This window comes from Pseudomonas sp. AL 58, from assembly GCF_036348395.1.
Lineage (GTDB): Bacteria > Pseudomonadota > Gammaproteobacteria > Pseudomonadales > Pseudomonadaceae > Aquipseudomonas > Aquipseudomonas defluvii.
Window position 1 is genome coordinate 400,683 of record NZ_JAZBQR010000003.1, and the last position, 114,823, is coordinate 515,505.

Sequence of the window (114,823 nt, forward strand, 5' to 3'; positions counted from 1 at the left end):
CTGGCCGATACCGTGGGCTTCATTCGTCATCTGCCGCACAAGCTGGTTGAAGCTTTTCGAGCTACGCTCGAAGAGTCGAGCAACTCTGATTTGCTGTTGCACGTGATCGATGCCCATGAGCCGGAGCGCATGGCACAGATCGAGCAAGTCATGGCCGTGCTCAGTGAGATCGGTGCTGAAGGCTTGCCGATACTTGAGGTGTATAACAAACTCGACCTGCTTGAAGGTGTAGAGCCTCAGATTCAGCGTAACCAAGAAGGTAAACCGCAACGTGTCTGGGTGTCGGCACGTGACGGACGCGGTCTGGAGCTGGTCGGGCAGGCGATTGCCGAATTGCTGGGGGATGACCTGTTCATCGGTACCTTGCGCCTTGAGCAGCGCTATGCGCGATTGCGTGCGCAGTTCTTTGCGCTCGGTGCGGTGCAGAGCGAAGAACACGATGAAGAAGGTAACAGCCTGCTGGCGGTGCGGTTGTCGCGAATAGAGTTCAATCGACTGGTCAGTCGTGAAGGGATGAAACCGTTGGATTTCATCGAGCAACACACTTTGCAATAAATGCCAGGCCTAGCGGTCAGGCAGCCGTGACAGGCATTCTGTAGCATTGGACGGCGCGCCGTGAGCGCGTCTTTGCTTTATCAGATGGAGAGCGCTATGGCTTGGAATGAGCCGGGTGGCAACTCGAACAATCAGGACCCTTGGGGTGGCCGCCGTGGTGGCGACAAGAAAGGGCCGCCGGATCTCGACGAAGCCTTCCGCAAGCTGCAGGACAGCCTGAACGGTATGTTCGGCAGTGGCAAGAAACGTGGCGGCGACAGCGGCACCAACAAGGGCGGTGGTTTTGGCCTGCTGGGTGTCGGTCTCGCCGTGTTGGCGGCTATCTGGCTTTACAGCGCCGTCTATGTGGTTGACGAGCAGGAGCAGGCAGTCGTTCTGCGCTTCGGCAAATACTACGAAACGGTTGGCGCGGGCCTGAACATCTACTTCCCGCCGATCGATCGCAAGTACATGGAAAACGTCACCCGCGAGCGTGCCTACACCAAGCAGGGGCAAATGCTGACTGAAGACGAGAATATCGTCGAAGTGCCGTTGACCGTGCAGTACAAGATCACCAACCTGCAGGATTTCGTGCTGAACGTCGATCAGCCTGAAGTCAGCCTGCAGCACGCGACCGACAGCGCATTGCGCCACGTGGTGGGCTCCACCGCGATGGATCAGGTGCTGACCGAAGGCCGTGAACAGATGGCGGTCGAGATCAAGGAGCGCTTGCAGCGTTTCCTCGACACCTACCGTACCGGTATCACCGTCACTCAGGTGAACGTGCAGAGCGCGGCAGCCCCGCGTGAAGTGCAGGAAGCTTTCGATGACGTGATTCGCGCCCGTGAAGACGAGCAGCGTGCCCGCAACCAGGCTGAAACCTACGCCAATGGCGTGGTGCCGGAAGCCCGTGGTCAGGCGCAGCGTATCATCGAGGACGCCAACGGTTATCGCGACGAAGTGGTTTCTCGTGCCAAGGGTGAGGCGGATCGCTTTACCAAGCTGGTGGCCGAGTACCGCAAGGCGCCTGAGGTGACCCGTCAGCGTCTGTACCTGGACACCATGCAGGAAGTCTACAGCAACACCAGCAAGGTGCTGGTCTCTGGCAAAGACGGCCAGAGCAACCTGCTCTACCTGCCGCTGGACAAGATGATCGAAAACACGCGCAGTAGTGCTCCTGTGAGCAGCGTGCCGGTCTCGGTCAATGATGCAGCCAACCGTGCTGCCACTGACCTGCAACAGCAGCAACGTGAGTCGCGTTCTAGGGAGAGCCGCTGATGAGCAATAAATCGCTGATCGCCCTGATCGTTGGCGTAGTGCTGGCGATCGTGGCCTGGAACAGCTTCTACATCGTTGCCCAGACCGAACGCGCCGTGTTGCTGCAATTCGGTCGTGTGGTGAAAACTGACGTTCAGCCTGGCCTGCACGTGAAGGTGCCGTACGTTAACCAGGTGCGCAGGTTCGATGCCCGCCTGATGACCCTCGATGCTCCGACCCAGCGTTTCCTGACGCTGGAGAAGAAAGCCGTGATGGTCGATGCCTACGCCAAATGGCGGGTCAAGGACGCCGAGCGCTTCTACACCGCTACCTCGGGCCTGAAGCAGATCGCCGACGAGCGTCTGTCGCGTCGTCTGGAAAGCGGCCTGCGTGACCAGTTCGGTAAGCGTACCCTGCACGAAGTGGTGTCCGGTGAGCGTGACGCCTTGATGGCGGACATCACCGCTTCGCTGAACCGCATGGCCAACAAGGAGCTGGGCATCGAAGTCGTCGATGTTCGGGTCAAGGCCATCGACTTGCCGAAGGAAGTGAACCGCAGCGTGTTCGAGCGCATGAGCACCGAGCGTGAGCGTGAAGCCCGTGAGCACCGTGCCAAGGGTAACGAGCTGGCTGAAGGTATCCGTGCCGATGCTGACCGTCAGCGCCGTGTGCTGCTGGCTGAAGCCTATCGCGAGTCGGAAGAGGTGCGTGGTGATGGCGATGCCCAGGCAGCGGCCATCTATGCCAAGGCCTACGGCCAGGACCAGGAGTTCTACGCGTTCTACCGTAGTCTCAAGGCCTACCGTGAGAGCTTCGCGAACAAGAGCGACGTGCTGGTACTCGACCCAAGCAGCGATTTCTTCCGCTTCATGGGCAAGACCAAGCCTTGATGATGTACCCCGCCGGGCGGCTAATACCTCTGGCGGGGTGATCCTGCGCGAAAACGGGTGTATGATGCGGCAGCCGGGAAATTCCCGGCTTTTTTGCGTCTGCATGTTTGATCGGCAGCGCAGCAAGGTTTTCGAGGGTATCGCCCCGGCTTGAAGCGCCTGTACAGGCGGCGTCAGGCGATACCTGCTTCACTCAAGGCGGGCCTGCGGACAGGCCGTCGGGACCCAAGGGGAATGGCGTAATGGCAACGGTAGACCGCTGGCTGCTGCCAGATGGCATCGAAGAAGTACTGCCACCGGAAGCGGCGCGCATCGAAATCGCGCGTCGTCAGGTGTTGGATCTGTTCCAGAGCTGGGGCTACGAGTTTGTCGTAACCCCTCATATCGAGTACCTGGAATCGCTGCTTACCGGTGCCGGCCAGGACCTGGACCTGCGTACCTTCAAGGTCGTCGACCCACAATCCGGTCGGCAGATGGGCTTCCGTGCCGACATCACGCCGCAGGTGGCGCGTATCGACGCGCACACCCTGCGTCGTGAAGGCCCAAACCGACTGTGCTATGCCGGCAGCGTGCTGCATGCGTTGCCTCGGGCGCTTTCGACCTCGCGCAGCCCGATTCAGCTGGGCGCCGAGCTGTATGGCGATGCCAGCCCGGTCAGCGACGTCGAGGTGATCAGCCTCATGCTCGCAACGCTGCAACTGGCTGACGTGGCGGACGTCCACATGGACCTCGGGCATGTCGGTATCTACCGCGGCCTGGCGCGTGCCGCCGGGTTGTCCGGTGCGGTTGAGCAGCAGTTGTTCGACGCACTGCAGCGCAAGGCCGTCGACGAAGTTGAAGCACTCACGGCAAACCTTCCGGCAGAGCTGGGCGGCATGCTGCGCGCCCTGACCGAATTGTGCGGCGGGCGAGAAGTGCTGGAAGCGGCGCGTGTGCGCCTGGGGCGTGCACCTGCAGCGGTACTGGCTGCGCTGGATGATCTGCTGGCGATTGCCGAGCGCTTGTCCGCGCGTTATCCAGACCTGCCGCTGTATTTCGACCTGGGTGAGTTGCGTGGTTATCACTACCACACCGGCGTTGTGTTCGCCGTGTTCGTTCCGGGTGTCGGTCAGTCGATCGCCCAGGGCGGCCGCTACGATGACATCGGCGCGGATTTCGGTCGGGCGCGCCCGGCCACCGGTTTCTCTACGGATTTGAAGACCCTGGTCACACTGGGGCGAGCTGAAGTCGTGTTGCCGTCTGGCGGGATCTGGATGCCCGACAGCAGCGATGCCGCGCTTTGGCAACAGGTCTGCCAGTTGCGTAGCGAAGGTCAGCGTGTGGTTCAGGCATTGCCTGGGCAACCGTTGTCCGCCGCCCGCGAGGCAGATTGTGATCGGCAATTGATTCAGCAAAACGGGCTTTGGCAGGTTCTGCCACTGGCCATTTGAGTTTTCCCGCCGGCGATGCCCGGCGCCAAGTTTGCGCGAATGAGGACAAGTGTTATGGGTAAGAATGTCGTAGTCCTGGGCACCCAGTGGGGTGATGAGGGCAAAGGCAAGATCGTCGATCTGCTGACCGAACATGCTGCCGCCGTAGTGCGCTACCAAGGCGGTCACAACGCCGGTCACACCTTGGTGATCGACGGCGAGAAGACCGTGCTGCACCTGATTCCATCGGGCGTACTGCGCGAAGGCGTGCAGTGTCTGATCGGCAACGGCGTGGTGGTTGCACCAGACGCCCTGCTGCGTGAAATCACCAAGCTGGAAGAAAAAGGTGTACCGGTGCGTGAGCGCCTGCGCATCAGCCCATCCTGCCCGCTGATCCTGTCCTACCATGTAGCGCTGGACCAGGCCCGTGAAAAGGCCCGTGGCGAGCTGAAGATCGGCACCACCGGTCGTGGCATTGGCCCGGCCTACGAAGACAAGGTTGCCCGTCGCGGCCTGCGTATCGGTGACCTGTTCCACCGTGAGCGTTTCGCTGCCAAGCTCGGGGAGCTGCTGGACTACCACAACTTCGTGCTGGTCAATTACTACAAAGAGCCTGCGATCGACTTCCAGAAGACCCTGGACGAGTGCATGGCCTTTGCAGAAGAGCTGAAGCCGATGATGCTCGACGTCACTGCCGAGCTGCATGCTCTGCGTCGCGACGGCAAGGACATCATGTTCGAAGGTGCCCAAGGTTCGCTGCTGGACATCGACCACGGCACCTACCCGTATGTCACCAGCTCGAACACCACTGCTGGCGGTATCGCCACCGGTTCCGGTTTTGGCCCGATGTACCTGGACTACATCCTGGGTATCACCAAGGCCTACACCACTCGCGTTGGCTCCGGTCCATTCCCGACCGAACTGTTCGACGACGTTGGTGCTTTCCTGGCCAAGCGTGGCCATGAGTTCGGTGCTACCACCGGCCGTGCCCGCCGTTGTGGCTGGTTCGACGCCGTGATCCTGCGTCGCGCCATCGAGATCAACAGCATCTCCGGCCTGTGCCTGACCAAGCTGGACGTCCTCGACGGCCTGGAAACCATCCGTATCTGCGTTGGCTACAAGAACGAGAACGGTGCCGTTATCGATGCACCGACCGATGCCGACAGCTACATCGGCCTGGAGCCGGTCTACGAAGAAATGCCGGGCTGGAGCGAGTCGACCCTGGGTGCCAAGACCCTGGAAGAACTGCCGGCCAACGCCCGTGCCTACATCAAGCGTGTGGAAGAGCTGGTCGGCGCGCCGATCGACATCATCTCCACCGGCCCTGACCGCAACGAGACCATCGTGCTGCGTCATCCGTTTGCCTGATATACGTTTGCGTTAAACACAAACCCCCGCTTTTTAGCGGGGGTTTTTTTTAAGCCAAAGACTGGTGCTGATCCCACAGGAAGCGCAGTGCTCAGGCATTTTATCGGGAGTGCGGCATGGGGATTGCTAAGAGAACCGTTACAGGTGAGCCATCATTTTAATGGCGCCAGAAAGTAGAGGGTTCTTTCGTGTCAGCCGTTCTCTCACTGTTACGAAGCCGCCTGTTGCGGCCTGTCTTTGTTGCCCTTGGTATCGCTCTTTTGGTGCAAGTGCTGGTAGCGGTAGCGCTTACCCGGAGCACGGTGACCACGCTTGAAGCGGATTTGGGTAATCGTTTGGGGGTCGACAGTCAGAAATTGTCGGCTGAATTGGAGCGTGCGGAGCAGGAGGTCAGCTCCGGTCTGGACAGCCTTTCGGCCAGTACACGTCAGCGCCTGACGGGCGGGCTCTCGGCTCGCCTGGAAAGCGAGCAGGCGCAGTTACGAGCCACCCTGGAAAAAAACCTCAAGGACTCGGCCAATGACATGGCTGAGTTGCTGGCCTCTGTGGCGCCAAGAGCGATGTGGGACAACGATGTGCCGACCCTGTCGGAGTTCTCGCGACGGGCCCAGCGCAATCCCAATGTGCTCTTTGTGGTCTACGACGATGCTCAGGGTCAGCACTTGACTCGTTACCTGAACCGGCAAAACCCGATCAACCAGGCCTTGCTGGAAAAGGGTGAGGGAGAGCGGGCGCTGGACAAGGTGGTCAATGCTGCGCGCAACGATCCGTCGGTGTACTTCGTCGAGGCGCCGATCAACCCTAATGGTGTCGAGATCGGCAAAGTGCTCATGGGGGTATCCACGTCGTCAGTCGAACACGAACTGCAGGCCTTGGATCAGCGCTTCGCGGCGTTGATCGCCAGCGGTGATCAATTGGTGGGTGAGAGCCTGATGGGGGCAGCGGCAGACAGCACCAAGGCCTTGCGTGCGCGTTTGGAGGCGGCTCAGGCCAGTGCTGCGGGCATGCAGGCGAACACCTCGCAGAGCGTTCAGGAAGCCGCTGCTACGTTGCGTTGGAACATTGGTCTGGGGCTGGCGTTGGTCGGTCTTGGTGTGCTTCTGGTTGTGGCGGTGGTGCTGGGCCATCGGGTCGTCAGCAAGTTGCGTTTGCTCATTGCCGCGCTTAACGACTTGGCCGCTGGCGAGGGTGATCTGACCAAGCGTGTGCCGATTGATAGCCGTGACGAAATTGGTGACATGGCGACGGCGGTCAACCGCTTTGTCGACAAGTTACAGCCGATTGTTCGCGAGGCGGGTGAAGTGGCACAGCGTACGGGCATCGAAATCGGTGTCATGGCCCAACACAATGCCGGCGCCGATGCTGCGGCCGAGTTGCAGCGTGATGAAGTGGCCGAAAGCCTGCGTGCCTTGTCGGCCATGGCTGATGAGGCGCAGAACGAAAGTCAGGTAATGCAGTCTGCCCTGCAACAGGTTGTGGACATTCGCCAGGCTACGGATGAAGGCAGCCGTACCTCGGCTCAGGTGGCCGGCCTGATCGAGGCCTTGGCCGGGCAGGTGCAGACCGGCTCGAAAGTGATCGAGCGACTGGCTGAGCAGAGCGAGCAGATTGAAGTGGTCTTGACGGTGATTCACGGTATTGCCGAGCAGACCAACCTGCTTGCGCTTAATGCGGCCATCGAGGCGGCTCGTGCGGGTGAAACAGGCCGGGGCTTTGCCGTGGTCGCGGATGAGGTGCGCGCGCTGGCCAGCAAGACTCAGAGCTCAACGGGTGATATTCAAGCCCACATCGGGGCCTTGCAGCAGGGCGCGCGGGAGGCCGTTGCGGCGATCAGCCAGGCTGGGCGTCAAGCCAGCGAGGGGTTGCTGGTGCTGCGTGACAATGCGCGGGTACAGCAGGCCGTGCAGGCCTCGGTCGAGCAGGTGCATGCGGCCATCGGTATGGCAACCCGTGCGGCTGAGGAGCAGGCCAAGGGTGCGCAGGCAGTACGTGGTCGAGTGGAAACCATTCATGAGCAAGCTGAGCGCGCTGCCAGGGTGGTTCAGCAAACGACGGCCAGCAGTAAAGTGCTGGACGATCTGGCGGCTCAGCTCAAGGCCAGCCTAGGGCAGTTCCGTGCCTGAACAACTGATCGACAGCCGCTGATCGATCAGCGGCTGTCGGCAGTGTCAGGCCCGGTTCAGGTACATGCGTGTGGTCAGCAGATACACCGGCAGGCCCGAGACAAGGATCAACAGGGCTGCATAGGGCGCTGCTGCCGCAAACTCGACGTTGGCGGTGTGTGCCCATACCTCGGTAGCCAACGTGGTCATGCCTGTCGGGCTGAGCAGCAGGGTTGCCGTGAGCTCTTTCATGGCATCCAGAAAGACCAGCGCAAAAGCTGCTGCCAGTGCCGGGAAGATGATCGGCAGGGTCACCCGGCAGAAGGCGCCAAACGACGTTGCGCCAAGGGTGCGTGCCGCCTCTTCCAGTTGCGGGGAGGCCTTGTTCAGCGCCGTGCGCACCGGCGCCTGGGCCAGTGGCAGGAACAGCAGGGCATAGGCCAGCAGTAACAGCCCGGTGGTCTGGTACAGCGCGGGCACGTAGTGCAGCGCGAAGTACACCAGCGTCAGGGCAATCACCAGCCCCGGCAGGGCATGCAACAAGTACGGCAGGCGCTCAGCCCAGAGTGCCAGGCGTCCCTTGTAGCGCACCACCAGGAAGCTCACTGGCAGCGCCAGCAGCAGGCTTACCCCGGCACCGCCCAGCGATAGCGACAATGAGGAGACCAGTGCCCGGCTGATATCGGCGACCGGGAAGGCTGCCGAAGAGCCGACACTGAGCCAGTACGCGAGCATGCCCAGCGGAATGCCGCTGCCCAACAACATCAGTATCAGGCAGAACAGCTGTGCGATGGGCGTCCACGCACGCAGGCGCACGGGAGCCGCACGACGTGCCACGCCTTGGCCGATACGTACATGGCGTGCCTTGCCGCGCACCCTCAACTCCAGCCATAGCATCAGCAGGCACATGAACAGCAGCACGGCTGACAGCATGGCTGCATTGGCATTGCTGAACTCCAGCTCGAATTGCTGGTAAATCGCCGTGGTGAAAGTTTGTAGCCCGAGGATCGACAGGGCGCCGAATTCCACCAGCATGTGCAGGGCGATCAGCAGGCTGCCGCCGAGCATCGACGGCCAGAGCAGTGGCAGGGTGATTCTGAAGAACACTCCCCAGCGATTCTGGCCCAGGGTGCGTGCCGACTCCTCCAGGGAGGTGTCGAGGTTGCGCAGTGTTGCGGCCACCGGCAGGAACACCAAGGGGTACTTGGACAGCGCCATCACCAGAATCGCCCCGCCCAGCCCCTCGAAACGCGGGCTCAGGGATACCCAGGTAAAGCCGCTGACAAACGCGGGCACGGCAAATGGCAGGCACAGGACTACGCCCCACAGGCGCCTTCCCGGCAAGTCGCTGCGCTCCAGTAGCCAAGCCAGCGCCAGGCCGAGTATCGCGCACGCAAGTGTAACGCCGACCATCAGCAGCAGCGTGTTGCGCATCAGGCCCCATACAAAGGGTCGCCAGAGCAGGCGCAAGGCTTCGTGCAGCCCGGCCTGCCAGGCCTTGAGCCCAACATACAGCAACGGCAGCAGGCTGAGCCCGACCAGCAGCAGAACCGGTAGCACCACCCAGATCGAGGGGCGCTTTCGTCGCGGTACATAGGCGGCGGAGGCCGCCAAGGGCAGGGCGGCGCTCATCAGAGCAGGCCAACTTCGCGTTCGAGTTCCAGTGCTTCCTCGGCGTTACCCAGATCGGCCGGGGTGATTTTCGGTGGACGCAGGTCTTCGAATGGCTTCAGGCCCTGATCAGAGACCATGCCTTTGTGCAGCGGGTATTCGGCGGTGGTTTGCGTGATCACCCGTTGGCCTTCTTCACTGGCCATCCAGGCCAGCAGCGCCTGGGCTTCCTGTGGGTGCTTGCTGGCCTTGACCGCTGCCGCGCTGGAAATGGTCACCAGGCCGCCGGCATCGCCATCGGCAAGGTAGTAGAGCTTCGAATCGAGCTGGCCGCGCTCTTTTTTCAGGGCGTACCAATAGTAGTTGTTGACCAGTACCGCGGCGACTTCACCATTTTCCACGGCTTTGAGCGCGACCATGTTGTTGGTGTAAGTCTTGCCGAAGGCTTTCAGGCCGGTCAGCCATTCCTCGGCGGCTTCGCGGCCGTGGAGCTTGAGGATTGCAACGGCCTGTTCCTGGAAGGCGCCGCTGGTAGGGACGAAACCGATCTTGCCGTCCCATTCCGGGTTGGCGAAATCCATGACCGAAGGCGGCAGCGACTTTTCGTCGATCACTTTGGGGTTGAAGGCGACGACGCGCGTACGTGCGGTTACACCCATCCAGGTGCCGTTGTTGGCAACGTATTCCTTGGGTAGAACCTGCAAGGTCGCATCGTCGATCTTGGCCAGCAGGCCGAGTTCACCCAGGTTGTTAAGGGGGGGCGACTCTTCGGTGTAGATGACGTCGGCGGGGGAGCGATCGCCTTCCTCGATGATCTGGCTGGCCAGCTGGTTGCTGCTGCCCTTGCGGATATTGATGTGAATGCCGGTCTTGGCCTCGTAGGCTTTGGCGATGGCTTCACCGATTTCCTTGTGTTGGCCGTTGTACAGGGTCAGCGACACAGGGTCGGCGGCCATGGCCGGAGGGGTACCCAGTGCCAGTGTGAACAGGGAAGCGGCCAGGCCGCGCAAAATCGGTTTGATGCGAATCGTCATGCGGGTACTTCCTCGCTTACGGGTACAAATCTGGAAACAATAATAAACGATATTGTTTCTCAAGTACGCCTGTGAGGAAAAATTCATGAGCAGGCTATCGTTGCCATTCGCCTTTACTGAGAGGGAGGGGCGTAGCTGCAGGTGGGGGATAAGTACTTTTCGCGAGGCATAAAAAAACCCGCTTTCGCGGGTTTCTTTAGAAATATGGTGCCCAGAAGAAGACTCGAACTTCCACGACCGTAAGGTCACCAGCACCTGAAGCTGGCGTGTCTACCAATTTCACCATCTGGGCAAAAGTAAAGCGTTGGAGCATGAAACGGTGTAGCGTGTTGCATAAATTCCAGATGCTTTAGGCTAATCTGAAATTTGAAATTGGTGCCCAGAAGAAGACTCGAACTTCCACGACCGTAAGGTCACCAGCACCTGAAGCTGGCGTGTCTACCAATTTCACCATCTGGGCATTTCGTTAAGGTCACATGATGCTTCACATCACGTTGCTTCTCAACTATAACGACGGTGTCCGTCGCTGTGGTGCGCATAATACGGATGCTCAAAACGGCTGTAAAGCCCTCTTTGGAAAAAATCTTAAAAAATTCAAGTTGTTGTCCAATGACAGCACTTATAGCCCCTCACAGGGCTCTGGCGGGGCTGTCCAAGGCCGAAATTTCCGGTTTCAATACGCCTATGCCAAACTAACCCTTATATAGACAAGGTGAACCCCTCCTAATGGCCGATTGGCAGACCCTCGATCCCGAGGCCGCTCGTGAAGCGGAAAAATACGAAAACCCCATCCCCAGCCGTGAGCTGATCCTGCAGCACCTCGCCGAACGAGGCTCGCCAGCTGCCCGTGAGCAGTTGGTGGAGGAGTTTGGCCTGACGACCGAGGACCAGATCGAAGCCCTGCGCCGCCGGTTGCGTGCCATGGAGCGTGATGGTCAGTTGATCTATACCCGGCGCGGCACTTATGCCCCGGTGGACAAGCTGGACCTTATCCTCGGCCGCATCTCCGGCCATCGCGACGGTTTCGGCTTCCTGATCCCGGATGACGGCACTGAAGACCTGTTCCTCAGCCCGGCGCAGATGCGTCTGGTGTTTGACGGTGACCGAGCCCTGGCTCGCGTTTCCGGCGTTGACCGCCGTGGTCGCCGCGAGGGTGTGCTGGTCGAAGTCATCTCCCGTGCCCATGAAAGCATCGTTGGCCGTTACTTCGAGGAAGGCGGCATTGGCTTCGTAACGCCGGATAACCCGAAAATCCAGCAGGAAGTGCTGGTGACCCCGGGGCGCAGTGGCAACGCCAAGATCGGCCAGTTCGTCGAGGTGAAAATCACCCACTGGCCGACACCCCGCTTCCAGCCTCAAGGCGACATTGTCGAAGTCATCGGCAACTACATGGCGCCGGGCATGGAGATCGACGTCGCGCTGCGTAGCTACGACATCCCGCATGTCTGGCCGGAAGCCGTCATCAAGGAAGCCCGCAAGCTCAAGCCGGACGTCGAAGAGAAGGACAAGGAAAAGCGCATTGACCTGCGCCACCTGCCGTTCGTCACCATCGACGGTGAAGACGCCCGCGACTTCGACGATGCGGTCTACTGCGAGAGCCTGGGCAAGCTGCGCCTGTTCTCCGGAGGCTGGCGCCTCTATGTCGCAATCGCCGACGTGTCCAGTTATGTTCGCCTCGGTTCGGCACTGGATGCCGAGGCGCAGGTGCGCGGCAACTCGGTGTACTTCCCCGAGCGCGTCGTGCCGATGCTGCCCGAAGAGCTGTCCAACGGGCTGTGCTCGCTGAACCCGCATGTCGACCGCTTGGCGATGGTCTGTGAAATGACCATCAACAAGTCTGGCCAGATGGTCGACTACCAGTTCTATGAAGCGGTGATCCACTCCCATGCACGCCTGACCTACAACAAGGTCAGCAGCATGCTTGAGCATTCGCGTACGCGTGAGGGCAAAGCCCTGCGTGACGAGTACAGCAACGTGGTGCCGCACCTCAAGCAGCTCTATGCGCTGTACAAGGTGCTGTTGACCGCTCGTCACAGCCGTGGCGCGATTGATTTCGAGACTCAGGAAACCCGGATCATCTTCGGTTCCGAGCGCAAGATCGCGGAAATTCGACCGACTGTGCGCAACGATGCTCACAAGCTGATCGAAGAGTGCATGCTGGCGGCCAACGTTGCCACTGCCGAGTTCCTCAAGAAGCATGAAATTCCGGCCTTGTACCGGGTCCATGACGGTCCGCCACCGGAGCGCCTGGAAAAGCTGCGTGCCTTCCTCGGTGAGCTTGGGCTGTCGCTGCACAAGGGCAAGGATGGTCCGTCGCCGAAGGATTACCAGGCGCTGTTGGCACAAATCGCCGACCGTCCGGACTTCCACCTGATCCAGACCGTCATGCTGCGCTCGCTGAGCCAGGCGGTGTACAGCGCCGATAACCATGGTCACTTCGGCCTGAATTACGAGGCGTATACCCACTTCACCTCGCCGATTCGCCGTTATCCCGACCTGCTGACCCATCGGGCCATCCGCAGCGTGATCCGTTCGCGTCAGGACACCCCGCACGTCAAGCGCGCCGGGGCCATGAGCATTCCGAAGGCACGGATCTACCCTTACGACGAGAACACCCTGGAACAGCTGGGTGAACAGTGCTCGATGAGCGAGCGGCGCGCCGACGAGGCGACCCGCGACGTGGTCAACTGGCTCAAGTGCGAGTACATGAAGGACCGCGTGGGCGAGAGCTTCCCGGGCGTGATCACGGCCGTGACCGGTTTCGGCCTGTTCATCGAACTGACCGACATCTACGTGGAAGGCCTGGTGCATGTCAGTGCCTTGCCGGGCGATTACTACCACTTCGATCCGGTTCACCATCGGTTGTCTGGTGAGCGTACCGGTCGCACGTTCCGTTTGGGTGATACCGTTGAAGTGCGGGTCATGCGTGTCGATCTCGACGAGCGCAAGATCGACTTCGAGATGGCCGAGAAAACCCTCAGCGCGCCGATCGGTCGCAAGCAACGCTCGGGCTCCGAGCCTGCTGCCGAGAAGGCCGCTGCGCCAGCGCCAAGCGCCGAACCGTCGCGTCGCAGCAAGAAAAGCGAGACCGCCGAGGCTTACTTCCCGTCCCATGCGGCGGCGAAGAATGCCGAGGTGCGCAAGAGCCGCGAAATGAAAAAGGCCTTGATGGCCGACGCCAAGGGCAGTCACGCCGCTGGCAAGTCGTCGTCCGGCAAGCCTGCGGCCAAGCCAAGCAAACACCGCAAGGGGCCGCCGAAGTCTGGCGCTGCTCCGCGTAAGAAGGGCAAGTCATGAGTCAGTTGGAAAAAATCTACGGCGTGCATGCCGTAGAGGCCCTGTTGCGCCACCATCCCAAGCGGGTCAAGCAGATCTGGTTGTCTGAAGGGCGCAGCGAGCCACGCATCCAGGCGCTGCTGGAGTTGGCCGGGCAGAACCGCGTAGCGGTCGGTCAGGCGGAGCGGCGTGAACTGGATGCCTGGGTCGAGGGCGTTCACCAGGGCGTGGTAGCCGAGGTCAGCCCAAGCCAGGTCTGGGGCGAGAACATGCTCGAGGAACTGCTTGAGCGTACCGAGGGTTCGCCGTTGATCCTGGTGCTCGATGGCGTAACCGACCCGCACAACCTGGGTGCCTGCCTGCGTACCGCCGATGCGGCCGGTGCAACCGCGGTGATCGTGCCCAAGGACAAGTCGGCGACCCTGACGCCTGTCGTGCGTAAGGTGGCCTGCGGTGCCGCCGAGGTTATCCCGCTGATCGCGGTGACCAATCTGGCGCGGACACTGGAAAAGCTCCAGCAGCGTGGCTTGTGGGTCGTCGGCACGGCCGGCGAGGCCGAGCAGGAGTTGTATCAGCAGGACATGACCGGCCCGATCGTGCTGGTCATGGGTGCCGAAGGCAAAGGCATGCGTCGCCTGACTCGTGAGCACTGTGACTTCCTGGTGAAATTGCCGATGGCCGGCAGTGTCAGCAGCCTGAACGTCTCGGTGGCTACAGGTGTCTGCCTGTTTGAAGCGGTGCGCCAGCGCCGCGCATGACGGCCTGCCAAGGCCCGCGTCTACAGCGATGCTGCAGGCGCGGGCCTTGTCGTTAAGGGCTGTAGAGCGTCGCGCTTCTCTTGCGCAACGTTGTTCAAATAATCACCAATTACCTTGCTTGTCTGCGGGCGCTTCTCTACAATTGCGGCCCTTGTCGTGTTGGCAGGCGCGCATGTGCCTCTTTCCAAGGCAGGACATACAAGTGTCATTCACTCCTTGTCTGACCACTCTGGTGGCAGACTACAACCCGTAAGGAGCATTCATGCGTCATTACGAAATCATCTTTCTGGTCCACCCTGACCAGAGCGAGCAAGTCGGCGGCATGGTTGAGCGTTACACCAAGCTGATCGAAGAAGACGGCGGCAAAATCCACCGTCTGGAAGACTGGGGCCGTCGTCAACTGGCCTACGCAATCAACAATGTTCACAAGGCTCACTACGTGATGCTGAACGTTGAGTGCACCGGCAAGGCCCTGGCCGAGCTGGAAGACAACTTCCGTTACAACGATGCCGTGATCCGTAACCTGGTCATCCGTCGCGACGAAGCCGTTACCGGCCAGTCCGAGATGCTCAAGGCTGAAGAGAACCGCAGTGAGCGCCGTGAGCGTCGCGACCGTCCTGAGCATGCTGACAGCGCCGAAGGCGATGACAGCGACAACAGCGACAACAGCGATAACGCTGACGAGTAATCCACGGACCTTTTGAGGAGCCAATTACATGGCACGTTTCTTCCGTCGTCGTAAATTCTGCCGCTTCACTGCTGAAGAAGTGAAAGAGATCGATTACAAAGATCTCAACACCCTGAAAGCTTATGTATCCGAAACCGGCAAGATCGTTCCAAGCCGTATCACCGGTACCAAAGCTCGTTATCAGCGTCAGCTGGCTACCGCTATCAAGCGCGCCCGCTTCCTGGCCCTGCTGCCCTACACCGACAGCCACGGCCGCTGAGACCGGGTCGTCGACAAGTAGCAAGGGATAGAACGCATGCGCGCCTTGGCTGATTTCATCATGCGCGGTCGCGTGCAGGCCACTTTAGTGGTGGTTGGTTGTGCGGCAATGCCGCTGCTGTTCTGGTTGAGTGCCGCCGCCGGGAGCCTGGTGTTCCTGCGGCGCGGTTTCAGTGACGCCTCCGGTGTCCTCGCCTGGGCTTTGTTGCCCGCGTTGGCCTGGTGGTTCTTCGGCGACCCCCGCATCTTGATGGTGCTGGCGGGAACGCTTGGCCTGGCTGCGTTTTTACGCGCGGGGCAGTCCTGGAACAGGGTGCTGTTGATCAGCACTGCCTTGGGGTTGGTGTACGGTGTGGTTCTTGGGTCGGTTTTCCGCGAACCGGTCGAAGCATTGGCACAAGCGCTTGAAAAAGCCTTGCCGCAAATGCTCGACGGGCTCTACCAGCAGTTGACGGTAGAAGAGCGAGCGCACCTGGGGAGCCTTATCGCGCCAGTCCTCTACGGCCTGATCGCCGCGTTGTTGCAAGCCGTCAGTCTGTTGGCCCTGATGTTGGGTCGCTACTGGCAGGCAGTGTTGTATAACCCGGGTGGCTTCGGTCGCGAGTTTCGCGCCGTCAGACTACCGCTGGTGCCGGCGCTGGTGCTGCTGGCGTGCATGCTGATCGGGCCCAATTTTGGGGCCGGGTTGGCGATGTTGACGCCGATTTGCAGCGTACCGCTGATGTTTGCAGGGGTTGCCCTGTTGCATGGGCTGGTGGCGCAGGGCCGGTTGGCAAGGTTCTGGCTGGTTGGGTTGTACGTGACACTGCTGCTGTTCATCCAGCTGATTTATCCGTTGCTCGTGGTGTTGGCCATTGTCGACAGCCTGATTGATTTTCGCGGCCGCGGGGCGCCAAAAAATGGTGCCGACAACGGTTCCGCGAACGGTGAAGGTTAAAAGTTAAGAGGTTATTACCAAATGGAACTGATCCTGCTGGAAAAAATCGCCAACCTGGGCAACCTGGGCGATAAGGTAAATGTTAAGGCTGGTTACGGCCGTAACTACCTGCTGCCGCAAGGCAAGGCCACCGTTGCCAACGCTGCCAACCTGGCTGCGTTCGAGGAGCGTCGCGCCGAGCTGGAAAAACTGGCTGCAGACAAGAAGTCTTCTGCTGAAACCCGCGCTGCCCAACTGGCCGAGCTGGAAGTGACCATCACTGCCACCGCTGGCGACGAAGGCAAGCTGTTCGGTTCGATCGGCACCCACGACATCGCTGATGCCCTGACCGCCTCCGGCGTTGAAGTGGCTAAAGCTGAAGTTCGTCTGCCGAACGGCACCATCCGTAATGTTGGCGAATACGACGTTGCCGTGCACCTGCACAGCGATGTTGAAGCCACCGTTCGCGTGGTTGTTGTCGCAGCCTAAGCTGCACCAATCGGCTGGCACCTCGCGTGTCAGCCGGTTAACATCGGGCACGATCCTGCTAGGCAGGTCGTGCCCTTTGTCTTTTTCGTCTCCCTGATTTCCGTGTGGCCATGAACGAGATATCCGCTCCCGAACAATACGATCTGCAAACCGCTGCCCTGAAGGTGCCGCCGCATTCCATCGAGGCCGAACAGGCTGTGCTCGGTGGCCTGATGCTGGACAACAACGCCTGGGAGCGCGTGCTGGATCAAGTCTCGGATGGCGACTTCTACCGGCATGACCACCGCCTGATCTTCCGTGCGATCTACAAGCTGGCCGATCAGAACACCCCGTTCGATGTGGTAACCCTGCATGAGCAGCTGGATCGGGAAGGTCTCAGCTCCCAGGTGGGTGGGTTGGGTTACCTCGGTGAGCTGGCCAAGAACACGCCATCGGTCGCCAACATCAAGGCCTATGCGCAGATCATTCGTGAGCGGGCAACCCTGCGTCAGCTGATCAGTATCAGCAGCGAGATTGCCGACAGTGCCTTCAACCCGCAGGGTCGCAACGCGGCAGAGATTCTCGACGAAGCCGAACGGCAGATCTTCCAGATCGCCGAAGCGCGTCCGAAGACCGGTGGCCCGGTTGGGGTCAACGAGCTGCTGACCAAGGCCATTGATCGTATTGATACCCTGTTCAACTCCGACAGCGATATCACCGGTATTTCCACGGGTTATACCGACCTGGATGAGAAGACCAGCGGTCTGCAGCCCGCTGACCTGATCATCGTCGCCGGCCGTCCGTCGATGGGTAAGACCACCTTCGCCATGAACCTGGTGGAGAATGCGGTGCTGCGCAGTGACAAGGCGGTACTGGTGTACTCTCTCGAGATGCCAGGCGAATCGCTGATCATGCGTATGCTCTCGTCGCTCGGGCGTATCGACCAGACCAAGATCCGTTCCGGCCAGCTCGATGACGATGACTGGCCGCGCCTAACATCGGCTGTCAACCTGCTCAATGATCGCAAGCTGTTCATCGACGATACGGCCGGTATCAGCCCGTCGGAAATGCGTGCCCGTACCCGTCGTCTGGTGCGCGAGCATGGCGAGATCGGCATGATCATGATCGACTACCTGCAGTTGATGCAGATCCCGGGCTCCAGCGGTGACAACCGTACCAACGAGATCTCCGAGATCTCCCGCTCGCTCAAGGCGCTGGCCAAAGAGTTCAACTGCCCGGTCATCGCCCTGTCGCAGCTTAACCGTTCCCTTGAGCAGCGGCCGAACAAGCGCCCGGTGAACTCCGACTTGCGGGAATCCGGAGCGATCGAGCAGGATGCCGACGTGATCATGTTCGTCTACCGCGATGAGGTCTACCACCCGGAAACCGAACACAAAGGCATTGCCGAAATCATTATCGGCAAGCAGCGGAACGGCCCGATCGGCTTTGTCCGGCTGGCGTTCATCGGTAAATACACGCGCTTCGAGAACCTGGCGCCGGGTAGCTACAACTTCGACGACGACGAGTAATTTTCGCAGCGCCAATTCCGAGCTGCAGCGTCGGAATTGGTCAAAATTTGTGCTATAGTCCGCGCCCGCGATTTTCCTGTACTTCAGAACCGGTCACTGACATGCAAGCAGCCAAACCACTTTTCGACTATCCCAAGTACTGGGCCGAATGCTTCGGACCAGCACCGTTCCTGCCGATGAGCAGGGAGGAGATGGATCAGCTCGGCTGGGATTCCTGCGACATCATCATTGTGACCGGTGACGCCTATGTCGATCACCCGTCGTTCGGTATGGCCATCATCGGCCGTCTGCTGGAAGCCCAAGGGTTCCGGGTGGGGATCATTGCCCAGCCGAACTGGCAGTCGAAAGACGACTTCATGAAGCTGGGTGAGCCGAACCTGTTTTTCGGTGTCGCTGCGGGCAACATGGACTCCATGATCAACCGCTACACCGCCGACAAGAAGATCCGTTCCGACGACGCCTATACGCCGGGTGGCCTGGCCGGCAAGCGTCCGGATCGCGCCAGCCTGGTCTACAGCCAGCGCTGCAAGGAAGCCTACAAGCATGTACCGATCGTGCTGGGTGGCATCGAGGCTTCGCTGCGCCGGATCGCGCATTACGACTACTGGCAGGACAAGGTGCGTCATTCGATCCTGATCGACGCCTGTGCCGACATCCTGCTTTACGGCAATGCCGAGCGGGCCATTGTCGAAGTGGCCCAGCGCCTGTCGTACGGCGAGAAAATCGAAACCATTACCGATATTCGTGGCACGGCATTTGTTCGTCGGGACACCCCTGAAGGCTGGTACGAGGTCGACTCCACACGTATCGACCGTCCGGGCAAGATCGACAAGATCATCAACCCGTACGTGAATACCCAGGACACTCAGGCCTGCGCCATCGAGCAAGAAAAAGGCCCGGTTGAAGACCCGAATGAACCGAAGGTCGTCCAGTTGCTGGCGAGCCCGCGGATGACCCGCGACAAGACCGTGATTCGCCTGCCGTCCTTCGAGAAGGTCCGTGGCGACGCGGTGCTCTACGCTCACGCCAACCGAGTACTGCACCTGGAGACCAACCCAGGCAACGCCCGGGCGCTGGTGCAGAGACACGGTGACGTGGACGTCTGGTTCAACCCTCCGCCCATTCCGATGACCACTGAGGAAATGGACTATGTGTTCGGCATGCCCTATGCGCGCGTGCCGCACCCGGCGTATGGCAAGGAGAAGATCCCGGCCTACGACATGATCCGTTTTTCGGTCAACATCATGCGCGGCTGCTTTGGTGGCTGCACCTTCTGCTCGATCACCGAGCACGAAGGCCGGATTATCCAGAACCGCTCCGAAGAGTCGATCATTCGCGAGATCGAAGAGATTCGCGACAAGGTGCCAGGGTTTACCGGGGTCATCTCCGACCTTGGCGGCCCTACCGCGAACATGTACCGAATCGCCTGCAAGAGCCCGGAAATCGAGTCCGCGTGCCGCAAGCCGTCGTGCGTGTTCCCCGGTATTTGCCCGAACCTGAACACCGACCACTCGTCGTTGATTCAGTTGTACCGCAGTGCGCGTGCCTTGCCGGGTGTGAAGAAGATCCTGATCGCCTCGGGCCTGCGTTATGACCTGGCGGTAGAGTCGCCGGAGTACGTCAAGGAACTGGTGACCCACCACGTTGGCGGTTACCTGAAGATTGCGCCGGAGCACACCGAAGAAGGCCCTCTGAATCAGATGATGAAGCCGGGTATCGGTACCTATGACCGCTTCAAGCGTATGTTCGAGAAATTCTCGAAAGAGGCGGGCAAGGAACAGTACCTGATCCCGTACTTCATTGCGGCGCACCCGGGCACTACCGATGAAGACATGATGAACCTGGCCCTTTGGCTCAAGGGCAATGGCTTCCGTGCTGACCAGGTACAGGCGTTCTATCCGTCGCCAATGGCGTCGGCTACCGCCATGTACCACTCGGGCAAGAACCCGCTGCGCAAGGTCACCTACAAGAGTGACCCGGTCACGATCGTCAAGAGCGAGGCACAGCGTCGCCTGCACAAGGCATTCCTGCGGTATCACGATCCGAAGGGCTGGCCGATGCTGCGTGAGGCGCTGGAGCGTATGGGCCGTAGCGACCTGATCGGCCCGGGCAAGCACCAGTTGATCCCGTTGCACCAGCCTGCAACCGACAGCTACCAGAGTGCGCGACGCAAGAACTCGACACCGGCAGGCAGCCACAAGGTCGCCAAGGATCAAAAGATCCTGACTCAGCACACTGGCCTGCCGCCGCGTGGCAGCGATGGTGGCAAGCCGTGGGACAAGCGCGAAGAGGCCAAGGCGGCAGCGTTCGCCCGTAACCAGGATGCGGCCAAGGCGCGCAAAGACGCCGCCAAGGGCAAAGGCAAGAAGAAGCCGCGTCAGCCGGTACTGCCGCGCTAACCTGGCCTTGGCCCGCGCGCCGGGGTGGTGCGTTGCCCGTGCGGCAAGGCACGATTCTGGTGCGCCAATAGGCTAAGCCGTGCGCAGGCACGGCGTAGCCGCTCATGGCACAACTCTTGCGCGCTTCAGGGTTGACCTTGGCCCTTGAGCGCTGCCATGCCTGACCAGCCTGACTCCTACCATGAACTGTTGCAGGGCGACGGAGCGGTACGCCCGCACTGGCAGGCGCTGTTCGCGCAGTTGCAGCGCAGCAGCCCCGAGCAGTTGGCGCAGCGTCAGGCGCTGTTGACCCGCCAGCTTCAGGAAAATGGTGTCACCTATAACATCTACGCCGACCCCAAGGGCGCTGATCGCCCGTGGGAGCTGGACCTGTTGCCGCACGTGTTGTCTGCCGAGGAATGGCAGCCACTGGCCGCCGGTATCGCTCAGCGCGCGCGTCTGCTCAATGCGGTACTGGCCGATACCTACGGACCGCAACGGCTGCTGGCCGACGGGCTTTTACCTCCGGAACTGATCTACGGGCACAACAATTTTCTCTGGCCTTGCCAAGGTATCGAGGTGCCTGGCGGAACCTACCTGCATGTCTACGCCGCTGACCTTGCACGCGCGCCGGATGGGCGCTGGTGGATCACTGCAGACCGTACCCAGGCGCCTTCCGGTGCTGGCTATGCCCTTGAGAACCGCACAATTCTTTCGCGGGCCTGGCCGGAGCTCTACCGCAGCCTCCATGTACAGCACCTGGCGGGTTTCTTTCGAACCTTGCAGCAGACTCTCGCCGAGACGGCACCGAGTGAAGGGGAGGCGCCGCTGGTGGTGCTGCTGACCCCCGGGCGATTCAACGAGAGTTACTTCGAACACCTGTATTTGGCGCGGCAACTGGGTTACCCCTTGGTCGAGGGTAGCGACCTGACGGTGCGCGATGCCACCGTGTACCTCAAGACACTGGATGGTTTGCGTCGTGTTCACGGCATTTGGCGGCGTCTTGACGATGACTTCTGCGACCCGCTGGAGTTGCGCACGGATTCGGCATTGGGCGTTCCTGGTTTGCTCGATGCCGTGCGTCAAGGGCGCGTGCTGGTGGCCAATGCCTTGGGCTGCGGTGTGCTGGAGTCACCCGGCCTGCTTGGTTTTTTGCCCGCTATCAATGAGCACCTGTTCGGCGAGGCCTTGAGCCTGCCCTCCGTTGCCAGTTGGTGGTGCGGCGAGCCTCCGGCATTGGCACAGGCGCTGGAGAAACTGCCAGACCTGGTGTTCAAGCCAGCGTTCCCTTCGCAGCGGTTCACGCCTGTGTTGGGAGGCGCACTTGATGCTGAACAACAGCGGGCACTGGCAGCGCGTATCGGTGCGCGACCGGCTGTCTATGTTGCCCAAGAGCGGGTGCAGTTGTCCCAGGCGCCGGTCTGGCAGGTCGATCAACGTACGCTGCAATCCCGCTCGGTGGGTATGCGCGTGTACGCCGTGGCTTGTGCCGACGGCTATCGGGTGTTGCCTGGCGGGCTGGTGCGGGTGTCGGCACAGGCCGATGCCGACGTGATCTCGATGCAGCGCGGTGGTGCCAGCAAGGATGCCTGGGTGTTGGGTGAGCAGGCCTGCGCCGGTGAGCAGTGGCGGACGCGGCACAGTATTGGCGTGGCAGACCTGATTCGTCGCGACCCGTACTTGCCCTCGCGGGTGGTGGAAAACCTGTTCTGGTTCGGCCGTTACTGTGAGCGCTGTGATGTGGGGGCGCGCCTGTTGCGCATTCTGTTGACCCGTTACCTGGACGATGACAGTCCACTGGCGCTGGAGGGGGCTGTGGCGTTGGCGGACGGCTTGTCATTACTGCCAGAGGGCGCAAGTCTGCCCGAACGTTTGCGTGCTGCGCTGCTGGATGCCAAATGGGGCTTCGGTTTGCGCGCCAACCTGCAGCGTTTGCAGGGCGCAGCCGCTCAGGTGCGCGGCAAGCTCTCACGGGAAAACTGGCAGGCGCTGCAGGAGTTGCAGCGGCAAGCGCGAGTGCTGGAGAACGCGGAGGCGGGCTTCGGTGAGCTGCTGGAAACCCTCGACCGTCTGGTCATGTCGTTGGCGGCGCTGTCGGGCTTCGCCCTGGACGACATGACCCGTGATGAGGGTTGGCGCTTCCTGATGATCGGGCGCCGACTGGAGCGGCTGCAAGCCTTGAGCGACAACCTGGCACTGTTCTTGAGTGGCCCGGCAGTGTTTGATCAGGCCGGGCTGGAGGCCTTGCTGGAGCTGGGCAACAGCAGCATCACTTACCGCTCGCGTTACCTGGAGGTCGCTCAGTTACTGCCGGTGCTCGACCTGCTCGTGCTTGATGAGCAGAACCCGCATGCCCTGTTGTTTCAGCTCAAGCTCACGACGACCTCGCTCAACCGCCTGCACCGTGACCTCGGTACACCGCTCGAGCCCGAACTGGTTAGCCTGGCTGAACGGTTGCGCCGCTATGACCTGGCGACGGTGCAAGGTGCATCGACGGTCAATGTCGCGCTTGCTGAACTGGTTGGTTTGCTGGAAGGCATTTCTTCGGCATGTGCTCACGTGGCTGAGCGTTTGGCGTTGCGTCACTTTGTGCATGTCGACGATCTTAGCCAGCAGACGGTGTCGATCTGATGAGTGTCCGTTACCAGGTGGTTCATGAAACCCTCTATCGCTACACCAGCCCGGTGTCGTTGGCCCAGCAACTGGTTCATTTGTGGCCGCGCGACTGTGCCTGGCAGCACTGCACTGAGCGGCACATGCAGATCAGCCCGGCGCCGACCCGGCGCAGTGATGCGCTGGACGTCTTTGGCAACCCGTTGACCCGCCTGGCGTTTGATTGCCAGCACGACGAACTGCGCATCGAGACCCGACTGACGCTTTGTGTGTACGCCAGGGCGTTACCGGATCTGGCTCGCTCGCAACCCTGGGAGGCGGTGCGAGAGGCGCTGAGTTACAGCAGTCGACCGTTTTCCGCCGAGCGCCTGGAGGCCTGTTGCTATCGCTTCGAGTCGCCACAGGTGCGGCTCAAGCAACGGTTTGTGGCCTATGCAGATAGTTGCTTCGTGCCGGGGCGTCCATTGCTGTTGGCGGTGCAGGCGTTGATGGAAAAGATCTTCAACGAGTTCACCTTCGATGCAACGGCAACACAGGTTGCCACGCCGCTACTGGAGGTGCTGGAGCGACGTCGTGGTGTATGCCAGGACTTTGCCCACCTGATGCTCGCCTGTCTGCGCTCGCGGGGCCTGGCGGCGCGCTATGTCAGTGGTTACCTATTGACGCGACCGCCACCCGGCCAGCCGCGCCTGATCGGTGCTGATGCGTCGCATGCCTGGGTTTCGGTGTTCTGTCCGGAGCAGGGCTGGGTGGATTTTGACCCGACCAACAACCTGCGGCCTGCGTTGGAGCACATCACCTTGGGCTGGGGACGCGACTTTTCCGATGTCTCGCCGCTGCGTGGGGTGATTCTTGGCGGTGGCAGCCATGACCCGGAAGTACGGGTCACGGTCACCCCCTTGGCTTGAAATCAGGCGGGCTGCTGGTCGGCCCACTTGGGTGGCACTACCGGCTTCCAGTGCTCAAGGGCATCGAGCAGGGCGTCAGGCGAGGTGTTTTTCTGTAGCAGCGTGCGGTGTTGTTCACGGACGAAGCCTTCGCTGACCATGTGGTCGAGAAAGCCGGTCAGCTTGTCGTAGAAGCCGTTTACGTCCAGCAAACCGAGTGGTTTGCCGTGGTAACCCAGTTGGCCCCAGGTCCAGACCTCGAACAGTTCTTCGAGTGTACCCAGGCCTCCGGGCAGTGCGATGAAGGCATCACTGAGTTCGGCCATGCGCGCTTTGCGTGCGTGCATACCGTCGACCACTTCCAGGCGGCTCAAGTTGGGGTGGCCGATTTCAGCACTTTTCAGGCGCTCGGGAATGATCCCGACGACCTCGCCACCGGCCGCCAGGGCCGCATCGGCGACGATCCCCATCAGGCCCACGGCACCGCCACCATAAACCAGTGTCAGGCCGCGTTGGGCAATCGCCTGACCCAGCGCTTCGGCGGCTGCCCGGTAAGCGGGGCTGGCGCCGGTACTGGCACCACAAAACACACAAACGGAACGTAACGACATGGCGCTCTCCTGATTGTTGAGCGCGACAGGGTAAAGCGCCATTGGGTGCCTTCCAAGTGCTGTGTCATTCCGGGCGGGAGAACTCACAGGCGGCGCCGCTGGCGCCACAGGCGTAGGCGGCCAGCAGGCTGCGCATCAGACTATTGAGGGACATTACAATTACTCCTAAGTGAGCGGTTGTTTCATCGTCCAACAAAGGGGCATGATGGGCACGTTGATTGTCTTGATGAGCACCATAGAACAAATTCACTGCCCGGCTAACGATGCAGCGCTTGACCCATATCACGGGGCTTGCCATGCGTATCGGGCAGTCTGAAGACGATAAAAAACCCTGCCATGGAGATTCACGATGTTTGCCAAACTTGTTGCCGTATCCCTGCTGAGCATTGCCAGCGCCCAGGTCATGGCCGCTGAATGCAAGGTCACGGTCGACTCCACCGACCAGATGTCCTTCAATACCAAGGAAATCGCCATCGACAAGAGCTGCAAGCAGTTCACGGTTGAACTGACCCACTCCGGCAAATTGCCGAAGAACGTCATGGGCCACAACCTGGTGGTGAGCAAGGAGGCCGACATGCAGGCCATCGCTACCGACGGCATCGGCGCCGGTCTCGACAATAACTACCTGAAAGCAGGTGATACCCGGGTTATCGCGCACACCAAAGTCATCGGCGCTGGCGAGAAAGACTCGCTGACGATTGACGTTTCCAAGCTGGCGGCTGGTGAGAAGTACGGTTTCTTCTGCTCGTTCCCAGGCCACATCTCGATGATGAAAGGCACTGTCGTTCTGAAGTAACACCACTGCCTCTGCATCGCGGGCAAGACCCGCTCCCACTTTGTTGGAGCAGGCTTGCCTGCGATGCTGTCAGCGTCTACGTACGTCTTAGGGTGCGAACGGCACCACGCGCTTGTGGTGGGTTTTCTCGAAGGTTGTCCGGATGATCTCGAAGGCTTCCTGGCTTACCGGCTCGCCATGCAGGAAGGCATCGATCTCCTGGTAGGTCACCCCGTGGGATGCTTCGTCCGGCTTGCCCGGTGCGAGGTCTTCCAGATCGGCCGTTGGTACTTTCTCGACCAGTGATTCCGGTGCACCGAAGCTGCGTGCGATTGCCCGTACCTGATTTTTCACCAGGCCGCTGAGCGGTGCCAGGTCGCAGGCGCCGTCGCCGAATTTGGTGAAGAAGCCCATCACTGCTTCAGCGGCATGGTCGGTACCGATCACCAGGCCTTGGCGTGCGCCAGCGATGGTGTACTGGGCGACCATGCGCATGCGCGCCTTGGTGTTGCCGAGGACGAAGTCGACCATGCTTGGCTTGCCCCCTTCCAGCGCCTTGACCTCGGCTGCCAGCGCCTTGACGGCTGGGCCGATGTTCACCGTATGGCACTCGTCGGGCTGAATGAAGTCGATGCAGGCCTGGGCGTCATGTTCATCGTGCTGCACCTGATAAGGCAGACGCACCGCGATGAACCGGTACTGCTCGTCACCGGTCTTGCTGCGCAGTTCGTTGATTGCACGTTGCGCCAGCAGGGCAGCCGTCAGCGAGTCGACCCCGCCACTGATGCCCAGTACCAGGGTTTTGAGCCCGGCAGCTTGCAGACACTGCTGGATAAAGGCGATGCGTCGGGCCACTTCGGCCTTGAGCGCGGCATCGTCGGCGAACGGCGGCTGCACCTTGAGCTGCTGCGCAATCTCTAGCTGGACGGCTTGCATGGGTTACTCCTTGCTGGGAACTTTGAATACGTGGCGCAGGTAGGCGACGAAGTTCTCGTCGCGGCATTGGATCTTTGCCGCCTCGTCGGAAATCTTGGCGACAGGCTGGCCGTTGCAATCGGTCATTTTAAGCACGATGTTCATCGGCGCCACCCCGGGAATGTCACAGGTCAGGTTTGTGCCGATACCGAAGCTGACATTGATCCGTCCGCGCAGTGCGCGAAAGATCTGCAGCGACTTGGTCAGGTTCAGGCCGTCTGAAAACACCAGTGTCTTGCTCATCGGGTCGATGCCCAGTGTTCGGTAATGGGCGATGGCTTTCTCGGCCCAGAGGATGGGATCGCCCGAATCGTGGCGCAGGCCATCGAACAGCTTGGCGAAGTACAGGTCGAAATCGTTGAGAAAGGCATCCATGGTGATGCAGTCTGTCAGCGCGATCCCCAGTAGCCCGCGGTACTCGCGGACCCAGCAGTCGAGTGCGGCGATCTGGCTGTCGATCAGCCGAGGCCCTAACTGCTGGTGCGCCATGATCCATTCGTGGGCCATGGTTCCCAAGGGTTTGATATCCAGTTTCCGTGCCAGATGCACATTACTGGTGCCGACGAAACGGGCCGGAAAGTCCTCCTTCAATACGCGCACCACTTCTTCCTGAACGCGGTAGGAGAAGCGCCTGCGGGTGCCGAAATCGGCCACCTGCAACTCGGCCAGCTCGTCTGCGCTGGCATTGGCCTTGAGCCAGTCGAATTTGCGGTACAGCTGTTCGCGTGCCTGCTCCAGTTTGACCTGCGGATACCGGTGGCGATTGCGTACTTCGCTGATGATCGCCAGCAACGGGACCTCGAAAAGAATCACATGCAGCCAGGGGCCGCGCAGGCGCAGGTAGAGCTGGTCGTTTTCTATACCCAATTGCAGGTAGCGCAGGTCGAAACGAAACAGCCCGAGAAAGCGCAGGAAGTCGGGTTTGAGAAAGCTGATCTGCTCAAGGAAGCCCAACTGCCCGTTGCCCAGGCTCAGTTCCGGCAAGCGCTCGATCTGCTCGCGGATCTCTGCCAGGTAGGGGCGCAAGTCTTCACCGTTGCGGCAGCGAAACTCCCATTCGACATCGACGTTCGGGTAGTTATGCAGGACGGCCTGCATCATGGTCAGTTTGTAGAAGTCGGTGTCGAGCAGGTTTTGCACGATGCGATCAGCGAAGGCGCTTTCGCTCATAAAAGGCTCCAGATGGGGCGCAGGATGGCTTCATTGTGCCAGCCTTTTTTCTCTAAAGGCTGGGAAAACCGGTAGCAGGCTATGGGTAACGGTCTGTTGCGGAGCATTGAGCCTCCCTGCGATGGTGCCCGTTGTAGCAGTCGCGCACCAAGGATGTGCAGTTCGGTTACGCATGCTGTAACAGGTTGGTTGCACGTAACCCAAAACGGTGGTTGCAATGATGGCACTTGCGGGTTGCCCTTTTTCCGGGTTTCAGGTGGCGCCAAAGCGGATGTAGACGGTTGCACGGCCTGTAAAAAAAGGCCGCAAATCCGCAGCCTTTGCTTTGCATGTGAGTTTTTTCGGAATGTAAAACCGATGGCACGGCCCTTGCTCATAGCTAGTGCTGAAAGTTGTAGTGCCAACCAAAAAAACTCTAGGAGCACCACCTCATGTCGCAGACGTTTTACAAGAAAGGCTTCTTGGCCCTTGCCGTTGCTACGGCGCTGGGTGTTTCTTCGTATGTTCAGGCCGACATCAAGATCGGTGTAGCGGGCCCGATGACCGGTGCCAACGCGGCGTTTGGCGAGCAGTACATGAAAGGTGCCCAGGCGGCAGCGGACGAGATCAACGCCAAGGGTGGGGTCAACGGCGAAAAAATCGTGCTGGTGAAGGGCGATGACGCGTGCGAGCCGAAACAGGCCGTGGCTGTCGCCAACCGCCTGGTCGATCAGGACAAGGTGGCGGGCGTCGTCGGGCACTTCTGCTCGTCTTCGACCATTCCTGCGTCCGAGGTGTATGACGAAGCAGGTGTGATTGCAATCACCCCAGGTTCCACCAACCCGGCCGTCACCGAGCGCGGCCTCGGTGCGATGTTCCGCATGTGCGGCCGTGATGACCAGCAGGGCATTGTCGCGGGTGATTACATCGTTGACGTGCTCAAGGGCAAGAAGGTTGTCGTGCTGCACGACAAGGACACCTACGGTCAGGGTCTGGCTGACGCAACGAAGGCCCAACTGGAGAAACGTGGCGTGAAGCCTGTGCTGTACGAGGGCCTGACCCGTGGCGAGAAAGACTTCAGCGCCGTGGTCACCAAGATCCGTGCTGCGGGAGCCGACGTGGTTTACTTCGGTGGCCTGCATCCAGAGGCTGGCCCACTGGTTCGGCAGATGCGTGAACAAGGTCTGAAAGACGTGAAGTTCATGTCCGATGACGGCATCGTGACCGACGAACTGGTGACCACCGCTGGCGGCCCACAGTACGTCGATGGCGTGTATATGACCTTCGGTGCCGACCCGCGCCTGCTGCCAGACAGCAAGACGGTGGTCGATGCCTTCCGCAAGGCCGGCACCGAACCTGAAGGCTACACCCTGTACGCCTATGCCTCGGTCCAGGCCCTGGCCGCCGGTTTCAACGGCGCCAAGTCGAACAAGGGTGAAGACGCCGCCAAGTGGCTGAAGGCCAACCCGGTCAAAACCGTCATGGGCGAGAAGACCTGGGACGCCAAAGGCGACCTGAAAGTCTCCGACTATGTGGTCTACCAGTGGGACAAGGACGGCAAGTACCACCAGCTGGAAAAACAAAAATAACACCGGCTTCCGGCCTGGGCCGCAGTGGCTGCCCGGGCCGTTACCCGCTTGATTGCCGTACCTGTCTTTTCTCGTAGATCTGCACAACCCTGCGCTGCGAGGGTCGCTTCATCCAGGGCCCACCGTAGTCGGCGCTTGTGCAATCTCAAATACGTGAGATTGCGTTATGGATGGTATTTTTCTGCAGCAACTGATCAATGGACTGACCCTCGGGTCTGTCTATGGTCTGATCGCCATCGGCTACACAATGGTCTATGGCATTATCGGCATGATCAACTTCGCGCACGGCGAGGTGTATATGATCTCCGCTTACCTGGCGGCGATCAGTCTGGCATTGCTGGCGTACTTCGGTATCGAATCCTTCCCGCTGCTGATGCTCGGGACGCTGATCTTCACGGTCGTGGTCACCGGTGTTTACGGTTGGACCATCGAGCGCATTGCCTACAAACCCCTGCGTAACTCCACCCGTCTGGCGCCCTTGATCAGTGCCATCGGGATCTCGCTGATCTTGCAGAACTATGCACAGATCAGTCAGGGTGCACGTCAGCAAGGTGTGCCGACGCTGCTCGAAGGTGCCTGGCGCCTGGAAGTGGGCAGTGGTTTCGTGCAGTTGACCTACACCAAGATCTTCATTCTGGTGGCCGCCTTCGTGGGTATGGCGCTGCTCACCTATATCATCAAGTTCACCAAGTTGGGGCGCATGTGCCGTGCGACTCAGCAGGATCGCAAGATGGCCTCGATCCTGGGGATCAACACTGACCGGGTGATCTCCTACGTGTTCATCATCGGCGCAGTCATGGCTGCACTGGCTGGCGTGCTGATTACCATGAACTACGGCACCTTCGACTTCTATGCCGGCTTCATCATTGGCATCAAGGCATTCACCGCAGCGGTACTTGGCGGCATCGGCTCGCTGCCAGGGGCCATGCTCGGCGGAATCATTCTGGGTATCTCCGAGTCGCTGTTCTCTGGCTTGATCAACTCCGACTACAAGGATGTGTTCAGTTTCTCGCTGCTGGTGATGATCCTGATCTTCCGTCCCCAAGGCCTGCTGGGTCGCCCACTCGTGGCGAAGGTGTAAGTATGTCTGCTGCCAATAACTCTGCTATCGATATCAAGCGCAGCCTGATCGACGCGATTCTCGCCGGGCTGATTTCCCTGATCGTCTTCGGGCCCATCGTCGGTGTGGTACTGGACGGTTACAGCTTCAACCTTGAGCCCACCCGTGTCGCCTGGCTGGTGGCCGGTGTCATGGCCGGGCGTTTCCTGCTCAGCCTGTTCCTGCAGACCGAGAAGGGCCTGAGCATCCTGCAAGGCTTCGAGGGCGGCGGTTCCGGTGTACATGTGCTGGCGCCGGACTACAAATCGCGGTTGCGCTGGATCATTCCAATGCTGATTGTGATTGCCATCGTCTTCCCGTTCTTTGCCAACAAGTACCTGCTGACCGTGGTCATCCTCGGCCTGATCTACGTGTTGCTCGGGCTGGGCCTGAACATCGTGGTCGGCCTGGCCGGGCTGCTCGACCTGGGTTACGTGGCGTTCTATGCCATCGGCGCCTACGGCCTTGCGCTGGGCTATCAGTACCTGGGCCTGGGCTTCTGGACAGTGCTGCCGCTGGCGGCGATTGCTGCTGCGATGGCCGGTTGCATACTGGGCTTCCCGGTGTTGCGAATGCATGGCGACTACCTGGCCATCGTGACCCTGGGTTTCGGTGAAATCATCCGTCTGGTGCTGAACAACTGGTTGTCGTTCACCGGCGGCCCGAACGGCATGCCCGTGCCATCGCCGACCTTCATGGGCCTGGAGTTCGGCCGTCGGGCCAAGGACGGTGGGGTGCCATTCCACGAATTCTTCGGCATCGATTACAACCCCAACGTGAAGTTCCTGTTTATCTACATCGTGCTGTTCATCGTTGTGATGGCCGTGCTGTACATCAAGCACCGTCTGACCCGCATGCCGGTCGGCCGTGCCTGGGAAGCGCTGCGCGAAGACGAGATCGCCTGCCGCTCGATGGGCCTCAACCATGTGCTGGTCAAGCTCTCGGCATTTACCCTGGGGGCCTCGACTGCAGGCCTTGCCGGTGTGTTCTTCGCCAGCTATCAGGGCTTCGTCAACCCGTCGTCGTTCACCTTCTTCGAGTCGGCGTTGATCCTCGCCATTGTTGTACTGGGCGGTATGGGTTCGACGGTGGGTGTGGTCATTGCAGCCTTTGTCCTGACCGTGGCACCTGAACTGTTGCGCAGCTTCTCCGAGTACCGGGTGCTGCTGTTCGGCGTGCTGATGGTGTTGATGATGATCTGGCGACCGCGTGGGCTGATCCGCATCAGCCGTACCGGTGTGACCCCGCGTAAAGGAGTGGCGCCATGAGCGACGACGTTATTCTCTCGGTCGATAACCTGATGATGCAGTTTGGCGGTATCAAGGCGCTCAGTGATGTCAGCCTGAAGGTCAAACGCAACGACATTTTCGCCCTGATCGGCCCTAACGGTGCAGGCAAGACCACGGTGTTCAACTGCCTCACCGGCTTCTACAAGGCCAGCGGCGGCAAGATTGAGCTGAACCTGCGTGGCAGCCGTACCAACGTGATTCAGCTGTTGGGTGAGCGCTTTCAGGTGGCGGACTTCTTCTCGCCAAAGCGCTTTGCCAACCGGCTGTTCTACAAGATGTTTGGCGGTACCCACCTGGTGAACCGTGCCGGCCTGGCGCGTACATTCCAGAACATTCGCCTGTTCAAGGAAATGTCGGTGGTGGAGAACCTGCTGGTTGCCCAGCATATGTGGGTAAACCGTAACCTGCTGTCTGGGGTGCTCAACACCAAGGCCTACCGCAAAGCCGAGAGTGATGCACTGGACCATGCGTTCTACTGGCTGGAAGTGGTCGATCTGGTGGATTGCGCCAACCGTCTGGCCGGCGAACTGTCCTATGGCCAGCAACGGCGCCTCGAAATTGCCCGCGCCATGTGTACCCGACCACAGATCATTTGCCTGGATGAGCCTGCCGCGGGCCTCAACCCGCAGGAAACCGAGGCGCTGAGCAAGATGATTCGGGTGCTGCGCGATGAGCATGACCTGACCGTCGTGCTGATTGAGCATGACATGGGCATGGTCATGAGCATCTCCGACCATATCGTGGTGCTCGACCACGGCAACGTCATTGCTGAGGGCGCGCCTCAGGATATTCGCCACAACCCGACGGTAATTGCCGCCTACCTGGGTGCTGATGAAGAGGAGCTGGTATGAGCGCACCCATTCTCGAACTGAAAGAACTCGATGTGTTCTACGGGCCGATCCAGGCGCTGAAGAAAGTTTCGATGCACATCAATGAGGGGGAGACCGTCAGCCTGATCGGCTCGAACGGCGCCGGTAAATCGACCCTGCTGATGTCGATCTTTGGCCAGCCACGGGCGGCCAGCGGGCAGATCATCTACCGCGGTACCGACATCACCCACAAGTCGTCCCACTACATTGCGTCCAACGGCATTGCGCAGTCGCCGGAAGGGCGTCGGGTGTTCCCCGACATGTCGGTGGAAGAGAACCTGATGATGGGCACCATCCCCATTGGCGACAAGTACGCCAGTGAAGATATGGAGCGCATGTTCGAGCTGTTTCCCCGGCTGAAAGAGCGGCGTAACCAGCGTGCCATGACCATGTCCGGTGGTGAGCAGCAGATGCTTGCTATTGCCCGTGCCTTGATGAGCCGACCGAAGCTGCTGTTGCTTGATGAGCCGTCTTTGGGGCTGGCGCCGATTGTGGTCAAGCAGATCTTCGCCACCCTGCGTGAGCTGGCCAACACCGGCATGACCATCTTCTTGGTGGAGCAGAACGCCAACCATGCGTTGAAGCTCTCGGACCGGGCTTATGTGATGGTCAACGGGCAGATTCGCATGACCGGTACGGGTCAGGAGTTGCTGGTCAACGAGGATGTGCGAAACGCGTATCTCGGCGGGCATTGATTGCCGCTTGGTAAAACGCCCCGGTATCCCCGGGGCGTTTTGCTGTCTGCTGATAATGTGGACAAGTCGTTGGCGCTTGTGCACAGCACGTGACATCGGGTCGCTGCAGTTGGCTGTAGTTCAAGATGGATGAGTTGTCCACGTTTCGTGTGGAAGCGGCTGTGGGTAACTTGGTAGCAGGTGTCTACAGCCCACGTATTACAAGGCGTTGAGAGTGTTGATTGTTTTTTGATCAGTCTTTTTAAAGTGTTACTCAATAGCATTTGTCAAGGATTTTGTCCTGCTGAACTTGCGCCTGAAAACAGCTGTAAAACCTGTGGATAACTCTGTGAGTAAGCACTGGAAAGACTGACGCGACCGGCAGAACTACAGGCTTGGCGCCATCACCGTGCTTTTCGCGGATTGTCCCGCGGGTCAACTCGCAGGCGGGGCGTCAAGGAAAATACTTTCTGTTGAGCCTCTGCACGTTGTTCACAGCGGTTCAGCGGTGCTGAAAGTTGCCCCCAGACTGTGTGGAAGGGGCTGTGGATAAGGTGCGTAAAACACGCGCCAGGCCCTCTGGGACGGTACTTTTGCGTGATTGCTCGTTTTTTGTACAGGCGTAGAATCGACTTGCTGCCCTGAGGCTGGGCGGGCATGCTGCAAACCCTGCCGCCCGCCTGCCTGTGGGCAAGTCAACTCAAGGAGAATCGCATGACTTCCACCGTTTTCATCACTGGCGCTACGTCGGGGTTTGGCGAAGCCTGTGCGCGCCGCTTTGCCGAAGCGGGTTGGTCGCTGGTGCTGACCGGTCGCCGCCAGGAGCGTCTCGATGCTCTGTGCGCTGAGCTGTCGAAACAGACCGAGGTATTGGGCCTGGTGCTGGACGTTCGTGATCGTAAGGCCATGGAACAGGCCATTGCCAACCTGCCGCCGTCGTTCGCCACACTGCGTGGGCTGATCAACAATGCGGGCCTGGCGCTGGGCGCCGACCCGGCGCCGACGTGCGATCTGGATGACTGGGACACCATGGTCGACACCAACATCAAGGGGCTGATGTACAGCACCCGTTTGTTGCTGCCGCGACTGATAGCCCATGGTCGTGGTGCGACTATCCTCAACGTCGGTTCCGTGGCGGGTAACTACCCTTATCCCGGCAGCCACGTGTATGGCGGCACCAAGGCGTTTGTTGGGCAGTTCTCCCTGAGCCTGCGCTGTGACCTGCAAGGCACAGGCGTGCGGGTTACCAACATCGAGCCGGGGTTGTGTGAGAGTGAGTTCTCGCTGGTGCGTTTCGGTGGCGATCAGGCGCGTTATGACGCCACTTATGCAGGGGCGGAGCCGATCCAGCCTCAGGACATCGCCGAGACCATTTTCTGGATCATGAATCAGCCGGCCCACATCAACATCAACAGCCTGGAGCTGATGCCGGTGAGCCAGGCATGGGCAGGGTTCTCGATCGATCGTTCCGGCAAGGCCTGAAGGGCCTGATCGCGGGCAAGCCCGCTCCCACAGGTGTCAGTAGAGCATGCCTGTGGGGGCCGCGATCGCGTCAGACCTGACGCTGGAGTCCTTCCAGGCAGGTCGCCAGATGATAAGGCGTGGTCGAAGGCATATCGTTGCGGCTGACTTCGCCGCTGGCATCTCGGCACTCGTACCAGCCGCCCGCATGCAGGAAGTGCGCTTGCAGCGCTTTCAGCTGCGCCAGCACCTTGGCCTCGGCCCCTGGCCGCAAGGCCAGCGCCCGCAGGTATTCCGCCTGGGCCCAGATGCGCTGGGTAGCGTCGCGCACCTCGCCTTGGGGGGTGAGCATCGCCAGCACCGCCCCGGCCGTCACGCCATACTGCTCGGCATAGTCGAACGCCCGCTCCAGTGAGTGGTGCAGCGCGCTGCCGCGCAGCAATGGCGATGACGCCAGCAGGTAGTACCACTCGAACTGATGGCCTGGCTCGAACCAGTTATCCACAGCTGCGCGCGGTTTTTCCAGCATGACCCCGTGTTCAGGGTCGATGAAGTGGGCCTGCATTGCCTCGGCCAAGGCTTCCAGCGCCCGCTGTACGGCTGTGTCCTTGCGGATGCTCAGGGTCGCCAGAAACGCCTCGGCCAGATGCATCAGCGGGTTTTGCAGTGGGCCGCTGTCCAGGCTCGACCAGTCTTCGGCCAGGCTGGCTTCGTACAAGCCGTCATCGCGGCTGAAGTGTTCACTGACCACGCTCAGGGCCGCGTTGAGGGTCGACTCCACCAGCGGCTCGCGGACTTTGCCCCAGTAATGGGCGCAGGCGAAGATGATGAAGGCGTGGGTATACAGGTCCTTGCGACGGTCGAGCGGCGCGCCCTGGGCGTCGATGCTGTAGAACCAGCCACCATGCTCGGCATCGTGGAAATGCCGTTGCAACGAGCGAAACAGCGCGGCGGCGTGTTCACGGGCGCCTGGCTGCTCGATACGGCTGGCGAACAGGTACAACTGTCGGGCGCAGGCCATGGCGCGGTAGCGTTGCACGGGCAGTGGTTGGTGCTCTGGGCTCAAGGCCTCGAAGGGCAAGGCCATCTGTGCGTTCCAGCCCGGACCTTGCCAGAGTGGCACGATGCGCTGGGCGAAGTGCTGCTGGACGTCAGTCAGCAGGGCGGGCAGTTCGGGCTGGGCATTGCGCAGGTCGGGCATGGGTCTAAATCGTCGCGGCAGGTGCGTTTGCGCGCATGGTAGCAGGAAACCGTGGCCGGCTTCTGCTGTGCTCACCCTGGCGTGCCAAGCCCTTGCCAATGCTTGGCGCCGATGAAGATGAAGCGCAGTTGCTGGATGATCTTGGCCTCGGGGGTCAGGTGGTGTTCCAGCGGTTCGGCCGGAGGGTCGATCAGTTCCGGCAGGGTGGCGAACACGGTCTTGACCACCAGGTCGGCAAGGACGGCCAGTGCGGCGGCATCCAGATGGTGCCAGCGCGGCATCAGCGCCAGGTCGGCCGCGAGGTCCGAACTGATGCCTTCGCGCAAGGTGGCAATGGCCTGGCGAACCGTTTGCGAGCCGCCGTACTGCTCACGGGCAAGGAAGAGAAATTGCGCACGATTGGCGGCCACGATATCCAGGAAAATGCGCACCGACGCATCGGTGATGCCACCGAGTTCGAATTCATTCTGTCGGACCAGACGAATGCTCTGGCGGAAGGTTTCATCCACCTCGCAGACCAATGCCAGGCCCAGTTCATCCATATCGCTGAAGTGCCGGTAGAAACCGGTCGGGACAATGCCGGCGCTTTTGGCGACTTCACGCAGGCTGAGGCTGCCAAAGCCGCGTCCGCTCTCCATCAGTTGGCGAGCCGCATCAAGGAGGGCATGGCGAGTCAGTTGCTTTTGTTCGGCGCGCGGCAGCATGGGACGTGTCGATCCGCAAATTAAACGGCCCTGCACTGTATTGCCTTGGCCCGGAAAAACAAAGCCCGGTTCAAATGACCGGGCCAGGAGGGGAGGTGTTCGCGCGTTTGGTGATCTTGTTGTTCGGCATAGGCATCAGCTCACGCGCTGGTTTCTTTCGATGAGGCGATCAGCACCCCCCTCGGCGACGCGCTCACGCTGCAGCAGGCGGTCGGCGCCGCCTTCGGCAACACGGTTGCGTTCGATCAGGCGGTCGGCGCCGCCCTCGGCAACGCGGTTACGTTCGAGCAGACGGTCCGCGCCACCTTCGGCAAGGGTATCCAGAGGTTGGCTGATCACGGCGCTGCTGGAGCGTGCTTCGGCGGACGGGGCTTGTTCAACTGCCGGCAGTGCAAACGCGTTGGCAGCCAGAAGGGATAAAGACAGGCTAAGCAGCAATGGGTGTTTCATGGGATGGCGCTCCTTGAAAGGATTGGAAAGTGAGTACGGCGCCAATGCTACTCCCGGAAATCAGATGGAAAAGTGCATAAAGCTAATGGTAACAATCAACAGGATTGATAGTTCTCCGCGCCCCCTCTAGCCCGTGCGTTTCCAGCCATGCTGCAACGGCAGAGCGGCCTGCTGCGTCGCGTTGCAAACGGACGTACGGCGTGAAGTTGGCAGCCGGGTCAGAAAAAAACGCCGGTATCATGCACGCCGGATTAAACCCCTGCGTATTTCGTTGGTCCCAATCCAAGAGTGCTATCAAAGCGCCCGCTTTTTGCCATGCAGTGACTGGAGAATTGTGCAATGACGCGCCCTGCCAAACTGTTTACCTGGGTCTTCGCCAGCCTGTTTCTGGTGTTGACCGCGTTGGCCGTGTTCATCGCCACGTTCGACTGGAACCGAATCAAACCGATGCTCAGTGCCAGGGTTTCCGAAACCCTGAATCGACCGTTTGCAATCAATGGCAATCTGGCCGTTCGCTGGCAGCGTGATGCCGAGCTGGAGGGCTGGCATGCCTGGGTGCCCACCCCTCATGTCCTTGCCGAAGACCTGAGCCTGGGCAATCCGGACTGGTTGGCGGGTACTGAAATGATCGGCCTCAAGCGTGTCGAATTTCGTCTGTCGTTGTTGCCACTGCTGGTACGCCAGGTGGTCATCCCGCGTATTGACCTGAAGCAGCCGACCGCCAGCCTCAAGCGCTTGGCCAACGGGCGCGCGAACTGGACCTTTGAGCGGGCCAACAAGGTCGAGCAGGACGAGCCTTCTGCGTGGACGCTGGAGATCGGGACCATCGGCTTCGACAAGGGGCAGGTACGCCTGGACGATCAGACCCTCAAGACTCAACTGAACCTGGTGATCGACCCACTGGGTAAGCCTATCCCTTTCAGTGACATCGTCGGTCAGGCGTCAGCGCAGAAGACCACCACCCAGGACTATGCATTCGGGTTCAAGGTCGAGGGCCTTTATCACGGCCAGCCATTGACCGGGCATGGCAAAGTCGGGGGGCTGCTGGCCCTTCAAGACGTGCGCCAGCCGTTTCCGCTGCAGGCGGATCTGCGTAGCGGCGACACCCATGTCACCCTTGCCGGCACATTGACTGATCCGCGTAACCTTGGCGCGCTTGACGTGCGTTTGCGTCTTGCCGGGGCGAGTCTGGCCAACCTGTACCCGTTGACCGGGGTGACCTTGCCCGATTCCCCCGGCTATTCAACCGACGGCCATTTGACCGCCAAGTTGCGTGAGCCGGGTGGTGCAGTGTTCCGTTATGAGGGCTTCAACGGCACGATCGGTGAGAGCGACATTCACGGTGATCTGACCTTTGTTGCCCATCAGCCACGGCCCAAGCTCAGTGGTGCGCTGGTGTCCAATCAGGTGCTGTTCAAGGACCTGGCACCGCTGATCGGTGCCGATTCCAATACCGCGCAGAAGGCCCGCGGCGGCGCCAGTGTGCAACCCGCCGGCAAGGTACTGCCAGTGGAGGCATTCCGTACCGAGCGCTGGCGGGCAATGGATGCCGACGTGAGCTTTAGCGGCAAGCGCATTGAACACGGTGCGAGGCTCCCTTTCAGCGACCTGTCGACCCACGTCCTGCTCGACGATGGCGTGTTGAGCCTTGAACCGCTGCGCTTTGGCATGGCCGGTGGCTCCCTGCGGCTCAAGGTGCATCTCGATGGCCGCACCGAGCCCATGCAAGGTAGCGCTCAGCTCAGTGCCCGCAACCTCCAGCTGAAAGCGTTGTTTCCGGGCTTCGAACCCCTGCAGACCAGTTTTGGTGAGCTGAACGGGGATGCTGACCTGAGCGGGCGCGGCAACTCGGTGGCGGCCCTGCTGGGCACTGCCAATGGTGAACTGAAGATGCTCATCAACGATGGTGCGATCAGCCGTGACTTGATGGAAATCGCCGGCCTCAACGTCGGCAACTATGTGATTGGCAAGTTGTTTGGCGACAAGGAAGTGAAGATCAACTGCGCCGCCGCCGATGTCGGGATCAAGGAGGGGCTGGCCACAAGCCGGTTGTTTGTCTTCGACACCGAGACTGCGATCATCAATATCGAGGGGACGGCCAACCTGGCCGAGGAGCAATTGGACCTGGACATCGACCCTCAGTCCAAGGGTGTGAGGTTGTTGTCGTTGCGCTCACCGCTGTATGTGCGCGGGCCCTTCGCCAAGCCGAGTGCCGGGGTGCAGGCCGTGCCGTTGATGCTGCGCGGTGCCGGTCTGGTCGCGCTGGGGGTGGCGGTTGCCCCGGCAGCTGGCTTGCTGGCGTTGGTCGCTCCCAGTGGTGATCAGCCCAACCAATGCACGCCTCTGCTGGCGCAGATGCAAGCGGGCAAGACTGACGAGATCACGTTTTCGGCCCCCTAGGGGACTCGATTGCGGTTGTCGTTGCCGGGGTTGTAATGTGGAAGCCTGTGCACAGATCAGGAGCCTGATGCGATGTCGCAACCGCTTGCCACGCGTTATCCACTGGTGCTGGTGCCGGGCATGTTTGGTTTTGTGCGCCTGCTGCTCTACCCCTACTGGTTTGGCATTGTTCCAGCGCTGCGCCAGGGGGGCGCCACCGTATTTGCAGTGCCCGTCTCGCCCCTGCATGCCAGTGAGGTCCAGGGTGAGCAACTGTTACAGCACATCGACGCGATTCGGCGCCAGACGGGTGCGGAAAAGGTCAACTTGCTGGGCCATAGCCAAGGCGCCCTGAGTGCGCGTTATGTGGCGGCCAAACGCCCGGAATGGGTGGCTTCGGTGACATCGATTGCCGGGCCCAATCACGGCTCGGAACTGGCCGATCACCTGCACGCGCGCTATCCCGTCGGCTCCGTCAGGGCGCGGCTGCTCAAGGTTACCCTGCACGTCTGCGGGGTGTTGATCGTATGGCTGGAAACCGGTTGGCGCGGTCCTCGGCTACCGATTGATGTACACGCCGCGCACCATTCACTGACCACGGCTGGCGTTGCACTGTTCAATCAGCAGTATCCCCAAGGGTTGCCGGACACCTGGGGCGGGCACGGGCCGTCCTCGGTAAATGGCGTGCGCTACTACTCCTGGTCCGGCACGCTGCAGCCAGGGTTCACCGATCAAGGCTTGAACCGCTTCGATGGCAGTAACCGTTTCTGCCGTCTGTTCGCCCGAGCCTTTGTGCGCGAGGCGGGGCAGTGTGACGGTATGGTCGGGCGCTACAGCTCGCACCTGGGCGAAGTCATTCGTGACGATTACCCGTTCGATCACCTGGACATCGTCAATCAGTCGCTCGGTGCAGTCGGCAAGGGTGCTGAACCCGTGCGGTTGTTCAGTGAGCATGCGGCGCGCCTGAAAGCGGCAGGGATGTAACTTCGGCCCTTGGCTGGACGCAAGCGTGTAAAAACCTTGTCTACACTCTCGGCGAGGCCGTGCGCAGGGTGCGGCGACAAGGAGACGACTCCATGAAAATGCTGCACGTGCCGTTGCTGGTGGTGGGTTTGTTGCTGTGTTCGCAAGGCTTTGCGGCCACGGCGCAACAGGAAAAAATGACGACTTGCAACGCCGAGGCGACTGCCAAGAGCCTCAAGGGCGATGAGCGCAAGGCGTTCATGAGCACCTGCCTCAAGGCGGCACCTGCTGCGCCCATGAGCCAGCAGGACAAAATGACGATGTGCAACAAAGTTGCCGGTGAAAAAGCGTTGAAAGGGGACGAGCGCAAGGCCTTCATGAGCGATTGCCTGAAGAAGAAATAACACTGGCTTTATCGGTTGATCCGCTACGCGCAGCCCCTTGAGGGCAAGGGTTTCAGGTGAGGTCCTGTGACAGGTCACTATGCCTGCCCGTCGAAGGCTGGCAGACTGCCGTCTTTGTGACCGTACCCGGACGAGGTTGTATGACGTTCACCCAGCGCCAAGTCACCCTGGCCAGTTGGATCATCGTGTTTTCCGGCCTGTTGCTGGTGTTGCCGCTCAAGCTGCTTCCCAGTCTTCTGGCCGGCTTGCTGGTGTTTGAGCTGGTCAACATGCTGACCCCGAAACTGCAGCACCTGATCGCGGGGCAGCGAGCACGTTGGCTCGCTGTCGCCTTGTTGGGAACCCTGGTGGTCAGCACCCTGACCCTGTTGTTTGCCGGGGCAATCAGTTTCCTCCTGCATGAGGCCGAGAACCCCGGCGCATCGCTGGACAAGTTCATGCTGCTGGTGGACCAGGCGCGTGGGCAGCTGCCGCCCTTTATCGATGCCTACCTGCCGGCCAGCGCCGCCGAATTCAAGGTGGCCATCGGCGAGTGGCTCAAAACCCACCTTGGCGAGCTGCAACTGGTGGGCAAGGGAGCGGCGCATATGTTCGTCACCCTGCTGATCGGGATGATCCTGGGGGCTATCGTGGCCCTGCAGAAGATTCCTGACATCTCCAAGCGCAAGCCGTTGGCCGCCGCGTTGTTCAACCGGCTGGCGCTGCTGGTGCAGGCGTTTCGCAACATCGTCTTCGCCCAGATCAAGATCTCCCTGCTCAATACCTTCTTCACCGGGATCTTCCTGGCCCTGGTGTTGCCGATGTTCGGTGTGCACCTGCCGCTGACCAAGACCTTGATCGTGCTGACCTTCCTGTTGGGGCTGTTGCCGGTCATTGGCAACCTGATATCCAACACCCTGATCACCATCGTGGGTCTGTCGCTGTCGATCTGGGTGGCCATGGCCGCACTGGGTTACCTGATCGTCATTCACAAGGTCGAGTACTTCCTCAACGCGCGGATTGTCGGCGGGCAGATCAGTGCCAAGTCGTGGGAGCTGCTGTTGGCTATGCTGGTGTTCGAGGCCGCGTTCGGCCTGCCCGGTGTGGTGGCTGGGCCGATTTACTACGCGTACCTGAAGAGTGAGCTGCGCCGGGCCGAACTGGTCTGATCGTCGTCATGGCAGGCATGTTGCCCGCGCCTACGGGGTGGTGACTCGCTCAAGCCGGTCGATCCCCTTACCGGCAAACAGCGAGAAGGGGCGACCGATGAAGGCGATGATGTTTTCGCAGTCTTCGCTCAGCCTGTACATGCGCCAATCTGGGCGCTGGTCCAGCCAGAGCCGATGCCTGCCGAGCCTGGCGTACTCCAGTGACAAGGTGAAACCGGCCGCTGGGTTTGCGTCCAGTATGACGGTTTCCTGCCAGGGCCTGACTTCGCCGCGCTCGATCTTTTGCCGCAACGAGGCGTCCTTGAACAGGAAATGTGCGGGAATTTCTGCAGGCGGGTAGCCCGTGTTCCGTGAGTAGCGCAGCAGTGCACGTTCCGGTGGGCTGCCGGGCAGTTGGGTGATCCCAAGCAATTTGAACGGCGCGGGGCCCGAGACATCCGCAGAGAAATGGCAGTCCATTTCGGTTTCCACTTCAGTACCGTTCAGGCGGGCTTGTCGACGCTCCGCCGCTGCGGCGCTGGCGTACATTTTCAGTTGCGGATCGAGCTTCAGCGTCAGGCCGATCGGTTGCGTGAAGTGGCTCAGCCGTTGCCGCTCCTGCGTACTCAAGCCAGCAGCTTCCTTGGCATCCGGCTCCAGCACCATGTCGACCTCCCAGGAGGTGGCTGCGCGTGCTTTTGGAATTTCCTCGAGCAACGCTTGCAGGGTCGCACGTTGTTCGGCGCCCAGCGAGTCGCTCACCTTCAGATGAATGACCCTGTTGTCGTTTTCGTCCAGCTCCAGATCGACCTGTTCAGGATCAATGCCACGGGCATTGATCGCGGTATAGAGCGAATTGAGATAGGTATCATTGACCGCTTTGTAGAGGTCGTGGCTGTGTACCGGCGTTTGAAAATGCAGGGTCAGGAATGTGTCCTTGCAGCCGGTCAGCGCCAGCGTGAAGGCAAGGATCAGTACGCGCATGTTCATCTTTCCGTTCCTTGTGAAGATCCCGTCCTTGGGCATTGATGTACGTGTGGCGCCTGTTAGCCGTAGCGCTTGCGTGCCTCGATCGCCAGGCCGCTGCCGATACTGCCGAAGATGTTGCCTTCGACATGGCGAGCATTGGGCAGCATCGCTGCCACGCTTTGGCGCAGCGCCGGGATGCCGCTGGAGCCGCCGGTGAAGAACACCGTATCGACCTGTTCGACACTGACACCGGCCTTGCCCAGCAGCTCATTGACACTGCCACGCACGCGCTCCAGCAGGTTTTCGATAGAGGCTTCGAACAGGGCGCGAGTGAGGTTCACGTCCAGCCCCGACTCGATTCGGCCAAGGTCAACGCGGCGGTTGTCGGCGTGGGTCAGCTCAATCTTGGTTTCTTCCACTTCCATGGCCAGCCAGTGCCCGGCGCGCTGTTCGATCAGCTTGAACAGGCGGTCGATGCCACCGGTGTCCTCGATGTCGTAGCGCATGCTGCCCAGGGCCAATTGGGACTTTTGCGAGTACACTGAGTTGATCGTGTGCCAAGTGGCCAGGTTCAGGTGATAGCTGGTAGGCATCAGCGCCTGGCTCTTCATGCGGCTGCCATAACCGAACAGCGGCATGACGCCTTGCAGGCTCAGTTGCTTGTCAAAGTCGGTACCGCCGATATGGACACCGCCGGTGGCGAGGATGTCGCTGTGCCGGTCATCGAGCATGTGCCGCTCCGGTGCCAGGCGCACCAGGGAGAAGTCCGAGGTACCACCGCCGATGTCGACGATCAGCACCAGCTCTTCACCGCTGATGCTCGACTCGTAGTCGAATGCAGCCGCGATGGGCTCGTACTGGAATGAGACTTCCTTGAAGCCGATCTTGCGGGCCACTTCGGCCAAGGTGTCTTCGGCTTCCTGGTCGGCCACCGGGTCGTCATCGACGAAATGCACCGGGCGGCCCAATACCACTTCGTCGAAGGCTCGGCCGGCGTTGGCCTCTGCACGCTTCTTCAGCTCGCCAATGAACATCCCCAGCAGGTCTTTGAACGGCAGGGCGGTGCCGAGTACGCTGGTGTCGTGCTTGATCAGCTTGGAGCCCAGCAGGCTCTTCAGCGAACGCATCAGGCGGCCTTCATAGCCTTCCAGGTACTCGTGCAGGGCCAGCCGACCATAAGCCGGGCGGCGTTCTTCAAGGTTGAAGAAAACGACCGACGGCAGGGTGATCTTGCCGTCCTCCAGAGCGATCAGCGACTCCACGCCAGGGCGATGCCAGCCGACGGTGGAGTTGGAGGTGCCGAAGTCGATGCCGCAGGCACGGGCCGGGGATGCGTGATTCATGGAATGCGGTTCCGGGGGAAAAACGGCCGCGCAGTTTATGCCAGCCACCGGCAGAATCAAGACCGAATATCTGTCCGGGAGCAAACCGCAGTGCGTCTTGAAAGGCTATGCTTGACCCCAATCTCTATAAGCAGTGATGCATTCGATAACTGATGGTGATTCCTTAGATGGACTTCAAAGACTATTACAAGATTTTGGGCGTAGAGCCGACAGCGGATGACAAGGCGATCAAGACCGCCTACCGCAAGCTTGCGCGCAAATATCACCCTGACGTCAGCAAGGAGCGTGACGCCGAGGAAAAATTCAAGGAGGCCAACGAGGCCTACGAGGCGCTCAGCAGCCCGGAAAAACGCGCCGAGTACGATGAGTTGCGCAAGTACGGTCAGCATGGTCGACCGTTCCAGGGGCCACCGGGTTGGGAAAGCCGTGGCGGTGCCGGGGCCGGTGGCGGTTTTGCCGGTGGCGACTTCTCCGAGTTTTTCAGCTCTATCTTCGGTGCTGGCGGGCGTGGCAACGGCAGCCCGTTTGGCCGTGGTCAGCAGCAACGCAGCGCTGGTCGGCGAGGGCAAGACGTGGAAATGGAACTGGCGATTTTCCTTGAAGAGTCCCTGGCCAGCGAGTCGAAGCAGATCAGCTTCAAGGTGCCGCAGTACAACGGCCATGGTCAGCGCACCGGTGACACCACCAAGACGCTGAACGTGAAAATTCCCGCCGGTGTCACCGACGGTGAGCGCATCCGCCTCAAGGGCCAGGGTGCGCCGGGTATTGGTGGTGGCGCAAGTGGCGACCTGTACCTGACCATCCGCATGGCACCGCACCCGCTGTTCGATGTCGAAGGCCATGACCTGATCATCACCGTGCCGCTGGCACCGTGGGAGGCGGCGCTGGGTACCAAGGTGGCCGTACCGACCCTGACCGGCAAGATCAACCTGACCATTCGTCCGGACAGCCAGAGCGGTCAGCGCCTGCGGGTCAAGGGCATGGGCCTGGCCAACAAGCAGGGCGAGCGTGGCGACCTCTATGCGCAGTTGAAGGTGGTGATGCCAAGCCAGTCCGATGCCGCCACCCGCGAACTGTGGACCAAACTGTCGGAGAAGGCCGGGTTCAATCCGAGAGCACAATGGAGTAGCTGATTATGAGCACCCTGATCGTTCAACTGGACATGCAGACCTTTTGTCAGGAAGCCGATCTACCGGCGGCCTATGTGATCGAAATAGTCGAACACGGCATTGTTGAACCGTCAGGGCGAACGCCTGAGGAATGGCTGTTCGACGAACAGGCGTCGGTCCTGGCCAGGCGCGCAGCGAAATTGCAGCGCGACCTTGACCTGGAGTGGGAGGGCGTAGCGCTGGCGCTGGAGCTGCTGGAGGAAGTGCAGCAGTTGCGCAGCGAAAACAGCATGCTCAGGCAGCGCCTGGGGCGCTTTTTAAAGGTCTGAGCTTGTGGCCCGGGCGTCGCGCCAGCCGTGTCGGCGCTTCGACGACGCAGGCTGCCGGTTACAGTAATTTGTAATACAAGGCTGTCGGTCGGTAGGTGCCGTCCGGCCCACAGGCATAGTCCGGGATTTCACCGGCACGGGTGTAGCCCTGGGACCGGTAAAACGCCTCTGCCTCCGAGCCCGCCTCGGTGTCCAGGTACAGCAGGCCGCGCCGTTCCTTGCGCGCCGTGTGCTCCAGCGCCTGCATCAACTGCTGGCCCAGCCCGCGTCGGCGAGCATTGCCATGCACCAACAACTTCTGCACTTCGGCACGGTTAAGGCCATTGGGCTTCTGGCACAAACCGAGTTGAACACTGCCCAGCACATCCTTGTCCTTGCTCACGACCCACAGCAGCAACTCACCCGTGGTCAGGCGTGCCTTGACCTCATCGAAGTAGTTGTTGGCCTGCTGGGCGTCGATATCCGCGAGAAAACCAACCGATGCGCCCTGACGAACCGCGTCAAGCAACAGCGCCACCAGGCCGTCGCGGTAATGCGCAAAACTTTCGTGGGTCACTCGGTGTAACTGGGCAGCGTTCATCAGCGGTCACTCCATGGGCTGTGCACCCGGGTTGAGGATCAATTGCATGAAGGTCAGGTCCAGCCAGCGGCCAAACTTCACGCCCACCTGAGGCATGTGTCCGTTCAGGGTGAAACCCAGGCGTTCATGCAGGTGAATCGACGCCTGGTTGCCGCTTTCGATAGCCGCCACCATCACATGTTTGCCGCTGGCCCGTGCACGTTCGATCAAGGCCTGCATCAAGGCCGGGCCGAGGCCTTTGCCACGTTGATCGGCGCGGATGTAGACCGAATGCTCGACCGTGTGGCGAAACCCCTCGAAAGGACGCCAGTCACCGAATGATGAGTAGCCTAGCACCTCACCGGCTGCGTCGACGGCCACCAGGATCGGGTACTGCTGTGTTTGGCGCGCCTCGTACCAGGCCTGGCGATTGTCCAGGTCGACCGGTTGTTCGTTCCAGATCGCCGTGGTGTTCAGCACGGCGTCGTTGTAGATATCACGGATGCCCGGCAGGTCGGCGTGAACGGCATCGCGGATCAGGTAGGTCATGGCAGGTTCTCAAGGCGTAAGGCAGGTGTTCAGGTTAAATGGTTACCAGCCCGCGTACACCCTCGGCCTCCATGTTTTTGCCGCGACCCTGCTGGACGATCTCGCCTCGAGACATCACCAGGTACTGATCGGCGAGTTCGGCGGCGAAGTCATAGAACTGCTCCACCAGCAGGATCGCCATGTCGCCACGCGCTGCCAGCGTGCGGATCACCGCACCGATTTCCTTGATCACCGAGGGCTGGATACCTTCGGTGGGCTCATCGAGGATCAACAGGCGAGGGCGGCTGGCCAGCGCCCGGCCAATCGCCAATTGCTGTTGTTGGCCACCGGAGAGGTCGCCGCCACGACGGTGTTTCATCTGTAGCAGTACCGGGAACAGCTCATAGATGAACGCCGGTACGCTTTTGGCCTCTTTGGCACTGAAGCGAGAGAGCCCCATCAACAGGTTTTCCTCCACGCTCAGGCGTGGAAAGATCTCGCGCCCCTGAGGCACGTAGGCAATCCCAGCCTCTACCCGTTGATGCGGCTTGAGTGCAGTGATGGGGTTATGCTCCCACTGCACCGTGCCCTCACGAACCGGCAGCAGGCCCATCAGGCAGCGCAGCAGGGTGGTCTTGCCGACACCGTTGCGGCCCAGCAGGCAGGTCACCTCACCAACCTTGGCCTCGAACGACAGGCCGCGCAGGATGTGGCTACCACCGTAGTATTGGTGAAGCGAATCGACTTTCAGCATGGCAATCTCCTAGCGGCCCAGATAGACCTCGATGACCCGGTCATCGGCCTGTACCTGTTCCAGTGAGCCTTCGGCCAGCACGCTGCCCTGGTGCAGTACCGTGACGTGGTCAGCAATGGCACCGACGAAGCCCATGTCGTGTTCGACCACCATCAGCGAGTGCTTGCCCGCCAGGCCCTTGAACAGCTCGGCGGTGAACTCGGTTTCCGCGTCGGTCATGCCTGCGACGGGCTCGTCGAGCAGCAGCAGTTGCGGGTCTTGCATCAGCAGCATGCCGATCTCCAGAAACTGTTTCTGACCATGGGAAAGCAGGCCCGCAGGGCGCAGGGCTGAGCCGTCGAGGCGGATGGTCTTGAGCACCTCGTCGATCCGGTCGCGCTGCTCTGCACGCAGGTGCGCGCCAAGGCAGGCCCAGACCGATTTGTCGTTCTTCTGCGCCAGCTCAAGGTTCTCGAACACGCTCAACGCCTCGAACACCGTTGGTTTCTGGAACTTGCGCCCGATGCCGGCCTGAGCGATTTGCACCTCGCTCATGCGGGTCAGGTCCAGGGTATCGCCGAACCAGGCGTTGCCGGTGTTGGGACGGGTCTTGCCGGTAATCACGTCCATCAAGGTGGTCTTGCCCGCCCCGTTGGGGCCAATGATGCAGCGCAACTCGCCGACGCCGATGTACAGGTTGAGGCTGTTGAGGGCCTTGAAGCCATCGAAACTGACGCTGATATCTTCCAGTGTCAGTACCGTGCCGTGGCGCACCTCCAGCCCTTCGCCGCGACGTTGGCCGAGGCCAATGGCATCACGCCCGCTGCCGGCGTCCAGGATGGGCTCGAGCATGAATTCCGGATGAACCACCGGCAGTGGTGTCGTTCTCATTGTTCGCCCCTTTTCTTCAGCAGGCCGACCACGCCCTTGGGCAGGTACAGGGTGACCAGAATGAACAGTGCCCCGAGGAAGAACAGCCAGAACTCCGGAAACGCCACGGTGAACCAGCTCTTCATGCCGTTGACCAGGCCGGCACCGAGCAGCGGCCCGATCAAGGTGCCGCGCCCGCCAAGGGCGACCCACACCGCTGCTTCGATGGAGTTGGTCGGTGACATTTCACTGGGATTGATGATGCCCACCTGTGGCACGTACAGGGCGCCGGCCAGGCCGCACAGCACGGCGCTGAGCACCCAGACGAAGAGTTTGAAACCACGAGGGTCGTAACCGCAGAACATCAAGCGGTTTTCAGCATCGCGCAGGGCGGTCAGAACCCGGCCGAACTTGCTGCGCGCCAGCCGCCAGCCGATGTAGAGGCTGGCCAGCAACAGCGCGACGGTCAGCAGAAACAGCACGGCGCGTGTGCCTTGGGCGGTGATATCGAAGCCCAGAATGCTGCGGAAACTGGTGAAGCCGTTGTTGCCGCCAAAGCCGGTCTCGTTGCGGAAAAACAGCAGCATCCCGGCGAACGTCAGGGCTTGGGTCATGATCGAGAAGTACACGCCCTTGATGCGCGAACGAAAAGCGAAGAAGCCGAACACCAGCGCCAGCAGCCCGGGTGCCAATACCACCAGGCACAGCGCCCAGGCGAAGTGCTGGGTGCCGGCCCAGTACCAGGGCAGTTCGCTCCAGGACAGGAAGGTCATGAAGGCCGGCAGGCTGTCACCGGCCGCTTCGCGCATCAGGTACATGCCCATAGCGTAACCGCCCAGGGCAAAAAACAGCCCGTGACCGAGGGAGAGCAGGCCGGCATAGCCCCAGACCAGGTCCAGCGCCAGGGCAACGATGGCATAGCAGAGGATTTTGCCGACCAGGGTCAGGGTGTAGGCCGATACCTGCAGGCTGTGGCCGTCGGGCAGCAGTGACAGTAGCGGCAGTGCCAGCAGGGTTAGCAGTACCGCAGCGCCGACGGCCAGCGAGAGGCGCGGCCCGGCTTTCTGTGTGGCGCGGATCAAGAGTGGCTGGTTCATCAGTCGATTACCCGTCCCTTGAGTGCAAAGAGGCCTTGCGGGCGTTTCTGGATGAACAGAATGATCAGCGCAAGGATCAGGATCTTGCCGAGTACCGCACCGATCTGCGGCTCCAGCAGTTTGTTGGCCACGCCCAGGCCGAAGGCCGCCCAGAGGCTGCCGGCAAGTTGCCCGACGCCGCCAAGCACCACCACCAGGAACGAGTCGATGATGTAGCTCTGGCCGAGGTCCGGGCCGACGTTACCGATCTGGCTCAGGGCTACGCCGCCGAGGCCGGCGATGCCCGAACCAAGGCCGAAGGCGAGCATGTCCACACGCCCGGTGGGTACGCCACAGCAGGCGGCCATGTTGCGGTTCTGCGTCACTGCCCGCACGTTCAGGCCAAGGCGTGTGCGGTTGAGCAGCAACCAGGTCAGCAGTACCACGAACAGGGCGAAGCCGATGATCACCAGGCGGCTGTACGGCAGCACCAGGTTAGGCAATACCTGCAGCCCGCCAGACAGCCAGGCCGGGTTGGCGACCTCGACGTTCTGCGCGCCGAACAGCAGGCGGATTGCCTGAATCAGCATCAGGCTGATGCCCCAGGTCGCGAGCAGGGTTTCCAGCGGGCGACCATACAAGTGACGAATCACCGTGCGCTCCAGCAGCATGCCGACCCCGGCACTGACGCAGAACGCCACCGGTAGCGCCAGCAACGGATAGAACGGTAGTGCCTCGGGCATCAGGCGTTGCACGAGTACCTGCACGACATAGGTCGAGTAGGCGCCAAGCATCAGCATCTCGCCGTGGGCCATGTTGATCACGCCCAACAGGCCGAAGGTAATCGCCAGGCCCAGCGCCGCCAGCAACAGGATCGAGCCGAGTGACAGCCCACTGAATGCCTGGCCGAGCAGTTCACCGATCAACAGCTTGCGCTTGACTTGGGCCAGGCTGGTTTCAGCGGCGGTGCGCACGGCTTCATGGGTTTCCACCGCTGGGTCAAGCAGGCTCTCCAGGCGGGTGCGGGCCATCGGGTCGCCGGTTTCGCCGAGCAGGCGTACAGCGGCCAGACGCACCGCCGGGTCGCTGGCGGCCAGTTGCAGGTTGGCCAAGGCCAGGCCGAGGGCCGCGTGCACGGCGCTGTCTGCTTCGCTGGCGAAACGGCGGTCGAGAAAGGCAACCTGGGCCGGCTGCGCGCTTTTCTGCAACTGTTGCGCGGCACTGAGCCGTACGCGGGGATCCTCGACCAGCAGTTGATGGCTGGCCAGTGCGTTATCCAGCAGACCGCGCAGACGGTTGTTCAGGCGCAACTTGCGGCTGTCGTCCGGGCTGATGCGGCCTTGCTGCAACGACGTGAGCAGCGCCAGCCGGGCCGGGTCGGGTTGTGCCGCCCACGCCTGCAGCAGGCGGGCCTGTTCGGTGGCGTTGGCAGCGACGAAATAGTCGGCATCGCCGGCCTCTGCGGCCAGAGGCAACAGCAAGGCGAGGCCGATGATCAAACGGTACACGGCAGTGAGCATAGTGATGTCTCTTGAGGAGGGCCTGCAGGCACCGGCTGTGCCAGTACCTGCAGGGAGGGACTACTCAGTTGCCCTTCACTGCATAGTCCGGGCGCTTGTCGTTGCCAGGGATAAAGGGGCTCCAGGGTTGCGCGCGCAGCGGTTGCTCGGTCTGCCAGACCACGTTGAACTGACCGTCGTCCTGGATCTCGCCGATCATGACCGGCTTGTGCAGGTGGTGGTTGCTCTTGTCCATGGTTAGGGTGAAGCCTGACGGTGCCTTGAAGGTCTGGCCGGCCAAGGCTTCGCGGACCTTGTCGACGTCGGTGGACTTGGCCTTTTCCACGGCCTGTGCCCACATGTGAATGCCAACGTAGGTGGCTTCCATCGGGTCATTGGTCACGGCCTTTTCGGCACCTGGCAGGTTCTTCGCTTTGGCATAGGCCTTCCAGTCGGCGACGAACTGGCTGTTCACCGGGTTTTCCACTGACTCGAAGTAGTTCCAGGCGGCCAGGTGCCCGACCAGCGGTTTGGTGTCGATGCCGCGCAGTTCTTCTTCGCCCACCGAGAAAGCCACGACCGGTACGTCGGTCGCTTTCAGGCCCTGGTTGGCCAGTTCCTTGTAGAACGGCACGTTGGAGTCGCCATTGACGGTGGAGATCACTGCGGTCTTGCCGCCTGCGGAGAACTTCTTGATGTTGGCGACGATGGTCTGGTAATCGCTGTGCCCGAACGGCGTGTAGACCTCTTCGATGTCCTTGTCGGCCACGCCCTTGCTGTGCAGGAAGGCGCGCAGAATCTTGTTGGTGGTGCGTGGGTAGACGTAATCGGTGCCAAGCAGGAAGTAGCGCTTGGCCGCGCCGCCTTCTTCACTCATCAGGTACTCCACCGCCGGAATGGCCTGCTGGTTCGGCGCTGCACCGGTGTAGAAGACGTTCGGTGACATTTCCTCGCCTTCATATTGCACGGGGTAGAACAGCAGGCCGTTGAGCTCCTCGAACACCGGCAGCACGGATTTGCGCGATACCGATGTCCAGCAGCCGAATACCACGGCGACCTTGTCCTGGGTCAGCAGTTGGCGGCTCTTCTCGGCGAACAGCGGCCAATTCGAGGCCGGGTCGACCACGACAGGTTCCAGCAACTTGCCATTGACCCCACCCTTGGCGTTGATCTGTTCGATGGTCATCAGCGCCATGTCCTTGAGCGACGTCTCGGAAATCGCCATGGTTCCCGACAGCGAATGCAGGATGCCGACCTTGATGGTCTCGGCGGCCTGGATACTCCAGCTCAAGCCCATCGCGGCGATGGATGCGCTCAGGGTAAAGGCCTTGATCAGACTGCGACGCTTCATAGTGCTCTCTCCATTGAATTCGATTGTTCTGTTTGGCAGATGGCGACTTCAGGAGAGAGCGTTAGCAAGCGCTGTGCCGACTTGTGTACAGGCTGGTGGGCTGCGTGTTTACAGGTTCAGGGGCAAATGGAATGCACTGTGATGACGCCCCGGTACGCTCGTTACGGGGGCGATTGCACAGGAATGGCTCATGGCTGGTATTGAGGCCGGAACTAAGTTGGGCTGGCCCGAGGTCAGGTTGCGGGTGCCAGGACGCGACGGCCCAGCCCTCGGTCCAGCAGCCATACCACCAGCATCGAGGCACCCACCAGCGGGAAGGCAATGCCCAGGCCGAGCATGATCACGGTGGCTGATTTCCAGCGCGGCAGGTCATGCCGCAGGGGCGGTACGCCCAGCCCGCCCTGAGGTCGGCGTTTCCACCAGATCACCAGCCCGCTGACCGAGCCCAGCAGGATCATCAGGCAGATCAGCAATACGATGAGCTGGTTGACCAGGCCAAACAATTTGCCCTCGTGCAACATCACCCCCAGCTCAGTGGCTCGGGCAACGCTGTTGTAATCCTGCCAGCGCACATCCACCAGCACCTTGCCGGTGTATTGGTCGACATGCAGGGTGGCGTCGTTACGCGGGTCGTCGGCGAACACGGCAATGGTGAAAACACCTTCGGCCGTGCTCGGCAGGGTGATGCTGTAGCCCGGTTCAACCTGGCGCGCAGTGGCGATGTCTTCGACCTGTTGCAGGCTTACCTGTGGCAACGCGGGCGCCGAGTTGGCGGCCATGTGACCGGCATGTTCAGCGTGCGCGCCGGATTGTGGCATTGGCGTGTTCTCCACGGCCCAAGGCACGGTCTGCCGGTTGGCGTTGTTGAGGGTGCGGGCCTGCTGGTCGGACTGCGGTACGTCGTTCCACATGGCCGCCGGAAAGCGGTTCCACAGGTCGGCGTATTGTTTGCCCCAGAAGCCGGTCCAGGTCATGCCACTGAGTAACATCAGCAACAGCAAGGCTGAGCCCCAAAAACCGCTGACGGCATGCAGGTCGCGCCAGAACAGACGCCCGCGTGCGCCCAGGCGCGGCCACAGCACGCCAGCCGAAGCTTTGCCGCGTGGCCACCACAGGTACAGCCCAGACACCACCAGGACGATGCCCCAGCCTGCGGCCAATTCAACCACGCGGTCACCGACCGTGCCGATCATCAGCTCGCCGTGTAGCGCACGGGCCACCGCTTGCAGGTTGCGCTTGGCATCCTGCGCGCCGAGTACAGTGCCGGTGTAGGGGTCGATGAATACATTCAGTTCTCGCCCGCCCTCATGCACCACGAATTGCGCACTGCGATCGGTCGCCGTGGCTGGCAGGTATTGCCCGACATGTCCCTGTGGGTAGGCGTGTTGTACGTATTGTTGCAGGGTGTCGGCGCTTTGCCGGTGATGGCCCGCCTCGACCACCATCAGGTCACGGTACATCAGCGGATCAAGCTGTGGCTTGAACAGATAGATGATCCCGGTGATGGCCAGCAGGATCATAATCGGAGCCACGAACAACCCAGCGTAGAAGTGCCAGCGCCAGGCCAGGTTGTAGAAAGACGGTTGTACTTTTTTCATTGCACGCTCCAGCGGTGTGGGCGCGGCTTTTCAGCCGCGCCCGGCTGCATCAGAAACTCAGGTCGACTTTGGTCCAGAACGTACGGCCTGGCTCGTTGATCGCTTGTGGGTCATTGGCCGGATAACCGAAGCCGGCGTTACCCGCCAGGTTCAGGTGTTCGGCGTAGGCTTTGTCGAACAGGTTGTCGACGCCTGTGCTGAGCTTGAGGTTCTTGTTCACGCGGTAAGCGCCGTTGAGCGAGAACACGCCGAAGCCCCCGCTCTTTTCATAGTCCTTGCCGACCACGTTGCCCTTGTTTTCATCAATGCGGTTCTGCGCCGCTACCACGCGCCACAGCGCGCCGGCACTCCAGTCATCGCGGCTGTAGGTCAGGCCCAGGCGGCTTTCCAACGGCGGCATTTGTGGCAGGGCCGCGCCATCGCTGCTGTTCTTGCCCCAGGCGTAGGCCAGGGAGGCATCGGCTTTCCAGTTGGAGGTCAGCTTGTAGGCGGCACCGAGTTCACCGCCCATGATCCGTGCATCGATGTTCTGGGCCTGGGAGCTGTTCTGGGTGTAGTCGAACAGGATGTAGTCGCGCACCTGGCCAACGTAACCGGAGGCCCAGGCCTCGACCACGTCGGTCTGGTACTGGATACCGAAGTCGAGCTGGGTGGTTTTCTCCGGTTTGATCGCGTCGAAGGCATTCACCGAGCCGTCAGGGCCGGATTTGGGCGAGAACAGTTCCCAGTAGTCCGGGAAGCGCTGGGCATGCCCGAGGCCGATGTAGGTGGTAGCCGGGATGGCCGCGAGGTCGTGCTCATAGCGTACAAAACCGCTGGGCAGGGTGTCGGCACGGGTGTCACCGTAGGTGGGGTTGGGCCGCGGCATCATGCCTGAGGTGGTCTTGCGATAGTCTTTGGCCGAGGCGCGGTCCAGGCGTGCGCCGGTGATCAGCCGATCCTGCTGGGTGGTTTCCCAGGTCAGTTCACCAAACACGCCGTAGTTGTGGAAGTCAGCATCTTTGCTCCACGGTTTGTCCTTGTGTGCATCGATGCCCATGCCGCCACGTTTGCGGTGTTCGTTGGTCTGCGCATCGATACCGCTGATCAGCGTCACATCGGCCCAGCGCCAGGTTGCCTTGATCCGCGCGCCCATGGTGCGGCGGTCGACGTTGCTGACCATCGGCCCGGCCATCATGCCGCTGGTGGGCGGTGTACGCAGGCTGTAGTTATCCATCACGTGATCGGCGTAGTTGTAGTAGACCTGCGCTTCGACCTTGTCGAGCACGTCGCCAAGGTTGGATTTCTCGAAGCGCAGGCCCAGGCTTTCGCGTTTGAACTGCGACCCGTCCATGCCTCGCCCGGCATACCGCGCTTCACCGTCGCCCTTGCCGGCGGTCAGCTCCAGCAGGGTGTCGGCGTCTGGCGTCCAGCCGAGGGCGACGTCGCCGTTCCACTTGTCCCAGCGGGACGGCACCGTATCGCCGTTACCATCCTCGTAGTCATCCGAGTGCGATTGGTTGCCGATGACACGTACATAGCCCAACTGGCCGCCTGCTGCAGCGTCCAGCACCTTGTCGAAGCGGCCGTTGGAGCCGGCCAGCACGCTGGCGTTGACCCGGCTGCCAAGTTCACCGAATTGCTCGGGCTCGCGCTCGAAAAGGATGGTTCCTGCTGATGCGCCCGGCCCCCAGAGGACGGTCTGCGGGCCTTTGATCACGGTCAGGCGGTCGTAGGTTTCCGGTGCGATGTAGGACGTCGGCGCATCCATGCGGCTTGGGCAAGCGCCGAGCATTACGCCGCCGTTGGTGAGGATGTTCAGGCGTGAACCAAACATGCCGCGCAGCACCGGGTCGCCGTTGGTGCCGCCTGCGCGAATGGCGGAGAAACCGGGGATGGTCTTCAGGTAGTCGGCACCGTCGCTGGCGGGTACGGGCTGGCGAGGGTCCTTGGGGTTGGTGACCACGGTAAGCGGTGAACTGGGCGCCACAGCGGTGATGACCGTGGGGCTCAGTTCGGCTGGGTCTTGAGTGTGGTTCTCATGGCCTTGCTCGGCGGCCAGGATGAACGGGCTGAGCAGGGAGCCACAGGCCACGGCGATAGTGCCGCGCAGGGACAGACGAAACATAGCGGTGCAGCCAGACATAATCATTCCAACGTTTTTCAGTCAAAGGCAGACGTCGACCTTCGGGCAGACGCCCGGGCCGAGTTCGATAACAAGTGGGTTCAGACTGAAAACGGGGTAGGCGGAGCGCGGGTTCGGGCGCCAGGGAAGATCGCTTGGCGGGCATGGCCTTGGCGAGGCTGGACGATCAGCCCTGTGCTGGCCGGTGTGACGGCGCTTTCCAGCAGGCTGTGCGTCTGGGGCAGGGCCGGGCAGTGGAAGAACAGGCTGCAGTAGCCGCACTTCTCCCACAGGACGTGCAGTGACGGTGAGGCCTTGTGTGCGCTGGTCGCCTGAGCACCCTCGTGACAGGCCATCTCCATGCCCATTTCCATGCCCGCAGGCATGGAGGCGCGATGATCCATCGGCATCGACTGAGAAATCAGTGGGCCGATGAAGATCATCAACATGGCGAACAGGCTCAGCCAGCTGCCGCGAGGTGATGCGGGCCGGATCTGGCGTTGGCGCAAGGTGCTCATCGCGGGGACGCGTCAGCGATCAATGGCTGTGGGCAGCCTCTTCGGGCGGCTGCTTCTGTACCGCGACCTCAACCGTGATATCGCCGGCCTTCTCGAAATGCAGCGTGAGTGGAAAGCGCTTGCCGTCGCGCAGCAGGCTGCGGTCCTTGGGTTGCATGAGCATGACGTGATAGGCGCCAGGGGCGAAGACCAGGTCGCTGCCGGCGGGAACGACGACGCTAGGCACCTGCTGCATCTTCATCAGGCCGTCCTTCATCAGGTGCTCGTGCAGCTCGGCATTGTCGCTGATGGGGGAGGCGACGCTGAGCAGGCGGTCGGCACTGTTGCCCTTGTTGTGAACAACGAAATAGGCCGCCACATTGGGCGCGTTGGGCGGTAGTTCTTGCGACCATGGGTGCGCGATGTGCAGATCGCCCTTGGTGTATTCATGGGCGTTGGCAAACGTCACCGGCAGCAGCAGGGCGGCCAGGGCAAAGGCTTTCAATAGCATGGTAGTTCTCCAGTCGATTCGGTTTCGCAACGGATAGCGTAGAGAATCAAACCAGAGGTGGGGCACGAGGATTGAGGGCGGGCCACAATTGCCGCGGTGTTGGCTGAAGCGTGCTGGACAGGGGTTGCGGTATGCCGAACGCCTGTTCGGGCAACAGCAGCTGCGGTGCCTGTGCCGGTAGCGCCAGCACGGGTGCCGATCCGGAGCAGCACCAGCAGTGCTGCATCACGGAATGATCGTCATTCGACGGCCCAGGCTCGGTCTGGCCCAGCGAAATCGCTACCATCTGCGTACCGCTGCCGGAGCAGAACGCCCCCCAGAGCAGTTGCTCGGCTTGCCCCTTCGGCGCGGCCGCGGACAACGGCATCGCCAGCATGTTCACCAATACGGCGATGCAGGCGATCCAGGCATAGGCAAGCCGTTGTCGTGGCATGGAAAGATCCGGTCAGGAATCGTGAGTGTTGGCCATTTAGCCAGAAGTGCCAGTATAAGTACAAAAGCCCGGGTGCGATGAAGTGCCGCAGGCTGAGCCTGCCGGACTGACCGGGCGTTTAACGCAGCGCCTCCAGCAATGCCTGTGTCGACCAGAACAGGCGGTCTGCCTCCGGCAATGCCGGGCGCTTGAGAATCAACACCGGCACCCCGCGCTCGCGCGCCACGTCCAGTTTGGGCTCGGTGGCGCTGCTGCCACTGTTCTTGCTGATCAGCACGTCGATCTGCCGACGCTCAAACAAGGCACGTTCGTCGTCGATGCGGAACGGCCCGCGTGCACCGATGATTTCGCAGCGGTCGTTGCCGGGGCAGCTCTCCAGTGCGCGCAGGGTCCAGAATTGCTGCGATGGTATCTCGTCCAGGTGCTGCAACGGCTCGCGGCCCAGGGTGAACAGCGGGCGCTGGAAGGGGGCCAGCGCCTGCATCAGTTCGCCCCAGTCGGCCACTTCACGCCAGTCATCTCCAGGTTGTGCTTGCCAGGACGTGCGACGCAGTGCCCAGCACGGGATGCCCACCTGCTTGGCCGCGAGAACCGCGTTGTGGCTGATTTGTGCGGCGTACGGGTGCGTGGCGTCGATCAGCAGGCGGATGCCTTCTGCCTGTAGGTACGCCGCCAGCCCTTGCGCGCCGCCGTACCCGCCAACACGTACCTGGCAGGGCAGGTCCTGCGGTACGCGCCCAACCCCCGCCAGGCTGTAGACGTGCTCGGGGCCCAGTTGACGTGCAATGGCCAAGGCTTCGGTGACGCCTCCGAGCAGCAGGATACGTGGGCTCATTGCACACCCGCCTGGCCGACAATGCCGCCTTGGCGGTCGATGGCGAAGACTTCCACCTGCACCTGGGGTGGGACGATGGTTTGCGCGAAGGCCCGGGCATGAGCGCAGACGGCATCGCCCAAGGCTACGCCCGCCGCGTGAGCCAGCGCCAGCGCCTGCTGGCTGGTGTTGGCCTGGATGATGGCCGCCTGTAGCTCGGCGTCGGCACCAATGGCAGCGGCCCACCCGGCCAACTGTGGCAGGTCGATACTGGAGTGGCGGCTGTGCAGGTCCATGTGCCCGGCGGCCAGCTTGCTGATCTTGCCGAACCCCCCGCAGATACTCAGCTTGTCCACAGGCACCTTGCGCAGGTGCTTGAGCACCGCACCGACGAAGTCGCCCATTTCGATCAGGGCGATTTCCGGCAAGTTGTAGTACTGGCGCATGGTGTCTTCACTGGCATTGCCGGTGCAGGCTGCGATGTGCAGGTAACCGTTGGTTCTGGCGACATCGATGCCTTGATGAATCGAGGCGATGTAGGCTGCGCAGGAAAACGGTCGGACGATGCCGCTGGTGCCGAGAATCGACAGCCCGCCGAGAATCCCCAGGCGTGGGTTCATGGTTTTCAAGGCGAGGTTTTCGCCATCGCGGACATTCACAGTCACTTCAAACCCTCCGGCGTAGGCGGCTTCCTCTGCCAGCCGTTGCAGGTGTTCAGTCATCATCTTCCGAGGCACAGGATTGATGGCTGGCTCGCCCACCGCCAGCACCAGCCCGGGGCGGGTCACGGTGCCGACGCCGCTGCCCGCGACAAACCGTACGCCCGGCTGTGCTTGCAGGCGAACGCGGCTGTAGAGCAGCGCACCGTGGGTGACATCCGGGTCGTCACCGGCATCCTTGAGGGTTCCCGCTTCGGCGCCATCGTCGAGCAAACGGCAGAACTCCAGGCGCATCTGCACGACCTTGCCCTTGGGCAGGGTGATCTGCACCGCATCACTGGCTTGCCCCGTCAGCAACAGGCGAGCCGCCGCCAGGCTGGTGGCTGTGGCGCAGCTACCGGTGGTCAGGCCACTGCGCAGTGGCGCGGGTTGTTCGGCCGTTTCGTCACGCATCGAGGGGTTTGACCAGATCGAGCAGGGTAATGGGGAGCGCCTGGCGCCACGTGTCGAACTCACCCAGCGGCTGCGCCTGGGCGATGTGAATACGGGTCAGTTCGCCGCCGTGGCGCTCACGCCAGTCGGCCAGGGTGGCCTCGCTTTGCAGGGTCACGGCGTTGGCGACCAGACGGCCCCCGGGGCGCAACTGATTCCAGCAGTGCTGCAGCACACCCTCACGGGTGACACCGCCGCCGATGAAGATCGCATCGGGCTGCTCCAGGCCTGCCAGCGCGTGCGGTGCGCGCCCACGGATCAGTTGCAGGCCGGGTACGCCGAGTGCATCGCGGTTGTGTTCGATCAGCTGTTGGCGGCCTTCGTCGGCCTCAATGGCCAGAGCCCGGCAACTGGGGTGCGCGCGCATCCATTCGATGCCGATGGAGCCGCTGCCGGCGCCAACGTCCCAGAGCAGTTCGCCAGGTTGCGGGGCGAGCCGGGCGAGGGTGATGGCGCGTACATCGCGCTTGGTGATCTGGCCATCATGACGAAAGGCGGAATCCGGCAGGCCGGCCAAGGGCGACAGGCGCGGCGCGTCGGGGTCGGCCTGGCAGTCGATGGCAACGACATTCAGTGCTGCGACGTCCGGGTTGGACCAGGTATTGGCATGCCCTTCGTGTTGGTGCTCCAGCGGGCCACCCAAGTGCTCCAGCACCACCATGCGGCTGGCGCCAAAGCCTCTGGCACGCAGCAGTTCGGCCAGCGCTGCAGGGCTGCTGGCGTCGTTGCTCAGCACCAGCAGGCGCTGACCGGTATAGAGGTGAGCGGCCACCGCGGCGACCGGGCGAGCGACGACCGAGAGGGTGACAACGTCTTGCAGCGCCCAGCCGAGCCGGGCCGCCGCCAGCGAACAGGAAGACGGTGCCGGTAGCACGGTCATTTCACTGGCCGCGACCTGGCGTGCCAGGCTGGCGCCCACGCCATACAGCATGGGGTCGCCACTGGCCAATACACACACCGCTTCACCGCGCAGCGCCAACAACGGCGTCAAGGAAAACGGGCTAGGCCAGGGCTCGCGTTCAGCGCCGATGCAGCGTGGCAGCAAGGCCAACTGCCGTGGGCTGCCAAACACCCGCGCAGCGCCGAGCAGCGCCCTGCGGGCTTGCTTGCCGAGGCCGTTGAAGCCGTCTTCGCCGATTCCTACCAGGGTGAGCCAGGGGGCCATGCCGCATCCTCTACACTGCCAATCCGACCAGCAGGCTTATCCTGCTGCCGGACAAAGCAGGCATAATACCGCGCCTTCCAACGACCAGCGCCTTTTGACGATTATCGGGTGATCTTTTGAACGAGCTACAGCCGTCCCCTGCGTTACGCCCCTCGGCCTGTCCGGGGTTGTGGCGCATCGTCCAGGCGCTGGATGGCGGTATTTCCCGGATCAAGCTCAATGGCGGCGAAATCAGTGCCGGCCAGGCTGATGCGGTGGCCGAGGCGGCCGAGCGTTTTGCCATCGGAGTGATCGAGCTGACCAACCGCAGCAACCTGCAGATTCGCGGCATCGGCACCGAGCGCGACGCGTTGATTGCCTGTTTGCTCGCGGCGGGCCTGGGGCCGACCCAGATGGCCGGTGATGATGTGCGCAACCTGATGCTCAGCCCAACGGCGGGCCTGGACCGCGCCATGCTGTTCGATACCCGGCCATTGGCCCGGCAGATTCTCGATTCGTTGCAAAGCAGCCCACGTTTTCAGCAACTGTCACCCAAGTTCGCCGTGCAGCTGGATGGCGGTGAAGCGATGGCCATGCTCCGTCACCCTCATGACCTGTGGCTATCGGCACTGAGCCTGGAAGGTCAGCCCTGGCTGGCATTCGGGCTGGCAGGGTGCCCGAGTGAGGACGCCGCATTGGGCGCGGTGCCGTTGGCACAAGGGCATGCGCTGGTGCTGGCGGTACTGAACACCTTTCTTGATCTGGCCTCGCCCGAGCAGGCGCGTATGCGCCAGTTGTTGGCGACAATGGACGTGGAGGCGTTCGTTGCCCGTTTGCCCCTGACGCTACGGCGCGATGTTGCCGTTCGCCAATGGCGCAGGGGCGTGGGTGACCTTGCCCAGCCGCTGGGAGTCTACCCACAGCTTCAGCCTGATCATGCGGCCGTCTGTGCAGTGGCCCCATTGGGACGCTTGAGTGCCGAGCAATTGCGTGGTGTTGCGCGGCTTGCGCGCGAGTGGGGTGACGGTAGCCTGCGCATGACGCCGTGGCAGGGTGTGCTGTTGCCGAACGTCGCCGTGGAGCAGGCCTCGGCGGCCTTGGCCGGTTTGAGCGCACTGGGGTTGCTGTGTGACGTGCGTGAACCCATGGCCCGACTAGTCGCGTGCACCGGTTCGACGGGCTGTGCCAAGGCGCTGTCCGACACCAAGGGCGATGCCCAGCGGCTGGCCCCGCTGCTATCCCGATCGGGCCCGCTTGGTGCTGTTCACCTCAGCGGCTGCCAGCGCTCCTGTGCCATGGCCCATGCCGCGCCAGCCACGCTGCTGGCCGTGGGCCCCGGTCATTACGACCTGTATTTTCACGACCCGGCGCAGCCGGGCCTGGGCGTCCTCAGCGGGCGCAATCTGACAATAGAAGAAGCGGGCGTTTATCTGGACACCCGCTTATGGAGCAACATCGATGATTGATTACATCCGCGACGGCCAGGAGATTTATCGCAACTCCTTCGCCATCATTCGCCAGGAAGCCCGTCTTGAGCGGATTCCGGCTGACCTGGAAAAGCTCGCGGTGCGGGTGATTCACGCGTGCGGCATGGTCGAGGTGGTTGATGCCCTGCGTTTCTCCCCGGGCGCGGGCAAGGCCGGGCGCGATGCGCTGGCGGCGGGTGCGCCGATTCTCTGTGATGCGCGGATGGTTGCCGAAGGCATTACCCGTGCGCGCCTGCCGGCTAACAACGAGGTGATCTGCACCCTCAAGGACGACAGCGTGCCGGACCTGGCCCGCGAGCTGGGCAACACCCGCTCGGCGGTGGCGCTGGAGCTGTGGCGCCCTTACCTGGAAGGCAGTGTGGTGGTGATTGGCAATGCCCCCACCGCCTTGTTCTACCTGTTGGAAATGATTGATGCCGGGGCGCCCAAGCCCGCGCTGATCCTGGGGTTCCCGGTGGGCTTTGTCGGTGCTGCCGAGTCCAAGGCCATGCTCGCCGCCGATAGCCGTGGCGTGCCGTTTGTGATCGTCGAAGGCCGCCGTGGCGGCAGCGCCATGGCCGCAGCGGCGGTCAACGCCCTGGCCACGGAGGTGGAGTGATGCAGGCTCGTGGACGTTTGCTTGGCCTGGGCGTCGGCCCGGGTGATCCGGAGCTGATCACCGTCAAGGCTTTGCGCCTGCTGCGCGAGGCGCCGGTGGTGGCGTACTTTGTTGCCAAGGGTAAGCGTGGCAACGCATTCGGCATTATCGAAGCGCATTTGCAGGATGCCCAGACCCTGTTGCCACTGGTCTATCCGGTGACCACCGAAGCACTGCCAGCGCCATTGTCCTATGAGCAGGTCATCAGCGATTTCTACGATCAGGCCAGCCTTGACGTGGCGGCGCACCTGGATGCCGGTCGCGATGTGGCGGTGATCTGCGAAGGCGATCCGTTCTTCTACGGCTCATACATGTACCTGCACGACCGCCTTGCCGAGCGTTACGACGCGCAGGTGGTGCCGGGTGTCTGCTCGATGCTGGGCGGTGCTTCTGTGTTGGGCGCGCCGCTGGTGTATCGCAACCAGAGCCTGTCGGTTCTCTCGGGCGTGTTGCCACACGAAGAACTCAAGCGCCGCTTGGCCGATGCCGATGCGGCAGTGATCATGAAGCTGGGGCGCAACTTCCCCAAGGTCCGTCAGGTGCTGAGCGAACTGGGGCTGGCCGAGCGTGCGTTGTATGTCGAGCGGGCGACCATGGCCAATCAGAAGATCGTCGCGTTGGATGAGGTCGACCCGCAATCGTCACCTTATTTCTCGCTGATTATTGTGCCGGGTGAGAGGTGGCAAGGGTGATGGCGCGCAAGGCTCCGGCCATCGTGATTCTCGGCAAGGGCAGCCTGGCCACTGCCCGGAAAATCCAGCAGGTGTATCCCGACGCCCTTATCCATGGCCTCGCGGGCCGGGTCGAGGGTGCCGACCTGAGTTATCAGGCGTTCGGCCAGACCCTGCGCCAGCTGTATCAGCAGGACACGCCGATTATCGCCCTGTGCGCCGCTGGTATTGTCATCCGTACCTTGGCCGACCTGTTGCTGGAGAAGGGCGCTGAGCCTCCGGTGCTGGCCGTGGCCGAAGATGGCAGCGCCGTGGTGCCGTTGCTGGGGGGGCTGGGTGGCGTCAACGTAATGGCCCGTGAAATTGCCGCCGGCCTGGGCGTCGCGGCGGCGATCACTACCAGCGGAGAATTGCGCTTTGGCACCTGTCTGCTCAACCCGCCCAGTGGTTATGCCTTGGCTGATCTTGAGCTGGGTAAGCGCTTTGTCTCCGACCTGCTGGCTGGTGAACCGGTGCGTATTGAAGGGGCGGCGCCTTGGTTGGCTCAAGCCCAACTGCCGCACGATGAACAGGCGCAGCGTTCGATCCATGTCGGCTGTGAAGCCCGTGAGCCTTCGCCCCATGAGCTGTTGATCCATCCGCGCTGCGTATTGGTGGCAATCAGCGCAACACTGCCTGAACCGGCTCAGGCCGTGCGCGCTGCCCTGCAGGCGGCGAAGATTGCCGAGCCCGCGCTGGCCTGCCTGTTGGCGGCAGACAGCGAGATGAGCAGCCCGGCGCTGCGTGATGCCGCAGCTGAGTTGGGCGTTGCCTTGCGTTTCGCCCCGGCGGCTGACAGTGTCGTGGCACTGGCGGCACAGGCCCTGCCTCAACTGCTGCTGCCTCAGGCGATGGGTGACGGCATTGCGATTGCCGTGGCCAGTCAGCCTATCGACGTTCAGTCGATCGGCCGTGCCCGTGGTCGACTGGCGGTGATTGGCCTGGGGCCAGGTGCTGCGCAGTTCATGGTGCCGGCGGTCAAGGCCGAGTTGGCCCGTGCCAACGATGTGCTGGGTTACGAGACCTACGTGCGTATGGCCGGCCCGTTCCGCGACGATCAGGTGCTGCATTGCACCGATAACCGCGAAGAGATGCAGCGCGCGCGTCACGCGTTCGAGTTGGCGGTCCAGGGCCGTTCGGTGGTGGTGGTATCGTCGGGTGACCCCGGCGTGTTCGCCATGGCCTCAGCGGTACTGGAAGCCCTTCATGAGTCAGACGACCCGGCCTGGCATGCGGTTGACTTGGAGATCCTGCCGGGGGTTTCAGCCTCGCTGGCCACCGCCGCTCAAGCGGGTGCGCCATTGGGCCATGACTTCTGTGTGCTGTCGCTGTCGGACAACCTCAAGCCGTGGTCGATTATCGAGAAGCGCCTCGACCTCGCGGCTCAGGCAGACCTGGCGCTGGCTTTCTATAACCCGATTTCGCGTTCGCGGCCTTGGCAACTGGGGCGTGCCCTGGAAATCGTACGTCAGCACCGTACGGCGCAGACGCCTGTAGTCCTTGGCCGTGATATCGGTAGGCCGGGGCAAACATTGCGCGTCATCACCCTGGGGGAGCTGACCCCTGAGCAGGTGGACATGCGCACCATGGTGTTGGTCGGCTCGTCCACCACCTGCGTGTTCCCTCGTCCTGAGGGCGGCCAATGGGTGTACACGCCACGCTGGTATGGCGACAAGCCAGCTAGCTGAGCGGGATCACCCGGGAAGTGTTTCTGTCCTGAATGACCTGGATCGTTGTCTTAGTGTGGGCGCAGAGTCATCACTGGCTCTGTTACCACTAACGATCAAGGACGAATCAATCATGAACAACCCAATCTTGGACACCTCCAGCGATGTTGCAGAAGTAGCAAGTGGAGAAGTACTTTCGTTTGTCAAAGGCATGTCGCTGAGCAACCGCGAAGCAGCCAAGTACTGCCATCTGTTTGCAAGCCAGGCAGCCACCGCCGCTCATCACCCGAATGAGGAAGGGCAGAAGTGGTTTGAGGTTTACATTCAAACCATGCAGGCCTGCGGCTGGGTTTCGATCAAGTACACCTACAGCAAGGAGAAGTCCAGCAACCGCGAGTTCACCATGGATGGTCTTATGGTTCACGCTCTGGCGGGTGCTGTGAGCCTTCTGGGCTCCGGCGGTACCAGTGCTTCTGTTTTGCCGGTTGTTGCAGGCAATGCCCTGAAGGCACTGGACAAGGCTGACGAGGCTATCAGTGTGATTTCCCGTAATGCGGTGAGCAAGCAAGGTACCAGCCTGAGTGTGGCGTCTTGCATGGAGCAGCCTAACGGTGAGGTGATCATGACCGTTGGTGCCGTGCAGGTAAACCAAACGCCAGACAAGAAAACCGGCTTGCTGTTTTTCAGCTGGAGCGGCAGCAATGCCGAGACGTATACCGGTTCTGCTGCTTTCACTTTCCACCGCTCGCTGTATGAGCGTAACAAAGACGTGGTCGAGGGTGAGGTAGCCGACAACGCCCGGAAAACCCTGTTGAGCCTCAAGCTCAAGCGTTGATATCCGCCAAAGGAGGGGGGACGTATTGCCCCTCTCCTTGTTAGCAGGGAGCGCTGACATGCAAATAGAGTACGAAGAGTTTCTCTGTGGTAGTACGTTGTTGCTGCTGTCCCGCGCGTTGTCGAAGCAAGAACGCAGTGATGTGCTGGATACGCAGCTTTTTGCCCGGTTAAAGGCCGACAGCGAGTGCTCGATGTTTCTCGACTATGAAGGCTGGCTAGCGGTACATCGAGAGGCGCAATCAGCGTTAGGCTGGCTTGTATCAGCGCAGCGCTATCGCATCGAGAGGGATGTCTACTGCGGTGTATCCAAGCCTGTCGAGGACTTTACGGAGGCGCTGGTAGCGCTCGTTTCGACCTTATCAAGGTGCCGCGTCAGGGACGTGCTACAGCGCTTTATCGAGTTACCGACTCAACACCACGTCAAGCAGTCGCTAATCCGTTCAGGCAGTCAATCAACGAAGGGTTGCAGCCAGTTGGCGCTGGGCATTGTGGTTGTCGAACCTGGGCCTGTTCTGCTTGGAGGCAACTTGCTCCTGGAGAGTTCTCAAACCTTTCAAGACCTGTGTTTGGGGCTCTTGAAGGGCAGCATCCACACGTCGCTTTACACGGCTGAGCTTCACGAGAGCACCTTTGCAACGATCCGGGAAGACTTGGCCATGATGATGCGTTCGGAACGCGATAGCTCAATGACGTCGATAGACGTCTAACGGTACTTCACAAGGATGGGAGTATGAACATGCTGGATAAGCGAGAGGATAGCGCCGTCGTGGTGGACGGAAGCGTAGCAACGTTTCTGCCAGGCGTTATGGGCGATGATCGGGAGGACGTCCTGCTGGCTAACTTGTATGCGCAGCGGGTGACTCGGGATCTTTTCAACAAAGGTCAGATCGAGGACTGGTTTGCCTATTACAAGAACACGCTCAAGTACCTCGGGTGGGACGCTACGCCCCCTGCAGATGCCCCGCTGCCTGGCCCGGACCGTGAGCGAGTGGTGGACGCGGCGCTGGCCATGATCGGTCAGGATGGGCGCGAGCACTATGCACAGGCTTGCGATCTTGCAGTGAAGCGGCTTGCCAATGATGACAAGGCGCTTACCTTGTTCGAAAGCAGTGCCCGTTCCCGTGATGAGGTGCGCTTTCAACTGCTGCCCTGTATGCAGAGCAAAGCTGGGCAGGTCGACTTGGTGCTCTTTCATCAGGAAATCCGGGTGCCGCAAAAGCAGCAGGGGTTTATCTTTCTGCAGCGTTCCAGCTTGGTCGAGGTTTTTCAACCGCGTGTCGAGTTGGTGCGGTTCAATACCCGCTTGTTCCGGCAGGAGCGACGCGCTGTTGTCGCTCGCAAAATGGCGGAAGCATCTCGGCAGTACATCATGCTTGTGCGCGGTCAGTCTCAGCCGGGTAACAGGTAGCCCTTTATCCCGGTAAAGATGATTTGCGCCGCCAGGGCGCAGACGAACAGCCCCATCAACCGGCTGACGATCTGCAGGCCCTGGTCGCCGAGCAGGCGTTCGATGCGGTTGGACAGGTAGAGCACCAGGCCGACCGTGAGGCTGGCTGCAGCGATACTGATGATGGCCAGCAGTTTGTCGTCCCAGTGCGGTTGACCAACCCCCATCACCAGCAGCGCACCGATGGTACCTGGGCCGACCGTCAGCGGTATGGTCAGTGGCACGATGGTGACGTCCTGCTGCACGCTGTCGGTCTGCACCGCAGACTTGCCCTGTGCCATGCCCAGTGCGGAAATGAACAGCACGCTGCCCGCACCAATGCGAAAGGCATCGGCGGTGATACCGAAGATGCCGAAGATTACCCGTCCGAACAGGTACAGCAGAACGCTGGAGACGAGCACGCCAATGGCGACTTTCCAGGCCAGGTGCTTGCGCTCCTTGCTGGAGTAGCCACGGGTCAGGCTAATGAAACAGGACAGAACAAAGAACGGGCTGTAGAGCACGAGCATTTTCAGGTAAACGCTGAACAACTCATGAAGCATGGCGTGGGCTCGCGGCTGATGGACTCAACGAAGTGTATCAGTGCCTGTCGCCTGGCTGGCCTCTTGTTCTCGGCGGGCCACCCATTGTTCGATCAGTTCACGCAGTTGTGACAGCTCAACGGGCTTGGCCATATGCCCGTCCATGCCCGACAGGCGTGCACGTTCCTTGTGTTCGGCAAGGATATGCGCGGTCAGGGCGACCACTGGCGTGCGTTTGCGTTGGGTGTTGGCTTCCCAGGCGCGTAACTGCTGGGTGGCGGAAAAACCGTCCAGCACGGGCATTTCGCAATCCATCAGGACCAGGTCATAGCGCTGCGCTTTCATTGCCGCCAAAGCCTCTTCACCATTGCTGGCCGTATCGGGCTCCAGGTTGAGCTTGCCCAGCATGCCCCGAATGACCTTGGTCGAAATGCTGTTGTCTTCGGCAACCAGAATGCGAAAGTCGCTGGGCATCTGGAGTGGCTGATGGCTGAACGATGCGGCGTGCGGCAGGTGTGGCCCTTTGGCCCGCTGGCTGAGTTCCTCGGCCAGGGTCGTCTTGAGGGTATAGCCGGCCACAGGCTTGGCCAGGATCCGCTTGACCCCGGCGTTGCGCGCGATGATCTTGCTTGGCGCATTGCTGATGCCGGTGAGCATGATCAACAGGATGTCGTGGTTCAGGCTCGGGTCTTCCTTGATTTTGGCGGCAAGTTGCATCCCGGTCATGCCTGGCATGTTCTGGTCGAGCAGTACTGCATCGAAGTAGTCCCGCAGGTGGGCCTTGGTGCGCAGCAGGGCCAGTGCTTCCTTGCCTGATGGCACGGCACTGACGTTCATGCCCCAGGCACTGCACTGCTGTACCAGTACTTTTCGGCAAGTGTCGTTGTCATCCACCACCAGCACGCGGGCGTCACGCAACGGGCCGTCCAGGTCGGCGGCGGGTTGTTCCAGGCGCTGCGGATCCAGCGGCAGGGTTATCCAGAGGGTGTTGCCCTGATTGGGGCTGGTCTTGATGCCGAACTCGCCGTGCATCAAGGTGACCAACTGCTTGGCGATGACCAGGCCCAGATGCCCGCCCAGCTTGCTTTCGGAGAGGTAGTGCCGGCTGTTCAGCTCGGCTTGCAGCAAGGCATCGCGATCACTGTCGGCCATCGGTTGGCCGCTGTCCTGTACGGCAATGCGCAAGCGAGGAGTGTCAGTACGTTGGTCCAGGGCGATCACCAGTAGAATTTCGCCCTGATCGACCGTCTTCAGCGCATTCTCCAACAGGCCCAGCAGGGCCTGGCGCAGGCGTGTCGGATCGCCACTGATAACCCGGGGAACTTGCGGCTGGGTGAAGCTGATCAACTCCACATTCTGCTGTTCGGCCTTGGCCCTGAAGATACCCAGGCAATCTTCGATCAGGGCATTGAGGTCGAACTGCACGTCGTCGAGTTCGATCTGCCCGGACTCCAACTTGGAGATGTCGAGGATTTCGTTGATCAGGGTAAGCAGTTCGTTGCCGGCGCTATGAATGGTTTGTACGTAGTCACGCTGCTTGACCGACAGCGGAGTGCCCAGCAGCAGTTCAGTCATGCCCAGCACACCGTTCATGGGCGTGCGGATTTCATGGCTGATCCTGGCGAGAAACTCGGCCTTGGCGTTGACCTCTGCATTGCTCGCGGCCAATGCGCGGCTGGCACTGAAGCGCGCTTCTCTGATGGTACGCAAGCGCTCACTGACGGCCATGTTCAGCAGCAAGCCACTGAGCGCGGTCAGCCCGAGCAGGATGAACAGTAACCATTGGGTCGGCGTACGTGTGAGCACCAGCAGGGCCGGGAGCACGACCAGGCAGCCGATGTTGAACACCAGCATGGCCAGGGTGAGCAGCCTGGCTGGCGCATACCCCTTGTAGCATTGATAGCTGGCCACCAACAGCATGCTCAGGCTGCCTAACGCCATCAGGGCGTAGGTCATCAGGTTCAGCGGCAGGGTATCGACAAACAGCAGCACCAGGCCGCAGAGGCTGATCAGGAGCAGGTCTGCCTGCAGCAGGCGAGTCAGGCGAGGCTGATCGAAGCCATTGAAAAAACGAGCGGTAAAGACCAGGCCGCACAGCGTTGCCAACAGCGCTGTCAGGTACGCCGCAGGGGTTTGGGCAGAATGCCAGAGGTTGATCCAGGGGCTGCCGAGGTTCAGCAGAATCAGTGCGCTGAACAGCATCAGGCCCTGATACGCGGCCAGTGCCAGGCTGGTGGTTGAGCGTGAATAGGCGAAACGGGCGAGGTTGTGCAGTATCAGCATGCCAATGCAGCCGAACAGCAGGCCGAACATTACGGCTTCACGCTGGTCGGCGGCGGCTTCGGCAGCAGGTTGCAGGGTTATGTCGGGGCGCAACTGGTGTTCGGAAACCAGCCGTAGATAGACATCCAGTGGCTTTGCACTGTTGGGCAGTCGTAACAAGTGGTCACTGCTACGCAGCACGGGTTCGCTGGTGTCACCGACGCGGCCGTTGAGAGACTGCTTTAGCAGCACGTTGCCATCCAGCACATACAGATCAAGGCTGGACAAGTCCGGAGCGAAGACACGCAACAGTTGTTCGTTCTCGCCCGGGGGTAGGCGATAGTGCAACCACAGTGCGTGATTGGGGGCGGCAGCGTTGAGTCGGCTGATCTGGATAGGGCTGAACTGGTTTCGGTAGCGTTCGGAGCGTACATCGCTCAGTTGCAGGTTGGCTTGCTCGTCAAGCAAAACGGCCCAGCCACCGCTATGTTCGGCAGACGCCGGAAACAGGCAGAACAGGGTCAGCAGGCTGACGGTGAGGCCAATGGCAATCCTGAGCCAACGCACGACGAAATCCCTTCCTTAGCTGAATGCCGGGGTACCACTATGCGCGGCGGGCCGAGACGAAGGCAAGGCCCGCGCGGGGCCTTGTCGTCTGGTCGGGTACGCCAGGCGTACCCGTGGTCTCGTTTTACTGCTGATGTTCACCGCGCTCACGGGCAATGGCACGGTAGCCAATGTCGTTGCGGTAGAAGCTGCCTTCCCAGCTGATTTCACGGGCCAGGCGGTACGCTTGCTGCTGTGCGGCTTCAACGGTTTCGCCCAGCGCTGTGGCACAGAGTACACGACCGCCGGTGGCGACGATTGCGCCATCCTTGAGTGCGGTACCCGCGTGGAACACCTTGCCGGTCAGTTGGGCAGCAGCGTCCAGGCCGTGGATCGGTGCACCTTTGGTGTAGTCGCCCGGGTAGCCGCCAGCTGCCAGGACCACGCCCAGGCTTGGCTGCGGGTTCCACTGTGCTTCGACCTTGTCCAGCGCCTTGGCGAATGCGGCTTCGATCAGCAGCACCAGGCTCGACTCCAGGCGCAGCATGACGGGCTGGGTCTCCGGGTCGCCGAAACGGCAGTTGAACTCGATGACCTTCGGGTTGCCCGCTTTGTCGATCATCAAACCGGCATAGAGGAAGCCCGTGTAGACATTGCCTTCCTCGGCCATGCCGCGAACGGTCGGCCAGATCACCTGGTCCATAACCCGCTGATGCACCTCGGCAGTGACGACCGGTGCTGGCGAGTAGGCACCCATGCCGCCGGTGTTCGGGCCGGTATCGCCGTCGCCGACGCGCTTGTGGTCCTGGCTGGTGGCCATCGGCAGCACATTCTTGCCGTCGACCATGACGATGAAGCTGGCTTCTTCGCCATCGAGGAATTCCTCGATCACTACGCGCGAACCGGCTTCACCGAAGGCGTTGCCGGCGAGCATGTCGCGTACGGCGTCTTCGGCTTCTGCCAGGCTCATGGCAACGATCACGCCTTTGCCCGCGGCCAGGCCGTCGGCCTTGATCACGATTGGTGCGCCTTTTTCGCGCAGGTAGGCCAGTGCCGGTTCGATTTCAGTGAAGTTCTGGTAATCGGCGGTCGGAATCTTGTGGCGTGCCAGGAAGTCCTTGGTGAACGCCTTGGAGCCTTCCAGTTGGGCGGCACCCTTGGTTGGGCCGAAGCAGTCCAGACCACGGCTGCGGAACAGGTCGACGACGCCAGCGACCAGCGGGCCTTCCGGGCCGACGATGGTCAGGGTGACGTTTTTCTCGGCGAAGTCAGCCAACTGCTCCAGCGCGGTGACGTCGATGGCGACGTTCTCGCACTTGGCTTCGGTAGCGGTACCGGCGTTGCCTGGGGCGACGAAGACTTTCTCGACGCGTGGGTCCTGGGCAACTTTCCAGGCCAGGGCGTGTTCACGACCGCCGCTGCCAATAATCAAAACCTTCATGTCAAAACCTCGATGACGCTAATTCTGGAAACTGCGGGAGCCAGCGTTGTGGCGATGGGCGCGTTGCAGTCCTGGGGACTGCACGCGGCCTGTATCGCTGACAACGCCGGCGCCTGAGCGCTTAGTGGCGGAAGTGGCGCATGCCGGTGAAGACCATTGCAATGCCGGCTTCGTCAGCGGCAGCAATGACTTCTGCATCGCGCATCGAGCCGCCTGGCTGGATCACGGCAGTGATACCCACTTTAGCTGCATTATCGATGCCGTCACGGAACGGGAAGAACGCGTCCGAGGCCATGACCGCGCCCTGCACCTGCAGGCCGGCGTGCTCAGCTTTGATCGCAGCAATGCGCGCGGAGTTGACGCGGCTCATCTGGCCTGCGCCAACACCGATGGTCTGACGGTTCTTGGCGTAGACGATCGCGTTGGATTTGACGAACTTGGCGACTTTCCAGGCGAAGATCAGGTCGTTGATTTCCTGTTCGGTCGGCGCGCGCTTGGTCACGACTTTCAGGTCGTTGGCCGAGATCATGCCATTGTCGCGGCTCTGCACCAGCAGGCCGCCGTTGACGCGCTTGTAGTCCCAGGCGGCAGCGCGCTCGGCAGGCCATTCGCCGCAGGTCAGCAGGCGCACGTTGGCTTTGGCTGCAACCACGGCGCGGGCTTCGTCGCTGACGCTTGGGGCGATGATCACTTCGACGAACTGACGCTCGACGATGGCTTTGGCGGTTTCGCCGTCCAGTTCGCGGTTGAAGGCGATGATGCCGCCGAAGGCCGACTCGGTGTCGGTGGCGTAGGCCAGTTCGTAGGCCTGGCGAATACCGCCCTCAGGGCTGACAGCCACGCCGCACGGGTTGGCGTGCTTGACGATGACGCAGGCCGGCTTGACGAAGCTCTTCACGCACTCCAGCGCGGCGTCGGTGTCGGCCACGTTGTTGTACGACAGCTCTTTGCCTTGCAGCTGTACGGCCGTCGAGATGCTGGCTTCGGCTGGCTTGGCTTCAACGTAGAACGCCGCGCTCTGGTGCGGGTTCTCGCCGTAGCGCATTTCCTGGGCTTTGACGAACTGGCTGTTGAAGGTGCGCGGGAATTCGCTGCGGCCTTCGGTGGTCAGGGTTTGCGCCGACTGGTTGATGGTGCCCATGTAGTTGGCAATCATGCCGTCGTAGGCTGCGGTGTGCTCGAAGGCCTTGAGCATCAGGTCGAAACGCTGAGCGTAGGTCAGGCCGCCGGCCTTGAGGTTTTCCAGGACGCTGGCGTAATCGCTGGCGTTAACCACGATGGCGACGTCTTTGTGGTTCTTGGCCGCCGAACGCACCATGGTCGGGCCGCCGATGTCGATGTTCTCGATAGCGGTCGGCAGGTCGCAACCTGGCTTGGTGATGGTGGCTTCGAAGGGGTAGAGGTTGACCGCGACCAGATCGATCGGTTTGATCCCGTGCTGTTCCATGATCGCATCGTCGGTACCGCGACGACCGAGGATACCGCCGTGGATTTTCGGGTGCAGGGTCTTGACCCGGCCGTCCATCATTTCAGCGAAGCCGGTGTAGTCGGCGACTTCGACTGCAGCAACGCCGTTGTCCCGGAGCAGCTTGAAGGTGCCGCCGGTGGACAGGATCTCGACACCGAGTTGTTCCAGTTCGCGGGCGAATTCAAGGATCCCGGTCTTGTCGGAAACGCTGATCAAGGCGCGGCGGATCGGCAGGCGGGTGGTCTGGTCGGTCATTTCAGATTCCATAACGCGGTGGTTTCAGCAAAAAAGGCGACCTCATCGAATGGGAGCCGCCTTTTCTGGTTTGGATTCATGCTTAGAGCAGGTCGTACTGCTTGAGTTTCTTGCGCAGCGTGCCACGGTTGAGCCCGAGCAGTTCACTGGCTTTGGTCTGGTTGCCCTTGACGTAGTTCATCACGCTTTCGAGCAACGGCGCTTCGACTTCCGAGAGCACCAGGTTGTACACGTCCGTGACGGCAGCACCCTCGAGGTGCGCGAAATAGTTGTGCAGCGCCTTCTCCACGCTCCCGCGAAGGGTCTGGCCCTCTTCGCTCGGGGTGTTGAGGTGCTGTTTCAGGTTGACGTTGTCGCTCACGGGCGTTGTTCCACTCACTAAAGTCTCGGTCATCATCGTCATGCGGCCACCCCTTGTCCGTCCTCTGTCTCAAGGCTTTGTTCACGTTCACGGAAAAAGGCGTGAACGTGGGCGCACTGCGCTTGCGTATCGTCCAAACGATTGAACTGGGCGCGAAACTCCTTGGCGCCCGGCAGCGTTGCCAGATACCAGCCGACATGCTTGCGGGCAATGCGTACGCCCATCACATCGCCATAGAAGGCGTGCAGCGCGGCCAGGTGCTCCAGCAGAATTCGTTCCACTTCATCCAACTGCGGTGCCGGCAAGGTTTCACCGGTGCGCAGGTAATGCTCGATCTCGCGAAAGATCCATGGCCGCCCTTGGGCAGCCCGGCCGATCAACAGGCCGTCGGCTCCAGTGGCGTTCAACACCACACGGGCCTTCTCTGGCGAGGTGATATCGCCGTTGGCAAAAACCGGTATCGACACCGCCTGCTTGATCGCCGCGATGGTGTCGTATTCGGCTTCGCCGGTATACAGATCGGCGCGGGTGCGTCCATGGACCGCCAGCGCCTGGATGCCGGCCTGCTCGGCGATTTTCGCCACGGTCAGGCCGTTCTTGTTTGCACGGTCCCAGCCCGTGCGGATCTTCAGGGTGACAGGTACGTCCACCGCGGCAACCACCGCATGGAGGATTTCACTGACCAAGGCTTCATCTTTCAATAAAGCAGAGCCTGCGGCTTTGTTGCAGACTTTTTTTGCCGGGCAACCCATATTGATATCAATGATCTGGGCGCCAAACTCGACGTTGGCCCGGGCCGCCGCCGCCAGCATCTGCGCGTCACCACCGGCGATCTGTACCGAGCGTGGCTCGGGATCACCTTCGTGGATCATGCGCAGACGCGACTTGCGGCTGTTCCACAGGCTCATGTCGCTGCTGACCATTTCCGAGACAACAAGCCCCGCGCCCATGCGTCGGCAAAGCTGACGAAAAGGCTGGTCCGTCACCCCGGCCATCGGCGCGAGGATCAAGGCATTCTGCAGTGTGTAGGGGCCGATGCGTACCGCCGACATAGGAGTTCCCTGTTGTGGGGCCGGATCATTGGAGTTCGAAAAAGGGATCGCATGATACCCGCTCTCGATGACTGGATAAAGGTCGATTTGGATAAAATCTGAACAGCTATGAGCTTATTCCGACCGGTTACGAGGGCTCGGCCGGCGCCACGAATGTGGCGCCGGAGCCCGGAATTACTCGGGCGAGCGGAAACTCAGGCTGTAATTGACGGCCTTTGGCCCCGGATCGAGGATGTCCAGTGCGATGTGAATAGGCGTCTGGCTGGGCATTTCCCCCTTGCCCGCCAATTCGCCACTGAGGTATTCGGCCGGCTTGAAGCGGCGACTGGCAATCAACTGGCCATTGAGGTCGGCGAAGCGCAGTTCCAGCAGGGGAAACGGCTGGGAGAAGGGAGCACGGTTGTAGATGATCGCGTCGACGATCAGGGCGCCAGTGAAATCCGGGTGGCTGCGGACCACCAGGTTGCTGCTCTTTATTCGAGCGATATCGACTTTTGACGGCACGTTGCAGCCCAATTGCGGGCACAGTTGCTGGAACCACGGGCGGTACTGATCCTGGCGAGCCAGTTCATCGAAGTGGTACGCAATGTACTGGGCGGCGAGGCCGGAGGCGGCCAGCAGGATCAACAGGCTCCAGAGCAGGCGACGGCCCCACGAGCTGCGTGGCTTTTGCCAATCGAGCTGCAAAGGGTCGTCTACCAGGTCAAGCAATGGCTCCTTGCGCGCGGGTCGACTGGACACTGCCCCCAACGCGGGTTCCTGACGTTCCTGTTCGACCGCTGGTGCTTCATCATCGGCATGCAGGGTGTCGTGTGCCGACAGACGGTCGCTCGGCAGGTCGGGCTCATCGTCGTCGGCGCCATGCGCGACGCGTGGCTCGTCATCGAAGTCGTTTGAGTCGAGCGACAGGGAGGGTTCTGTTCGCGCCCCCTGAGCCGGTTCGTGGTCTACCGGCTCATTGTCTATCACGGTGGGATGAGACGCTTCCTCCGCGGCTACGGGTGGCTCGTCTGCCGGGTTGCCGAACAGGTCGTCGGCCAGTGGCGGTTCATCACCGTCGCGGCTGGCGCTGAGGCCGGTATCACGTCGTGCTGGCCCCTTGAGCTCGGTGATGGGCTGGATTTCGCGCTGTTCCAGGCGCGCCAGCTCTTCATCGAGGTCAAGGTGGTCGAGGTCCAGTTCGGCTGCGCGCCATTCCCGTTGGCTGATCGCCGGGGCTGGCGGATTTGCCGCCGGCGCGCTGAGCGGCGCAGGTGGCTGCTCGGTTTCGGCGGCCTTGTTTGCAGCCTGCTGCTCAAGCAGTTGGCGGGCAGCGTTGAACACTTGCAGACAGTTGCCGCAGCGCACCACACCGCGCGCCACACTCAGTTGAGTGTGGCTGACGCGGAAACTGGTCTGGCAATGGGGGCACTGGGTGACGAAACTGTCGGTCATGCGGCGATCCGAATTGTGCAAGCGTCCATTCTAGGTGCTCTTAGCGACGGCGACCACTGATACGCACCCAGCCATCGCGTTCGACGATTGGGTCCAGCTCGAAGTCATTGGCATAGGCGGCTGCGACCTCTGCGCCTTGCTCGGCGAGAATGCCGGACAGCGCCAGCAAACCACCGGGGCGAACCAGGCTGGAGAGTTGCGGCGCCAGCGAAACCAGTGGGCCGGCGAGAATGTTTGCGACCAGTACCTCGGCCTGCATGGCGGGCATCTGCTCTGGCAGGTACAGCGGGAAGCGTTCATCGGCGATGCCGTTGCGCCCGGCGTTGTCGCGGGAGGCCTCGAGGGCCTGCACGTCGATATCGGTACCGACGGCCTGGCGCGCACCCAGCAACAGTGCGGCGATGGCGAGGATGCCCGAGCCGCAGCCGAAGTCGAGGACTTCACGGCCTTGCAGGTCCTGGCCGTCCAGCCATTCCAGACACAGCGCGGTGGTCGGGTGGGTGCCGGTGCCGAAGGCCAGGCCCGGGTCGAGCAGCAGGTTGACCGCTTCGGGCTCTGGTGCGGCATGCCAGCTTGGCACGATCCACAGGCGCTTGCCGAAGCGCATTGGCTGGAAGTTGTCCATCCAGCTACGTTCCCAGTCCTGATCCTCGATCACCTCGGCGTGGTGCTCCGGCAACTCGGCGCCGGTCAGCAGGCGCAGGTGGGCAAACACCGCGTCGGGCTCGGCATCGGCTTCGAACAGGGCCAGCAGGTGGGTGTGCGACCACAGTGGGGTGGTGTTGAGGTCCGGTTCGAAAATTGGCTGGTCTTCGGCATCCATGAAGGTGACGGAGACGGCGCCGACTTCGAGCAGGGCGTCTTCATAGGTTTCGGCTTGTTCCGGGCTGATAGCCAGACGTACTTGCAGCCAGGGCATGGCGTTTACCTTTGGGAAATCTACAGGGGCAGCCAACGGCTGCGTCAAGCGCGCCAGTTTACATGAGTGCGAAGGGTTTGGCGTAGAGGGGATGCATCACCGGCAAGGCCGGAGCCTGCAGACGCGCAGGCACCGACATTGTTGGTGTGATTCAGCGTTTTGACGGCGAGACGATGATCTTCACGTTTTCCTCTTTATTGTTCACCAGCTCGTCAAAGCCGCGCCCGACGATCTGCTCCAGGTCGATGCGCCCGGTCACCAGCGGGGTAATGTCCAGCCGCCCGTCGGCGATGAACGCGATGACGTCAGCAAACTCACCGTTGTATGCCAGGGCGCCGAGGACCTGTTTCTCGGTCGAGACCAGCTCAAAGAAATTGAACTCGCTCGGCTCTTCGAAGATCCCCACCAGTACGCACTTGCCTGCCTTACGGAGGGTGTCGATGGCCAGTTTGGCGGTGTGCTTGTTGCCGATGCACTCGAAGCTGACATCGGCACCCAAGCCGTTGGTCAGGGCACGGATCTCGGCCAGGGCATCGCACTCCTTCGGATCAAGCACCGCGCTGGCGCCCACCTCCAGGGCCTTGGCCTTGCGTGCGGAGGACATTTCCAGGGCAATCACCTTGGCTGCGCCTGCCGCTTTGGCACACATGATGGTGCACAGGCCGATGGTGCCGGCGCCAACCACGACGACAGTCTGGCCAAGCAGGTTGCCGGCTTTCTTGACCGCATGCATGCCCACCGCCAGGGGCTCGATCAGTGCGCCGGCCTCCCGAGGGAAACCGGCCGGGAGTTTGTACAGCAGGTTGGCCGGTACGTTGACGCGCTCGGCGAATGCACCGTTGTTCATCAGCCCGGTAAAGGCCAGGCGCTCGCAGATGTTGTACAGGCCGTGGGTGCAGTAGTAGCAGGTGCCACAGTGCTGGCAGGCATCGGCGGCGACCGGGTCGCCGACGGCATAGCCTTCGACCCCGTCGCCGAGCTTGAGGATTTCGCCACAGAACTCATGGCCCAGGATGCATTGGCCCTGGATGCCGGTCAGTGGGTGCGGGGCTTCGACCGGAATGAATACCGGGCCGGCCACGTATTCATGCAGGTCGGAACCGCAGATGCCGCACCAGTCCACTTTGATCTGAACCCAGCCCGGCGGTGGGTCGGCGGGCAGTGGTACGTCTTCGACGCGGATATCGTGGCGGCCATGCCAGACGGCGGCACGCATGCTAGCGGTGTTGGAAAGGTCGTTCATGGCGTTATCTCCCTGATTGCTCGACGGCCTGAAGGAATGCCAGCAGGCACTGGTTGACCTCTTCGGCGGCTTCCATCTGCAGCATATGCCCCTGGCCGGGGAGGATCTTGACCTGTGCCGGTAGACCGTCCACATGGGTGGCCGGGATGATTGCGTCTTCGGCGCCCCAGAGCAGCAGGCTCGGCTGCTGCTCGACCACCGCACGCAGGTCATGCCGTTGTTGGCCGTTCTCGCAGATCATTTGGGCCAGTTGTCGCAGCGCGCTGTCTACGCCTTCAAGGCGCTTGAACTTGAGCATGTCTTCGAGCATTTGCCGGGTGACCAGCCCGGGGTCGGAGAACAACTGCACCAGTTGCGGTTTGAGTGCGTTGCGGTTGCTGGCCTCGACAAAGCCTTGCAGGTAATCGGCATTGATTTCCCGGCCCAGGCCTGCGCTGGCCAGCAGGCTCAACGAGTGCACCCGGGATGGCGCCAGGCGTGCCAGGTTCAGTGCTACCGCGCCGCCCATGGAGTGCCCGGCCAGATGCACCCGTTCGATGTCCAGATGGTCGAGCAGGGCCAGTACGGTTTGGCTCAACTCATCCAGATCGCCCCGTTGCAAGGTCTTGCCGGACTCGCCATGACCGGGCAGGTCTAGGGCAATGACGCGGCGTTCGGCGGCCAGGCTTGGGTGATTGAACAGCCAGTTGTTCAGGTCGCCGCCAAAGCCATGCACCAGCACCAGGGGCGTGCCACCCTGGCCGAGTTCGAAATAGCGCAGGGTGCGCCCGTCCAGATCGATTTTCTGCGGTGCCGGGCCGCAGTCCTGTTCGCCATCGCCGCCGGGGACGAACGCCTCCTGGAAGCGCTGCACAACCTGATCGATGTCTGTGTCGCTGGCCTCGCCTTCGACCACCACCGCGAGCAGGGCACCGACCGGCAAGGTTTCGTCGGGCCGGGCGATCTGTCGGCGCAACACCCCGCTGAACGGCGCTTCGACGCTGCTGGAGATCTTGTCGGTCTCGACATCCAGCACTTCGTCGCCCTTGTTGATTTGCGCGCCTTCTTCCACCAGCCAGGCATCGACCCGGCCTTCGGTCATCGACAGGCCCCATTTGGGCATGGTCAGGGTGTGGATCTGGCTCATGCCGCCTTCCTCCCGGCCATGACCTTGTGCACCGCGGCTTCGATCTTCGCGGCTGTCGGGATATAGAGGTCCTCAAGGGCATCGGAGAATGGCACCGGTGTATGTGGTGCGGTGACCATTTCAATCGGTCCTTTCAATGCGGCGAAGGCTTTTTGCGCGACCAGCGCGCTGATGTCGGTGGCCATGGAACAGCGCGGGTTGGCTTCGTCGATCACTACCAGGCGACCGGTTTTTTCCACGCTTTCCAGAATGCTGTCTTCGTCCAGCGGGCTGGTGGTGCGCAGGTCGAGTACTTCGCAATCAATGCCCTGGCGGGCCAGGCTGGCGGCGGCGTCCATGGCCAGATGAACCATGCGCCCGTAGGTCACCAGGGTGATGTCGTCGCCGTCACGCAGGTAGTTGGCCTCACCGAACGGGATGGTGTAGAGCTCTTCCGGCACCTCGCCCTGCATGCTGTAGAGCAGTTTGTGTTCGCAGAAGATCACCGGATCGTTGTCGCGGATCGCCTGGATCAGCAGGCCCTTGGCGTCATAGGGCGACGATGGGCAGACCACTTTAAGGCCGGGGATATGTGTCCACAGTGAGGTGAGCATTTGCGAGTGCTGGGCGGCCGCACGCAGGCCCGCACCCACCATGGTTCGCATGACCAGCGGGGTGACCGCCTTGCCACCGAACATGTAGCGGAACTTGGCCGCCTGGTTGAGGATCTGGTCGAGGCAGCAGCCGGCAAAGTCGACGAACATCAACTCGCACACCGGGCGCAGGCCTTGGGTGGCAGCCCCGACAGCGGCGCCGACATAGCCGATCTCCGACAGCGGGGCGTCCAGTACGCGCCCCGGAAATTGCGGGTACAGGCCTTTGGTTACGCCCAGTACGCCACCCCAGGCATCCTCGGCGCCGGGTGCGCCGGCACCGCCTGCGACGTCTTCGCCAATGATGAAAACGCTGGTGTCGCGACGCATTTCCTGGGCCAGGGCTTCATTGATGGCCTGCTGGTAAGTGATCTTTCTCGCCATGATGATTCTCCACGTATTCTTGTTGTTGGGGTGGCTCAGGGGTAGGACACGTACACGTCGCTGAGCAGGTCGGCGGCTTCGGGTTTGGGGTCGGACTTGGCGCGGCGTACCGAGTCTTCGATCAGGTCCTCGACCTGGCCATCGATCTGGTCCAGTTGCTCGGTGCTGAGCAGGCCGGCGCGCACGGTGCGGTCACGGAATTGCATGAGGCAGTCACGGGTTTCTCGCAGGTTTTTCACCTCGTCCGGGGCCCGGTAGGTCTGGGCGTCACCTTCGAAGTGGCCGTAGTAGCGGGTCAGCTTGACCTCTACCAGTGAGGGGCCTTGCCCGGCGCGGGCGCGGGCAATGGCGGCACCGGCAGCTTCATGTACGGCAAAGAAGTCGTAGCCATCGATGGTCACCCCCGGCATGCCGAAACCGGCAGCGCGGTCGGCGATGTGATCGCAGGCCACCGACCAGTTCGACGCGGTGGCTTCGGCATAACCGTTGTTCTCGGCGACGAAGATGCAGGGCAGGTTCATGATCGACGCCAGGTTCATGGCCTCGAACACTGCGCCTTCGTTGGAGCCGCCATCGCCGAAGAACACCACGGCAACGTCATCGGTGCCCTTGAGTTTGGCCGCCAGTGCCGCGCCTGCTACCAGCGGCGCACCCGCACCGACGATACCGTTTGCTCCGAGCATGCCTTTCTCCAGGTCGGCGATGTGCATCGAGCCGCCCTTGCCGCCGCAGACGCCGGTTTTCTTGCCGTAGATCTCGGCCATCATCCCGTACACATCGACGCCCTTGGCAATGCAGTGGCCGTGACCACGGTGGTTGGAGGCGATGCAGTCGCTGTCGCGCAGGTGCGCCATCACCCCGGCAGCGGATGCTTCCTCGCCGGCATACAAGTGGACGAAACCAGGAATCTCGCCGGTGGCGAACTCCACGTGCAGGCGTTCTTCAAAGGCGCGGATGGTGCGCATGACCTGATAGGCATGCAGCAGTTGTTCGGTGGACAGGTGAGTGGACATCTTGTTGTTCTCCAGGGTTGTCTCAGCACGGTTGATTCGCAGGGTGTTGCGGGTGTTCACGGCCAACGGCCAACAGGCGATGGCGGGCGGCGTAGGCGAGTACCGCTTCGACATCGATGCTCAACGGGCCATGGCCGTCGAGGGTGATGGTGGGGCGGTCCTGCTCGCTGAACTCGATTTCGCGTTCACCGTCCAAGGCCAGGGTGCCGCTGGCAAGGCTCAGTGAGTGGGCCACGCCAGGTGTCAGGGTGCCGGCGGCGGTGACTCCGCAGCCCAGCAGCAGGCCGGGTGCCAGCGGTGCCAGCAGGGCCTGGTCGGCGTGGGGGTGCAGGCGTACCCAGGCGCCCTCGGGGGCATTTCGAGGTACCGGACACCACAGCCCGCACAGTGCCGAGAGGCCGATGGCATGAGGTTCGGCGAAGGTCACGAAGACTTCCGCAAGGTCTTCCGTGCGGCTGATGGCGCGGGCACCGACAAAACGTTGTGGCGACACCGCGACGTCCACCAGCGCCCATTCACAGATACCTCGGTTGGGTTCGCGCACGAGCAGGCGTTTGTTGCGCCGCAGGCTGACCGGTGCCGGCACCCGGCCACTGGCATAGAGGCCACCGGCCAGGCCTGCGCTGGTGGCTTCGCGCAGTTCAGGAAAAGCATTGTTGGTGCCGGTGGAGAGCGTCAGCAGTGGGATGTCACCTACCTCGGCAGCCACTGCCTTGTGGGTACCGTCGCCACCCAGCACCGCAATGAGCGTGGCGCCCTGCTCGACCATCAGGCGGGCGGCCAGGCGGGTATCTTCGACGGTCTGGCGCAGCGGCATGTCGAGGATGCGCAGCTGTGGCCAACGCTGCTGGGCAGCCTGTGGCCCGAGGCCCGCCTTGAGTACGGCAGCGGCGATGCCGGTCATGTCCGGCGGCAGCAGCACCTGGTCAACCCCGGTCGCGGCAAAGGCCGCCAACAGGCGTTGCACGGCCGAGGCCTTATCGGTGCTGGAATAGAGCCCAGCGTTGGCAGTCAGTCGGCGCAGATCGCGACCCGAAGCCGGGTTGGCGATGATGCCTACGGTGAGAACGGGATGGCTCATGGGCACACCTTTGGTTTTGTTTGTCAGGGCTAGAGCAAGCGCGGTGCCAAGGTGCCTTGATCGATGCGCAAAGGGCCGCTCCAGAGCGGTTTTGTAGTGAGGTTGTGCATGCGCGTGGCACGGTGCGGCAAGACGCTGGGTGTCAGTCGCAGGGGTTGTTGGCTGAGACGCCGAGACGCTGCGTCTCACAAAGGCCGTGGCGCAGGCAGTGCTTGTCGAGGGCCGGCAATGGGCGCTTAATGAGCCGCATAACGATAAGAACACGAGAAACGGAGGCCCCATGCTTGCCGCGAACTCCAAGGCCCACGTCGATTGCGTCAGCCGTGTGCTGAAGAACGCCGATCGTCTGCCTCAAGCGCCAGTCCCGGCGCCTATCCTCGACTCTTGGCGCCGCTCCATGGAGCAGCACCGTCTTGACCCGGCCTCGCTGCAAGGGCCGCGTATCCTCTCGCAAAGCTCGCTGAATGAATGCCGCGAGCGTGCCGAACTGTTCCTGCGCATCGCCAGTGATGCTGTGGCGCGCCTGCATGGGCGGGTGCGTGATGCCGACTACTGTGTGCTGTTGACCGATGCCCAGGGGCGCACCATCGACTACCGCGTCGAGTCGACGATTCGCAATGACTGCCGCAAGGCGGGCCTGTACCTGGGTACCTGTTGGTCGGAAGGCGAGGAGGGCACTTGCGGCGTGGCCGGGGTGCTGACCAGTCACGCACCGGTCACTGTGCACAAGCGCGATCACTTTCGAGCAGCCTTCATCGGCCTGACCTGCTCGGCTGCCCCGGTATTTGACCCTCAGGGCGCCCTGTTGGGCGTGCTCGATGTCTCGGCGCTGCAATCGCCGGACGACCGTCGCAGCCAGCACTTGATCCGGCAGATGGTGGTCCAGAGTGCGCGTGAGATCGAGAACGCCTTTTTCATGCACAACGCCGAACAGCATTGGGTGTTGCGTGCTCACAGTGCGCCCGGCTACGTCGACAGCCAGCCAGACTTTCTCCTGGCCTGGGATGCCGACGGGCGCTTGCAGGCGCTAAACAGTGTGGCCCGGCGGGTGGTGCTTGAGCAGTGCGGGCAGGTGCCGGAGCACATTGGCCAGTTGTTCGACCTGGAGACCCTGCGGGCCGCGACCGACGAGGCGGCCCAGCGTTTGAACTGGACTGCCGCCGGTGGCGAAGTACACGCCCGGGTCAGTTCGCCACGACGCCAGCCAGTGCGGCGGGCGACCCGAATTGGACAGCTTGCGGTCGATCCGCGAGTGACGGAAGCCTTGCGCCTGGCGACGCGGGTCAAGGACTGCAACCTGGCGGTGCTGGTCCAGGGTGAGACAGGCTCGGGCAAGGAGGTTTTTGCCCGCCAGTTGCATCAGCGCAGTGCGCGAGCGGAAGGGCCTTTTGTGGCGCTCAACTGTGCGGCAATCCCCGAGAGCCTGATCGAGAGTGAGTTGTTCGGCTACGTCGCCGGAGCCTTCACGGGGGCCTCGACCAAAGGGATGCGTGGGCTGCTGCAGCAGGCTGATGGCGGTACGCTGTTTCTCGATGAGATCGGTGACATGCCGTTAGGTCTGCAAACGCGTCTGCTGCGGGTGCTGGCTGAGGGCGAAGTGGCCCCTCTTGGGGCTTCCCGGCGCGAGCGTGTGGATATTCAGGTGATCTGCGCCACGCACCGTGACCTGGTTGCAATGGTGGCTGCAGGCAGTTTTCGAGAGGACCTGTACTTTCGGTTGGCCAACGCCCGTTTTGAACTGCCGCCGTTGCGCGAGCGTAGTGACTTGTTGGTGTTGATCAATCAGGTGCTGGAGGAGGAGGCGAAAGCCTGTGGTGTGCAGGTGGGGCTTGGGGCGGCGGCGCTGGAGTGCCTATTGAGCTACCGCTGGCCGGGTAATTTGCGTCAACTGCGGCAGGTGTTGCGGTATGCCTGTGCCGTATGCAGTGCCGGCACCTTGCAGGTGGAGGACCTGCCGCTGGACGTGCGCGGTGCGCAGTGCCCGGCACCCGAGCAGCAGCGGGTCAGCCCGCAGCGGCAAGTGCTGCTTGACGCGCTGGTGCGTCATCGTTGGAAACCGGGTGATGCTGCGCGCGCGCTGGGAATCTCGCGGGCGACGTTGTACCGACGGGTGCATGAACATGGCATTGAAATGCCAAGGATGCAGGCGCCGCGTACGTGAGTCCCCTATAAAACAAAAAGCCCCTGGCCTTTCGGTCAGGGGCTTTTGCACATCACTTTCGGATCACTCCTGGTTAGCCAGTTTGTGTTCCAGATAGTGAATGTTTACGCCGCCTTTGCAGAAACCTTCATCACGCACCAGGTCGCGGTGCAGTGGAATGTTGGTTTTGATGCCATCAACGACGATCTCGTCCAGGGCATTGCGCATACGGGCCATGGCCTCGTCGCGGTCTTTGCCGTAGGTGATCAGCTTGCCGATCAGCGAGTCGTAGTTCGGCGGTACGCTGTAGCCGCTGTACAGGTGCGAATCGACACGGATGCCGTTGCCGCCTGGCGCGTGGAAGTGCTTGACCGTGCCTGGGCTCGGGATGAACTTCTTCGGGTCCTCGGCGTTGATCCGGCATTCCAGCGAGTGGCCGCGAATCACGACGTCTTCCTGGGTGAACGACAGCTTGTTGCCAGCGGCGATGCTCAGCATCTCCTTGACGATGTCGATGCCTGTGACCATCTCCGAAACCGGGTGCTCCACCTGAACACGGGTGTTCATTTCGATGAAGTAGAAGTTGCCGTTTTCGTAGAGGAACTCGAAGGTGCCAGCGCCACGGTAGCCGATCTCGATGCACGCCTGGACGCAGCGGGCAAAGACTTCCTGACGGGCTTTCTCGTCGATGCCTGGTGCTGGCGCTTCTTCCAGCACTTTCTGGTGACGACGCTGCAGCGAGCAGTCACGGTCGCCCAGGTGGATGGCATTGCCCTGGCCGTCGGACAGTACCTGAACTTCCACGTGACGTGGGTTGGTCAGGAACTTCTCCAGGTAGACCATGGAGTTGCCGAACGCAGCACCGGCTTCGGTACGGGTCAGTTTGGCCGAGGCAATCAGGTCCTCTTCCTTGTGCACCACACGCATGCCGCGACCACCACCGCCACCGGCGGCCTTGATGATCACTGGATAGCCGACTTCACGGCCAATGGCCAGTGCAGTCTCTTCGTCTTCCGGCAGTGGGCCGTCGGAGCCTGGTACGGTCGGTACACCGGCGCGCTTCATGGCGTCCTTGGCCGAAACCTTGTCGCCCATCAGGCGAATGGTGTCGGCTTTCGGGCCAATGAAGGCAAACCCGGAGTTTTCTACCTGCTCGGCGAAGTCGGCGTTTTCCGCGAGGAAGCCGTAGCCTGGGTGAATGGCGGTAGCGCCGGTCACTTCAGCCGCGGCGATGATTGCCGGGATGTGCAGGTAGGACTGGCTGGCCGAAGCCGGGCCGATGCAAACCGATTCGTCGGCCAGGCCCAGGTGCATCAGCTCGCGGTCAGCCGTGGAGTGTACGGCGACGGTCTTGATGCCCATCTCTTTGCAGGCACGCAGGATCCGCAGGGCAATTTCACCGCGGTTGGCGATCAGAACTTTTTCCAACTTCGCAGGTTTCAACATCGTTGGCTCTCCGCGGTTCAAACGATGGTGAACAGCGGCTGGTCGAACTCAACCGGCTGGCCGTCTTCTACCAGAATGGATTCAATCACACCGCTGGTTTCAGCTTCGATGTGGTTCATCATTTTCATGGCTTCGACGATGCACAGGGTGTCGCCTTTCTTCACGGTCTGGCCAACTTCAGCGAAGTTTGGCGAGGTTGGCGAAGGCTTGCGGTAGAAGGTACCGACCATTGGCGAGCGAACCACGGTGCCGTTCAGTTTTGGCGCGGCGGCAGCTTCGGCAACCGGGGCGGCAGCAGCGGGTGCAGCGGCAGGTGCGACGGCAGCAGCCATTGGGGCTGGCGCGTAGTACTGCTGAGCTGGCGTCTTGCTGTGGCGGCTGATCCGTACGGATTCTTCGCCTTCCTTGATCTCCAGCTCGTCGATGCCGGACTCTTCCAGCAGTTCGATCAGTTTCTTGACTTTACGGATATCCATGAATCATCAACTCCCAAGGTTCGGTCAGGGGCGTATAAACGTGTAATCAAACGTTTCTATGAGCCCGGCCAATGGGCCAGGTACTCGTTATCAGGGCTTTGCGTTCGCTGCCAATTGCTCCAGTGCAGACTCCAGGGCCAGCCGGTAACCGCTAGCGCCCAGGCCGCAGATCACGCCTACGGCGACATCTGAAAAGTAGGAGTGATGGCGAAAAGGTTCACGCTTGTGCACGTTAGACAAATGCACTTCGATGAATGGGATGCTCACCGCCAGCAGCGCGTCACGTAATGCGACACTTGTGTGCGTAAAAGCCGCCGGGTTGATCAGGATGAAGTCCACGCCTTCGTTGCGTGCGGCGTGGATACGGTCGATCAACTCGTATTCGGCATTGCTCTGCAGGTACTGCAGGTGGTGGCCAGCGGCACGGGCGCGCTGTTCCAGGTCCTGGTTGATCTGATCCAGGGTCACGGCACCGTAAACACCAGGCTCGCGAGTGCCAAGCAGGTTCAGATTGGGGCCATGCAGTACCAGTAGCGTTGCCATCTGCGGATCCTTTTTTATTCGTGCGAACACATCAGCGCGGCGACTATGCCGCAAGCACGGGGCAGTGTCCAGTTACCTGCAATAGCCAGCACGATGAGCGAGATTCACGCAAAATATATGACCATTTTGTTAACTTTGGTCATGCATGCCGCTTTTTTACGACCACAGCAAGTTATAGACGCAGTTCGCTACGAATGCGCAACAGATGTTCAGCAAATTCGCCGGCGTTTGTCTCGCCAACCACTCGGGCGTCGGTTTTTTCGCTGCCGTTCGCCGCAAAAAACATCAGCGCAGGTGGGCCGAACAGGTGGTAGCGGTCGAGCAGGGCGCGTTGTTCGGCGGTGCTCTCGGTGATGTCGAACTTGATCAAGCGAAAGCCTTCCAGATGCGCCTGGACAGCAGGTGCACTCAGTACTTCGCGCTCGATCACCTTGCAACTGATGCACCAGTCGGCGTACCAATCCAGCACCACGGGTTGCCCTGCCGCTTTGGCCTCGGCCAGGGCGGCGTCAAGTGCTGCGGGTGTGCGCACCTTCTGCCACGCATCGGCCTGGGCGCTGGCGATGGCACTGGCGCTGCTTGGCAGGTGCGTTTTGCCCAGTGGCCTGAACGGGTCGGTCTGGCCACTGAAGGCGCCATACCAGCAGGCCACTGCATAGGCGAGCAGTAACAGACCGAGCAATTGCGTCAGGCGTCGGGCCGGGCTTTTCTCGATGAACTCAAGGGCACCGAGGAACAGTGCGACACCCGCCGTCAGCAAGCCGATCAGCACCAGGGTCACTTCGCCCGGCAATATCCGGCTTAGCAGGCCGATGGCCAGACCCAGCAGCAAGACACCAATGGCATTTTTCACGGTGACCAGCCAAGGGCCGCTTCTTGGCAGCCAGGCGGCACCGCCGGTGGCGACCAACAGCAGCGGCGCCCCCATGCCCAGGCCCAGGGCAAAAAGCTTCAGCGCGCCGCCCAGCGCATCGCCACTGGCGCTGATATACAGCAGGGCGCCGGCCAATGGTGCGGATACGCAGGGCGATACCAACAAGCTGGAGAGGATGCCAAGCACCGCCGCACCAAGCAGTGAGCCGCCGCGTGTACGCCCGGCAATATGGTCAAGGCGAGTGCTCACGGCCAACGGCAAGCGCAGTTCAAACAGACCGAACATGGCCAGGGCAAAGACCACGAAGAACAGCGAAAACGGCACCAGTACCCAGGCCGATTGCAGGCGCGCCTGCAGGTTCAGTTCGGCGCCGAACAGCCCCATCAATGCGCCCAGCAGGGCAAAGCAGGCGGCCATCGGCAGGACGTAGGCCAGTGACAGGCTCAAGCCTCGCCACCCACCGATATGGCCGCGCAACACCACGCCGGAGAGAATCGGCAGCATTGGCAGTACGCACGGGGTGAAGGTCAGGCCGACGCCGGCGAGGAAGAACAGCAGCAAGGCTTTCCAGTCGGTATGGGTACTGGTCTTGGCCGTGTCGGCTGGCGCCGCGCCGCTGCCCGAAATGCTCAGGCGCTCAGTTTCCGGTGGGTAGCACAGGCCTTTGTCCGCGCAGCCCTGGTAGGTCACCAGCAGGGTGAAGGCGCGCTTATCGGCGCCCCGTGGCAGGGTGATGTCGAGGATGCCGTGATACACCTCGACATCGCCGAAGAATTCGTCGTGCTTGGCTTCGCCTTTGGGCAGCTGTGCGCTTCCCAGTGCAATGTCGGCGGGTTCGCTACGGAACTGAAAGCGGTGTCGGTAGAGGTAGTAACCCTCGGCAGCGACGAAGCGCAGGGTGATGGACTGCGCATCGTCCTTGACCAGGCTGAGCTTGAACGCTTCGCGTACTGGGAGGAAATCGGCGCTGTTGTTCAGCGTGGTGGCGCCTAGCGTTGCACTCGGACGGCTGTCGAGCAGGCCGGCGGTGGCAACGGGCAGGGCCAGGAGCATAAACAGAAGGCAAAGCAGACGGCGCATGACAATCTCGCGGAACGGGTATGGGCGCATCATAGCGGAGTGTGCCGAGACGTGCAGGCGCCGCGCACCCCCTTACATCCCGCGGATGCCTTTACAGTCATCCGGTGCGCCACTCAAACCCTGAATGCGCGAACGGCAGTGTTCAGTTCGCCCCCCAGCCTGAGCAACTGTTCGCCCTGTTCACGGCCCTCGCCGATACGATGCAGGTTGTCTTCACCCAAGGTGTGGATGCGCTCGCTGTGATCACGAATTTCACTGACCGCGCCACTCTGTTGAGCCGTGACATCTGCGATACGCTCGGCGGTGGCAGCGATGGTCTGGATTGCCCCGACGATTTCATCCAGTGCGCCGTCGGCGGCCTGGGCCTGGCTGGCGGTCGCTTCAGCATGTTCAACCTGCGCACGCATACCTTCCACCGAATGGCGTGCGGCCTGTTGCAAGCGCTCGATCAGCGTTTGAATTTCTCCAGTAGCCCCCGTCGTGCGCTGCGCCAGCGAGCGGACTTCTTCGGCGACCACGGCAAACCCCCGGCCCATCTCGCCAGCCCGTGCGGCCTCGATGGCCGCGTTGAGGGCCAGCAGGTTGGTCTGTTCGGCAATCGAGCGGATCACCGTCAGTACACCCCCGATGGTTGCCGACTCCTGAGCCAGTTGTTCGATCATCTGGGCGTTGCCCTGCACCTCGCCGACCAGCGAGTGCAGCCCGGTCAGGCTTTGGCCAATGACTCGCTGCCCCTGCTCGACGGCACGCCCGGCACTGCGGCTGGCATCGGCAGCCTGGCTGGCATCGCCAGCGACCTGGACAATCGTAGCCTCCAGCTCACCCAGCGCGTCGCGTATCTGCGCTGTATCTCCGGCCTGGCGCTCGGCGCCATCGTGCAGGGCACTGCTCATGTTGGCCAAGGCATGGCTGCTGCCGGCCACTTGTTCGGCATTGCTGCGCAACGTGCCAACCAGTTCCACCAGATAGATGCGCAGGCGATTGAGCGAGTCCTGAATATCGCGCAACTCGCGGTTGGTTGCGCCCAGGGCGATGGTCTGGCTGAAGTCGCCTTCCGCCCAGCGCGACAGTGCCGGGGAGAGGTTGGTCAGCACCCGCGTCAAGCGTCTCTGCAGGGTGTCGATCAACAGGGCAATCAGCAGGATCATGGCAATCATGACACCCTGGATCAGGCGTACTTCACCCTGTATCTGCGCGTGCTGGCTACGCACGCCTGGCTCCAGTTCGGCAATCGCCTGTTGTACTGCTGCAATGCGCTCATGGGTGCTGTTGGCCAGCTCGGCGCGGCGTTGAATCTGTTCGCGGGTGCGTTGAAGCTCGCCCGGATAACGGCTTAGCAGGCTGTTAAGCTCGCGTTTCAGGGCGATGCCGCTGTCTTCGGCGACGGCGGTGGTTTCGCTCTGCAAGCCCATCAACGCGGCGAAGTCGTCTGTGCTCGAGGCCGTGCTGGCGGTGACGCCCAGCAATGGCAACTGGTCGAGGGCGCGGGCTTGGCCGACGATGCTTTGCAGCTCGCGCTCGACCTCGTCGGCCAGTTCGCTGCGACCACTGCTGACCAACTTGTCGCGTGCCAGCGAGAGCCTGCCCAAATGCACGCTGGCATTGAGCAGCGCTTGTGGGTAGTGCCCGGCGTCGGGGCTATTGCTGCTCTGGGCATACTGCGCCAGTTGTTCAAGTGCAGCACCAAGCTCGCGTTCGGCTTGCAGCAACAGGGCTTGAGGGTCGCCGGCAAGCTTGCCGGCGGCCAGCAGCTCGGAGCCGGTAAACGCCTGCAGGCTGTCCAGGCTTGGGCGCAGGCGAGCGGCTAGGTCGTCGGGGAGAACACTCAGTTGTGCCTGCAAGTCGACGATAGCCTGCTGTGCTTCAGCATGGCGCAGCGCATCGCCGCTATTCAGGTAGTCCTGAATGTTGCGCGCGGCCTGGTTCTGAAACTGCTGGGACAGGCCCAGGTAGCGCTCCATCAGCAGATAGGGGCGCTCCAGCGCATGCTGTGACCACCACAGTGTCGCGCCCAAGGCCAGGCAGACGGTGACCAGCAACAAGGTGTTGAGATTGGTAAGCAGCTTCAGGCGCATATCCAGGGTCTACCAACGGCTGAATGGTAAGCCTCTGAAGTTATTGCGTTTTTGTTACGAGGTTATGACGAAGGCGCGGAAGAACTAAAAAAACTGGCACATTGCCTTTATGGTTCGCTGCGCAGCACGGTGTTGCGCCCTGCAGCCTTGGCCCGGTACAGCGCCTCATCGGCGGCGGTTGCCATGCTCAACGCATCGAGCCCGTCGTTCAGTTGTACAACCCCGGCGCTGAACGTGCAGTACAAGTCGCGCGGCTGGGCCGGGTAATGAATTTCGGAGAAGCGTTGGCGGATCTCATCCAGCACTTTGTGTGCGGCATTCAGGTCTGTACTGGGCATGACAATCGCAAACTCTTCACCGCCATAGCGACCAATAAAGTCGGTCTTGCGCAGGCGTTGTTTCAGAAACAGCGCCAGGCTTTTGATCACGCGGTCGCCCATGGGGTGGCCGTGGCTGTCGTTGACCTTCTTGAAGTGATCGATGTCGAGCATTGCAAAGCTCAATGGGCGCTCTTCGCGACGGGCGCGGAAGCTGCAGTCTTCAAGCAATTGCAGGATGTGCGTGTGGTTGTACAGGCCGGTGAGGCTGTCGCGCACCATGCGTGCATTGAGGTTGCGCGCCCGTGCCGCACGGTTGCGTACCGTGGTGATCAGATGGTGCGAACGGATGGGTTTGGTCAGGAAGTCGTCGCCGCCCTCGCTCATGGCTTCGAGCTGCTTGTCCAGGTCGTCCTCGGCCGACAGGTAAATGATCGGCACACTGACATAACGATCGTTCTGTCGGATGACCTTGGCCAGCTCTGGCCCCGTGCAGCCCGGCATGTACAGATCAAGAATGATCAGGTCTGGCTGGAAATCGGCCAGCTCAGCCATGGTTTGAATCGGGTCGGTGAGGGTGCGGGTAACGATGCCTGCGTTGTTCAGCAAGCGCTCGGTGTAGATGGCTTGAGCCCGCGAATCATCAATGACCAGTACCCGGAACGGTTCGTACTGAGTCACGCTGGTCAGCAGTTCGACCTTTTCCAGCAGGCTGGAGGCTTCCAGCGTGCCGGTCAGAAACTCCTGGCCGCCAGCACGCACGGCAGCCAGGCGCGTCGGCGTATCGGTTTCGTGCAGGCTGAAGAACAACAGCGGAAGGGGCTGCTCCAGCCCCTGTTGAGCTTGGGCCGCCAGATGCAGGCCTTGCCCGCTGCCGGTGAAGTCTACGTCCATGACTAGGGCGGCCGGCAGACGCTCGGCCATCGAGGCCCGAAAGGCTTCGGCGCTGTTCAGTGCCTGTACCCCTAGGCCAAAGAACTCCAATTGCGTCGCCAGTCGCTCTGCCCGGTCATGGTCTTGCAGCATGATGTAAACCGGCTTGCGCAGCGGCGGCAGCGGGGTCTGCTCAAGCTGGTCGCCCTGGCGCAAGCCAGTGCGCGACAGGCGTTGCATCAGGCGGTTGAGTTCATTGATCAAGCCGCTGCTCAGGCGCGCACCGTTAGCCTCTATGGCCTTCAGGGTTTGCCCTATTGCCTCGGCCAGTTGACTGTGCTCGGGCTGGTCAAAGCGCTCGGCATAACGCTGCAGTCGCAGGTTGGCTTCGCACAGTTCACCGAGGTCATTGCTCGACCATTCGCTACGCTGCAGGCGTTGCCAGATCTCAAGTATCTGCCGAGCCTGGTGAATGACCCGCTGGGCAAAGTGCTGTTTGAGGCGCTCACGATTTGGGTCTTCTGGCTCGGTCATGTCCTGACTACTTATATAGGGGTGAGGCTGAGTTCCAGTGATGGCTCTATGCTAGCACTACTTTTCAGGCGATCACGTGTCTTGCGTCAAATTACCGCGTTGCCTGCAAATTCAGTTTGTGACCGGATAGTCGCTTATGCGAAGCAGCCGGGTTGATTTATAGTGCAACGCATGATGCCGACCCCCGGCAGGCGAGCGGCTGTGAAAAGCACAGGGTACGCCGGCGCAATGCCTGGGCTTGCGGTCGAACCTTTGAACCGACGTGACTGAAAGGACAATGCCATGCTGGACTGGAAAAACCGTACAGGCAAAGCCGAGGCGCGCGAGCGGGCTGGTACCCGTGAAACAGCAGCGGGCAGCTATTTCAGCGGCCTGTTGTTCAGCCGGGCGCTGGGAACACTCATTGCCCTTTATCTGTTGGTGACGATTGCCCTGGGCTGGTACTGGAGCGAGGAGCCTGACCTGTTCCCGGTTCAGCAGAACGCCCAGGCTGCAGCTGAGCGCACGGGCAAGCAGATGGTGATCGGCTATACCACCATCGAAACCCTCAAGACTGTTTCCGGTACGTTGCTGCACAAGCCCGGTGGCTATATCTCCAACGACCGTTTCCCGCCAGGCCTGTGGATGGACAACATGCCGAGCTGGGAGTACGGCGTGCTGGTCCAGGTGCGTGACCTGAGCCGCGCCCTGCGCAAGGACTTTGCCCGCTCCCAGTCGCAGTCCACCGAGGATGCTGACCTGGCCAAGGCCGAGCCGCGCTTCAACTTCGACAACAAGAGCTGGATCTTGCCGTCGAGCGAGTCGGAGTTCCAGGAAGGCATCAACAGCCTGACCCGTTATCAGAACCGCCTGGCCTCGCCTGACCAGCAGGGCGCGCAGTTCTATACCCGTGCCGACAACCTGAACAACTGGTTGGGCGATGTCGCCACGCGCCTGGGTTCGCTGTCCCAGCGCCTGTCGGCCAGTGTCGGCCGGGTCAAGCTCAATACCACCCTGAAAACCGAGTCTGTGGTTGCCGGCCAGGTGCCGCAATTGGATGAGGAAGTGGTCGAGACCCCGTGGCTGCAGATCGACAACGTGTTCTACGAGGCCCGTGGCCAGGCGTGGGCGCTGTCGCACCTGCTGCGCGCCATCGAGGTCGACTTCGCCGACGTGCTGGCGAAGAAGAACGCCACCGTCAGCGTGCGTCAGATCATCCGCGAGCTGGAGGCCTCCCAAGAGCCTCTGTGGAGCCCGATGGTACTCAACGGCAGTGGCTTCGGCATGTGGGCCAACCACTCGCTGGTGATGGCCAACTACATTTCCCGGGCCAACGCCGCAGTGATCGATCTGCGCCAACTGCTGTCCCAGGGCTGAGGCGGTGGCCATCTCTTCCCGCGAGGCGGCGCATCGCGCCGCTTCAGATGCTGAGCGCATCGTCTGGGTCGACCGCGACGATGCCGAGCTGGGGGCCATGCAACGGGCCGAGTTGCGCGAGCGCGGCTTGATCGGTCGTGGCACGTTCATTCTGCTGTTCAACTCGGCCGGGCACCTGTGCGTGCACCGGCGCACACTGAGCAAGGCGCTTTATCCGGGCTATTGGGATGTGGCCGCTGGCGGCATGGTGGCGGTGGGTGAAAGCTACGCCGCCTCGGCAGCGCGAGAGCTGGAAGAAGAATTGGGCGTAACCGGCGTTGAACTGACGGCCCATGAGCGTTTTTTCTTCGATCAGCCCGACAACCGTTTGTGGTGCGCGGTGTTCTCGGCCGTCTGGGACGGCCCCCTGCGGCTACAGCCGGAGGAGGTCAGCGAGGCTCGTTTTCTGCCCCTGGAAGCGGTCATGGCCGACAGCCTGGTGCAGCCGTATTGCCCCGATTCACTGGCCGCGTTGAAACGTTACCTCGACCGTCAATCCTGAGGTCGCTAAATCTGCCTAAAATGGCGCAGATTTGTACTTAGCATTTGCTGCATTTGTCGTTACACTGCGCGGCCTTTTAAAGCCGGGACTGTTCGCAGACCCGGTTGCGCTGCCCCTGCCAGAGTGGGGCTTCGCGGTCGGTACCTCGCTCGGGGCATCGACCAGTTTTTGTCCTCACGATAGAGGATCAAAAGTGGCCAAAAAAGCCGCATCATTCGCTGCCCTTGGCGGCCTGGTGTTCTCCACCGATGCAGGTCGGCATTGCCCGGACTGCAGCCAACCCATCGATGCCTGCATCTGCAAGCAGACGGCCATCCCTGAAGGCGATGGCATTGCTCGCGTGCGCCGCGAAAGCAAAGGCCGTGGCGGCAAGACCGTTACCACCATCAGCGGCGTGCCGCTGCCCCTCGAAGCACTCAAGGATCTGGCCAGCACGCTCAAGCGCCGCTGTGGAACCGGTGGTGCCTTGAAGGACGGTGTCATCGAGATCCAGGGCGATCATGTCGAGCTGTTACTGGCAGAACTGGTCAAACAGGGCTTCAAGGCGAAAAAATCCGGTGGCTGATCGGCCCCGTCGCGATTTTTTGCATTCCCGTTTCTAAACTCGTTCCCGTAGGAAGGGTCTACCCCTGAACACGGAAGACCGTCATTTTCAGGATTTACACTGCGCCCGCTCCGGGCTGGCCGGTGTTCTTCGATTTTTTATATAGGGGACTTCGATGTCCGTACGACGCACACGCAAAGACGATGGCAGCCAATGGACCGTTGCGGACAGCCGCAGTGTGTATGGGATCCGCCATTGGGGGGCCGGGTATTTCGCGATCAACGAGGCCGGGCGCGTCGAAGTACGCCCCAACGGGCCGGGCAGTGCGCCGATCGACCTGTTCGAGGAAGTCGATGAACTGCGCAAGAGCGGCTTGTCGCTGCCATTGCTGGTTCGTTTCCCCGACATCCTGCAAGACCGCGTACGCCAACTGACCGGTGCTTTCGACGCCAACATCGCGCGCCTGGAATACCAGAGCAAGTACACCGCGCTGTACCCGATCAAGGTCAACCAGCAGGAAGCGGTGGTGGAAAACATCATCGCCACCCAGGACGTGTCCATCGGCCTTGAGGCAGGCTCCAAGCCTGAGCTGCTGGCCGTGCTGGCGCTGGCGCCGAAGGGCGGCACCATCGTTTGCAACGGTTACAAGGACCGCGAGTTCATCCGTCTGGCGCTGATGGGCCAGAAGCTGGGCCACAACGTCTTTATCGTCATCGAGAAAGAGTCGGAAGTGGCGCTGGTGATCGAAGAAGCCGCCGAACTCAAGGTCAAGCCGCAGGTTGGCCTGCGTGTGCGCCTGTCGTCCCTGGCTTCGAGCAAATGGGCTGACACCGGTGGCGAAAAATCCAAGTTCGGCCTGTCGGCTGCACAACTGATCTCGGTGGTACAGCGCTTCCGTGATGCTGGCCTGGATCAGGGTATCCGCCTGCTGCACTTCCACATGGGTTCGCAGATCGCCAACCTGGCGGACTACCAGCACGGTTTCAAGGAGGCCATTCGCTATTATGGCGAACTGCGCGCCCTGAACCTGCCGGTCGATCACATCGACGTTGGCGGTGGCCTGGGCGTGGACTACGACGGTACCCACTCGCGCAACGCCAGTTCGATCAACTACGACATGGACGACTACGCCGGTGTCGTGGTCGGCATGCTCAAGGAGTTCTGCGATGCGCAGGGCCTGCCGCACCCGCACATCTTCTCCGAGAGCGGTCGCTCGCTGACTGCCCACCACGCCGTACTCGTGGTGCAGGTGACGGACGTTGAGAAACACAACGATGAAGTGCCGACCATCGAAGACAAGGAAAGCCTGCCGGAAACCGTGCAATGGCTGATCGACCTGCTTGGCCCGACTGACATCGAGATGGTCACCGAGACCTACTGGCGCGCCACGCACTACATGAGTGACGTCGCTACCCAGTATGCCGATGGCAAGATCACCCTGGCCCAGAAAGCCCTGGCCGAACAGTGCTACTTCGCCGTCTGCCGCCGCCTGCACAACTCGCTGAAGGCGCGCCAGCGTTCGCACCGTCAAGTGCTGGACGAACTCAACGACAAGCTGGCCGACAAGTACATCTGCAACTTCTCGGTGTTCCAGAGCCTGCCGGACACCTGGGCCATTGGCCAGGTACTGCCGATCCTGCCGTTGCACCGTCTTGACGAAGAGCCGATGCGCCGCGCTGTGCTGCAGGACCTGACCTGTGACTCCGACGGCAAGATCAACCAGTACGTCGACGAGCAGAGCATCGAGACCAGCTTGCCGGTGCATGGCATCAAAGAAGGTGAAGACTACCTGCTGGGTATCTTCCTGGTAGGTGCTTATCAGGAAATTCTGGGGGACATGCACAACCTGTTCGGTGATACCGATTCGGTGAACATCTACCAGAACCCGAACGGCAGCGTGTACCACGCCGGTATCGAAACCCACGACACCATCGAAGACATGCTGCGTTACGTGCACCTGTCGCCGGAAGAGCTGATGACGCACTACCGCGACAAGGTCGCCAGCGCCAAGATCAGTGCCCGCGAGCGCACCCAGTTCCTGGATGCCCTGCGCCTGGGCCTGACGCGTTCTTCGTACCTGTCCTCGTAACACGGCGTCGGCTGCCATCGCGGCCAAGGCCGGCTCCTACAGAGATCCGTGCAGAACACTCCATTTCTGTAGGGGCAGGCTTGCCTGCGATGGCATTGGCGGGGCGTCAGTAAGTGCGCGGCGCCCGCGTCGTTGGCAAGCCAACTCCTACAGGTATCAGTGTGGAGCACTGCATTGTCTGTGTGGCAGGCTTGCCTGCGATGGCATCAGCGGGATTTCAGTGCGTGGGTGGGCTCTTTGAACCATTCATTGCGTTGCTGCATCCGCCAGCTCATCAGGCCCAGTGTCACGCCGCGCAAGGCCATGAACAGCAGAAAACCCAGCCACAGCCCATGGTTGCCCAGCCCGCTTATGGCATAGGCAAAGGGGACGGCGAGGACGACGCTGAGCAGCATGCCGTTGCGCATTTCCCGTGCGCGGGTGGCGCCGATGAACAGGCCATCGAGCAGGTAGCTCCACACGGCGATCAACGGCAGCACTGCCAGGTACGGCAGGTACTCGAAGGCGGTTTCACGCACGCTTTGGATGTCGGTCTGCATTTCAATGAACAGGTGGCCGCCAAGCATGAACAGCAAGGCAAACCCCAGGCTCGCCAGCAACGACCAGCCCGCCGCCACGGTCAAGGATCGACGCAGGGCGGGACGGTCGCCGGCCCCGATGGCGTGACCGCAAAGCGCTTCCACGGCGTGGGCCAGGCCGTCCAGTGCATAGGCCGTGAGGAGCAAGCCGTTGAGCAGCAGGGCATTCGCTGCGACGGTGGCATCGCCCAAGCGGGCGCCCTGCACGGTGATCAGGAAGAACACCGCCTGCAAGGCCAGGCTGCGAATGAAGATGTCCCGGTTGACGCTCAGCAGCGGTCGCCAGCTCTGCCAGCGGCGTAGCGCTGCCCAGGCCAGGTTGCCCGGGTAGGCGCGCAGGGCCGGGCGGGTCAAGGCCAGGCCGAGCAGGGCAGCGCTCCACTCGGCGACCACCGAAGCCCGCGCCGAGCCGATAACGCCCCAGTCCAGGCCCATCACGAACCAGAGGTTGAGCACGATGTTCAGCAGGTTGGTGGTCAGCAGGATCGCCAGCGGTGCACGCGCATTCTGGGTGCCGAGGAACCAGCCTACCAGGGCGAAGCTGGCCAGGGCGGCCGGCAGGCCGAGCAAGCGGGTCTGGAAAAAGTCATGGGTGGTTTGTGCCAGCGCCTGCGAGGGTTGCATCACGCTCAACGCCAGGTGGCTGAAGGGGATCGCCAGCAGGCCCAGCAACAGTGCAAAGCACAGCGCCAGTGCCAGCCCTTGCAGCAGTACCTGGCGCAAGGCAGCGCCGTCCTCACGGCCGGCGGCTTGTGCGGCAAAGCCGGTAGTGCCCATGCGCAGGAAGCCCATCACCCAGGCCAGGACGGTATAGAGGCTGGCACCGACAGCCACGGCACCGAGTTGGTGGGCATGGGGCAGGTGGCCGATCACGGCACTGTCGACCAAGGCCACCAGCGGTACGGAGATGTTCGAAAGAATCATCGGCGCGGCCAGCGCCCACACGTTACGGTGGGTAGGTCGGTCGCGCCAATCGGCGATCAGTGAGGTCATGCAGGCTCCTTGTCAGCCCGCATTGTAGTGGACAGACGGCACTAATGGGCCGACAGGCGGTCTGAGCGCCTGGCCTGTGGCTAAAGCGTGCATTTGCGCACGCTTGCCCTGGTGCTGATGAGATATAGTTCACCCCTTAAAGACACTGCTGCCCAAGAGAGTTCATCTCCCATGTTCAACAAAGGATTGTTGCTGGCCTGTGCGCTGGCGCTATTGAGTGCCTGTGACTCGTCATCCGTGGATAAACCCGCGCCTGCACCGGCAGAGAAGGCGGCGCCCAGCGCGCCCAAGCCCGCACGTGAAGATGCGGCAACCCTGGCTCAACGCTACGCCGGACGCGAGTTGAGCGTGGTGGATGTGTCCGAGGTGCAGTTGGATGGCTCGAGCACCTTGTCGGTGTCGTTCAGCGCACCACTGGACGCTCAGCAGCCATTCGCCGAGCGCCTGCACCTGGTCGATACGGTAAAGGGCAAGGTTGACGGTGCCTGGGAACTCTCCGATAACCAGATGGAGCTGCGACTGCGGCACCTGGAGCCCAAGCGCAAACTGGTGCTGACCATCGACGCCGGGCTGTTGGCGGTGAATGGCAAGCGCCTGGCTGCCGAGTCGGTCAGCCGCCTGGAAACCCGCGACCTGGAGCCGACTGTCGGTTTCGCCAGCCGCGGCTCGCTGTTGCCGACCCGCGTGGCCGAAGGCCTGCCGGTGATCGCGCTGAACGTCGACAAGGTCGATGTCGAATTTTTCCGGATCAAGCCTGAAGCGCTGCCGACCTTCCTGGGGCAGTGGGGCCGCAACAGCAGCCTGCAGACCTATGAGTCCCGCGAGCTGTTGCCGATGGCCGAGTTGGTCTATGGCGGTCGTTTCGACCTGAACCCGGCGCGCAATACCCGTGAAACCCTGCTGTTGCCGATCGCGGGCCTCAAGCCGCTGCAACAACCGGGGGTTTATCTGGCGGTCATGCGTGCCTCGGGTACCTACAACTACTCGCAGCCGGCCACGCTGTTCACCCTCAGTGACATCGGCCTGTCGGCGCACCGTTATCAGAACCGCCTCGATGTGTTTACCCAGGCGCTGGAGGGCGGTAAGGCCCTCAGCGGCGTGGAGGTCGAACTGCTCGACAACGAGGGCCGTGTGCTGGGCCAGGGCAAGACCGATGGCAGCGGCCATGCGCAGTTGCCGGCAGCGGCCAAGGCTGAAGTGCTGTTGGCCAAGCAGGCTGAACACACCACGATGCTGCGGCTGAACAACGCCGCGCTGGACCTGGCCGAGTTCGACATCACCGGGCCTCTGGCCAACCCTTTGCAGTTTTTCGTGTTTGGTCCGCGTGACCTTTATCGCCCGGGTGAGACGGTGCTGCTCAACGCGCTGCTGCGTGATCAGGACGGTAAGCCGGTCAAGCCGCAACCGGTCACGGTAGAAGTGCGTCGCCCGGATAACCAGATCAGCCGCAAGTTTGTCTGGGAACCGGGTAGCGAGGGCCTTTATCAATACGCCCTGCAACTGGCTGGCGAAGCGCCGACCGGGCGTTGGGAGTTGCTCTTCGACTTCGGCGGCGGTCAGCGACAGGTCTACGGCTTCATGGTCGAGGACTTCCTGCCCGAGCGTCTGGCGCTTGAACTCAAAGGCAGCCCGACACCCCTGAGCCCTGATGAAACTGCCGAGATATCGGTCAATGGCCGTTACCTCTACGGCGCCCCAGCGTCGGGCAATCGCCTGAGCGGCCAGGCCTACATCCGCCCACTGCGTGAGGCGGTGCCGGCCTTGCCCGGCTATCAGTTCGGTTCGGTCACCGAGCAGGAGTTGAGCCAGGATCTGGAGCTGGACGAAACGACCCTGGATGCCTCCGGTGATGCCACGCTGAGCATCGAGAGCAAATGGTCCGAAGCCCGTTCGCCTTTGCAGTTGACGGTGCAGGCAAGCCTGCAGGAGTCCGGAGGCCGGCCAATCACTCGCCGGCTTGAACAGCCGATCTGGCCTGCCGAGCGGCTGCCGGGGCTGCGTGGCCTGTTTGACGGTGAGGAAACCGACGGTGACGGCCCGGTCGAGTTTGAACTGCTTGTCGCCGATCGCAACGGCAACAAGCTGGCGGTGGATAACCTGCGCGTGCGCCTGGTGCAGGAGCGCCGTGACTACTACTGGAACTACTCCGAAAGCGATGGCTGGAGCTACAACTTCAATGAGAAGTACCTGACCCAGAGTGAAGAAACCGTCAGCATCAAGGCCGGCGGTACCGCCAAGATCAGCTTTCCGGTCGCGTGGGGCCCGTACCGTGTCGAGGTGGAAGATCCGCGCACCGGGCTGGTCAGCAGCCTGCGTTTCTGGGCCGGCTACCGCGCCCAGGACAACACCGACGGCGGCGCCGTACGCCCAGACCAGGTCAAGCTGGCGCTGGACAAGAAAGCCTATGCCGATGGCGACACCGCCACGGTCACCGTGACCCCGCCTGCTGCAGGCAAGGGTTACTTGATGGTCGAGTCCGCCGATGGCCCGCTGTGGTGGGAGGAAATCGACGTGCCGGCCGAAGGCAAGGCCTTCGAGGTCAAGCTGGACCGCAAGTGGGCGCGGCACGATCTGTATGTCAGCGCCTTGGTGATTCGTCCGGGTGAGCGCAAGGCCAACGTCACGCCCAAGCGTGCCGTCGGTATTCTGCACCTGCCACTGGAGCGTGCCGAGCGTAAGCTGGCGGTCAGCCTGACGGCGCCAGAGAAGATGCGTCCCAAGCAACCCCTGACGGTCAAGGTACAGGCGCGTAACGCCGATGGCAGTGTGCCGAAACAGGTGCATGTGCTGCTGGCAGCGGTGGACGTTGGCATTCTCAACATCACAGAGTACGCAACGCCTGACCCATTTGCCGCGATGTTCGGGCGCAAGGCCTATGGGGCCGATCAACTGGACATTTACGGCCAGTTGATCGAAGCCGGTCAGGGCCGCCTGGCCAGCCTGGCATTCGGTGGTGACGCCGGCCTGACCAAAGGTGGCAAACGCCCGGACACCAGCGTCACCATCGTTGCCCTGCAAAGCGCGCCGGTGACCCTGAACGAGAAGGGTGAAGGCCAGGCCAGTGTCGATATCCCGGATTTCAACGGTGAGCTGCGGGTGATGGCCCAGGCCTGGACCGAAGACCGCTTCGGCATGGCCGAGGCCAAGACTGTCGTCGCCGCGCCGCTGATTGCCGAGCTGTCGGCGCCGCGCTTCCTTGCCGGTGGTGATCGCACCACCCTGGCGCTGGACCTGTCGAACCTCTCCGGCAAGGCACAGAACCTTACCGTGCAGTTCAGCGCTGACGGTCAGCTCAGCCTGATGCGCGCCGCCGAGCAGCAAGTGCCGTTGGCTGAAGGCCAGCGCAAGACCTTGCTGATTCCGGTGCAGGCCGTTGGTGGCTTGGGGCAAGGGCAGGTCAAGGTGCAGGTGCAAGGCCTGGTGCTGCCAGGCGAGCCGAACACCGTGTTCAGCCGGGAGTGGACCTTGGGCATACGCCCGGCGTACCCGGCGCTGCTCAAGCATTACCGCGCGACGCTCAACGATCAGCCATGGAGCCTGCCGCAGTCGGAGCTGGCGGTGTTCGAGCCGGCCGGCCTTGAGGCGAGCCTGGCCTTGTCCAGCCGCCCACCGCTGAACCTTGGCGAGCAGATTCGCGCGCTGGAAGCCTACCCGTATGGCTGTGCCGAGCAGACCACCAGCGGCCTGTACCCCTCGCTCTATGCCGATGACGCGACACTTAAACGCCTGGGCCTGAAAGGCGAGGCTGCGGATAAACGTCAGCGCAAGATCGAAGTCGGTATTGAGCGTTTGCTGGGCATGCAGCGCTACAACGGCAGCTTCGGCCTGTGGAGTGCCGACGGCGAGGAAGAATACTGGTTGACCGCCTATGTCACCGACTTCCTCCTGCGTGCCCGCGATCAAGGCTATGCGGTACCGGCCGAAGCCTTGAAGAAGGCCAGTGAGCGTCTGCTGCGTTACGTGCAGGAGCGTAACCTGATCGAGGTACGCTACAGCCAGAACGCCGAGCACAGCCGCTTCGCCGTGCAGGCGTACGCCGCGCTGGTATTGGCGCGCAGCCAGCAAGCGCCACTGGGCGCCCTGCGCAGTTTGTTCGAGCGTCGCAGCGATGCGCGCTCCGGCCTGCCGCTGGTGCAGTTGTCCGTTGCCCTGGACAAGATGGGTGACAAACCGCGTGCCGAACAGGCCATGCAGGCCGGGCTGGCGGTTACCCGTGATAGCCGCTACTGGCTGGGCGACTATGGTAGCCCGCTACGGGATCAGGCCTTGATTCTGGCCCTGCTGGAAGAAAATAACCTGGCGGCGGGCAAGCGTGAGGCTCGGTTGTTCGAGCTGTCGGACCTGTTGGCGGCCAATCGCTGGTTGTCGACGCAGGAGCGCAACGCCCTGTTCCTGGCCGGGCGCGGTTTGCTCGGCAAGCCAGAGCAACCCTGGACCGCTCGCCTGGAGGCTGGCGGCGAGGTGCGAGAGCTGAGCCAGGCACAGCCTGCAGTGAAGCTTGAAAGCACCGCGCTGGCCCAGTCGTTGACCGTGCAGAACAACGGTGACCAGACCCTGTACCAGCAACTGACCTTGTCGGGTTATCCACAGGTGGCGCCACCGGCCGGTGGCGAGAACCTGAGTATCCGCCGCGATTACCTGGGCATGAACGGCCAGCCGTTGGACCTTAATGGCCTGAAGAGCGGCCAACTGGTGTTGGTGCACCTGGCGGTGAGTGCCAGTCAGCGTGTGCCGGATGCCTTGGTGGTCGACCTGCTGCCTGCCGGCCTGGAGCTGGAGAACCAGAACCTGGCGCAAAGCGCGGCCAGCCTGGACAACGCCAGCAGTGCGGTGAAGGAGTGGCACAGTGCGATGCAGAACGCGACCTTGCTGCATCAGGAATTCCGTGACGATCGTTATGTCGCGGCGGTGGACCTGGACGGATACGGCACCACGCACCTGCTGTACCTGGCCCGTGCAGTGACCCCGGGTGTTTACCGGGTGCCACCGCCACAGGTCGAGTCGATGTACCGGCCAAACTGGCAGGCGGTCGGCGAGGCGCGTGGGTCGTTGGTGGTCAAGGAGCGCTGAGTCTGCTGGCAGGTGCCTACAGGGTGATATCTGTCCTGTAGGCACCGGCCTTGCCGGCGAGGGTGGTCAATGCACCACCCAGCTCAGAATCCACAACCCCAGCAGCAACCAGATGATCCCGATAATGATCGAGGCGCGCATGAATGCGCGAACCGCCGAGTACAGCACCAGCAGCCCGACGATCAGCGTGAGGATGCTGACCAGCGAGGTGTCCATGCCCAAGGTGCGCGAAAGGCCTTCGATAAAGCTGCCGCCAGCGTTGGACAGCAGGCTGAACAGGCCATTGAGGCCATCCACTACAAAGCGGATCAAGGCGCCCAGCGCTTGGCCGAGCCATTCGAAAAAACCTTCTACATGCATAATCGCTTCCTGATAATCATCATGGCAGTTTCGCCATTTTCCAGCCTTTGGCCACTCACGGGCCGGCTCGGTTCCCTGTGCCCGGAACAAGGTGTCGGCACGTGATGTTCAGCGTAGTTCGCCCTGATAGTCGCACGGGTAGATGGCTTGCGGGCATCGCGGCGGGTGGGTTGCTGCTGTGCGCGCTGTTATGGCTTGCCGACCGTATCTGGCCGCTGCCGTTGCCTGCGGATGATCTGGCCCGGGTGGTGCTGGCGGAGGATGGTACACCGTTGTGGCGCTTCGCCGATGCCGATGGCGTGTGGCGCTATCCGATCACCCCTGAGCAGGTGTCGCCCCTGTACCTGCAGGCCTTGCTGACCTACGAGGACCGCTGGTTCTATCGCCATCCCGGGGTGAACCCCTTGGCCTTGGGGCGCGCTGTCTGGCAGAACCTGCAGGGTGGCCGCGTGGTGTCCGGTGGCAGCACCTTGTCGATGCAGGTGGCGCGACTGCTCGACCCGCATGCCAGAACGCTGCCCGGCAAGTTGCGCCAGCTCTGGCGTACCGCGCAGTTGGAGTGGCACCTGTCCAAGGACGAGATCCTGCAGATCTACCTCAACCGCGCGCCCTTTGGCGGCACATTGCAAGGGGTCGCGGCAGCAAGCTGGGCGTACCTGGGCAAGTCACCTCAACAACTGACCCCGGCCGACGCCGCGCTGTTGGCGGTGTTGCCGCAAGCACCAAGCCGCCTGCGCCCTGATCGTCACCCGCAGCGTGCCCAGGCTGCACGTGACAAGGTGCTGCAGCGGCTGGCCGAATACCGGGTGTGGCCTGAGCAACAGGTTGCCGAAGCGGCACAGGAACCACTGTTGCTGGCGGCACGTCAGGAGCCGACACTGGCCCCGCTGTTGGCCCGGCGCTTGAACCGTCCGGGCAGCCCGCCATTGATCCGCACCACCCTCGATGCCGCCCTGCAACGCCGTCTGGAGGACCTGCTGCTGGGGTGGCGCGCGCGCCTGCCTGAACGTACGTCGGCAGCGATTCTGGTGGTCGAGTCGCAGACCATGGCCGTGCGCGCTTACTTGGGCTCGGTCGATCTCGGCGATACCCGGCGCTTCGGTCATGTCGACATGATCAGTGCCCTGCGCTCACCCGGCTCGACCCTCAAGCCGTTCCTGTTCGGAATGGCGCTTGATGAAGGGTTGATTCACTCCGAGTCGCTGCTGCAGGACGTACCTCGGCGTTACGGCGACTACCGTCCCGGCAATTTTTCTCAGGGTTTCAGCGGGCCGGTTTCGGCCAGTTCGGCGCTGGCCTTGTCTCTGAACCTGCCCGCGGTGCAATTGCTTGAAGCCTATGGGCCGAAACGCTTTGCCGCGCAAATGCGTCAGGGCGGCATGCCGTTGACGTTGCCACCACTGGCCGAGCCCAACCTGTCGTTGATCCTGGGCGGTGCGGGCAGCCGCCTGGAGGATCTGGTCAGCGGTTACAGTGCCTTTGCCCGCAACGGCATGAGTGCCGCGCTGCGTTTGCAGCCCGACGACCCACTGCTGGAGCGGCGCCTGTTGTCGCCGGGTGCGGCGTGGATCACGCGGCGCATTCTCAGTGGCCAGGCCCGCCCAGACCTCGACCCCCATGCCGAGTTGGTGCAGCGGCCACAACTGGCCTGGAAGACGGGCACCAGTTATGGCTTTCGTGACGCCTGGTCGATTGGCGTTGGCCCACGCTACCTGATCGGGATCTGGATCGGGCGCCCCGATGGTACACCGGTGCCGGGCCAGTTTGGCTTGGCCTCGGCGGCGCCGTTGATGCTGCAGGTGCATGACGTGTTGAGTAACCGCGACAGCCAGCGCGGCATCACCGCACCGGTAGCAGCCGTACCAGCCAACGTTGGGGTGGCAGCGATCTGCTGGCCACTGGGCCAGCCGATGGCCCGGCAGGATGACAACTGTCGGCGGCAGCGTTTCGCCTGGACGCTTGATGGCACCACGCCGCCGACGTTGCAGGCGCTTGATCAGCCCTTGAGTGTGGGCTTGCTGGAAAAGGTCTGGGTCAATGACCAGGGCTTGCGTGTCGATGCGGCGTGCCCCGGTGCTCATGCTCGCGACATCGCCTTGTGGCCTGCGCCACTGGAACCGTGGTTGCCCCGGGTGGAGCGACGCGAGGCACGGTTGCCGGCCATTGATCCACGGTGCCCGCCGAAGGTGCCGGACGCCACCGCGCCGTTGTCGATTGTTGGTGTGCGCAACGGCGACCAATTGCGCCGACCGGCGACCAGTCGCGACGCGCTGCAACTGAAAGTGTCGGCCTTGGGTGGCAGTGGCCAGCGCTGGTGGTTCCTCAACGGCGCGCCGGTGGGCGAGACCGCCGCACAGGATAGCCTCACGGTCAGTTTCGAGCAGGCCGGCCGGTATGAGTTGAGTACACTCGACGCCAGCGGGCAGACCGCACGCATCGAGTTTCAGGTCAACGACTGAGCTTCAGTCTATTCAGCCGCGACGAATCATCCAGACGCCGGCCAGTACCAGCAGCAAGCCGGCGACCTTGCCCAGGCTGGCCGGCGCTTCGCGAAAGCCGGCCCAGCCGAAATGGTCGAGGGTCAAGGCCATTGCCAACTGTCCAGCCAGTACCAGCGCCATGAACAGCAATGCGCCGATGCGCGGGCCGGCAAAGGCGGCCGTTGTAATGAAAAAGGCACCCAGCAGACCGCCGCACCAGTGCCACCAGGTCAGGCTCTTGAGTGCGTTGAAACCAGGCACTTCGCGCTGCAGCAACACCAGCGCAAGCAGCGCTACCGTGCCGACACCAAAGGAAATCAGGGCGGCTGCGAGCACGCTGGACACCTGTTTGGCCAACTGGCCGTTGATACCGGCTTGCAGCGGCAGAAAGGCGCCAGCGACGAACGGCAGGCAGAGCAGCCACCAGGCAGGGGCGGGCATGGCAATCTCCAGAAAAAAGGGGCGCGGATTATAACGGCAGGCGGCGAGGGGTGCTCGTCTTGCCTCTGGCAACTGTAGACCGTATGGCCAATTAGACGGTTGTTCGGGCAACACCTACGCTTGGGTTAGACGAAACGCACCGTCGAGCCGCCCCGTACATTCAGGGTCAAGGAGTGTCCTATGCGTTCGATGACCCTCGCATTGCTGGGCCTTTCCTGGGGGTGTGGCGTGTGCGCCGACGCCCTGCAGAATGACCTCAATCGCAGTGCGATCGAACGCTACCTGCCAACGTCCAACCTGCCGATCGATGCCTATCGCCCGGTCGCAGCCGATGTGTTTGTCGCGCCTGCGAAGCCGCCTTTATTGCGTTTGCCGACCGGTACCCGGGTGTGGTTTCGAAAGGTGCATTTTGAGGGCGGTACGGTCTACCCACTGAGTGATTTGAAAGACAACTATCAGGACCTGATAGAACGCGCCGTCACCCTTGACGAGGTGCTTGAGGCCACGGCGCGATTGACCGAGCGTTATCACCGTGATGGCTATTTTCTGTCTTATGCGGTGGTGCCGGATCAGGACTTCAGTGAAGGTTCCTTGCGGGTAGTACTGGTTGAAGGCTACGTGCGCGACGTTGAACTGCGCGGTGATGTCGGCCCTGTGTCGGCCTATGTGACACGCCTGGCAGACAGGATCAGAGCGGAAAAACCACTGACCCAGCAGACCTTTGAGCGTTACACCAGCTTGATGAACCACATCCCAGGCGTGACCCTGAAAGGCTTGTTGAGCCCCGCCAGCCCGTCGGACGGTGCTGCCCGGTTGATCGTCAGGGCATCGCGCCAACCCTTGGCGGCGGCAGTGGTACTGAACGATGGCAGCCGTGCAGACCCTCAAGCGCTATTGAGCCTGGACAGCCAGTCGCAGACGGCGCTGGGTGAGCAATTGAGTGTTCGTGGCTTGTTTGCGCCGGGCGATGATCATCAGCGTTACTACCGTCTCGACTATGCCCAGTACCTGGACAGCGAGGGCAGCCAGTTGAACCTGGCTGCCTCGACCTTCCGCACGGAGTCGGACACGCCGCTACACCTTCGCAATGGCCAGGAGCTGCTGCGGGATTGGCGTAGCGACACCGTATCGGCGGGGCTGAGCCAGCCACTGATTGCCGCACCTGACGAATGGCTGAATGTTGCGGCAAGGCTCTACGCGGTGCGTGACCGCATTGACTATCGGGCTGACGGTACGCCGCTCAATACCTCAACGGATACCGATACCCGTGTGCTCAGCTTTGAGGGGGATTGGCGCAAGGCTCATGAGCGGCAACTGCGGATGATCAGTGGAGGTGTGTACCAGGGGCTTGATTACCTAGGGGCCAAAACCAACAGCGATTACGACCTGGATTTTTTGCGCCTGCGCGTGTCCGGCGTCCAGCGTGACCGTTTCTTCGACAATTGGCAGGGTGTGGCCTCGGGGGCTCTGTACTGGAGCGACGACAGCCTGCCGGACAGTGAACGGGCCGTGTTTGGTGGGCGGTATTTTGGGCGAGGTTACCCGGTCGACCAGGCCTCGGGCGATAAAGGATGGGGCTTGGCTTATGAGGTCAACTACAGCGTCATGGGGGAGGGTGGCCTACTGAACGTGGTGCAACCCTATGCTGTGCTGGATACCGCCCAGGCCTGGTTCAACAAACTGGATGTACGCAGTGCGCACCTGGCATCGCTGGCGCTGGGGGTGCGCATGGGGGATTTGCGTGACTACAACCTGTCACTGGAGATCGCCAAACCTTTGGCCGATGCAGCGTTTGACAGCGTCGATCGGCAGCCGCGTTTTACCGTGAGCGTCAGCCTGAAGTTGTAAACCTGTACGGGATGGCATTTCGTTTTCCTTGCGCTACCGTCAATTAACGAAGCCATTGAATGCCGCTGCAGGGTTGGGGCGCTGCCTGAAAAGACACTGTGAGTGGTCGTTTGAGCAGAGGGGGCCGACATGAGTAGTCGCATTACCATTAGTCTGGTGAGGGCGTTTCTGCTGGGGGCGCTTGTGGCCTGTTTCTGCGGGCAGGTGCTCAGTCGGGATCCTGGCGTATCGGAGGCCGTGCCGGTGTTCATGAGTGAGCGGTTGATCGTACCGCCCTCAGGCAATTTTCAACGTCTTGAACAGGTTCTGGGGCGCAGAATCTGGCGGGCACTGGCCGCCGGTCCCTGGCAGGAAGCGTGTCATTTTGAAGCGCGAGCGCTAAGCAGGGGCGGTTCGGTTACTGGATCCACACCGCAGCCAGAAGAAAGCCTGCCATCAGGAACGGTGCGAAGGGCTGTTTGCTCGACGACGCTTCACGCAGTTGCGTGAGGCGTTTTTTCACTCGCAGGCTCAAGAGCGACCACAGCCAGCGCCGGCTCAATAGCCAGATCACCAAGGCCACGCCCGCACCGATAAAGGTGCCCAGGACATGCATCTTGTCGGTGGCCAGTGCCAACGCGGCGAGCAGCTTGACGTCACCCGCACCCACATGGCCAAGCATGTAGCCGGGCAAGGTCAGCAGCATGACCAAGGCCAGCGCCCAGCCGCCTTCGCTGGCGTCGGCGCCTATCCAGGTATGCCCGGTGGTGAACAGGTAAGCCAGTGCGCACGTGGCGGCACCCAGCGTCAGGGTATCGGCGACCTGGCGTTCACGTACATCCTGTTCGGCACACAAGGCGAGCCACAGCAGCAGGACGATGCTTTGCATGGGTGAGTTGCCATCCTTTTCGATGATTGATTCTAGGAGCCGTCTGCGCTCTCTTTCAGGGTAGACGCCTTCAGCCACGGCGGAAAAAAAAGCTCAGCGCGGTGGGTAGTTGGCCAGGACCTTGGCGACGGTTTGCTGGATCGCACTGCTGCGCTCTGCAGGGCTGGGCGGGTAGTTGCTCATGACGTGTTCAGCGCTGCCGCGCCAGACCAGCTTGCCGTCGCGACCGTCGAACAGGTCGACCTGAATGGTGGCCACCGTGTAGTCGACGCTGCGGGTTTCGTTGTAGGCCGGCCCGCCCCAGTAGCCGCCCCAATAGCCGTTCCATGCGCCACCATAGTTGGTCGTGACCTGCTGCTGGCGGTTTTCGACGATCAGGTAGGCCTGTACGCTCAGATCGGCATGGCTGCTGCCTTGCGCTGGGCGCAGGCCGCGTTGATCGAGCTGACCACTGATGGCCTGGCGAATGCGTTGCTCGGTCAAGTCACTCTGGATGCGCGGATCGTCGGGCCGGTACTGCAAGGCCGGTTCTTTCCAGGCCCAGCTACGGTAGCTGGCGAAGTCTCGGCTGGCGTCGAAGTCCTGGGTGACATTGTTGCTCTGGCAAGCACTCAACAGGGCAAACAAGGCAAGTAACGCAATACGGCGGAACATGACGGTTCTCCGGTGGCCTCTACAACCTAACTGGGAGGATAACCCTCCAGTGCTTTGTTAATTGCGCTACGCACTGCATCGGCACGGCCCCGCTCGGAGCTCGGGTTCGCGGCTTCGGCGCTGGCACTCCAGACCGCTTGGCCATTGTTGGCGTCGAACAGGTGCAGGCGCACCACTAACACTTCGATTTCGTAGGTCCGCACGATGGGGACGCTGGTGTACATGCCATAACCGCCGTGGTGACCATAGCCATAACCGCTGTACCCATAGCCACCATAAGGGTAGTCGTCCTCACGAACCTGGCGCAGGCGTTTTTCCACACTGAGGCTGGCGCTGACCTGCAGGTCGGCGGGCTGCTCGCGGGAGGGCCGTAGGCCGTGTTGGTCAAGTGCGTTACTGACCGCCTCGGCCAGTTGCGCCGGATCGGCGATGCTACTGCCATCGGGCAGTTGGCCATTGCGCCAGCTCCAGCTGCGGTAGTGCGCATAATCACGGTTCGCTGCCGGGTAGGCGCTGGCATCGAAGGTGTTGGCTGCATGCGCGGGTGCTGGCGGCATTGGCAGAGCGCTGGCGACATAGGGGTTGCTGCCCTGACAGCCAACCAAGGCCAGGCAGATCAGGCTCGCAGCAACAGGACGGTACGACATGTCGTGCTCCAGTCGACCCGCTACAGGGGCCGGCAGATCCAGTGCAGGTAGCGGCCCAGCCCGGCGAACACCGGATGGCGGCGATGCGCCAGTTCCATTTCCAGCAGGTCGCTCAACGCGGCCTTGGCCTGGAATTCGCTCGGCATGTAGTCGTGGAAAACCCGCACGCCGCTTTCGTTTTCAACCTGCCACAGGCGTTCAAGGTGCACCTTGAGTTCGCGTGGATCAAGTGGTTTTTGCGGGGTCAGACTCTGCTTTTCGCCAGCCATGCTGTTGCGCCGCATTTTGCGGAAATGGCCCTTGAGCAGGTTGCGGTACACCAAGGCATCACGGTTGTAGAACGCCAACGACAACCAGCCACCGGGGCGTGTCAGTTGATGCAGGACCGGCAGAATGGCCTCGGGCTCGGCCAGCCATTCAAGCACGGCGTGGCATAACACCAGGTCATAGGGCTCGGTGAGTTGGCCGAGCAGGTCTTGCCAGGGGGCCTGGATGAACGTGGCGTGTTGGCCTGCGTCGGCAAAACGTGCCCGGGCACCGTCAAGCATCGGCGCGGCGGGCTCGGCCAGGGTTACCTGGTGGCCGCGCTCAGCCAGCCACAAGGCCATATGGCCCAGGCCTGCACCAATATCAAGAACGCGTAGTGGGCGCTCTGGCAGGCTCTCGACAAGGTCGGCCTGGAGTACCGCCAGACGAATCGCACCTTTGGCTCCGCCGTAGATCTTTTCGGCAAAACGGGTCGCCAGCTCATCGAAGTGACGGTCATTCATCGGGCGAAACGCCTCTCGCTGTCAGCCAACTTGAGTGTGACGACCTGCTCCATGTCCAGGCCTAGTTCACTGCACAGTAATAGCAGGTAGAGGACGACATCGCCGACTTCCTGGCCGGCGTGTTCCAGTTGCTCCCTGGAGAGTTGGCGCGACTGGTCTTCGCTCAGCCACTGGAAAATTTCGACCAGTTCGGCCATTTCAACGCTGGCCGCCATGGCCAGGTTTTTCGGGCTATGAAAGCCGCGCCAGTCGTTGTTGTCACGAATGCGGTGCAGTCGCTCGGTCAATGCTTGCAAATTCATGGGGTAGTCTCCTCAGGCTGCATAGCTTCAGCCTGAGCGCGCTGCAACGCAAGGACCTCAAGGCCAGAGGTTGCTGGTTCAGGGGGCTTCAAGCGCTCGCCATGTCCCCTGTATATGCACCAACCCGCCATGGCCACTCAGACGCAGTTGCCCGGTGGGTGCGACAGGGCTGGCGTCGAGTACCACCTCGCTTGGCAAGCGTACCGGTTTGTGGAAATTGACCTCAATCGCGTAACCGCCGGTTGGCAGGTGGCCACGCAAGGCGGCCAGGGCCATGGCTTTGCTCCACATGCCATGGGCAATGGCTTTGGGGAAACCAAACAGGCGGGCGCTGATGGCGCTCAGGTGGATCGGGTTGTAGTCGCCACAGAGGCGTGCATAGCGTCGTCCGATGTTGCTGTCGGCGTACCAGCGGGTCAGTTCGCTCAGGGGCAGGGCTTCGGCTTCAGGTTCGCAGGCGGGTTCGCCTGGAAGTTTCACGCCTCGGCACAGCATGCGGCTGGTTTCGCTCCAGAGCAGCCCGAGACCATCGCGGGCTTCGGTGATGAGGTCGAAGGTTGCGCCTTTCTCATGGGCCTGCAGGTTATCCACCCGCACCGCGAAGTGCAGTCGGGTGACACCGCCCAGCGGTCGTATGACGTGAATGCTGTTGCTCAGGTGAACCAGGCCTGGCAGCGGAAACGGAAAGTCGTTGGCAGTGAGCAACTGCAGTTGCAGGGGGAATGCCATTACATGCGGCCAGGTCGCGGGCAGCAGCGGGTCGTCACCAAAGTGGCACAGCGTGCGGTAGGCTGCCAGTGGCTCGGCATTGACCTCAAGGCTGCAGCGTAGCCCGGTTGTCGGCAGGGTGGTGCCGCTGATCTTGCGCTTGCGCGCTGCTCGCAGGTACAGCCCAGGCAGCGCGGCGGTCGTGCTCAGTTCATGCCATTGATCCGTCATGCTCAAGCCCCCATGACCGCTTGCCCGCAGACCCTAAGCACCTGTCCGTTGACCGCGCCGCTGCCCGGCTGCACCAGCCAGGCCACGGCTTCGGCGACATCCTGTGGCAGGCCGCCCTGGCCCAGTGAACTCATGCGCCGGCCGGCCTCGCGCAGGGCGAAAGGAATGGCGGCGGTCATCCGCGTTTCAATGAAACCCGGGGCGACGGCGTTGATGCTGCTCCCCGTGCTGGCCAGACGTGGCGCCCAGGCCTGGGCCAGGCCAATCAGGCCGGCCTTGCTGGCGGCATAGTTGGACTGCCCGCGGTTGCCCGCAATACCACTGATCGAGGCCAGCAGCACGATGCGGGCGTTGGCGTGCAGGGCGCCCCTGTCGAGCAAGGCCTGGGTCAGGATCTGCGGTGCTTTCAGGTTAACGGCCATGACCGAGTCCCAGTACTCCGGGGTCATGTTGGCCAAGGTCTTGTCACGGGTTATTCCGGCGTTGTGAACGATGATATCGAGGCCATCAGGCAGGCCTGCGATGAGCTGTTCTGGAGCATCGTCCGCACAGATGTTCAGTGCCAGGCTGCGTGCGCCCAAGCGGGTTGCAAGCGCTTCAAGCTCGGCCTTGGCCTGCGGTACGTCGAGCAGCACAACGTCTGCACCGTCACGGGTGAGGGTTTCGGCGATGGCCGCACCAATACCGCGTGCGGCGCCGGTCACCAGTGCCTTGCGCCCGGCCAGGGGGCGCGTCCAGTCCTGAACGCGGCTGGTGCAAGCATTCAAGCGCAGCACCTGGCCGGAGATGAAGGCACTCTTGGGCGACAGGAAGAAACGCAGTGCGCCTTCAAGCTGGTCCTCGGCACCGTCGCCGACATACAGCAGTTGCAGTCTGCCGCCGTTGCGCAGTTCTTTCGCCAGCGAACGGCTGAAGCCCTCCAGGGCACGCTGGGCAACACTGGCCAGCGGCGCTTCGAGCTGTTCCGGGGCACGCCCGAGAATCACCACTGACGCATTGGCATCAAGGCTACGTAGCAGCGGCTGAAAGAACTCGCGCAGTTGCTTGAGCTGGTCGATGTCCTCCAGTTCGCTGGCATCGAACAGCACCGCCTTGAGCGATGGCCCCAGGCCCGCCACCCACGCCGGCAGTTGCAGGCCCTCATCGGCA

Annotated in this window: 97 protein-coding genes, 2 tRNA genes and 1 pseudogene (2 of these 100 only partly in view); 44 read left to right on the top strand and 56 right to left on the bottom strand. The window is 61.8% G+C overall.

Annotated elements, in window-relative coordinates; genetic code table 11:
- The 6 genes from hflX to UIA24_RS04825 all read left to right on the top strand — a co-directional run.
- Positions 1-555, top strand: partial view of a ribosome rescue GTPase HflX gene (hflX, locus tag UIA24_RS04800; RefSeq protein ID WP_065758757.1) — the end only. It extends 747 nt beyond the left edge of the window; only the last 555 of its 1,302 coding nucleotides appear in the window; the start codon falls outside the window, past its left edge; it ends in the stop codon at positions 553-555.
- Positions 556-651: 96 nt separating this feature from the next.
- Complete coding sequence (gene hflK, locus UIA24_RS04805) at positions 652-1,812, top strand: FtsH protease activity modulator HflK (RefSeq protein WP_102052360.1); 1,161 nt, start codon at positions 652-654, stop codon at positions 1,810-1,812.
- Positions 1,812-2,681, top strand: coding sequence for a protease modulator HflC (gene hflC, locus UIA24_RS04810; protein ID WP_102052361.1), 870 nt, complete (start codon positions 1,812-1,814; stop codon positions 2,679-2,681). The genes hflK and hflC overlap by 1 nt, the downstream gene beginning before the upstream one ends.
- Before the next feature lie 242 nt (positions 2,682-2,923).
- Positions 2,924-4,111: an ATP phosphoribosyltransferase regulatory subunit gene (locus UIA24_RS04815; protein ID WP_099773413.1), complete on the top strand. Its 1,188-nt coding sequence runs from the start codon at positions 2,924-2,926 to the stop codon at positions 4,109-4,111.
- Positions 4,112-4,165: 54 nt separating this feature from the next.
- Positions 4,166-5,458 (top strand): adenylosuccinate synthase, encoded by a 1,293-nt coding sequence (locus UIA24_RS04820; RefSeq protein ID WP_065758761.1) that lies wholly within the window; start codon positions 4,166-4,168, stop codon positions 5,456-5,458.
- A gap of 188 nt (positions 5,459-5,646) precedes the next feature.
- Positions 5,647-7,581 (top strand): methyl-accepting chemotaxis protein, encoded by a 1,935-nt coding sequence (locus UIA24_RS04825; RefSeq protein ID WP_330522305.1) that lies wholly within the window; start codon positions 5,647-5,649, stop codon positions 7,579-7,581.
- 45 nt (positions 7,582-7,626) lie between these two features.
- Here UIA24_RS04825 and UIA24_RS04830 read toward each other — a convergent pair whose 3' ends face one another.
- The 4 genes from UIA24_RS04830 to UIA24_RS04845 all read right to left on the bottom strand — a co-directional run bounded on the left by UIA24_RS04830 (position 7,627) and on the right by UIA24_RS04845 (position 10,665).
- Complete coding sequence (locus tag UIA24_RS04830) at positions 7,627-9,192, bottom strand: ABC transporter permease (RefSeq protein WP_330522306.1); 1,566 nt, start codon at positions 9,190-9,192, stop codon at positions 7,627-7,629.
- Positions 9,192-10,205, bottom strand: coding sequence for an extracellular solute-binding protein (locus tag UIA24_RS04835; RefSeq protein ID WP_065758764.1), 1,014 nt, complete (start codon positions 10,203-10,205; stop codon positions 9,192-9,194). The genes UIA24_RS04830 and UIA24_RS04835 overlap by 1 nt, the downstream gene beginning before the upstream one ends.
- A 205-nt stretch (positions 10,206-10,410) precedes the next feature.
- Positions 10,411-10,497: transfer RNA gene (locus UIA24_RS04840), tRNA-Leu, on the bottom strand.
- An 81-nt stretch (positions 10,498-10,578) separates the two neighbouring features.
- Positions 10,579-10,665: transfer RNA gene (locus tag UIA24_RS04845), tRNA-Leu, on the bottom strand.
- A 266-nt stretch (positions 10,666-10,931) separates the two neighbouring features.
- Between UIA24_RS04845 and rnr the strand changes: the two genes are divergently transcribed.
- The 10 genes from rnr (at position 10,932) to UIA24_RS04895 (ending at position 23,997) form a co-directional block, all read left to right on the top strand.
- Complete coding sequence (rnr, locus tag UIA24_RS04850; RefSeq protein WP_102052364.1) at positions 10,932-13,502, top strand: ribonuclease R; 2,571 nt, start codon at positions 10,932-10,934, stop codon at positions 13,500-13,502.
- The gene (gene rlmB / locus UIA24_RS04855) at positions 13,499-14,239 is read left to right on the top strand and encodes a 23S rRNA (guanosine(2251)-2'-O)-methyltransferase RlmB (RefSeq protein ID WP_065758766.1); all 741 of its coding nucleotides are present in this window, start codon (positions 13,499-13,501) and stop codon (positions 14,237-14,239) included. Before rnr ends, rlmB begins: the two co-directional genes overlap by 4 nt.
- A gap of 262 nt (positions 14,240-14,501) precedes the next feature.
- On the top strand, positions 14,502-14,927 hold the full coding sequence (gene rpsF, locus UIA24_RS04860; protein ID WP_065757891.1) for a 30S ribosomal protein S6: 426 nt from the start codon (positions 14,502-14,504) through the stop codon (positions 14,925-14,927).
- Positions 14,928-14,955: 28 nt separating this feature from the next.
- Positions 14,956-15,186 (top strand): 30S ribosomal protein S18, encoded by a 231-nt coding sequence (gene rpsR / locus UIA24_RS04865; RefSeq protein ID WP_065757892.1) that lies wholly within the window; start codon positions 14,956-14,958, stop codon positions 15,184-15,186.
- Positions 15,187-15,222: 36 nt separating this feature from the next.
- A complete protein-coding gene (locus UIA24_RS04870) occupies positions 15,223-16,122 on the top strand; it encodes a hypothetical protein (protein ID WP_330522307.1) in 900 nt (299 codons plus the stop codon).
- Positions 16,123-16,143: 21 nt separating this feature from the next.
- Entirely contained in the window at positions 16,144-16,590 is a 447-nt protein-coding gene (gene rplI / locus UIA24_RS04875) for a 50S ribosomal protein L9 (RefSeq protein ID WP_065757894.1), read from the top strand.
- 110 nt (positions 16,591-16,700) lie between these two features.
- Entirely contained in the window at positions 16,701-18,098 is a 1,398-nt protein-coding gene (dnaB, locus tag UIA24_RS04880; protein WP_065757973.1) for a replicative DNA helicase, read from the top strand.
- Positions 18,099-18,199: 101 nt separating this feature from the next.
- Complete coding sequence (locus UIA24_RS04885; RefSeq protein WP_065757895.1) at positions 18,200-20,497, top strand: YgiQ family radical SAM protein; 2,298 nt, start codon at positions 18,200-18,202, stop codon at positions 20,495-20,497.
- Between the two features lie 156 nt (positions 20,498-20,653).
- Positions 20,654-23,107, top strand: a complete 2,454-nt coding sequence (locus UIA24_RS04890; protein WP_330522308.1) for a circularly permuted type 2 ATP-grasp protein — start codon at positions 20,654-20,656, stop codon at positions 23,105-23,107.
- Positions 23,107-23,997: a transglutaminase family protein gene (locus UIA24_RS04895; RefSeq protein ID WP_330522309.1), complete on the top strand. Its 891-nt coding sequence runs from the start codon at positions 23,107-23,109 to the stop codon at positions 23,995-23,997. Before UIA24_RS04890 ends, UIA24_RS04895 begins: the two co-directional genes overlap by 1 nt.
- A gap of 2 nt (positions 23,998-23,999) precedes the next feature.
- Here UIA24_RS04895 and UIA24_RS04900 read toward each other — a convergent pair whose 3' ends face one another.
- On the bottom strand, positions 24,000-24,587 hold the full coding sequence (locus UIA24_RS04900) for a TIGR00730 family Rossman fold protein (RefSeq protein ID WP_065757974.1): 588 nt from the start codon (positions 24,585-24,587) through the stop codon (positions 24,000-24,002).
- Between the two features lie 349 nt (positions 24,588-24,936).
- Here UIA24_RS04900 and azu point away from each other — a divergent pair, with 349 nt between their 5' ends.
- On the top strand, positions 24,937-25,383 hold the full coding sequence (gene azu / locus UIA24_RS04905; protein WP_102052367.1) for an azurin: 447 nt from the start codon (positions 24,937-24,939) through the stop codon (positions 25,381-25,383).
- A gap of 87 nt (positions 25,384-25,470) precedes the next feature.
- On the opposite strand, the gene nadE is transcribed toward azu, so the two are convergent.
- Both nadE and pncB read right to left on the bottom strand, forming a co-directional pair.
- Positions 25,471-26,298: an ammonia-dependent NAD(+) synthetase gene (nadE, locus tag UIA24_RS04910; protein ID WP_065757899.1), complete on the bottom strand. Its 828-nt coding sequence runs from the start codon at positions 26,296-26,298 to the stop codon at positions 25,471-25,473.
- 3 nt (positions 26,299-26,301) lie between these two features.
- Positions 26,302-27,507, bottom strand: a complete 1,206-nt coding sequence (gene pncB, locus UIA24_RS04915; protein ID WP_065757900.1) for a nicotinate phosphoribosyltransferase — start codon at positions 27,505-27,507, stop codon at positions 26,302-26,304.
- 431 nt (positions 27,508-27,938) lie between these two features.
- Between pncB and UIA24_RS04920 the strand changes: the two genes are divergently transcribed.
- The 6 genes from UIA24_RS04920 to UIA24_RS04945 all read left to right on the top strand — a co-directional run bounded on the left by UIA24_RS04920 (position 27,939) and on the right by UIA24_RS04945 (position 34,488).
- Positions 27,939-29,075: a branched-chain amino acid ABC transporter substrate-binding protein gene (locus UIA24_RS04920; RefSeq protein ID WP_330522310.1), complete on the top strand. Its 1,137-nt coding sequence runs from the start codon at positions 27,939-27,941 to the stop codon at positions 29,073-29,075.
- A gap of 166 nt (positions 29,076-29,241) precedes the next feature.
- Positions 29,242-30,156, top strand: a complete 915-nt coding sequence (locus UIA24_RS04925) for an ABC transporter permease subunit (RefSeq protein ID WP_065757902.1) — start codon at positions 29,242-29,244, stop codon at positions 30,154-30,156.
- Positions 30,157-30,158: 2 nt separating this feature from the next.
- Positions 30,159-31,442, top strand: a complete 1,284-nt coding sequence (gene livM, locus UIA24_RS04930) for a high-affinity branched-chain amino acid ABC transporter permease LivM (protein ID WP_065757903.1) — start codon at positions 30,159-30,161, stop codon at positions 31,440-31,442.
- Complete coding sequence (locus UIA24_RS04935; protein ID WP_065757904.1) at positions 31,439-32,314, top strand: ATP-binding cassette domain-containing protein; 876 nt, start codon at positions 31,439-31,441, stop codon at positions 32,312-32,314. The genes livM and UIA24_RS04935 overlap by 4 nt, the downstream gene beginning before the upstream one ends.
- Positions 32,311-33,027: an ABC transporter ATP-binding protein gene (locus tag UIA24_RS04940; protein WP_065757905.1), complete on the top strand. Its 717-nt coding sequence runs from the start codon at positions 32,311-32,313 to the stop codon at positions 33,025-33,027. Before UIA24_RS04935 ends, UIA24_RS04940 begins: the two co-directional genes overlap by 4 nt.
- A 693-nt stretch (positions 33,028-33,720) precedes the next feature.
- Entirely contained in the window at positions 33,721-34,488 is a 768-nt protein-coding gene (locus UIA24_RS04945) for an SDR family oxidoreductase (RefSeq protein WP_065757906.1), read from the top strand.
- Between the two features lie 70 nt (positions 34,489-34,558).
- Here the strand turns inward: UIA24_RS04945 and UIA24_RS04950 are convergent, their stop codons facing one another.
- The 3 genes and pseudogenes from UIA24_RS04950 to UIA24_RS04960 form a co-directional block, all read right to left on the bottom strand.
- Entirely contained in the window at positions 34,559-35,668 is a 1,110-nt protein-coding gene (locus UIA24_RS04950) for an AGE family epimerase/isomerase (RefSeq protein ID WP_330522311.1), read from the bottom strand.
- Positions 35,669-35,739: 71 nt separating this feature from the next.
- Positions 35,740-36,372 carry a TetR family transcriptional regulator gene (locus UIA24_RS04955; protein WP_065757907.1) on the bottom strand — a complete coding sequence of 211 codons (633 nt, stop codon included), beginning with the start codon at positions 36,370-36,372 and terminating at the stop codon, positions 35,740-35,742.
- A 138-nt stretch (positions 36,373-36,510) separates the two neighbouring features.
- A pseudogene (locus UIA24_RS04960) lies at positions 36,511-36,822 on the bottom strand (phage infection protein); the annotation flags it as partial.
- A gap of 339 nt (positions 36,823-37,161) precedes the next feature.
- Here UIA24_RS04960 and UIA24_RS04965 point away from each other — a divergent pair.
- The 4 genes from UIA24_RS04965 (at position 37,162) to UIA24_RS04980 (ending at position 41,716) form a co-directional block, all read left to right on the top strand.
- Positions 37,162-39,222 (top strand): AsmA family protein, encoded by a 2,061-nt coding sequence (locus UIA24_RS04965; protein ID WP_330522312.1) that lies wholly within the window; start codon positions 37,162-37,164, stop codon positions 39,220-39,222.
- Between the two features lie 72 nt (positions 39,223-39,294).
- A complete protein-coding gene (locus tag UIA24_RS04970) occupies positions 39,295-40,185 on the top strand; it encodes an esterase/lipase family protein (RefSeq protein WP_065757910.1) in 891 nt (296 codons plus the stop codon).
- 92 nt (positions 40,186-40,277) lie between these two features.
- The gene (locus UIA24_RS04975; RefSeq protein WP_065757911.1) at positions 40,278-40,568 is read left to right on the top strand and encodes a PsiF family protein; all 291 of its coding nucleotides are present in this window, start codon (positions 40,278-40,280) and stop codon (positions 40,566-40,568) included.
- 140 nt (positions 40,569-40,708) lie between these two features.
- Positions 40,709-41,716 (top strand): AI-2E family transporter, encoded by a 1,008-nt coding sequence (locus UIA24_RS04980; RefSeq protein ID WP_065757912.1) that lies wholly within the window; start codon positions 40,709-40,711, stop codon positions 41,714-41,716.
- Positions 41,717-41,746: 30 nt separating this feature from the next.
- On the opposite strand, the gene UIA24_RS04985 is transcribed toward UIA24_RS04980, so the two are convergent.
- The gene (locus UIA24_RS04985) at positions 41,747-42,685 is read right to left on the bottom strand and encodes a hypothetical protein (RefSeq protein ID WP_330522313.1); all 939 of its coding nucleotides are present in this window, start codon (positions 42,683-42,685) and stop codon (positions 41,747-41,749) included.
- Between the two features lie 56 nt (positions 42,686-42,741).
- Entirely contained in the window at positions 42,742-44,007 is a 1,266-nt protein-coding gene (locus tag UIA24_RS04990) for an Hsp70 family protein (protein WP_330522314.1), read from the bottom strand.
- Positions 44,008-44,174: 167 nt separating this feature from the next.
- Here UIA24_RS04990 and cbpA point away from each other — a divergent pair, with 167 nt between their 5' ends.
- On the top strand, positions 44,175-45,140 hold the full coding sequence (cbpA, locus tag UIA24_RS04995; RefSeq protein ID WP_065757915.1) for a curved DNA-binding protein: 966 nt from the start codon (positions 44,175-44,177) through the stop codon (positions 45,138-45,140).
- A complete protein-coding gene (locus UIA24_RS05000; protein ID WP_330522369.1) occupies positions 45,140-45,445 on the top strand; it encodes a chaperone modulator CbpM in 306 nt (101 codons plus the stop codon). Before cbpA ends, UIA24_RS05000 begins: the two co-directional genes overlap by 1 nt.
- Before the next feature lie 58 nt (positions 45,446-45,503).
- Here UIA24_RS05000 and UIA24_RS05005 read toward each other — a convergent pair whose 3' ends face one another.
- The 15 genes from UIA24_RS05005 to cbiE all read right to left on the bottom strand — a co-directional run bounded on the left by UIA24_RS05005 (position 45,504) and on the right by cbiE (position 60,334).
- Complete coding sequence (locus UIA24_RS05005; protein ID WP_330522315.1) at positions 45,504-46,025, bottom strand: GNAT family N-acetyltransferase; 522 nt, start codon at positions 46,023-46,025, stop codon at positions 45,504-45,506.
- 6 nt (positions 46,026-46,031) lie between these two features.
- Entirely contained in the window at positions 46,032-46,553 is a 522-nt protein-coding gene (locus tag UIA24_RS05010; protein WP_330522316.1) for a GNAT family N-acetyltransferase, read from the bottom strand.
- Positions 46,554-46,587: 34 nt separating this feature from the next.
- On the bottom strand, positions 46,588-47,286 hold the full coding sequence (gene urtE / locus UIA24_RS05015; RefSeq protein ID WP_065757919.1) for an urea ABC transporter ATP-binding subunit UrtE: 699 nt from the start codon (positions 47,284-47,286) through the stop codon (positions 46,588-46,590).
- Positions 47,287-47,295: 9 nt separating this feature from the next.
- Positions 47,296-48,156 carry an urea ABC transporter ATP-binding protein UrtD gene (urtD, locus tag UIA24_RS05020; protein WP_065757920.1) on the bottom strand — a complete coding sequence of 287 codons (861 nt, stop codon included), beginning with the start codon at positions 48,154-48,156 and terminating at the stop codon, positions 47,296-47,298.
- Positions 48,153-49,232 (bottom strand): urea ABC transporter permease subunit UrtC, encoded by a 1,080-nt coding sequence (gene urtC, locus UIA24_RS05025; RefSeq protein WP_330522317.1) that lies wholly within the window; start codon positions 49,230-49,232, stop codon positions 48,153-48,155. The genes urtD and urtC overlap by 4 nt, the downstream gene beginning before the upstream one ends.
- Positions 49,232-50,731, bottom strand: a complete 1,500-nt coding sequence (urtB, locus tag UIA24_RS05030) for an urea ABC transporter permease subunit UrtB (RefSeq protein ID WP_330522318.1) — start codon at positions 50,729-50,731, stop codon at positions 49,232-49,234. Before urtB ends, urtC begins: the two co-directional genes overlap by 1 nt.
- 64 nt (positions 50,732-50,795) lie before the next feature.
- Positions 50,796-52,061 carry an urea ABC transporter substrate-binding protein gene (gene urtA / locus UIA24_RS05035; RefSeq protein ID WP_330522319.1) on the bottom strand — a complete coding sequence of 422 codons (1,266 nt, stop codon included), beginning with the start codon at positions 52,059-52,061 and terminating at the stop codon, positions 50,796-50,798.
- A 233-nt stretch (positions 52,062-52,294) separates the two neighbouring features.
- Positions 52,295-53,659, bottom strand: a complete 1,365-nt coding sequence (locus UIA24_RS05040; RefSeq protein ID WP_330522320.1) for a PepSY-associated TM helix domain-containing protein — start codon at positions 53,657-53,659, stop codon at positions 52,295-52,297.
- Positions 53,660-53,708: 49 nt separating this feature from the next.
- Complete coding sequence (locus UIA24_RS05045) at positions 53,709-55,784, bottom strand: TonB-dependent copper receptor (RefSeq protein ID WP_330522321.1); 2,076 nt, start codon at positions 55,782-55,784, stop codon at positions 53,709-53,711.
- An 80-nt stretch (positions 55,785-55,864) separates the two neighbouring features.
- Entirely contained in the window at positions 55,865-56,281 is a 417-nt protein-coding gene (locus UIA24_RS05050; RefSeq protein ID WP_330522322.1) for a DUF2946 domain-containing protein, read from the bottom strand.
- Positions 56,282-56,300: 19 nt separating this feature from the next.
- Positions 56,301-56,771 (bottom strand): copper chaperone PCu(A)C, encoded by a 471-nt coding sequence (locus UIA24_RS05055; RefSeq protein ID WP_330522323.1) that lies wholly within the window; start codon positions 56,769-56,771, stop codon positions 56,301-56,303.
- Positions 56,772-56,817: 46 nt separating this feature from the next.
- Positions 56,818-57,204, bottom strand: a complete 387-nt coding sequence (locus UIA24_RS05060) for a DUF2946 domain-containing protein (protein WP_330522324.1) — start codon at positions 57,202-57,204, stop codon at positions 56,818-56,820.
- Between the two features lie 118 nt (positions 57,205-57,322).
- Positions 57,323-58,039 (bottom strand): cobalt-precorrin-6A reductase, encoded by a 717-nt coding sequence (locus UIA24_RS05065; RefSeq protein WP_330522325.1) that lies wholly within the window; start codon positions 58,037-58,039, stop codon positions 57,323-57,325.
- Positions 58,036-59,130, bottom strand: coding sequence for a cobalt-precorrin-5B (C(1))-methyltransferase (locus UIA24_RS05070; protein ID WP_065757930.1), 1,095 nt, complete (start codon positions 59,128-59,130; stop codon positions 58,036-58,038). Before UIA24_RS05070 ends, UIA24_RS05065 begins: the two co-directional genes overlap by 4 nt.
- Positions 59,123-60,334: a precorrin-6y C5,15-methyltransferase (decarboxylating) subunit CbiE gene (gene cbiE, locus UIA24_RS05075; RefSeq protein ID WP_330522326.1), complete on the bottom strand. Its 1,212-nt coding sequence runs from the start codon at positions 60,332-60,334 to the stop codon at positions 59,123-59,125. Before cbiE ends, UIA24_RS05070 begins: the two co-directional genes overlap by 8 nt.
- 116 nt (positions 60,335-60,450) lie before the next feature.
- Between cbiE and cobG the strand changes: the two genes are divergently transcribed.
- The 7 genes from cobG to UIA24_RS05110 all read left to right on the top strand — a co-directional run bounded on the left by cobG (position 60,451) and on the right by UIA24_RS05110 (position 67,059).
- Positions 60,451-61,779 (top strand): precorrin-3B synthase, encoded by a 1,329-nt coding sequence (cobG, locus tag UIA24_RS05080; RefSeq protein WP_330522327.1) that lies wholly within the window; start codon positions 60,451-60,453, stop codon positions 61,777-61,779.
- Positions 61,772-62,398 (top strand): precorrin-8X methylmutase, encoded by a 627-nt coding sequence (locus tag UIA24_RS05085; protein ID WP_163934925.1) that lies wholly within the window; start codon positions 61,772-61,774, stop codon positions 62,396-62,398. Before cobG ends, UIA24_RS05085 begins: the two co-directional genes overlap by 8 nt.
- Positions 62,398-63,129: a precorrin-2 C(20)-methyltransferase gene (locus tag UIA24_RS05090; protein ID WP_065757934.1), complete on the top strand. Its 732-nt coding sequence runs from the start codon at positions 62,398-62,400 to the stop codon at positions 63,127-63,129. The genes UIA24_RS05085 and UIA24_RS05090 overlap by 1 nt, the downstream gene beginning before the upstream one ends.
- Entirely contained in the window at positions 63,129-64,835 is a 1,707-nt protein-coding gene (cobJ, locus tag UIA24_RS05095; RefSeq protein ID WP_330522328.1) for a precorrin-3B C(17)-methyltransferase, read from the top strand. Before UIA24_RS05090 ends, cobJ begins: the two co-directional genes overlap by 1 nt.
- Positions 64,836-64,947: 112 nt before the next feature.
- Positions 64,948-65,649 (top strand): hypothetical protein, encoded by a 702-nt coding sequence (locus UIA24_RS05100; protein WP_099773430.1) that lies wholly within the window; start codon positions 64,948-64,950, stop codon positions 65,647-65,649.
- A gap of 58 nt (positions 65,650-65,707) precedes the next feature.
- Positions 65,708-66,358: a hypothetical protein gene (locus UIA24_RS05105; RefSeq protein ID WP_099773431.1), complete on the top strand. Its 651-nt coding sequence runs from the start codon at positions 65,708-65,710 to the stop codon at positions 66,356-66,358.
- 23 nt (positions 66,359-66,381) lie between these two features.
- Entirely contained in the window at positions 66,382-67,059 is a 678-nt protein-coding gene (locus UIA24_RS05110) for a hypothetical protein (protein ID WP_330522329.1), read from the top strand.
- Here UIA24_RS05110 and UIA24_RS05115 read toward each other — a convergent pair.
- The 13 genes from UIA24_RS05115 to UIA24_RS05175 form a co-directional block, all read right to left on the bottom strand.
- Positions 67,041-67,640, bottom strand: a complete 600-nt coding sequence (locus tag UIA24_RS05115; protein ID WP_330522330.1) for a MarC family protein — start codon at positions 67,638-67,640, stop codon at positions 67,041-67,043. The two genes, UIA24_RS05110 and UIA24_RS05115, sit on opposite strands and share 19 nt — an antisense overlap.
- Before the next feature lie 24 nt (positions 67,641-67,664).
- On the bottom strand, positions 67,665-70,448 hold the full coding sequence (locus UIA24_RS05120) for a hybrid sensor histidine kinase/response regulator (protein ID WP_330522331.1): 2,784 nt from the start codon (positions 70,446-70,448) through the stop codon (positions 67,665-67,667).
- A gap of 124 nt (positions 70,449-70,572) precedes the next feature.
- Positions 70,573-71,868 (bottom strand): phosphoribosylamine--glycine ligase, encoded by a 1,296-nt coding sequence (gene purD / locus UIA24_RS05125; RefSeq protein WP_330522332.1) that lies wholly within the window; start codon positions 71,866-71,868, stop codon positions 70,573-70,575.
- A 121-nt stretch (positions 71,869-71,989) separates the two neighbouring features.
- Positions 71,990-73,591: a bifunctional phosphoribosylaminoimidazolecarboxamide formyltransferase/IMP cyclohydrolase gene (gene purH, locus UIA24_RS05130; RefSeq protein WP_065757941.1), complete on the bottom strand. Its 1,602-nt coding sequence runs from the start codon at positions 73,589-73,591 to the stop codon at positions 71,990-71,992.
- Positions 73,592-73,673: 82 nt separating this feature from the next.
- Positions 73,674-73,994, bottom strand: a complete 321-nt coding sequence (gene fis, locus UIA24_RS05135; protein ID WP_003186237.1) for a DNA-binding transcriptional regulator Fis — start codon at positions 73,992-73,994, stop codon at positions 73,674-73,676.
- Positions 73,991-75,004, bottom strand: coding sequence for a tRNA dihydrouridine synthase DusB (gene dusB, locus UIA24_RS05140; RefSeq protein ID WP_065757942.1), 1,014 nt, complete (start codon positions 75,002-75,004; stop codon positions 73,991-73,993). Before dusB ends, fis begins: the two co-directional genes overlap by 4 nt.
- Positions 75,005-75,178: 174 nt before the next feature.
- Complete coding sequence (locus tag UIA24_RS05145; protein ID WP_330522333.1) at positions 75,179-76,438, bottom strand: DUF3426 domain-containing protein; 1,260 nt, start codon at positions 76,436-76,438, stop codon at positions 75,179-75,181.
- Between the two features lie 40 nt (positions 76,439-76,478).
- Positions 76,479-77,357, bottom strand: coding sequence for a 50S ribosomal protein L11 methyltransferase (prmA, locus tag UIA24_RS05150; RefSeq protein WP_099773437.1), 879 nt, complete (start codon positions 77,355-77,357; stop codon positions 76,479-76,481).
- A 151-nt stretch (positions 77,358-77,508) separates the two neighbouring features.
- Entirely contained in the window at positions 77,509-78,573 is a 1,065-nt protein-coding gene (locus UIA24_RS05155; RefSeq protein WP_330522370.1) for a 2,3-butanediol dehydrogenase, read from the bottom strand.
- A 31-nt stretch (positions 78,574-78,604) separates the two neighbouring features.
- Complete coding sequence (locus UIA24_RS05160; RefSeq protein WP_330522334.1) at positions 78,605-79,726, bottom strand: acetoin dehydrogenase dihydrolipoyllysine-residue acetyltransferase subunit; 1,122 nt, start codon at positions 79,724-79,726, stop codon at positions 78,605-78,607.
- Positions 79,723-80,742 carry an alpha-ketoacid dehydrogenase subunit beta gene (locus UIA24_RS05165; RefSeq protein ID WP_065757947.1) on the bottom strand — a complete coding sequence of 340 codons (1,020 nt, stop codon included), beginning with the start codon at positions 80,740-80,742 and terminating at the stop codon, positions 79,723-79,725. The genes UIA24_RS05160 and UIA24_RS05165 overlap by 4 nt, the downstream gene beginning before the upstream one ends.
- A 35-nt stretch (positions 80,743-80,777) precedes the next feature.
- Positions 80,778-81,755, bottom strand: coding sequence for a thiamine pyrophosphate-dependent dehydrogenase E1 component subunit alpha (locus UIA24_RS05170; RefSeq protein ID WP_330522371.1), 978 nt, complete (start codon positions 81,753-81,755; stop codon positions 80,778-80,780).
- Between the two features lie 22 nt (positions 81,756-81,777).
- Complete coding sequence (locus tag UIA24_RS05175) at positions 81,778-82,836, bottom strand: ATP-NAD kinase family protein (RefSeq protein ID WP_065757948.1); 1,059 nt, start codon at positions 82,834-82,836, stop codon at positions 81,778-81,780.
- 280 nt (positions 82,837-83,116) lie between these two features.
- Here UIA24_RS05175 and UIA24_RS05180 point away from each other — a divergent pair, with 280 nt between their 5' ends.
- Positions 83,117-84,997, top strand: a complete 1,881-nt coding sequence (locus UIA24_RS05180; RefSeq protein WP_330522335.1) for a sigma-54-dependent Fis family transcriptional regulator — start codon at positions 83,117-83,119, stop codon at positions 84,995-84,997.
- A 63-nt stretch (positions 84,998-85,060) separates the two neighbouring features.
- On the opposite strand, the gene accC is transcribed toward UIA24_RS05180, so the two are convergent.
- From accC to UIA24_RS05210, 6 genes are all read right to left on the bottom strand, one after another.
- Positions 85,061-86,422 carry an acetyl-CoA carboxylase biotin carboxylase subunit gene (gene accC, locus UIA24_RS05185; RefSeq protein ID WP_065757950.1) on the bottom strand — a complete coding sequence of 454 codons (1,362 nt, stop codon included), beginning with the start codon at positions 86,420-86,422 and terminating at the stop codon, positions 85,061-85,063.
- A 17-nt stretch (positions 86,423-86,439) separates the two neighbouring features.
- On the bottom strand, positions 86,440-86,898 hold the full coding sequence (gene accB / locus UIA24_RS05190; RefSeq protein WP_065757951.1) for an acetyl-CoA carboxylase biotin carboxyl carrier protein: 459 nt from the start codon (positions 86,896-86,898) through the stop codon (positions 86,440-86,442).
- Positions 86,899-86,988: 90 nt separating this feature from the next.
- Positions 86,989-87,441: a type II 3-dehydroquinate dehydratase gene (gene aroQ, locus UIA24_RS05195; protein WP_065757952.1), complete on the bottom strand. Its 453-nt coding sequence runs from the start codon at positions 87,439-87,441 to the stop codon at positions 86,989-86,991.
- Positions 87,442-87,613: 172 nt separating this feature from the next.
- Complete coding sequence (locus tag UIA24_RS05200) at positions 87,614-89,395, bottom strand: protein-disulfide reductase DsbD (RefSeq protein ID WP_330522336.1); 1,782 nt, start codon at positions 89,393-89,395, stop codon at positions 87,614-87,616.
- Positions 89,396-89,508: 113 nt separating this feature from the next.
- Complete coding sequence (locus tag UIA24_RS05205) at positions 89,509-91,470, bottom strand: methyl-accepting chemotaxis protein (RefSeq protein ID WP_330522337.1); 1,962 nt, start codon at positions 91,468-91,470, stop codon at positions 89,509-89,511.
- A 107-nt stretch (positions 91,471-91,577) separates the two neighbouring features.
- Positions 91,578-93,194, bottom strand: coding sequence for a response regulator (locus tag UIA24_RS05210; RefSeq protein WP_065757954.1), 1,617 nt, complete (start codon positions 93,192-93,194; stop codon positions 91,578-91,580).
- Positions 93,195-93,476: 282 nt separating this feature from the next.
- On the opposite strand from UIA24_RS05210, the gene UIA24_RS05215 reads away from it, so the two are divergent.
- The 4 genes from UIA24_RS05215 to speA all read left to right on the top strand — a co-directional run bounded on the left by UIA24_RS05215 (position 93,477) and on the right by speA (position 97,724).
- Positions 93,477-94,550: a DUF2333 family protein gene (locus UIA24_RS05215; protein ID WP_330522338.1), complete on the top strand. Its 1,074-nt coding sequence runs from the start codon at positions 93,477-93,479 to the stop codon at positions 94,548-94,550.
- Positions 94,551-94,554: 4 nt separating this feature from the next.
- The gene (locus UIA24_RS05220; protein ID WP_099773444.1) at positions 94,555-95,091 is read left to right on the top strand and encodes an NUDIX hydrolase; all 537 of its coding nucleotides are present in this window, start codon (positions 94,555-94,557) and stop codon (positions 95,089-95,091) included.
- A gap of 193 nt (positions 95,092-95,284) precedes the next feature.
- Positions 95,285-95,656 carry a translation initiation factor Sui1 gene (locus tag UIA24_RS05225; RefSeq protein WP_065757957.1) on the top strand — a complete coding sequence of 124 codons (372 nt, stop codon included), beginning with the start codon at positions 95,285-95,287 and terminating at the stop codon, positions 95,654-95,656.
- A 154-nt stretch (positions 95,657-95,810) separates the two neighbouring features.
- A complete protein-coding gene (speA, locus tag UIA24_RS05230; RefSeq protein WP_330522339.1) occupies positions 95,811-97,724 on the top strand; it encodes an arginine decarboxylase in 1,914 nt (637 codons plus the stop codon).
- A gap of 206 nt (positions 97,725-97,930) precedes the next feature.
- On the opposite strand, the gene UIA24_RS05235 is transcribed toward speA, so the two are convergent.
- Positions 97,931-99,295: an MATE family efflux transporter gene (locus tag UIA24_RS05235; protein WP_330522340.1), complete on the bottom strand. Its 1,365-nt coding sequence runs from the start codon at positions 99,293-99,295 to the stop codon at positions 97,931-97,933.
- A 171-nt stretch (positions 99,296-99,466) separates the two neighbouring features.
- Between UIA24_RS05235 and UIA24_RS05240 the strand changes: the two genes are divergently transcribed.
- Positions 99,467-104,365 (top strand): alpha-2-macroglobulin family protein, encoded by a 4,899-nt coding sequence (locus tag UIA24_RS05240; protein WP_330522341.1) that lies wholly within the window; start codon positions 99,467-99,469, stop codon positions 104,363-104,365.
- 66 nt (positions 104,366-104,431) lie between these two features.
- Here UIA24_RS05240 and UIA24_RS05245 read toward each other — a convergent pair whose 3' ends face one another.
- Positions 104,432-104,725, bottom strand: a complete 294-nt coding sequence (locus UIA24_RS05245; RefSeq protein WP_065757961.1) for a hypothetical protein — start codon at positions 104,723-104,725, stop codon at positions 104,432-104,434.
- Between the two features lie 104 nt (positions 104,726-104,829).
- Here UIA24_RS05245 and pbpC point away from each other — a divergent pair, with 104 nt between their 5' ends.
- Positions 104,830-107,184 carry a peptidoglycan glycosyltransferase PbpC gene (gene pbpC / locus UIA24_RS05250; protein WP_330522342.1) on the top strand — a complete coding sequence of 785 codons (2,355 nt, stop codon included), beginning with the start codon at positions 104,830-104,832 and terminating at the stop codon, positions 107,182-107,184.
- 12 nt (positions 107,185-107,196) lie between these two features.
- Here pbpC and UIA24_RS05255 read toward each other — a convergent pair whose 3' ends face one another.
- A complete protein-coding gene (locus UIA24_RS05255; protein WP_065757963.1) occupies positions 107,197-107,646 on the bottom strand; it encodes a DMT family transporter in 450 nt (149 codons plus the stop codon).
- 180 nt (positions 107,647-107,826) lie between these two features.
- On the opposite strand from UIA24_RS05255, the gene UIA24_RS05260 reads away from it, so the two are divergent.
- A complete protein-coding gene (locus UIA24_RS05260) occupies positions 107,827-109,494 on the top strand; it encodes a ShlB/FhaC/HecB family hemolysin secretion/activation protein (RefSeq protein WP_330522344.1) in 1,668 nt (555 codons plus the stop codon).
- Positions 109,495-109,891: 397 nt separating this feature from the next.
- Here UIA24_RS05260 and UIA24_RS05265 read toward each other — a convergent pair whose 3' ends face one another.
- The 7 genes from UIA24_RS05265 to UIA24_RS05295 all read right to left on the bottom strand — a co-directional run.
- A complete protein-coding gene (locus tag UIA24_RS05265; RefSeq protein WP_099773448.1) occupies positions 109,892-110,362 on the bottom strand; it encodes a prepilin peptidase in 471 nt (156 codons plus the stop codon).
- 93 nt (positions 110,363-110,455) lie between these two features.
- A complete protein-coding gene (locus tag UIA24_RS05270) occupies positions 110,456-111,016 on the bottom strand; it encodes a DUF4136 domain-containing protein (RefSeq protein ID WP_330522345.1) in 561 nt (186 codons plus the stop codon).
- A gap of 26 nt (positions 111,017-111,042) precedes the next feature.
- Positions 111,043-111,663, bottom strand: a complete 621-nt coding sequence (locus UIA24_RS05275; protein WP_330522346.1) for a DUF4136 domain-containing protein — start codon at positions 111,661-111,663, stop codon at positions 111,043-111,045.
- A 20-nt stretch (positions 111,664-111,683) separates the two neighbouring features.
- The gene (locus tag UIA24_RS05280; protein WP_065757968.1) at positions 111,684-112,433 is read right to left on the bottom strand and encodes a methyltransferase; all 750 of its coding nucleotides are present in this window, start codon (positions 112,431-112,433) and stop codon (positions 111,684-111,686) included.
- A complete protein-coding gene (locus UIA24_RS05285) occupies positions 112,430-112,735 on the bottom strand; it encodes a MazG-like family protein (protein ID WP_065757969.1) in 306 nt (101 codons plus the stop codon). The genes UIA24_RS05280 and UIA24_RS05285 overlap by 4 nt, the downstream gene beginning before the upstream one ends.
- Before the next feature lie 78 nt (positions 112,736-112,813).
- Positions 112,814-113,674, bottom strand: coding sequence for a MaoC family dehydratase (locus tag UIA24_RS05290; RefSeq protein ID WP_330522347.1), 861 nt, complete (start codon positions 113,672-113,674; stop codon positions 112,814-112,816).
- 2 nt (positions 113,675-113,676) lie between these two features.
- Positions 113,677-114,823: the 3' portion of a 3-oxoacyl-ACP reductase gene (locus UIA24_RS05295; RefSeq protein WP_330522348.1), read on the bottom strand. It continues 206 nt past the right edge of the window; only the last 1,147 of its 1,353 coding nucleotides appear in the window; the start codon falls outside the window, past its right edge; the stop codon is at positions 113,677-113,679.

What these genes read in the sequence shown, in the direction of transcription:
- hflK (WP_102052360.1), top strand. Translation starts at nt 652, where the DNA reads ATGGCTTGGAATGAGCCGGGTGGCAACTCGAACAATCAGGACCCTTGG.
- hflC (WP_102052361.1), top strand. Translation starts at nt 1,812, where the DNA reads ATGAGCAATAAATCGCTGATCGCCCTGATCGTTGGCGTAGTGCTGGCG.
- UIA24_RS04815 (WP_099773413.1), top strand. Translation starts at nt 2,924, where the DNA reads ATGGCAACGGTAGACCGCTGGCTGCTGCCAGATGGCATCGAAGAAGTA.
- UIA24_RS04820 (WP_065758761.1), top strand. Translation starts at nt 4,166, where the DNA reads ATGGGTAAGAATGTCGTAGTCCTGGGCACCCAGTGGGGTGATGAGGGC.
- UIA24_RS04830 (WP_330522306.1), bottom strand. Translation starts at nt 9,192, where the DNA reads ATGAGCGCCGCCCTGCCCTTGGCGGCCTCCGCCGCCTATGTACCGCGA.
- UIA24_RS04835 (WP_065758764.1), bottom strand. Translation starts at nt 10,205, where the DNA reads ATGACGATTCGCATCAAACCGATTTTGCGCGGCCTGGCCGCTTCCCTG.
- rnr (WP_102052364.1), top strand. Translation starts at nt 10,932, where the DNA reads ATGGCCGATTGGCAGACCCTCGATCCCGAGGCCGCTCGTGAAGCGGAA.
- rlmB (WP_065758766.1), top strand. Translation starts at nt 13,499, where the DNA reads ATGAGTCAGTTGGAAAAAATCTACGGCGTGCATGCCGTAGAGGCCCTG.
- rpsF (WP_065757891.1), top strand. Translation starts at nt 14,502, where the DNA reads ATGCGTCATTACGAAATCATCTTTCTGGTCCACCCTGACCAGAGCGAG.
- rpsR (WP_065757892.1), top strand. Translation starts at nt 14,956, where the DNA reads ATGGCACGTTTCTTCCGTCGTCGTAAATTCTGCCGCTTCACTGCTGAA.
- UIA24_RS04870 (WP_330522307.1), top strand. Translation starts at nt 15,223, where the DNA reads ATGCGCGCCTTGGCTGATTTCATCATGCGCGGTCGCGTGCAGGCCACT.
- rplI (WP_065757894.1), top strand. Translation starts at nt 16,144, where the DNA reads ATGGAACTGATCCTGCTGGAAAAAATCGCCAACCTGGGCAACCTGGGC.
- dnaB (WP_065757973.1), top strand. Translation starts at nt 16,701, where the DNA reads ATGAACGAGATATCCGCTCCCGAACAATACGATCTGCAAACCGCTGCC.
- UIA24_RS04885 (WP_065757895.1), top strand. Translation starts at nt 18,200, where the DNA reads ATGCAAGCAGCCAAACCACTTTTCGACTATCCCAAGTACTGGGCCGAA.
- UIA24_RS04890 (WP_330522308.1), top strand. Translation starts at nt 20,654, where the DNA reads ATGCCTGACCAGCCTGACTCCTACCATGAACTGTTGCAGGGCGACGGA.
- UIA24_RS04895 (WP_330522309.1), top strand. Translation starts at nt 23,107, where the DNA reads ATGAGTGTCCGTTACCAGGTGGTTCATGAAACCCTCTATCGCTACACC.
- UIA24_RS04900 (WP_065757974.1), bottom strand. Translation starts at nt 24,587, where the DNA reads ATGTCGTTACGTTCCGTTTGTGTGTTTTGTGGTGCCAGTACCGGCGCC.
- azu (WP_102052367.1), top strand. Translation starts at nt 24,937, where the DNA reads ATGTTTGCCAAACTTGTTGCCGTATCCCTGCTGAGCATTGCCAGCGCC.
- nadE (WP_065757899.1), bottom strand. Translation starts at nt 26,298, where the DNA reads ATGCAAGCCGTCCAGCTAGAGATTGCGCAGCAGCTCAAGGTGCAGCCG.
- pncB (WP_065757900.1), bottom strand. Translation starts at nt 27,507, where the DNA reads ATGAGCGAAAGCGCCTTCGCTGATCGCATCGTGCAAAACCTGCTCGAC.
- UIA24_RS04920 (WP_330522310.1), top strand. Translation starts at nt 27,939, where the DNA reads ATGTCGCAGACGTTTTACAAGAAAGGCTTCTTGGCCCTTGCCGTTGCT.
- UIA24_RS04925 (WP_065757902.1), top strand. Translation starts at nt 29,242, where the DNA reads ATGGATGGTATTTTTCTGCAGCAACTGATCAATGGACTGACCCTCGGG.
- livM (WP_065757903.1), top strand. Translation starts at nt 30,159, where the DNA reads ATGTCTGCTGCCAATAACTCTGCTATCGATATCAAGCGCAGCCTGATC.
- UIA24_RS04935 (WP_065757904.1), top strand. Translation starts at nt 31,439, where the DNA reads ATGAGCGACGACGTTATTCTCTCGGTCGATAACCTGATGATGCAGTTT.
- UIA24_RS04940 (WP_065757905.1), top strand. Translation starts at nt 32,311, where the DNA reads ATGAGCGCACCCATTCTCGAACTGAAAGAACTCGATGTGTTCTACGGG.
- UIA24_RS04945 (WP_065757906.1), top strand. Translation starts at nt 33,721, where the DNA reads ATGACTTCCACCGTTTTCATCACTGGCGCTACGTCGGGGTTTGGCGAA.
- UIA24_RS04950 (WP_330522311.1), bottom strand. Translation starts at nt 35,668, where the DNA reads ATGCCCGACCTGCGCAATGCCCAGCCCGAACTGCCCGCCCTGCTGACT.
- UIA24_RS04955 (WP_065757907.1), bottom strand. Translation starts at nt 36,372, where the DNA reads ATGCTGCCGCGCGCCGAACAAAAGCAACTGACTCGCCATGCCCTCCTT.
- UIA24_RS04965 (WP_330522312.1), top strand. Translation starts at nt 37,162, where the DNA reads ATGACGCGCCCTGCCAAACTGTTTACCTGGGTCTTCGCCAGCCTGTTT.
- UIA24_RS04970 (WP_065757910.1), top strand. Translation starts at nt 39,295, where the DNA reads ATGTCGCAACCGCTTGCCACGCGTTATCCACTGGTGCTGGTGCCGGGC.
- UIA24_RS04975 (WP_065757911.1), top strand. Translation starts at nt 40,278, where the DNA reads ATGAAAATGCTGCACGTGCCGTTGCTGGTGGTGGGTTTGTTGCTGTGT.
- UIA24_RS04980 (WP_065757912.1), top strand. Translation starts at nt 40,709, where the DNA reads ATGACGTTCACCCAGCGCCAAGTCACCCTGGCCAGTTGGATCATCGTG.
- UIA24_RS04985 (WP_330522313.1), bottom strand. Translation starts at nt 42,685, where the DNA reads ATGAACATGCGCGTACTGATCCTTGCCTTCACGCTGGCGCTGACCGGC.
- UIA24_RS04990 (WP_330522314.1), bottom strand. Translation starts at nt 44,007, where the DNA reads ATGAATCACGCATCCCCGGCCCGTGCCTGCGGCATCGACTTCGGCACC.
- cbpA (WP_065757915.1), top strand. Translation starts at nt 44,175, where the DNA reads ATGGACTTCAAAGACTATTACAAGATTTTGGGCGTAGAGCCGACAGCG.
- UIA24_RS05005 (WP_330522315.1), bottom strand. Translation starts at nt 46,025, where the DNA reads ATGAACGCTGCCCAGTTACACCGAGTGACCCACGAAAGTTTTGCGCAT.
- UIA24_RS05010 (WP_330522316.1), bottom strand. Translation starts at nt 46,553, where the DNA reads ATGACCTACCTGATCCGCGATGCCGTTCACGCCGACCTGCCGGGCATC.
- urtE (WP_065757919.1), bottom strand. Translation starts at nt 47,286, where the DNA reads ATGCTGAAAGTCGATTCGCTTCACCAATACTACGGTGGTAGCCACATC.
- urtD (WP_065757920.1), bottom strand. Translation starts at nt 48,156, where the DNA reads ATGAGAACGACACCACTGCCGGTGGTTCATCCGGAATTCATGCTCGAG.
- urtC (WP_330522317.1), bottom strand. Translation starts at nt 49,232, where the DNA reads ATGAACCAGCCACTCTTGATCCGCGCCACACAGAAAGCCGGGCCGCGC.
- urtB (WP_330522318.1), bottom strand. Translation starts at nt 50,731, where the DNA reads ATGCTCACTGCCGTGTACCGTTTGATCATCGGCCTCGCCTTGCTGTTG.
- urtA (WP_330522319.1), bottom strand. Translation starts at nt 52,061, where the DNA reads ATGAAGCGTCGCAGTCTGATCAAGGCCTTTACCCTGAGCGCATCCATC.
- UIA24_RS05040 (WP_330522320.1), bottom strand. Translation starts at nt 53,659, where the DNA reads ATGAAAAAAGTACAACCGTCTTTCTACAACCTGGCCTGGCGCTGGCAC.
- UIA24_RS05045 (WP_330522321.1), bottom strand. Translation starts at nt 55,784, where the DNA reads ATGTCTGGCTGCACCGCTATGTTTCGTCTGTCCCTGCGCGGCACTATC.
- UIA24_RS05050 (WP_330522322.1), bottom strand. Translation starts at nt 56,281, where the DNA reads ATGAGCACCTTGCGCCAACGCCAGATCCGGCCCGCATCACCTCGCGGC.
- UIA24_RS05055 (WP_330522323.1), bottom strand. Translation starts at nt 56,771, where the DNA reads ATGCTATTGAAAGCCTTTGCCCTGGCCGCCCTGCTGCTGCCGGTGACG.
- UIA24_RS05060 (WP_330522324.1), bottom strand. Translation starts at nt 57,204, where the DNA reads ATGCCACGACAACGGCTTGCCTATGCCTGGATCGCCTGCATCGCCGTA.
- UIA24_RS05065 (WP_330522325.1), bottom strand. Translation starts at nt 58,039, where the DNA reads ATGAGCCCACGTATCCTGCTGCTCGGAGGCGTCACCGAAGCCTTGGCC.
- UIA24_RS05070 (WP_065757930.1), bottom strand. Translation starts at nt 59,130, where the DNA reads ATGCGTGACGAAACGGCCGAACAACCCGCGCCACTGCGCAGTGGCCTG.
- cbiE (WP_330522326.1), bottom strand. Translation starts at nt 60,334, where the DNA reads ATGGCCCCCTGGCTCACCCTGGTAGGAATCGGCGAAGACGGCTTCAAC.
- UIA24_RS05085 (WP_163934925.1), top strand. Translation starts at nt 61,772, where the DNA reads ATGATTGATTACATCCGCGACGGCCAGGAGATTTATCGCAACTCCTTC.
- UIA24_RS05090 (WP_065757934.1), top strand. Translation starts at nt 62,398, where the DNA reads ATGCAGGCTCGTGGACGTTTGCTTGGCCTGGGCGTCGGCCCGGGTGAT.
- cobJ (WP_330522328.1), top strand. Translation starts at nt 63,129, where the DNA reads ATGGCGCGCAAGGCTCCGGCCATCGTGATTCTCGGCAAGGGCAGCCTG.
- UIA24_RS05100 (WP_099773430.1), top strand. Translation starts at nt 64,948, where the DNA reads ATGAACAACCCAATCTTGGACACCTCCAGCGATGTTGCAGAAGTAGCA.
- UIA24_RS05105 (WP_099773431.1), top strand. Translation starts at nt 65,708, where the DNA reads ATGCAAATAGAGTACGAAGAGTTTCTCTGTGGTAGTACGTTGTTGCTG.
- UIA24_RS05110 (WP_330522329.1), top strand. Translation starts at nt 66,382, where the DNA reads ATGAACATGCTGGATAAGCGAGAGGATAGCGCCGTCGTGGTGGACGGA.
- UIA24_RS05115 (WP_330522330.1), bottom strand. Translation starts at nt 67,640, where the DNA reads ATGCTTCATGAGTTGTTCAGCGTTTACCTGAAAATGCTCGTGCTCTAC.
- purD (WP_330522332.1), bottom strand. Translation starts at nt 71,868, where the DNA reads ATGAAGGTTTTGATTATTGGCAGCGGCGGTCGTGAACACGCCCTGGCC.
- purH (WP_065757941.1), bottom strand. Translation starts at nt 73,591, where the DNA reads ATGACCGACCAGACCACCCGCCTGCCGATCCGCCGCGCCTTGATCAGC.
- fis (WP_003186237.1), bottom strand. Translation starts at nt 73,994, where the DNA reads ATGACGATGATGACCGAGACTTTAGTGAGTGGAACAACGCCCGTGAGC.
- dusB (WP_065757942.1), bottom strand. Translation starts at nt 75,004, where the DNA reads ATGTCGGCGGTACGCATCGGCCCCTACACACTGCAGAATGCCTTGATC.
- UIA24_RS05145 (WP_330522333.1), bottom strand. Translation starts at nt 76,438, where the DNA reads ATGACCGACAGTTTCGTCACCCAGTGCCCCCATTGCCAGACCAGTTTC.
- prmA (WP_099773437.1), bottom strand. Translation starts at nt 77,357, where the DNA reads ATGCCCTGGCTGCAAGTACGTCTGGCTATCAGCCCGGAACAAGCCGAA.
- UIA24_RS05155 (WP_330522370.1), bottom strand. Translation starts at nt 78,573, where the DNA reads ATGCGTGCCGCCGTCTGGCATGGCCGCCACGATATCCGCGTCGAAGAC.
- UIA24_RS05160 (WP_330522334.1), bottom strand. Translation starts at nt 79,726, where the DNA reads ATGAGCCAGATCCACACCCTGACCATGCCCAAATGGGGCCTGTCGATG.
- UIA24_RS05165 (WP_065757947.1), bottom strand. Translation starts at nt 80,742, where the DNA reads ATGGCGAGAAAGATCACTTACCAGCAGGCCATCAATGAAGCCCTGGCC.
- UIA24_RS05170 (WP_330522371.1), bottom strand. Translation starts at nt 81,755, where the DNA reads ATGTCCACTCACCTGTCCACCGAACAACTGCTGCATGCCTATCAGGTC.
- UIA24_RS05175 (WP_065757948.1), bottom strand. Translation starts at nt 82,836, where the DNA reads ATGAGCCATCCCGTTCTCACCGTAGGCATCATCGCCAACCCGGCTTCG.
- UIA24_RS05180 (WP_330522335.1), top strand. Translation starts at nt 83,117, where the DNA reads ATGCTTGCCGCGAACTCCAAGGCCCACGTCGATTGCGTCAGCCGTGTG.
- accC (WP_065757950.1), bottom strand. Translation starts at nt 86,422, where the DNA reads ATGTTGAAACCTGCGAAGTTGGAAAAAGTTCTGATCGCCAACCGCGGT.
- accB (WP_065757951.1), bottom strand. Translation starts at nt 86,898, where the DNA reads ATGGATATCCGTAAAGTCAAGAAACTGATCGAACTGCTGGAAGAGTCC.
- aroQ (WP_065757952.1), bottom strand. Translation starts at nt 87,441, where the DNA reads ATGGCAACGCTACTGGTACTGCATGGCCCCAATCTGAACCTGCTTGGC.
- UIA24_RS05200 (WP_330522336.1), bottom strand. Translation starts at nt 89,395, where the DNA reads ATGCGCCGTCTGCTTTGCCTTCTGTTTATGCTCCTGGCCCTGCCCGTT.
- UIA24_RS05205 (WP_330522337.1), bottom strand. Translation starts at nt 91,470, where the DNA reads ATGCGCCTGAAGCTGCTTACCAATCTCAACACCTTGTTGCTGGTCACC.
- UIA24_RS05210 (WP_065757954.1), bottom strand. Translation starts at nt 93,194, where the DNA reads ATGACCGAGCCAGAAGACCCAAATCGTGAGCGCCTCAAACAGCACTTT.
- UIA24_RS05215 (WP_330522338.1), top strand. Translation starts at nt 93,477, where the DNA reads ATGCTGGACTGGAAAAACCGTACAGGCAAAGCCGAGGCGCGCGAGCGG.
- speA (WP_330522339.1), top strand. Translation starts at nt 95,811, where the DNA reads ATGTCCGTACGACGCACACGCAAAGACGATGGCAGCCAATGGACCGTT.
- UIA24_RS05235 (WP_330522340.1), bottom strand. Translation starts at nt 99,295, where the DNA reads ATGACCTCACTGATCGCCGATTGGCGCGACCGACCTACCCACCGTAAC.
- UIA24_RS05240 (WP_330522341.1), top strand. Translation starts at nt 99,467, where the DNA reads ATGTTCAACAAAGGATTGTTGCTGGCCTGTGCGCTGGCGCTATTGAGT.
- UIA24_RS05245 (WP_065757961.1), bottom strand. Translation starts at nt 104,725, where the DNA reads ATGCATGTAGAAGGTTTTTTCGAATGGCTCGGCCAAGCGCTGGGCGCC.
- pbpC (WP_330522342.1), top strand. Translation starts at nt 104,830, where the DNA reads ATGTTCAGCGTAGTTCGCCCTGATAGTCGCACGGGTAGATGGCTTGCG.
- UIA24_RS05255 (WP_065757963.1), bottom strand. Translation starts at nt 107,646, where the DNA reads ATGCCCGCCCCTGCCTGGTGGCTGCTCTGCCTGCCGTTCGTCGCTGGC.
- UIA24_RS05260 (WP_330522344.1), top strand. Translation starts at nt 107,827, where the DNA reads ATGCGTTCGATGACCCTCGCATTGCTGGGCCTTTCCTGGGGGTGTGGC.
- UIA24_RS05265 (WP_099773448.1), bottom strand. Translation starts at nt 110,362, where the DNA reads ATGCAAAGCATCGTCCTGCTGCTGTGGCTCGCCTTGTGTGCCGAACAG.
- UIA24_RS05270 (WP_330522345.1), bottom strand. Translation starts at nt 111,016, where the DNA reads ATGTTCCGCCGTATTGCGTTACTTGCCTTGTTTGCCCTGTTGAGTGCT.
- UIA24_RS05275 (WP_330522346.1), bottom strand. Translation starts at nt 111,663, where the DNA reads ATGTCGTACCGTCCTGTTGCTGCGAGCCTGATCTGCCTGGCCTTGGTT.
- UIA24_RS05280 (WP_065757968.1), bottom strand. Translation starts at nt 112,433, where the DNA reads ATGAATGACCGTCACTTCGATGAGCTGGCGACCCGTTTTGCCGAAAAG.
- UIA24_RS05285 (WP_065757969.1), bottom strand. Translation starts at nt 112,735, where the DNA reads ATGAATTTGCAAGCATTGACCGAGCGACTGCACCGCATTCGTGACAAC.
- UIA24_RS05290 (WP_330522347.1), bottom strand. Translation starts at nt 113,674, where the DNA reads ATGACGGATCAATGGCATGAACTGAGCACGACCGCCGCGCTGCCTGGG.